This is a genomic window from Paenibacillus ginsengarvi, from assembly GCF_003626695.1.
GTDB lineage: Bacteria > Bacillota > Bacilli > Paenibacillales > NBRC-103111 > Paenibacillus_AB > Paenibacillus_AB ginsengarvi.
In genome coordinates this window covers 1-115,343 of sequence record NZ_RBAH01000025.1, presented here as the reverse complement: position 1 = coordinate 115,343, position 115,343 = coordinate 1, and the positions used below count along the sequence as shown (strand labels likewise).

The window sequence follows — 115,343 nt, the reverse complement described above, 5'->3', positions numbered from 1 at the left end:
GCGTTTGCGCCCAAGCAGCACGACACGGGAGTGAAGCAGGTACTCGGCGAAAAGGGCAATTTCGACGAGTCTTCGGTCGTGGATGTGCTGTTTCGGCAAAAGGCGCTGGCTCCCTTCATGGCGCGCAAGCTGCTGAACGAGTTCGGCACGCCTAACCCGCCCGAGACGTGGGTGGCCCAGGTGGCCGCCGATTTTGCGGAGAAGGAGACGGTCCGCGAGGTGCTGCGGGCGCTGCTGCTCTCGGACGAATTTTACAAGCCGGAATACCGGCAAACGATCGTGAAGTCGCCCGCCGAATACGTGGCCGGCATCCTGCGCGCCTTCGAAATCCCGCCGTCCAAAAGCTTCATAGCTTCGATGCGCAAAATGGGGCAGGAGCTGTATTTGCCGCCCGACGTGGCCGGCTGGGACGGGGGGGCCGAGTGGCTGATCGCCAGCTCGCTGCTGACTCGCTCCCAATTCGCCGAATCGATATCGAAACGGATCAAAAATACGTTTTTCGTCTCCGAGTCCTATGTACCGGAGCGCAAAGACAAAGCGGAATCCTGGGTCGATCTGTGGAGCCGGAACGCCGGCGTATGGGGGCTCGGCGAGCAAAGCCAGAAGGTGCTGGCCAAGTTTGCGGACGACACCTTCGTGCATGTTTCTTCGAAAATGAACGGAATGCGCGGGCTGCTGCAGCTGATCATGATTTGTCCCGAGGCGCAGATGAAATAACCGCGAAGGCAATAAGCTTCGCGCGAAAGGCGAGGCGTAGGGAGGAGAAGGGTTCATGAATTGGAGCAGAAGGGAATTTATCGTAAAAGGAGCGACTTTGTTCGCTACGCTCGGACTAGGCGGCCCGCTGCTGCTGTCGAAGTCGGGACAGCCGCTGCTCGCCGAAAGCGCCGGGGATGCGCCCGCGTCCACTCCGGCCGCCGCCGAAACGGGATCGCCTGTGCTGGTCGTCATTCAGCTCTCGGGAGGCAACGACGGGATCAACACACTGATCCCTTACGGGCTGGGCGGGTATTTCGATGCGCGGCCGACGCTTGCGATGCGCGAGGACGAGGTGTTGGCTATTAACGGCCATGTCGGGCTGCATCCGAGTTTGCGCGGCTTGCACGGCATGTACGTAAGCGGCAGGCTCGCCATCGTACAGGGCGTCGGTTATCCGAACCCGGACCGGTCGCATTTTCGCTCGATGGACATCTGGCAAACGGCGGAGCCGGATAAAATCGGTTTGGACGGCTGGCTCGGGCGTTACATCCGCTCCTCGCTCGCGGACGTGGGCAATCCGCTGAAGGCGCTGCAGATCGGCAGCTTCGCGAACAAATCGTTTCAAATGGACGAAGTGAACGTCCCGGTCGTCCAAACGCTGGATACGTTCCGCCTTGTCGATCCGAAGACGCCGGTCGCCATGCAGAACCGGATTGCCGAATCGTTTCTCGACATGTACGATCCGAACCGGCAAGGCGTGCAGATCGGAGTTGCCTGCCGGCGCGGCAAGGAAGCGTACGAAAGCGTAGCGGCCATTCAGTCGCTGGGTGCCGGATACCGGAACAAGGTGGAGTATCCGAAGTCGGGCTTTGCCAAAGATTTGCAGCTCGTTGTCCGGATGCTCGCCGGACAATCCCGCACCCGCGTCTTTTATACGCAGCTCGGCGGTTTCGACGACCATGCCCAGGAGAAGGAGCAGCATGCCAATCTGCTCAAGGATCTGGACAGCGCGGTATCGGCATTTTACGCCGATCTGGAGGAGCACGGCATAAGCCAAAATGTCGTCACGGTCGTTTTTTCCGAATTCGGTCGCAGGGTGAAAGAGAACGGCAGCGGCGGAACGGATCACGGTACGGCGGCGCCGATGTTTGTGCTCGGCCCCAAGGTAAAGGGCGGCTTGTACGGCGCGTACCCAAGCTTGACCGATATCGACCGGAACGGCGATCTGAAGTATGCGGTCGATTTCCGCTCTGTCTACCATACGCTGATTGACCGCTGGCTGCAGGGCGATGCGAAGAGCGCTTTGATGAAATCGTACGAAAATATCGGGTTTATCGTATAGGCTTCCCGGCTGCGTAAGCAGTCCGCCGCGATTCGTCGCGGACGGACTGCTTTTTGTATGGACAATCGTGTATGATGAAGGTACGAAACGACCGGAAAGAAGGAAAAACATGTGCGTCTATTACTCGTGGAGGACGATAAGTTTTTAGCGGATGCGGTAGCTTCCATTTTGGAAGAAGAGGGCTATGATGTCGATTCTGCGGATAACGGCACCGAAGGCTTGCTGATGGCGCAGCAAGGCATTTACGATGTGATCGTGCTGGACCTTATGCTGCCCGGCATGGACGGACTATCCGTGCTTCGGGCGATCAGGAGCAAGGCCGATACGACGCCGGTGCTGATCTTGACCGCTCGCGATTCCGTCGAAGCCCGGGTGAAGGGACTTGATGTCGGCGCGGACGATTATTTGGTGAAGCCGTTTGCGATCGACGAGCTGCTGGCACGGATACGTTCCCTGATCCGCCGAACCAAGGGGATCGGAGCGTCCGGCGAACTGGTTTATGGAGCGATCGTACTGCCGTCCAGCGAACACGAGGCCTATTGCAGCGGACAACCGCTCCAATTAACAGCCAAGGAATATGAACTGTTGTCTTACATGGTGCAGCACAAAGGGCAAATCTTGCGGCGGGAGCAGATGCTGAACCGGGTATGGGGAATGGACTCCGAAACGAACGATACGTCGGTGGACCTCTATATCCACTATTTGCGCAAAAAGCTATCCGCCTGCGGCTGCGGCTCCTACATTCGTACCGTTCGCGGCGTCGGGTACATGCTGAAGGCAGGCCAGGGCGATGTTTAAACGGACGCGTATCCGGCTTGTGCTGCTGAATGCTCTGGTTTTCTTCTTGCTGCTCAACGGCTTCGGCGCAGCGATGTATGTAACTACAAAGATCAGGCTGTTCGGCGCGGCTGATCAGATGCTGAGGCTGGAGCTGGAAGGACTGTCACCTCACCGGCTCAAGGAGCTTCTGACGAAGCGAGAGGAGCCTAAAAGCCGAGCTGTCTATATTGTATGGAGCCCGGAGGCTGACCAGCCGATACAGCTACCGGACAACGTATTCGGAGCTGAGGAATTGAAGCAGCTGCGTGCGGAGCGCTACGCGAGGCGCAGTCCGTTCACATTCGGCTCCGGCGATTTGACGTACCGGATTGCGACATCCGGGGAGTTGCCCGGAGGCGTGATCGTTCAGGCCGCTTACCATATGGAGCCGGAGCATCATGTGCTGGAGACGATGCTGATCGTCATTACCGCAGGGGGAGCGGCTTCACTGCTGATTGCCGCGTTAGCTGGCGCCTTTCTCGCCGGGCGCGCTTTGGTGCCGATCCAGAAGGCGTGGGAGAAGCAGCAGCGTTTCGTATCCGACGCGTCTCACGAGCTCCGAACGCCGCTATCCGTCCTTCAGCTCCATCTCGAACGGCTGTTTCGCCATCCCGAGCGGACGATCGAGCAGGAAAGCGGCAAAATCGCCGTTATGCTCGGCGAAACGGAGCGGATGAGCCGTCTGGTTGCCGATCTGCTGACGCTGGCTCGTTCCGATTCCAACCAGCTTCAGCTCCTGAAGCGGCGGGTTGAGCTGCCGGCGCTAATCCGGAAGGTGTCGGGGCCGTTTCGCGATCTGGCCGGCACGAAGGGACTGGAGCTGATGCTGGATCTGGCGCCGGACGAGACGCTGACGGTGGAGGGCGACGAAGAACGGCTCGTTCAACTGTTTGTAAACGTGCTGGACAATGCGGTGAAATACACGAGAGAAGGAACGATCGCCGTCTCCTGCCACCCCCGCGGAGACAACGTGCTTATCGACGTCCGCGATACGGGAATCGGGATATCGAAGGAGGACCTGCCGCATATTTTCGACCGCTTCTTCCGGGCGGACAAGGCGCGTACCCGTTCGGAGGGAGGCACCGGTCTCGGTCTGGCGATATCGAAGTGGATCGTGGAGCAGCACGGCGGAACAATTCGCGCGGACAGCGAGCCGGATCAAGGAACGGTAGTGCACATCGTGCTGCCTCGCAAGTAGTACGCCCTGTGGTTCAAACTTCACATGCTCCTACCTAATCGGGCAGGGGCTTTTTTCCGTCCCCTCTTCAAATGGAATTTTAATATTCATTTGATTTAATGGAGGTATAGAAAAACGAGGCTCGTTTTTTACGAGGCTTACTCACCGGGGAGCGTGATACGATGAATCGATCGAAATGGCTGAAATGGCAAATCGGAGCAGGGGCGGCAGCAGCTGTATTTTTCATGTTCCAAACGGTGCGGGCAAGTCCGGAGTTCGAGCAGGCGCACCAGATGGCGCTGGCTTCGATAAGCGGAGTGCCTGTGGCGCCCACGCCCCGCCAGCCGTTGCTTGGCGGCGATTCGGGAAGGATGGGGCAGAGCGCCCCGCCGGGAAGGTCTGGCGGGAGACAAGAGCGAAGACCGGTCAGGGAAGACGGAGGCGGAGGCGGTCAACTGAGCCAGCCGAATATGAATAATAATAACGGGACGACGACGCCAAGTGAGCAGCCGCAAATACGAACGAGGACGAGGAGATCGTAAACGGGCAGGAAGGAGCGGGCGATATGAGGGACGATGCGGAACCGGTCCGGGAACGGGAAACTTGGCATAGCTTCGAGTTTCAAGCGATGAACACGACGATGGAAGCCGCTTGGTTCGGCTGCGAGCGGGATGAAGCGGATATACGCGAGCTGCTCGTAAACGAATTAGCGCGGTCGGAGCGGATGTTCAGCCGGTTCAGGCCGGATAGCGAGCTGTCGCGATTGAACCGGTCGGCCGGACGCTTGTGCCTCGTATCGCCGGATATGCTGGAACTGTTGTCTATGGCGGTTGAATACGGCGCGCAAACGGACGGCATTTTTTGCCCGGCGATTCTGGACGGACTGCTGGCCGCAGGGTATACGGAATCGTTCGAGCGGCTCCCTTCGTCGGTACGGCTGTCCACCTATACAGGCGGACATGTTCCTTCTGAACCTTTGCGGATCGATGCGGCGATGAGTTCCGTTCAGCTTTTCTCTGGCAGCCGCATCGATCTAGGCGGTATCGCGAAGAGCTGGACCGCCGCGAAGCTGGCTCAGCGGCTGAAGCGGATCGGCATTAGCCGAGGCATGATCAATGCGGGCGGCGATTTGGCGTTATGGGGCGGTTATGCGGCAAATGCCCCGTGGATCGTCGATATCCAGCATCCGTGGACGGAAGAGGAGGATGCGGGGAGCGTCGCGGTCTATGACGGAGCCGTCGCAACCTCCGGCACAAGGGGGAGAAGATGGATGACGGACCGAGGCGAAATGCACCATCTGATCGACCCTCGGACGATGCTTCCGTCGCGCAGCGACGTCGTACAGTGCACCGTCGCCGGCGACAATCCGGTCGAGTGCGAAATCTGGTCCAAGACGCTGTGCATTCTCGGCACGGAGGAAGGCCGTCCATTGTACGAGAAGCGCAAACCGCACTGCAGCGCCTTGCTGTTTCTGGCGTCCGGCGAATCGTATGTGCTTGAAAGCGACAGTGCCTCTAGGCCGGAGTGGCGAATGTAGCAACCAATACGGAGCCGTTAGAATCATACGAAGGAGGGAACATCATGGTTCAATGGTTCATCAAGCTGCCGACCTGGGAGTTAACCCGGCTGCTCGGGCTGCTCAGCTACATGCTTCTTTTTGCCGGCGTTTCGGTCGGTATTGTATACGGCATGTGGTGGAAGCGGCACAAGGCGCAGCTGTACAAAGTCCACTCGTTTTTGTCCGTTTCGGGGACGGCGGCGGCACTTCTTCATACGGCTATATTGGTGATTAGCACGTATTCGCCGTTTCCCTGGAGCGAACTGTTCATCCCCTTTTCCGCCAGCAGCAACCCGGTTCTAAACGGGATCGGCACGATAGCCGTTTACGGGCTTCTGCTCTTGATCTTGACGACGGACCTGCGGAACAAATTGAAAAAGCGGCTGTGGCATCGCATCCATCTGCTTGCCTATCCGCTATGGCTGCTATGTCTGTTCCACGGGCTGCTGCTCGGGACGGACACAAAGCTTGGAGCGGTCAAGCTGATGTATGCGGCTACGGCCGCCGTTGTGGTCGTGCTGACCGGGCTGCGGGTCAAAGACGGGCTCACGCGGGAGAAGCTCCCCCGAGGCGGAGCGGCGGAGCCGTATCGAAACAGCCGCAGCGCCGGGTAAAGCTTTGTACGATCACATCATAAACAGAAAGAAAACGGCTGCCAGCACAAAGCGATACAGCGCGAACCATTCCAGCTTCAGACGTTTGATCAGATTCAGGAAGGTGACGACGGCAATCATCGCGACGATAAAGGCTGCTACAAACCCGACCAGGAACAGCAGCAGCGTGTCCGAGGTAAGCAAATCGCGGCTCTCGTACATGTCCAGCACGGTTGCGCCGAGCATGACCGGCACCGAGATCATGAACGTAAAGTCGGCGGCGGCTTTCTGGCTCGTGCCAAGCAGCAGACCGCCGGATATCGTCGAACCCGACCGCGAGAAGCCCGGCCATAGCGCGAGACATTGGAACAAACCGATGCCGAACGCCTGCTTGTACGTAATGTTGTCGGTATTCTCTGCCGTTACTTTGCGTTTGGCCCGGGCGGCTACGATCATCAGAATCCCACCGACGATCAGCCCGATTAGGACGGTGCCGGGACCGAACAAATACGTTTTGATCACGTCTTTAAAAATGAGGTACACGATCAAGGCGGGGATCATCGCGACGATCATATGGATGGCGTTTAATTTGTTTTTTTGCGAAAACTTGAAAGCCAGCAAATCTTTCAGGATGCTCATGTACCGTTTCCAGTACAAGAGCAGCACGGCCAAAACCGCTCCGAGCTGAATGACGATTTTGAAGGTGGTCGCCGCATCGCCTTCGAAGCCGAGCAAGCTTCCGGCCAAAATCAAGTGTCCGGTCGACGAAACCGGAAGAAACTCCGTCAAGCCTTCGACAATACCTAAAATGATGGCACAAAAAAAATCATACATGTACGAATGTCCGCCTTTCCGAGCGTATGGATCGATTGGTTCCCCAAGTAGTGTACCATGAATGAGGGGGATGAGCCTATTCAGCCCGCTTACAAAATGCGGCGATAGCCTTACAATCTTGTCACTATTTGCAGAAAAAACACGCCCTCTGTCTGGCCTTCATGGCCGAACGGAGGGCGTGTTTGAGTAAAACTGTGCTGCAGACAGGGCAGTCTAGCTGGCAACTTACTTGCTCTTGGCCGTATTCAACTCTTTCTTAAGCAACTCCTGGGCATCGCGAAGCGCAGTATTGACGTCGATCCGCTGCTTCACGACCTTCTCGAAAGCGCCGCTCAGGATCGTTTGCTGCGTACCAAGCGGAACAAACGGCAGCTCGGCCTTCCGGAGCGGTGTCGGATCGGCGAACGGATAGTAGAAAACCGCTTTGGTGTTTTTGCCTTTCAGCGCCGGTGTAGTTTGACCGAAGGCCTGCTCGATCTTTTTGTCCGCCAGCGTCGGAATTTTGCCTTCTTTGGCTTGGGCGAGTTGTAGGTCTTCGGACAACAAGTCCAGGATTACGGTGAACGCTTCGTCCTTATGCTTGCTTTGCCGGGTAATCGACCAATACGGAGGCGTCAACTGAGACAGCTTGTTCGAAGTTTCCTTCAATTGCGGATAGCTGACCATATCCCAGTTCAAGTCGGCCGGGAATGAGTTGAACTGATTAATCTGGCCGACATACATCGCCGCCGTCCTTTGCTTGTAGAAAACCTGCAGCTCGTCGTTCAGCGTGGCTGCGATCGTATTATTCGGAACCTCGTATAACCGCTTCAGATTGTTGAACAAAATCTGCCACTTGGCAACATCGGCCATTTCATCGGCGTTCGGGTTCAAAATCGGCAAGGACCACGCGTTGTCCCGCAGCACGGACATATAGTTCGTGGTCAGCCCGCGGTACAGAATGCCGCCTTCCGAGCGGGACAGCTGCTGAGTCAGCGGCAGCAGATCGTCCCAAGACATGCCGTCCTTCGGATACGGGACGCCGAATTTGTCAAACAGGTCCTTGTTGTAGAACAAGACGAGCGGACTGGGCGAATTGATCGGCAAGCCGTAGATTTCGCCTCCGGCAGCTCCGGTTTCATTAATAATACGCTGCATATAAACGGGGTTGAACCGGTCCAGGTCCAGCTTGTTTTTCTGCACGAGCTCGCGCATGTCGTAGGATAGCCCGAGTCCCAAATATTCGTTGCGAATCGTTGTCGTCTGCGTCCGCATCACATCGGGGATCGTCCCCGCCGCCACCAAATCTTCGATCCGCGAGCCTTTGACGCCTTGCTGATGCTTGACAGTCACATGGGGGAATTTCTGGCGAATGTGTTCGCCCCAGGTCGCCTGGAATACTTCGTCGGTCACATCGGTGTAAAAAAACAGCTCGACTGGCTTCGGCTCGTTCGCAGCGGGAGCTTCGCCCTCTTTAGTCTGCTGCGTCTTCGATCCGTCCGCTCCGCAAGCGGTCAGGGCCAGCACGCTCGCCAGCACCGCCGGCAGCCATACGGTTTTAAATGTCCGGTTTTTCATCGATCAGAACCTCCCCTTTTTGTAAGCGATTTCAATGGTTTTGTAAAAATGAAGTCAAAAATCCGGCAGCAGTTGGAACCATGTGTCGTTAAAGCTATTTACGCCAAAATCTCCATCTGCTCGCGCTCCACTTCGCCTTCCAGCGGCATGCCGCGCTTGAAGCGCTCAAGCTCCTCGACCGCAAATTGTCCCAGCCGGTAACCGCCGTTGGATATCGCACCCGCGATATGACAAGTTAACGCACAGTTCGGCAGCGAGCGCAGCGGATGATCGGCCGGAAGCGGCTCCGACGAAGTGACATCCAGACAAGCGAACAGCCGTCCGAGCGATAATTGCTCGATCAGCGCCTCCTCGTCGATAATGGGCGCTCGGGCCGTATTGATCGCAATGGCGTCGTCCTTCATCATCATGAGGCGGCGCCGATCCAGCATATGGCGGGTTGAAGGCAGCAGCGGCGCGTGAATCGAAACGACATCGGACCCGCGGATCAGCTCATCCAGTTCGGTTCGGGTCGCGCCAAGCTCTGCCAGCCGTTCCCGGCTGACGAACGGATCGTACGCCAGCACCCGGACCTGAAAAGGGCGCAGCAGCTTCATAAAGTGCGTACCCGCTTTGCCTGCTCCGATTACGCCTACCGTAATCTGATACAGCTCGCGTGCCATTCTTCGTTCCTCCATCCATCCTCCGGCACGTGCCGCCCGTTCGATACGCCACATATTTTTCAGCGAGGCGATCGTCATTCCAAGTGCCGTCTCCGCAACGCCTTCTCCCAGCGGTCCGTTCCCGCTGGATACGCGAATGCCGCGCTCCCACAGCGCCGAGGACACAAGTCCTTTGACCGTCCCGGCCGCATGGGCGACAACCCGGAGACGCGGGCAATGGCGAAGCCATTCCTCGTCCAGCGTCGGCGTTCCCCAGGAAGTAATGGCGGCGTCAGCCTCATAAAGCGTGCGGCGCGCCTGTTCCGGGTCCGACCAGTCGGTGTGAAGCACCCTCCCAAGTTCCGCCAGACGCGCCAGATGCCGTTCATGCAATATGGGTCGTTGCGGGTTAGGCGGATAGCAGAGAGCGATCGTCCATGTCAAGCTTCCCGTCCTCCATTCAACTAGTTATGCAGAAATTATGTAGATTGATTTAAAAAGGATTTATTAATGAATTTATTAAATCTACATACTATCTACATATTTTAGTATATGTATTTCTTTCCCGATGTCAACCATAGGAATTAGGCGTAGGAGCACGAAAACAAAAAAAAGACGTTCCATTCCACCTTCATCGTGGTTTTGGAAACGTCTTAACTGCGGTTGGCTGGGGCTTCCGGCGTTGGATGTACAGCTCTCTATCATCAGTTAGGGAAGCCATTTTCGTAATAACTTCTTAGCTGCCGGAAGCGGTCCGTTCCGTGTCTTGTTTACCAAGCAGCTCCGCCACCCGGACGCGCAGTTCCTGCTCTTCGATTAAGCCGGAGTATAGGAGCTGCAACAGCTCGCGCATCGCTTCGGTCGTTTCGTAGCGCAGCCCGTACTGCCGCTGGCTTCGGTAGGAGGGGATGATCTCCCGGTACAGATTGTAGCGGGCCGGCTTGTACACCTGTGGCTCCGATGCGCCGTCCGCGACTGCGGAGCCGGGAATGCTGAGCGTATTGCGGCGAACGATCGATTGCGCCTCGCGAGAAGTCATAAATTCAACGAACGTGCGGGCCGCCTCCGGCACCGCCGTCTTGCGGTGGATGGACAGCCCGATCCACAGCAGCATGGTCCGCGGTTTCGTAATATGAGGCAGCGGGGCAATATCGTACGCAACCTTATCGCCCAAGCCGTTCAGCAAGAAGTAGGTCGTCATCAGCATGGAAAGCTTGCCTTCGGCGAACAAGGACTGCATAGCCAACATGCTAAGAAAGCTCGGTACGACGCCCTCTGCCTTCATCAGACCGCAGCAGTACGCCAGACCAGCGGCAAGCTCCTCCGCCTCCGGCTGCCACCCGGGCGATAGCATCGAATCGGAAGCATATTGCATCCAGATCGTCGGCCAGCGGTTATTGCCGGATAAGAAGCTGGAAGCAAATCCGTACCTTCCGTTTGGCTTCGACAGCTGCGCGGCTGCCTCCAGCAAACGTTCCCACGTCCAGCCGCTGTCGGGCTCGGGAAGCCCGGCCTCGCGAAAATGCTCGGGATTGTAGGCGAGGATGACCGGCGAAAAAACAAGTGGCCGGGCGTAGCTGACCCCATCAACAAGCAGCTCCTCGCGCAGAAACGGATACGTGTCATCCGAAAGCCGCATCGGTTCCAGCACGTTCAGCCGTTTGCGCTCCCGGGCGTGCTGGTAATAAATCTGGTTGATCATCATCACGTCGAACCGGCCGGATACCAGGAGGTCGTCGATCGTATCGTGCGTATAATTTTGCGAGATGGCAATCGGGCGGATCTCAATATGCGGATGCTCTTTATGAAACAAGTCCAGCAGCGCGGCCAAGTCGACATCCCGGTACAACGTGTCGTGAAACCCGAAATGAACGGTTTCCTTTTTGACCACTTTGCTGCCTACCCGGCGTATTTTGACCAGCAAGCCTTCTGCGGCCAATTGGTCAAGTCCTTTTGCCACCGATTTGTAGCTCACATCGAACAACTCGGCCAGCCTTTCCTCGGAAGGCAAAAAAGAACCGGGCGCATATACGCCCGACTCGATATCCCGGCGCAGCGTATCGATCATTTCGTTCATACGGTCTCTGAATGTAGTTCTGCTCGGCTTTGGGTTCATCGCCTGCTCCCTGCTTGATTCGGATTTTTGGATGTATTCAAAATCTTATCAATTCGAGCCGTCCTTTTCAAGTCATGCATATTATCTACAGAATATATCTTTGGAAATCAAACAAGCTGGCGCGGTTAGATGCCGACGTCAGCTTGTAAGTTGAGGATTTTTCAGATATGCCAAATGGGAATTGGCCTTAAACTGGCCAAAAGATTTAGGAATCGCTGCCGAATGTGCCCGCGTTTACTGCCAGGCTTCGCACTCGACCAGAAAGTTGCCCACGGTTAAACAAGCTCTGCGCAAATATGCGTTCGGTACATGCTCGTTATATAGGGCGATACGTTCATTAATTGGCTTCAGACGGCTCTCCAGCGCGGCGCCCTCATAGGCATGTTCGGCCAGCAGCTTCTCCAGACCGGAACGGATATCGTGCTGAAGCTTCAGCCATACGGGCAAATCGGATGCCAGCTTGAACTCGGCATAAAACGGATCAAACGCGGCCGCAGGCCCGTCGTGCTCCGGATCGTGTCGTTTGTCTACCCAGATTCCCATCGCGATCCCTCCTAGCGTATTTGTGTTCGTGAATCGACTCCTTACCTCCATTATACATAGGAGCGGGCAGCGGGGAGGGGGGCGTTGTGGCGAATTAGAGACAACTTTATGACCGAAATTTGAAGGAAGCCGCGGGCGGTCCGAGCGATGGAAAAATAGCATTGTTTTGCATAACGGTTCGACTGGCGGTTCATCCTAACGGAAGGTATGGCAGGAGGTGAAATATATGGCAAGCCAGCAGGTCAAGCAGCAAGCACAAAAAATCGTAGAAAGCTGCAATAAGCTGCAAAACATGGAAACCGACGAAGCGATACGCAACGAGCTGTCGAAAATTAAACAATATTGCTCCGTCATCGAAAATCAAATATAAAGCGTATCGGTCAAGACCCGCTGCCGGTCGCCGCCCGGGTGGACGGATGATCCCGGCCGGGTCTTTTCTTCGTGCGGGATTTGCAGAAGCATCTATTTAAAAGTAATTGACAGCGTTTTCAATCGGATTTAAAATACAGGTTGTATACAGGATGGTGATAACGGCATGTTCGTTCGGGAGAGGAGCAACGGCTTATGATTATCGACAGTCATCTGCATCTTAGTTTCAACCGGGCCCAGCATTATGCACCGCATCTCAAGAGGACGCTTCATCATATGCAAATGGCGGGAATCGACAAAACTTGCCTGATGCCGTTTCCGCAATTCGCAGGCCCTATATATCCGAATCAGGCGGAGATGACGTTCCAGGCGGAGACGCTTGCGGAGATAACGGAGGCGCACCCCGGAGTGTTCCTGCCACTGTTGTTCATCAATCCGGCGCTGCCTCACGCCTTTACGCTCGAGCTGATGGAGAAGTATATGCTCCGCGGGCCGATTATCGGGGCGAAGTTCCATATTTCGATGATCGCCGACGACGAGCGGTACGAGCCGATTTACGCGTTTTTGGAAAAACACGATATTCCGGTTTTGTTCCACAGCTGGTACAAAACGACGGAGCGCACGACGTTCGAGTCGACCCCGGCGGATGTTGCCCGCATGGCGCGCAAGCACCCTTCGCTGCGCATTCTGATGGCGCATATGACTGGCGCCAGGCTTCGGGGCATCCAGGACATTAAGCGGCTGCCGAACGTTTATCTGGACACGTCCGGCTCGCAGCCGGAGGAAGGCTTTTTGGAACGGGCGCTTGAGGAGCTGGGAGCGGACCGGGTGCTCTACGGCTCGGATTATCCGATACGCGCGTTCTCGACGCAGCTGGCTCGCTTCGATTCGGTGGCGCTGTCGCCGGAAGACCGGGATAAGGTGCTATACCGCAACGCCTTGAGCTTTTTCCGCAAAGGAGGTCGGAGAAGTTGACGTCTACGCTGGATGCTGTTATAGATTTTGCCGTATGGACCGGAAACTGGCCGTTTCTGAAATTACGCTACACGGAGCTGCCCGCCTTGAAGGTGAAGCTGCAATCTCAGCATGTGCAGCAGGCTTTCGTCGCCCCGATCGATGCGATTCTGGAGCAGGACCCGATGCGGGCGAATAAGGCGCTGCTGGCCGCTACGGCAGGCGACGACTACTTCTCGCCGGTGCTGATCGCCGATCTGTCGTTCGCGAATTGGGAGGAGGTCATCGAGCTGGCGGTGACGGATGGCCACGTGCGCATGATCAAGCTGCTCCCGAGCTATCATATGTACGAGGTGGACGAGAGCGTATTCGAGCCGCTCGTCCGTCTGACGCAGCAGCACAGACTGCTTATCAGCTTCCAGATGCGGGTCGAGGACAAGCGGGGGATGTACCCGCTTCTGAACGTGAACGACCCGGACATCGTGCGCGTCGTCAAGACGCTGTCGTATTTCCCGGAGCAGCCGTTTGTACTTAGCAATCCGGTCATTGGCGAGCTCGTTCAGGTACTGAACTCGGTCGATAACGTATATGTGGAGCTGGAGAGTCTCGAACATGCGGACGTTCTGCTGCAATTGAAACAGTTGTACACGCTGGACCGGATTTTGTACGGATCGCATGCACCCTTTTTCATTCCCGAAGCGGCGCTCTCCAAGTTAAAAGTAACGGATGCGACCCGGGAAGATGCGGAGCAGGTTGCATTCGGCAATGCGCGAAGGCTGCTGGAGTGGTGCGTTAAGTAAGGAAGTACGCCAAAAGAGCGCGTTCGAACGAGCGCGCTCTTTTGGCGTAGCGGGCCGGACGGCTTCGGTATTTGGAACGGACAGGCTCGCCGAACGTATATATACGATTGGGCGTACTATCTCGAAAACGATGGGTGAAAAGGTAAAAAGATGAACCGGGAACCGTTATACGTATATTCGCATATATGCCACGAGGATGAAGATTCGCTTCGGGACTTGGAGCTGAGAGTGCTGTTCGGACAAGATGCGGCTCCCGGCCTGTTCGTAAGCGGCAGGGAGGTCGATCCCGACCGGAGTCCGTTTCTCAAGGAACGAATCGAGGTGCTGGTCGAGGGAGACGATATCGCTTCTGTGGCGAAGCTGGCAGCTCGGGTGCAAGTGCCGGAAGGGGCGACGTTTAAGGTCGTATATGTCAAAAACGCCGGGCGCGACGACGCGGTGAAAATAAGCTACGATGAGCAGCGTGCCGTTGAGCGTGAAATCGGCCGGCATATAGTCGGCAAGGCGGATATGAAGCAGCCGGATTATAGGTTCGGCATAGCCGCTTGCGGCGGCCGCTGGTATTTCGGACATTACCGGAGGCATTCCTCGGTATGGCTTAGTCATAAACATAAACCGCAGCACTATTCGATCGCTCTCCCTGTACGTTTGGCCCGGGCGCTCGTCAACATGGCCGTTCCGGAGCCGGACGGAGTGAAGGCGATCGATCCGTGCTGCGGCATCGGAACGGTGCTGGTCGAGGCGCTTTCGATGGGGCTCGATATAACCGGCCGGGATATCAATCCGCTAGCCGTTCACGGAGCGCGGGACAATATTGCTCACTTCGGTCTTCGGGGTGAAGTGAGGCTCGGCTCCATCGCCGAGGAAACCGGGCATTATGACGCCGCTATCGTCGATCTGCCTTATAATCTGGCGTCGCGGAGCTCACGCGACGAGCAACTGTTCCTGCTGCGTCACACAAGACGCATCGCGGCCAGAGCCGTCGTCGTTTCGCTCGAGCCGATCGACGATTTGCTTGGCGCCGCCGGCTTTGTTGTACGGGATCGCTGCGTGGCAAGCAAAGGAAGCTTTTCCCGGCATGTCGCGGTTTGCGAGTAGAGTAAGTAGGCTCGGCAGTTCCAAAAGAAAACCCTCCGTTCCTCAGTTCAGAGGATGGAGGGTTTTGCATGTTCAAAACTGGAAGTAAATGAACGTGTTCTGCTCGCCCTTGAGGTACAGGATGAGCACGGCGGCTACGACCGTGTACAGCACGGCCCGAACCGGCGCCGGGAAATATTTGTGCCACCAGACGGATAGCTCGGAACGGTTTTTGTGCAGGAAATATTCCAGTACGTGCAGCGCGTACAGCAGCAGCGCGATGAAGATCCAGAAGCGCAGTCCGGTAAAGTTAAACGCCGCCGGCGTCAGCATCCTCTTGATCAGCGACAGCGCATCGTGCAGGCCGGGCACCCGGAACAGCACCCAGGCGATACACGTAATGTGGAAGAACACGATCACCGCGATAAACTGGTAGATGCGGCTATTATCGAGAGCTTGCAGCCGGAGCTTTTCTTTCAGCATGATGTAGATTTTATGCAGGGTGGCAAGCAGCCCGTAGAACATCCCCCAGGCGACGAACGTCCACGAAGCCCCGTGCCAGATGCCGGAAATCGTCATGGCGATGAACAGATTCGTATACTGCCGCACTTCGCCGTGGCGGGAGCCGCCGAGCGGGATATAAATGTAGTCCTTGATCCAGTTGGACAGCGTAATATGCCAGCGGCGCCAAAATTCCGTCGGATTTTTGCTCAGGTACGGCGTACGGAAGTTGACGGCCAGCTCCATGCCGAAAAAGTAAGCGATGCCGAGCGCCATTTCGCTGTAGGCGGAAAAGTCGAAAAAGATTTGGAACGCGAACAAGTACGCGGCAACCCAGCCTTCGGCCCCGGTCATCGTAGCCGTATGGTTGAAGAAGCTGTCGACATGCGGCGTTATATAGTCGGCGAGAACGACTTTTTTGAAAATGCCGAGCGACAGGAAGAAGGCGCCCAGCCGGAAATTCGCGCTGCTGAATTTGATTTTCGTCAGATTGTCGATCTGAGGCATAAACTCCTTGCCCCGCATAATCGGACCGGCGACCAAGTGGGCGAAAAACGAGATAAACACCCAGAAATGAAACAGCGACTGCGCCGGCTCCCAGCGCTTCTTATAAACGTCTACCAAATAGGCGATCATCTGGAACGTATAAAACGAGATGCCGATCGGCAGCACGATTTGGAGCAGGAACGAATTGTCCGTCAGCAGCTTGATCGAAAACGTATTTTCCAGCGAGCGGATAAAAAACGTCGTATATTTGAAAAAAACGAGATTCGCCACGTTCACGACGATCGAGAACCAGAGGAAGAAGCGGCTGTAGCTTCCACGCAGCGCTTTGGAGCAGTAATACGTGAATGCAGTCATCGCAAGGAACAGCAGCAGGTTGCCGAGTCCCGCGACGACGTAGAAGATCATGTTCGCTACGGTTAATATCGGGATGCGCCAGCGCGGGAACGCGTAGAACAGCACGAGCGAGACGAGCATCAAAGTGATGAACTCCGGAGTATGGAAGAGCATGGTCGTTCTCCTATCGATCGAAAATTATGGCTTGATGTGCGGCCACAGGATGTCGGCCAGCATCGCGTTGCCTTCGGGCGTCATATGGGTATGGTCGGAGAAATAGTCCCCCGGAATGACGCCTTCCAGATTGACATAGGTGACGGCTTTGCCGGCCATCATCTTGTCAATGGCTTTCAAATTGGCCGCGTAGCCCGGCTTCGACACGGAGTCTTTCATCAGGTCGTGGTTCGTCCCGCTCAAAATGACCCATGTTTGCTTTCCTTCGCGAAGCGCTAAAATTTTGTTCAAAAAGTAGACATCCCAGTTGTTCTCGCTTAAGTCGAACGGAACGTCGGTAAAGCTCGCCACCAGCTGCGGATCGCTTAGCAGATCATCAAAGTTCAGGCCGATCGATTCCTGCCAAGCCTTCTTGATGTGCCAGGCCCGCGAGTCGTCCAGCGCATCGTCGGGAAGCTCCTGATGGCGCACGGTCGTAAGCCACCAGTTATGCAGATTGTAGCGGAAGTAGTCCTTGTAGCGCATAAGCGACAGCTGGGGCAGCCAGTCCTCGTGCAGCGCGCGCTGAAAATATTCGTACGGATTGCTAGGCGTCTCGAAGTCGGAAGCTTCGAGCTGCGGCAAAACATGTAAATACGTCTCGCGATCCAGCTTGCGCAAATCGTTCCCGAGCCAAAATACGGCGCGCGGATTCGGGTCCCGCGGGATGAAGGACGCATAGCGGATATTAAACAATAGCTTGTCCGCTTCGATGCCGAATTTGTCCAACTTCAGCAGCATCGTATAAAAGTCTCCGATCTGCATAGCAGGGAACGATAAATTATAAATAACGGGCGCACCTGGTTTCTGCTGAAGAAACACATTCACGGGTTGATCGGAATTGCCCGGGCTGCCGTACAGAATCGAGTCGCCGAGTATGACGAGGTAGTCCTTGCGGTCGTTCTTGTCGATATCCCGCTTGACCTGCTCCAGAACGGCGTCGATGTCGTGCATGTTGCTGTTGTCCAGCATGAGCGTGTAATTCATCCGGTTGTGATACACGTCAGGTAGATTGAAGGCGTAAGAGAACAAAAACTGAACGGCTATCAGAAAAACGATTACATATTTAACGGCTTTCATCTATGGATTTTCTCCCGTTTCCAAATTGGGCAATAGTTCTATTGTGTCTGAACATCAGTTAGACGTCAAGAATCGGCAAAAAGTTTTGAAAAAAAGTCGCATTAGCGCAAAAAAATATAAATGTACTCGAATAGTTGCGAGGTTTTGCGGGCTGGGCTTTCGCAATTACGGTAGAGGGTTGTCGACGGGGCATAACGAGCAATTCCGAGGAAGGCAGACGCGAAAATCGGACTGCAAATGTTACAGTCCGCGTACACTGCAGGAGGCTGTGTCAGCCTCCCGCGTGGAATACGATCGTGCGCAGCGGCTCGTACATCGGCGAACGTCCCATATGGCTGCGGTACAGGACGATCCGGTCGGCCGTCCATTCAAGGCGGCGGTCCTCGGGCGGAAATAGTCCCTCAAGCGGCTCTTTGTTTATCGGACCGCTGCCGGAATAATGGCGGGCAAGCGTTAAATGCGGCGAGTACGAACGTTCCTCCGGCGCATAACCGATGCTGGCCATCGCCTGCTCTACGTCGGCCTGAAGCGATCGCAGCAGCGGCAGCTTGCCCCCGAGGCCGGCCCACAAAATGCGGGGCGATGACGCCGAGCCGAACGTGCCGGCGCCTTGCAGGCGCAGCTCGAACGGATTGCTGCGGGCGGCGATGCGCTCCAGCTCCCGCTCGATCGCGGCTGCGGAGCCGGGAGGCACTTCGCCGATAAATTTGAGCGTAATATGTACATCTTCGGGATGAACCCATCTTTGAAACGGCAGCTGCCGTTTCAGGTCGTTCAGGGCCGCTCCTACTGCGGACTTCAGCTCGGCGGGCAGCGGTACCGCTACGAACAGCCTCGGCTGTCCGGTTTGCGGCTTATCGTTGTTTGGAGACTTTTGCGTCATGTCTTCTTGGATCACCTCGTTACATATAGTTTTTACCAATATAGTGAAGAACGATCCAGCTTTTGCCGCGACATACATTTTCAGCGGGCAGTCCGAATCCTCGATCATTTTAGACCATTTTTGGACAATTGCCGTGCTCCGTATTGAACGGCCCGGCGAATACTGCTATCATAGCGATATTAACCAAAGGCGCGATCAAAATAAGTTCCGATTTGATCGCGACAAACGTAGACAAAGGTGTGGTAACAGTGGCCAAACGTGCATACAACTTCAACCCGGGACCGGCCGCGCTTCCGCTGGAAGTGCTTCAGCAAGCGCAGGAGGAATTCGTCGATTTTCAAGGAATCGGCATGTCCATTATGGAAATTTCCCATCGGAGCAAACAGTACGAGCAGGTGAACGACGAAGCGCAGTCGCTCGTGAAGGAGCTGTTGGGCGTACCTGCGGGATATCAGGTGCTGTTTTTGCAAGGTGGCGCCAGCACGCAGTTTGCGATGATCCCAATGAACTTTTTGCCGCAAGGTAAAGCAGCGGGTTATGTGCTGACCGGAAGCTGGGCCGACAAGGCTTATACGGAAGCGAAGGGCATCGGAGAGACGTACGTGGCCGCTACCGGAGAAGCGGGCGGATTCCGCAGCATTCCGGCCGTGTCGGACATCGAAGCGCGTCCAGGCTCGGCTTATGTCCACTTGACCTCCAACGAAACGATCGCGGGCTCGCAATTTGCAGCCTACCCGGATACCGGCAGCGTGCCGTTGATCGGCGATTTTTCTAGCGATATCATGTGCCGTCCGGTCGATGTATCGAAGTTCTCGCTGCTCTATGCGGGCGCGCAAAAAAATCTTGGTCCGTCCGGCGTTACGCTCGTGATCGTATCGGACGAGCTGCTCGGTCAAGCGTCGAAAGGCGTGCCGACGATGCTCCGCTACGATACGCATTCGAAGACGAAGTCGCTCTACAATACGCCGCCCGTATACTCCGTTTATATTATGAATCTTGTGCTCAAATGGATCAAGGGCAAGGGCGGACTCGAAGGGATGGAGCAGTTCAACCGCGACAAGACGAAGCTGATCTACGACGCCATCGACGGAAGCGGCGGCTTCTATCAAGGGCTTGTAGACGCGAACAGCCGCTCGCTGATGAATATTACGTTCGCTCTCGGCAGCGAGGAGCTGGAGAAGAAGTTCATCCAGGAGTCGGAGAAGGAAGGCTTCGTGGGCTTGAAGGGACACCGGGACGTAGGCCATATGCGCGCTTCGACCTATAACGCCGTTCCGTACGAGAGCTGCAAAGCGCTCGCCGACTTCATGAACGAGTTCCGCCAGCGCAACGGATAAGCCGTACAAGGAAGACCGATCCCTTCGAAGGGACCGGTCTTCTTCTCTTTCAGCGCGAGGCCTATACCGGTGAAATCACCGGGCGGTTGTGCGACATCCGGTAATCGGACGGAGACATCTGATGATGCTCCCGGAAGACGCGAGCGAACGTCCGGTAATTGTCGTAGCCGACCTCGAGGCAGATGTCGGAGATCGACATTTCGCTTGCCATTAGCAGCGTAGCAGCGCGAGCAATTCGCAGCTCGTGCATGTAATCGTTTACGGTTTTGCCGGTATGCTCCTTGAACATGCGGCTAATATACGAAGGATGCAGGTGAAAATGGGCGGATACGGAGCTGAGCGAGATCGGCTCATTATAATGCAGATGAATGTAGCGCAGGATGCTCCATGCCTTCACAGGCTGCGTCTGCTCGGGGCTGTGCGTCTGCTCCTTGCCGTCCATCAGTCCTCTGAGGAAATAAGTGACGACCTCGATCAGTTTGCCGCGCAGCACGGCATCCCGGCCGATCCGCGACTCTTTGTACTCCTGGACGAGCTGCTCGATAAGCAGGCTAACTGTCCGCAGCGATTCGCCTTCAAAATCGTGGAACGAGGGCAAGTCCGAGCCGATTTTGTGAATCCAGCGGTTCATATACGCTTCATACGGATTGCCGAACAAAATATTCATGTCGAACATGCAGCTGTAAAGCTTGACCGGGTTCGCCTGGCTGCTCGTAAGCTCGTGAATGTGGTGGGGAAGCAGCAGCGACATCGTACCGGTCTTCAGTGCGTGAGAGCAGCCGTTGATCGTTTCGGTTCCGCTGCCGTCCAAGACGAAGGAAAGCTCGGCAAAATCGTGGTAATGCATCGGGTAAGACATCCCGATTTGATGGCATGAAATGTAGAAGGGCAGCGTTCCTTTCTGCTGGCCGGCAACAAAACGGTCGTCGGTTTTGGCATCCTCATACTGGGGAAAAACCGCCATTGCATACTCCTCCTTGTATGAAGCGAGTCATCCGGCCAAAACCGGGCAGCTCGCAGTATGTTACAGGTATACAACATGTTTAGATTATATCATATTCGACGGCGGAACATAAGCGCGTTTTCAAATTTTACCGGTTATCGGCGCGAAAATGAACTTTTGCGACAGGTGTTTCGTCGAACAGTGTAGAAATAATAGCCAGTCCACTTTTGGAGGGGATTTGTATTTCATACCTATTATCCTTCATCGTCGCTTTCGCCATCGTGCTCGTTCTGATTCCGCCGCTGCGCAAGCTTGCCTTTCGCATCGATTTTGTGGACAAGCCGAGGGAAGACAGCGAGCGCAAAATTCATCGGGAGCCGATCCCGCTAACGGCCGGTATCGCCCTTTTTATCGGCTTTGTCGTCACGTTTCTGCTGTTTGTGCGGGAGGAGACGAGCCAGACGGTCGCCATCCTGGCCGGTTCGTTTCTGGTTCTTGCGATCGGGACGGTCGACGACTGGTACAAGACGCATCGCAAAGAATTTCCCGCCCTGCCGAAGTTTCTTGTGCAAGTGGGCGCCGCTTATCTCGTTTATAAATCCGGCATCGTGTTTTACGGATTTTCCAACCCGTTTACGGGGCATGAAGTACTGCTCCCGGAATGGCTTCAGCTCCTTCTGACCGTCACCTGGATATTCGGCGTAACGACGGTGATCAATTTCTCCGACGGCATGGACGGCTTGGCCGGAGGCTTGTCGGCTATATCCGCCGGAACGCTGTTCGTCGTGGCCATCGCCAAAGGCCAGTCCAGCTCGGCGATGATGGCTATCATCGTAGTGGCGATTGCGCTCGCCTATTTGCGCTACAACAAGCCGCCGGCAAAGGTGTTTATGGGCGACGCGGGGGCGACGTTCCTCGGCTTCCTTCTCGGCGTCATTGCGCTGGACGGGGCGTTCAAGCAAGCGACGCTGCTGTCGCTGTTCATTCCGATTTTAGCGCTTGGGGTACCGATCTTCGATAATTTGTTCGTCGTTATTCGCAGGCTGCTGAAGGGCAAGCCGATTTATCAGGCCGATGCGAGCCAGGCGCATTACCGGCTGCTGTCGACGGGGATGAAGCCGAAGCAGGTCGTTGCCTTTTTGTGGCTGATCAATATGTGTCTGAGCATGATGTCGATCATTTTGCTGCTTTTGAACGTATAACCCTTAGTTTCTTGCCGTCGCTGTCGCATTTCCCGACTCGGCGGCTTTTTTATTTCGAGGCTCTTTTGAACCAATATTGCGCAACTTTTCGCCATTGCAAGTGAAGCGGCCGCATGACATCCTAGACTGGAACGATCTTTGCGGAAGGAGACGCCCTGCGTGAACGTGATCGATATAACCGGCCTTATCGCCGGTGGCATGTGGAACTATGAGGAGCCGTTTCCGTCATTCCGGATGAGACCGCTCGGGCGCGTCCCGTGGGTCGATTCCGAAGTATATGCCGAAGTATTCGAGGGTATGCATTCGCAGACGGGCACGTATCTGGAGACGCCCGCCCACTATTTCGGAAACGATAATTGGTATGGTGTCGCTGACATTCCGGTAGAGAAGCTGGTGAACCGGAGGTGCATCGTTCTGCAACTGGACGGGGAAGCCTTCGAGTCCGGGGAGCGGCGGATTCCGATCGATGCCGCCATGCTGGAGCAATGCGCGGGCAGCGGGCAAATCCGTGAGGGAGATGCGATTCTGGTCGGTACCGGCTGGGGACGGCGCTGGATGGACCCGGTTTTTTTGGAGCGCTCGCCGTATTTTACGTACGGGGCGATGAAATGGCTGATCGGCAAAAAGCCGTTTTTGCTCGGCAGCGATGTGCCGAGATGGGACAATCTCGCGAAGTCGGAGCAGTTTTTTCGCGAATTTTATGAGGCGGATATTTTGATGCTAGCGCCTTGCGTCAATCTGGAGCTGGTAACGGCGTCCGAAGTAAGGCTGACGGCGCTTCCCTTGCGCATTCCGGGAACAAGTGCCGTACCGTGCCGGGCGATCGTGGTGGAGGGGGACGTTCATGGTAACTAAGTCGGATATGATCGCTGCGCTGAAGCTGATGGACATCGCGGCTGGGGATACGGTGCTTGTCCACAGTTCGCTGACGAGCATCGGTTATGTCCAGGGCGGGGCCGAGGCGGTAATCGAAGCGCTGCTGGAGGCGGTTGGCCCGGAAGGGACGATCGCGATGTCCACGCTGACCGGGTGGGCCGAGCCGTTCGATGCCGCTGCAACGCCGTCGGCGGTCGGCAAAATATCGGAGACGTTCCGGCGAAGACCGGACGCTTGCCGGAGTTTGCACCCCGTTCACTCGGTGGCGGCGGTTGGGAAGCTCGCGGCCTGGATCACGGAAGGTCATGAGCGGTGCGAAACCGGCTGCGGACCGGGAACGCCTTATTACAAAATTCGCGATCTGGGCGGCAAAGTGATGATGCTCGGGGTCGATATGGACCGCAACACGATTATGCATTCGCTCGAAGAGGAGATCGATGCCCGGTATTTGCATACGATCGACATCCCCGCCCCGACCTATGCGGCCGAAGACGGCGGGAAGACGGTTACGCTGCACAAATTTCCTCCAGGCCATCGCGACTTTCTGAAGCTGACGCCGGAGCTGCGCAAGCGGAATGCGCTGATCGAAGGCCGGATCGGTTTAGCCGCCGTGCTGGTCATGAACGTCCGGGACGTATTCGATATCGGGCTGGAGCTGCTGCGGAACGATCCGCTGTTCTTTATTTGCCGGAACCCCAACTGCAACTCTTGCCATTGGTCCAGACAGCTCTATACGGAAACGGCTCCCGATCTGTCGCGCTACGGAGGGAACGGCTGCGCCGATCCGACTTGCGAAATATGCGTAGTGGAGGCCTGACGATTACGATCCAGCGGATACACTTTAGGGGGAAAGAAGAGAGCTATGTACAATCTATGCTTGCGGGCGGATGAGAAGCTTGCGCCCGGTCTGGAGCAGCAAATCGACATTTGCAACCGGCTGCTTATCCCGAATATGGAAGTAAACGACGGCACAGGGGGCAAGCCGTGGACCGAGCTGAGCGGAGCGGAGCTGGAGCATTATCGCTCCCTGCTGATCCGGCATCACAAAAAAATTGTGCTGCTGAATGCAAGCAAGCCGTTGACCGAGTACGACTACTACAAAAAGCTGTTCGCCCGGGCGCTGCTGCTGCAAGTCGAAAACGTAAAGGTGAAGGTCGGCGAAGACGGTCCGGTCGACGAGGCGGAGCTGGACGCTTTGCGGCACGTTGCCGAACTGGCGAGACTGTACGGCATCGGGATCGTGATCGAGAACGATTCGCGCACCGCGCTGCCGGATGACCGGACGCTGACCGCGGTTTATAGCTGCATCAAGGAATATCCCGTTTCCATCGCCTTTAATCCGCTCGAGTTTGTGAGAACCAAAGCACATCCGTTTTTTCACGTTTACTACAACAGCAAGCTGAAGGGGAAAGTGGGCTTCCTCCGAGTGAACGACGGGCTGTTTGCGGACGGCTCGGCCGTTGTCCCGGGGGACGGAAACGCCGAAGTGAAGGAACTCGTCTCGATTTTGCTGAAACGATCCTACAAAGGTTATTTCTCTTTTACCCCTTATATGGAAAACGCCGATGAGGCGTTATTCGCCCTCATGCTGGAGCATTTTAAAAAAATGCTGCTGGAGATGTAAGCCGGAGCCGCTGCGCTTTCAGCGGATAAGACCGATGGCGCTGCAAAGACACCCCGTTTTGCCATGCCGAACTTTGGTTCGGTTTTGGTAGGCGGGGATTTTTTTGTTAGTTGTGGTTTTCGGTATTTTTATAAAGTGAACCAGTGGTGTCGAGTCGTTAGCTATGCTTTCCTATCTTGTGATAGACGGAAATGCGATGTATTAGCACTTTTTCGAGCTTTTAAATATGTTATAAGAAAATGGTAGGAAACCAGTTGACAAAAATTAAAGCGCTTTCTACAATGAAGTGGAGTTCTAATTGTGAACCACATAAAACCACAACTATCATGTGCGACAAACGGAGGCGGCAGACAACACAACCGGAATGCGAAACCGACAACAGAATGGGGGGCTGTTATGAAGATTAGCGAAGCTTGACGGTGCTTCCACGAATGCAAGTGAAACCGAAGGTTCTCATTCCAAAAAGGAAGGTGTGGGGTTCTATGTCTCGTATAGCAAGGTGTAGAAACGGTTTGATTTGTTGTTTGAGCGCACTGCTCTGCCTCGTATCGGTGTTCGGCTCCATTTCGGCTCACGCGGCCGAACCGCCGGCAGTTCCGCTCGTCAACCCGGGCTTCGAGCAGCCCGCCGCCGGCGGGGCGATTCCAGGATGGAGGCAGACGTACGGCAATGGCGTAACAGCAGTTACATACGGCGTATCCGGTACGGCCAGTTACAGCGGCAGCTACAGCCTGAGACTTGACGACAATTCCGCTACCGCCTCGCTCGGAATCGAAAGCGACAAGGTGCCGATTACCGCCGGGACGACTTATTCGGCGTCGGCCATGTTTCAGGTGGAACGCGGCTCGCTCGCGATTTACCTGCAGTTTTTCAATGCCGCCGGCACCAGGGTGGGGAATACGTCGGCTTCGGTGAATCCGACCGCCGGAGCGTGGGTTAAGGAAAGCGTTACCGGCACCGCGCCCGCGGACGCTGTTACGGCTTCCGTCCTGCTATACTCGGCGTCGACCGTGCAAGGAGCAGGTTATTTCGATGATGTGAGATTGGAGGTAATTCCGATCGGAACGTTTGAAAATTTGGGGCAGCCGATTACGAATTTCATTAACCAAGACGCTGCGTTCGGCCGGGAAAACGGCAAAGAGGTCGTTTATACGGTCGTGAAGGGTGCGAATGACAGCACCGTTTTCGCCATCATCGATCTGCTGACCGCCAAGGTGATCCGCACGATTCCGATGCCGGGAGTGACCGGTGCGTGGGCGGTGAAGGCGGCGAGTGACGGGAAGGTGTACGCCGGCACGCATTACGACGGTCACCTGTACCAATATACGCCGGGCGGCACCAGCCTTGTCGATCTGGGACAGCTGGGCGGAGAAACGCACATTTGGGCGATGGTCGCCGGAGCGAACGGGAAAATGTATGCCGGCACTTACCCGAATGCGCATGTGTTCGAGTACGATCCAGCGTCTAATCAGGTGAGCGACCTTGGACGGGTACATCCGACCGAAAAATACGTCCACGCTCTCGCCTACGATTCGGATCGCAATACGCTGTACGCCGGCGTCGGCGGAACAACGGCCGGCATCGTCAAGATCGATCTGGCGACCGGTCAACGCGTAGAAATTTTGCAGCAGCTGCTCCCGCAAGCTTACGCCAACTACGATTTCGTCTACAATATGGACTACGCGCTCGGCAAGCTGTTCGTCAGACTGAGTAAGCCGGATCATTTGCTGGTGGTGGACACGGCGACGGGAACGATCGAATATTACGATCCGAACGGCCTCGGCATGGGCTCGCGAATACTGGCGACGAAGCCGGGCGACGACCATACGATTTATTTCGGTGGTTACGTCCTGCGTTCGTACGACACGACGACGAAAACGTTCGGCGTAGTTTTTCCAAACAGCCAGATGCGAGGCTTCAACTTCTTCGACGGCGGTTTTCTGCAATTGAACGATCCGCAATGGCCGGGTTATACGTTTGCCGGCTTCAGCGAAAAAGGGCAGATCATGCTGTTCAACGAGCAGACCGGTACGCTGTCCACATCGCAGGTAACTAACTTCGGCTCGCCGATTCTGATCCAAAGCCTGCATACCGGATTTGACGGGAACGTCTACATCGGCGGCTACTTGGGGGCGACCGGCTTTACGTCTTACCGTCCGACGACCGGCACGTTTACGGAGGTGCAGCAGTTCGGGCAGGTCGAGTCCGTGGCGAGCGTGAACCAGAAGCTGTACATCGGTACTTACGGCAACGCGCGTATCCACGAATATGATCCGACCGCGCCGTGGACATCGACCAATCCGCGAAGAGTCGCTGAACTGGTCGGCGACGGGCAGGACCGTCCGTTCGCGCTGGCGGGCGTCGATGCGCTCGGGAAGCTGTACATCGGTTCGGTGCCCGACTATAGCTCGCATAGCGGTGCGCTGGCCGTATACGACGTCGTTTCGCGGCAGACGCAGGTGCACCGGGACATCGTGCACAATCATGGCGTTGTCTCGCTAGTGTACAAGGACGGCTTCGTTTACGGAGGAACGACGATTTACGGCGGGCTCGGCACGAGCGGGCCGACGGAAACGGAAGGGAAGCTGTTCGTGTTCGATACGGCGACGAACGCCAAGGTTTTTGAGATCGCTCCGGTGCCCGGACGCAAAGTGGTCAGCGGCCTGCTCGCCGGACCGGACGGCACGATCTGGGGCGTGGCGGAGGATACGATCTTCAAGTTCGATCCGCAAACGCGGCAGGTGGTGTACCAGGAAGCGAAGCTGGGCCGCTACGCCGCGGGCACGACTGTCTGGGTCGACGCTTTCCTGAAGCTGGGCACTGATGGCAACGTGTACGGAACGAATCGGCAGAAAACATTTTTCAGAATCAGGCCGGATACGATGGATTTCCTCAAAATCAAAAGCGGGGCCGGCAACTATTTGACGCAGGACGCATACGGCAACTTTTATATGGCTAACGACGCAGATTTGTGGAAATACTCGCTGCCGGTAATCGAGTCGCCGGTGAGCCTCGGTTCAATGCGTACGTCGGTTGACGCCTATAAGGCTTCAAGCGACATAGCCGGCCCGCTCGCCGATGAACTGGCGTACCGGCTTACGATCATCGGTCTTTTGAGCGATCAGGGGGCTGTGGCACAGGCGGTAGCCTACATGCAGGATTTCGTTAACCATATCGGGGACGCGGCCGTCCTGCAGCAAGGGCTGATCTCCAAGGCGGCGTCGGATGCGCTGAGCGCGAATGCAGCCGTTCTTATCCGGCAATGGGCGCCGTAGCAGACTGAGCGATAGCTCGAGCAGTTCCCGGAGTCGTTGCGATTAAGTAAAAGGGCCTCGGCTTCCACTTAGTAGTGGAGCTTGAGGCTCTTTGATTGGAAAGCGGGACGAAGGCGGTTCAGGCATTCGCCTTGAAGCGGCTGGTTCCTTCTAGTATGCTAGAAGGAATAACTTATTAAGCAATGGTGGCGGTTTGACATGGAACAGCTGGAGAAAGCGGACCGCAAGACGTTTCAGCAGCGTCTCAACCGCATGATCGAGACGATTCGCGGCGAAATCGCCAGCGGTGTATGGCGGGAAGGGGACTTCCTGCCCTCGGAGAAGGCTTACGCCAAGCTGTACCGACTGAGCAACAACACGGTGCGCAAAGGGCTGGAGCAGCTCGTGGCCGAGCGATTGATCGAGAAAGTGCCGAGAGTAGGCAATAAGGTGGCCGGGCAAGCAGGCGGGCAAACGGTCTTGAAGTTTTGCTGCCACGTCTCGCTGCTGCAGGAAGCGGCGATGCACACGCTCATCGCCGAATTCCATAAAGCAAATCCGGACGTTCGCGTTGAGCTGTCGGTTTCGGGTGCGCTTAATGCGTACGACCGGGTGAAGCCGATGATCGACGAAGGGGCCGTCGACGTGTTTACGATGAACTATAACGGTTTCGACGACTTCCGCGTGCATGGTGGCTTCGACGATGTGGAGACGCTGAGCCCCGATCCGCGCATATACCCGGTATTGACGGACGCGTTCACGCACGAAGACCGGCTAAAGGCGCAGCCGCTAGTGTTCACCCCCCTTATTTTGTGCTACAACAAGAATCATTTTCGCGAAAAAGAGCTGCTGGAGCCGGATAGCGGCTGGCGATGGAACATGCTGTTCGAGCAGGCGTCGAAGCTGACGGTGGAGAACGAGCGGCTCGGTTTTTACTTTCATTTTCCTTCCAGCAACCGCTGGCCGGTCTTTTTGCTGCAAAGCGGCGTCCGCTTCAAGCGCGAAGAGGCGGGAGGGTTCTCCATCAGCGGCGAACAATTGGCGGAAAGCTTGCGGGCATGCCGTCAGCTCATTTATTTGCAAAATCGCTTCCCGCTGTTTTTGTCGGAGAAGGACGCCGACGCGGAGGAGCTGTTTTTTAGCGGCAAAGTGTCGATGATCATGACCACGTATTTGGGGCTTAACCATCATGAGCGCAAGGCGGGGTTCGAATACGACGTGGCTCCGCTGCCGTATTTACAAGATCCGAAGACGCTGCTGCTGCTGGTCGGACTGGCCGTAAGCGCGAACTCCAAGGTGAAGGATGTCGCCAAGCGGTTCGTCACTTTCCTCGTGTCCTACCCGGCGCAGCTTATGATCCGCCAGAAAACGCTCAGCATTCCGAGCCTGAAGCCGGCGGCGGAATGGAGCGGCAAGGAAACGGTCTACCATCCGCCGCGTTTTCACATGTACCGGGAAATTTTGCCCACCTTGCGGCCTTTCAGCGCCTTGAGCATGTCGATTAAGGAATTGGAGCGGTTTTACCGGGAAGCGAAGCTGTACTGGTCCGGACTGGAGACGGGGGAAGCCGCCGTTGAGCGGCTGGAGCGTTTTTTAGCCTCGTTAAATGGCGGGCGGGGAACCGGCAAATCCAATCCTAGCGAAGGCATGTAGCAAATTGAAGTCAAAGGCAAGCGCTCGAACCCGGCGATGGGATCGAGCGCTTTTGAAGTTGCAGCGAAGCTTCGCTTCACTTTTTGGGGTATTAGTGGAGGACTTTTAGGCGAGCGATTCTTTCATGACCGGTTCGGTCAGCTTGTACCCGACATTGCGTATCGTCACGATATATTCGGGCGTGCGCGCGTTTTTCTCGATTTTGTCGCGCAGATGGCTGATATGAACGTCGACGATGCGCGTATCCCCGATAAAATGATAGTCCCAGACGCCGTGCAGCAATTGCTGGCGGCTGAGCACCTTGCCCCGGTGCTTGCACAAAAACAGCAGCAGCTCGAATTCCTTCGGAGTCAGCTCGATCGGAACGCCGCCAACGGATACCTCGCGCTGCTCGGGCTGAATCGTTATCGGCCCGATGTGCAGCGTTTCCGCTTCGGCGGTTGGCAGCGCGCTCGTTCGGCGCAAAATGGCCTGAATGCGGGAAATGAGCTCCTGCGGACTAAACGGCTTCGTCATATAATCGTCCGCTCCGTTGTCGAGCCCGGCGATTTTATCCGACAAATCGTTAAGCGCCGTCAGCATGATGATCGGCACGAAATTGTTTTGCTCGCGGAGCTTCCGGCATACGCCGATTCCGTTCAGCTTCGGCAGCATCAGATCAAGCACGATAATATCGGGGCGGAACTGCGCTATGACATCAAACACGGCTTCTCCGTCGTAAACGCAGAGCACTTCGTAACCGGCCAATTTCAAATTAAAGTCGATGAGCATCGAGATGGAAGGTTCGTCGTCAACGACCAGTATTTTGTTTTTCGTCATCGTCTTCTCCTCTCGTACGTAAACGGACTGTCGTTTTCGGTGATCACGTTTTCTATTATGCAAGGCCAACATAATCGGAAGATTAAGGTTTCGTTAACCGGATGTTAAATTTTTAGCTCCGCTTGATGTATAATACCAAGTAGAAGTAAACTCACTTATCCATATGCTGCGAGGAGAAGGTTAGCTTTGGCTTTTCACATTGTACTGGTCGAACCCGAAATCCCGGCGAATACGGGAAATATTTCCCGGACGTGCGCGGCAACGGGAACGACGCTCCATCTGGTACGCCCGCTCGGCTTCAACACCGACGACAAAACGCTGAAGCGCGCAGGGCTCGATTACTGGCATTCGGTCGATATTCGCTACTACGATTCGTTTCACGAGCTTCGCGAAGCGCTTGGCGATCGGCGGCTGTTCTATGCGACAACCAAGGCGGACAAGCTGTATACCGATTTTGTTTACCAGGACGAGGACGTATTCGTATTCGGCAAAGAAACGAAGGGGCTTCCTCCGGAAATCATCGAAGCCAACCGCGAAACATGCATCCGCATGCCGATGACAACCTCGGTCCGCTCGCTTAATTTATCCAATTCGGCTGCTATCGTACTGTTCGAAGGACTGCGGCAAAACAACTTTTTGGGACTAAAGTAAACACAGCTGCACCTGACATGCCCGAGTTTTTATCGCAGCTATATCGCTTTAGTAAACTTAAAACTTTTTGGCGTAATCAAAATGCCGTTCGGACTTCGAGAGCAACAATCGACAAGTCTGGACGGTATTTTTCGTTTCCACATATTGCTAATATTTTTTCATATCAAATCGGCATAAAGACCCAGATGGAAGCAGGAATTTCATCTGTTTTGGCGAATTGATAATGCTGGAAGTGGAACATATGCGTGGCATTCCGTCTACTTTCAGGGTGAAAAGAGAGGTGAGTCGAGATGAGACCGGCAGGAGTCGTTAGAAAAGTGGATCAATTGGGCCGTATCGTATTGCCCAAATCGCTCAGAAAAAGATACCGGATGAACGAAGGCGATCCGGTGGAAATTTTAGTTTCCGGCGATCATATATTGCTGGAACGGTACCGTCCCAAATGCGTGTTTTGCGGAGAGATGAACGGGGTGACCGAGTACCGGGAAAAGCATATTTGCATGAATTGCTTGCGAGAGATGACGCTGATTTCCCAGTAATAACGGGCAACCATTCGGCGTCGCCAGGCGGTTCTTTCTGAAGACGCAGGCATCCTCGGCATGGGGGTGCTTCTTTTGTTGTTGGCCCGATAGCGCGACGCCGCTCCCTGTAAGGGAACGGGGATTGTCTTGCACATTCCGGCAGGTGGCGCTATAATGATACCTATTACGCAGAAGGAGGCGGACTTCATGCCGTCTTATACGTCCGCACAACTGCATCATCACAAGAAGCGTTAGTCGCACCCTGAGCAATAACAGGGGGGGCTAACGCTGTTCGCGTTGGCCTCCCTGCGGCATACGGAGCGCGCGGGACCAAGAGGTCCTGCGCGTTTTTTTGTTTTCCGACCAACTAATCGAACGAAACGGAAGGATGAATGCACAGATGCAAAACGTAAAAGGAACATCCGCTTATCGCGCGGAGGAGCAGCAGCTCCGGAACAAAATTCGTTCGGTGCTGGAGCGGCAGTTTGCGCTGTACGATTTCGAGCCGGTGGAAACGCCGATCTTGAACGAGCAGTCGCTGCTCGCCTCGAAGTATGCGGGGGGCGAAGAAATTTTGAAGGAGATGTATGTGCTGTCCGACCAAGGAGGGAGAAGCCTCGGGCTGCGGTACGATCTGACGGTGCCTTTCGCCAATTTGGTAGCTTCCTCCCCCGGGCTGCCGATGCCATACAAGCGTTATGAGATCGGGAAAGTATTTCGCGACGGGCCGACCAAGCGCGGGCGTATGCGCGAGTTTACGCAATGCGACGCCGATGTAGCCGGCGTGAAGGGGCCGGAAGCGGAGGCGGAGCTGATGCAGCTGGCGATCGGGGTGTTTCGGGCGCTCGGTATCGAGATCGTCATCCGGTGGAACAACCGCCGGTTTCTCGGCGAACTGCTCGGGGCGCTCGGCGTAGAGGAGGGTTGGCAGCTTACCGTCATGCTGACGCTCGACAAGCTGGACAAGATCGGTGTGGAAGGCGTTATGGCAGAGCTACTTGAGAAAAGGCTGGACAAAGCGGCGGCGGAACGCATCGCAACATGGATAGGGGCGGGAGCCGCTGATTCTCTAGGTGAGCTTGCGGATCGGTACGGTTTGACCGGTAAGCCGGGAGCTGAGGAAGCGCGCTCCTTAGCTTCGCTGCTGGACCGAATTGGGCTTGGCGCGGTATGCAGGTTTGATCCGTTCCTTTCCCGGGGTTTATCGTTTTATACGGGAACGGTGTACGAGCTATTTGTCGCGGACGGTTCCTTCCGCTCGTCTCTGGGCAGCGGGGGCCGATACGATGCGATCATCGGTAAACTGGTCGGCAGCGACGATTTTAACATTCCGGCTGTCGGCCTATCGTTCGGGCTCGATTCGATTATGGAAGTATGGAGCGGCAAGGATGCCGCTATAGGCCAGCCGCCTGTCGTGTTTATTCCGCTTGGCGGTACAATGGCCGAGACGCTGCAAGCAGCAGCGCTATTTCGTTCTGCCGGGCTGCCGGCTGCCGTAGACGGCGGCGCGCGTAAGCTGAAGCGATCGATCGCATCGGCGTCTGCGCGAGGAGCCCGCTTTATCGTCATCGTGGGCGAAGACGAGACGGCGAACGGCCAGATTCGGTTGAAGGACATGAGGACAGGAGAGGAGACGGCTGGAACGCCGGAACAAATATTGCTTCTAGTCGAAAAAACGAACGGGGCTTAGGAGAGAACGCCGAAGAGCCGCCTGCGGAAGCAGGCGGCTCTGGTTGCCGTCGTATGAGGCGCTATTACAGACCTTTCGTTCTGTCCTCGTTATAGGAGGAAGTCAGAATGGCGGAAATGAACATCGCGAATACTACCATGACAAGCCAGAATGTAGACGATGCGAAAATAGACATGTCAGGTTACACCTCCCGGTTATGGTTTTCTATTTTATACCAAGTATAAACTTCCGCTGGTTTGGGGCCACCGCAAAGTAATTGGAGTGCGCTTCGCAGCTTATCTTCACTTTGTGGGGTTCAGTAGACTAAACCCTATTATACCCAAACGGGCAATAAAAGAAAACGGCCGAATTGTGAACATTATGGACCTTACTTGAAAAATAAAAAGTTCGTCGGCAGCGGGCGCAGCCGCCCGTCCGAAGGGTTGTTGATCGTTTTGCCTTCAAAGATGAGAGAGGTTGAGCCTCCGCCGTCCAAATTATAGGCATCCACGATATGCAGCTTGGCAAGCTTGTCCTGAAGCTCCATAAGCGTCGCCCCTGAGCCTCCGCGCTCGTTGTAGCCGTCGGCTACGAGGAACAGCAGCTGGTTGTTGCCGAAGTTGCCGACGACGGTACGCGGCGCGCGCTTCGGCGAATTTTGCCATTGCGCCGGGATAACCTGCTTCGCTCCGCTTTTGAGTAAAATAGGAACGAATGTCGCGCCAAATGACGGGTTCAGCTTATCGAGATCGGCCTGCTTCGCGAATTTGCCACCGATCAGCTTGCGGTCGGTGCTAAGGCCGACGAACGCAAGGTTGTCGAACGTGGGCTCGAACCCATAGACGTATTTGCCGTTCAGCATTGTCGTGCTTAGCGGAAAACGCCTGCCGTCGTCCGTATCGGCGAATCCACCTGCGTTGATGCCGGCTACTGCGCCCAGTCGGCTGGCGGCGGCCAGCGTCGTTTCGGAGCTGCCGAGCTTGTCCTTGCCGAGCGCCATCTGCATCGCCTTGTCCGACTTCAGGTCGACCTTAAGCGCGTATCCTTTATAGTTCGGGTCCGTAAACTGGTACAGCCGCAGATCGATATTGGCCGAGGACACCGTCCGTATCGGCTTGCCGAATTCCGCGGCGATCCGGTTATCGAAGATAGCGGCCGGGCGGCCCGCCTGGGCGACCGCCAGCTTTAACATTGCGTTCATGTCGTTTGAGCTCTGCTCGTACAGCTGGTAAAACTTTTCGATCGTGCTTTTGGTTGCCGCCGCGTTTCCTTTCGCCGTATCGAGGCTGGTGTGGATGCCGTTCGCCACTTCCGTTACTGCAAACGGCTGGAGCGACGGAGCGAAGCCGAGACGAGGCATTTCGAGCGTGAAGCCGGCGGAGAACAGCCATATGAGCAGACCGATGAAAGGGGCGCAGGCCAGCAGAAAAAAGCGGTTATATTCTTTAAACGTCATTTGAGCACATCCAAATTTTGCTTCAGCTCGTCCAGCTTTTTCTTCACTTCCGCCAATTGCGTGTACAGCTGATTGCTGTTGTCGGTTTTGCTGTTGGCGCTATCCTTCGTGAAAGCGAGAAGCTCGTTAAAGGAATCGACCTTGGTATGTAAATTCGACAAATCTGCCGTTACGCTCGTTTTAAGCTGTTCGAGCTGCTGCTGGTATTGCTCCTGCATCGCTTGCAGCTGCTGCTCCGTCTGGGCGGCGAGCTGAGTGCTAAGCTGCGTCCTCAGATGCTCCGTATAAATCATGGTACCGAGCACCCCGGTGGCAATGAGCAGAAACCAGCTGGAGAAAAAGATCAGATACGATACCTTGGACGACTTGACGGATTTGGCCGCTTTGACGCTTCGCTGCGGGGCGACCGTGGCATTCGGGGCCAGTTTTGTTTCAATCTGCGTACTCACCTTGATTATCACCTCATTATAAAAACATGCTGTCTCTATGAATTCGACGACATATGCGGGGAAATGTTGCACCTATTTTCCTAAGTATCCAAAAAAACATCAAATCGGACGTTTCTCGACAATTACCGGCATTTTAAAGCGGATATTACGCCTTGCCGGCTCAGCATACATTTCGAGAACGGTCAACCGGTTTGTGGGGGGAGGTCGGAAACCGTCGATTCTATGAAACTATTCTATTATTTTATCAATTGTAAGGAGCGAATGCCAGCGATTCGGGTCGAATGCGGCGTTTCTTCGCAAGAAGTGGACATACTAAAGCGGTGCTGAAGTAGGCGAGGAAGGGGCGAGGCGTATGTCCACGGTTTACGACTGTATCGTTGTCGGCGGCGGCATTGCGGGATTACAGGCGGCCATTCAGCTCGGAAGGTACGGTCATTCCGCGCTTGTGGCGGATAAAGGCGACGGGCGGTCGACGCTGTGCCGGAATTATCATAATGTTCTGGGCTGGCCTGAAGGCATATCCGGCACGGAGCTGCGGCGGCTCGGGAGAAAACAGGCGGAAGAAACGGGAATCCGCTTCGTGAAGGATGAGATCGTGCAGGCGGAGCGGCAGGGGGATACATTTGCGCTGCGAGGGCGGGAAGGTACATACCGGGCGACAACGGTGCTGCTTGCCACTGGCATCGTCGATCGTTTTCCGGATTTACCCGGGCTGATCCCGTGCCTCGGCAAGACCGTGTACGTATGTCCGGATTGCGACGGTTTTGAAGTGCGGAATCGTAAAACGATCGTGCTCGGCTCTGGCAATACGGGAGCGGCGATGGCGCTGACGCTAGCGGATCGGACGAGCGAGCTGCTGCTCATCAACCACGACCAGAAGGCGATTTCTCCTGAGCTTGCCGGACAAATGCGGGAGAGAGGCATTACTGTCGTTGCCGAGGCGATCCGCGAGGTGCTGGAGGAAAACGACGGCCTGTTCCAGGGAGTCAGGCTGGCCGGCGGCGGCGACATTTGGGCCGACCGGGGGTTTATCGCTTTCGGCGGAAACGAGGTGCGTTCGTCGCTGGCCGAGCAGCTCGGGGCGGAGCGTCACGAGAACGGACATATTATGACCGATGCCCGAACGAAAATGACTACCGTTCCGAATTTGTGGGCGGCGGGAGATATCGGGGTTCATTCGGAACAGGTGACGATTGCAATGGGCGAAGGATGCCAAGCGGCGATCTGGATGCACAAGACTTTGCTTCGGCTGCGGCAATAAGAAAAGCTTTTAAGCGAAGCCTTCTCCACGATGAATGACCCGGCATGAGTGGTAGCTTTTCTTGCAGCATCAGAACGATTTAGCTTTGCTCAAAACTGATGCATTCTGATGTTATAAATGTGAAACGGCCGCACCCTCGGGAAAGGGCGCGGCCGTTTTGCCTTGTATAGATGGGATTATTGCACGTAATCTTTCAGATCGGCCTTCCACGCTTCGCTGCCGTCGTTGCCCCGGGCAGCTTCGTGAGAGACGGTCGCTTCTTGAACGGCGCCGAAGCCCCAGTGGGTTTCCGGAACGTCCGGGAACATCGCATGGATGCCTGTCAGCGGACCGCGGTACAGCATGCTGTTAATAAGCGTGACCGCTTCGACGCGAATGATCGAATCGTTCGGCTTAAATGTGCCATCCGGGTAACCGGAGAGGAACTTGCCGCGATACAGCTGCTCGACAGCCGCTCCCGCCCAATGACCTGCCGTATCCGAGAAGTGCGCATCCGCAGGCTCGCTGATTTGCAGCTTCAGGAAACGCGCCATAACGGTTGCGAGCTCACCGCGCGTCACTTTGGCTTCCGGACGGAACGTGCCGTCCTCGAAACCGCTGAAATAACCGTATTTCGTTGCGATCTTGATGTAGTTGCTTGCCCAGTGTTCTTCGGACACGTCAGAGAACGGCAGAGACGTGCTCAGCGTATTGTTTTCCGTAAGTCTCGCGACGATCGCGGCCAGCTCGGCGCGGGTAAGCGAGTTGTTCGGCTTGAACTGTCCGTCCGGGTAACCGAGAATGTACCGCTGATGCTCGAGCAGCCCGAAGTTATCGGAGTAAACTTTGATTTTGACCGACGATTCCGCCGTAGCCGCGCTAGAGCCGTTGCCCGTTTTGAATTGGCCGGCGATGGCGTATTCGGTTTCGGCTGCGGTCAAGCTGCTCCATTTGACCTTGAACTTGAGGCTGCCCGTTTGTCCAGCCGGCAAGTTCGCGATTGTCCACGTTATCGTATCTCCGCTCACTTTGCCTTCTCCAGCTTCAACCAGCACCGCGCCCTTCGGCAGGGTTACGGTAATTTCGCCGGCGTTCAGCGAATACAGCGAATTGTTTTTGTAGTCGACGGTAACGGTCGATTCACCGTTTTCCTTGACGATGTTTTTGTCCACCGATATTGTCAACGAGACGTCCGGCTTCGGCGCAGAAACGTAGCCGCCACCGGTCCATCCACCGCCGGTTTCGACCGGGCTCAGCAGGACGTCATGCTTCACGATATCCCATTCGACAGACAAAGTAGGGCTCCGGTATGTATCGTAGCCGTCTTTCTCAACGATCAGATAATAGTCGGTTTCCGGATAAACCATGTAGGCGTAGAAACCGTGAGCATCGCTTTTTTGCGCAGGGCTTGCGTTGTTGTTCGGCTCGAAGCCGACCAAAGCCGGAAGCGTAACGGCCGTATTTGGCGTGATGCTCTTGTTTTTGCCGTTTCTTTCTGTGTCCGCGTAGTACAGCGTAACCGTTGCACCTTCGATGACGTTTTTGGTTACCACGTCGCGAATAGTGCCATACGGATCGACCAGCTCGGTCGTAATGTTCATTTCGCCGTTCGCTTTGACGTTAACCAGGCTGCGGCTGATCGTAATGAACTTGCCGTCAGCGATTTCGTAGCCGACTTCCAGCGTGTACTCTCCGACCGACAAACCATTTGCGTTAAATACGCCTTGGCTGCTCAGATCGAAGGTTTTCCGCTCGCCGTTTTCCATAATGTAATTGCCTGACGGGTCCTTTAAAAATACTTTCGTTTTGTTCAAAACTTCGCTGCCAAGCAGGCTTGGCTGCCCGTCTGCTTTTTGGAACAGAACAATGCCGGTCACCGTTTTTTCCGATTCGAAAGTTTCATCGTCGGAGCCCGTTACGACCCCTACTTTCGCTTTCTGGGAGTAGGTGACGGTTGTAGGTACGCCGCCGACGTCAATGGTCCGCGTCACATTCAGATCATAGGTCGCGTCACCGCGAGGTACTGCGATCGAGTAGGCGCCTTGGCTGTCGGTTTCAACCGTGCCGATGAAATCGACTCCCGGTTCGATTTTGCCGTCTCCGTTCAGGTCCAGCGTTACTTGAACGGTAGCGTTAGCGACAGGCGTGTTGGCGTCGCCTTGCGTAATGACCCCTTTGATCATGGCCGGCTGGAACGTAACGAAAACTTCGGCTTTCGCTGACAAGCCTTTGGCTACATCATACACATTGGCCGTGATCGGAATTTGCTGCTCGTTTATGCCGGTGATTTTCGCCGATTGATACGTAACGACTGCATTTCCTTGCGCGTCGGTAACGGCGCGGTTCGAACCGATAAACGTTCCTGTATTGGCCGGTGCGGCGAACACGACTTCAACGCCAGCAATCGGCTGTCCATTCGTATCTTTGAGCTGAGCCGTCAATTGTGCCGTCGTTTTTCCATCGCCGACGATTTTGTCGGGATTCGCGGTCAGGCTAAGCTGGGCGCCTGCGACTTCGAACTTGTTATCCGCTTTTTTCGCTTCCGCCTCTGCCGGCAGAACCGTTTGATCGGCCTTTTTCGCTTCGAACGTTACGGTATATTCGCCCGGATTCGTACCTTCAGGCAGGATATAGTTCGTCCGTTCCCACGTTTTGAACCCTCCTGTTGCGGAAGTTTGCACGAGCGATACGGGTATACCGTTCACGTATGCAATTACTTCGTTAGCAAGGAGCGAGCTGACTGCCGACAGCCTAAGCGGCTCTCCTGGCATTGCTTTCACAACGGTCGGATCGCCTTGCGCTTTGTCGCCGGTCCAGCCGTCCAGCGCTTTGTTAATCCGGATCGTAACACGCTCCGGCAGGCTGGTCTGATGCTGCTCGTCCGTTACGGTAAAGGTGAAGCTGTCATCCCCGCCTGTAAAGTCTCCGTTCGGCGTGTAGATCCATCTGTCGCCGTTAGGATTCAGCGGATCGGCAGGCACGAGCGTTCCTTTCGCCGGAGACGAAGCGATGCTGTACACGAGACCGGTAACTGTCTCTCTGTCAGTCCCTTTCAACACGATCAGAATAGGAGACGTTCCTTCTTCCACAATCACAGTTTGCGGCTGAGCGACCGGGATTCCGTTATACGCGATCGTAACGTTAGCGGAATTGGAATAATGCTGTCCGTCATGCCCTTCCCAGTTGAAAGTAACCAGCGTTCCTTCAGGGAGGTTCGGCACCGGAGTGAATTTCAGGTTGCCGAGATCGGCTTTGCCGATTTCAAAGGAAGTGCCCGGCGTTGCATAAACTGCTGAAGACACGGACAGCTGTCCCAGCGAGTTGAAGTTTGCCGGCAGCGTGATTCTTACTTTCTGGATGTCGTCTTGGTCATCGTCGCGGTAACGATCGGAGAAATCGCCGTATGTAAATTCGACTACGGTTCCGAATGCTCCGCCTTGCTTCGTTATGTTGGTTACGACCGGAGGCGTGTTGATCTGGATCGTGACCGTTTTGTCTGCGTTAGCGTATTGGAGGCCGTCCGAGCCGTTCCAGGTAAATACGGCGGTACCGGTCATTCCGGCTTCGGGAACGAATTTCAGCTTGCCGAGATCGGCGGCGTTAATCTCATCGCCCGGAACCACTGGGACATTATCCAGATAAAGCTTGCCGAGAGCCGGGTCCGGAAGCGTAACGATTTTGACTTTGGACAGGCTGTCGTTGTCGGGATCGGCGAATACGCCGGGGAATACGTTAGTAAGAGGCAGTTCCTGCCCTTTTTTGGTTGTTAGCATGATATTGTTGATAGTTGGTGCAGAATTCAAGGAAACTTTTCCATTTATTTTAGCTTCATTGCCAGTTCGGCTGTCTATACCGTTCCAGTCGAATGAAACCGGGCCGTTATATCCCGTATTCGGAATAAACTGCAATAAATCGAGACTATTTACAGGAATGACTTGGCTTCCACTGACCGGGTTTCCGTTATAAGTCAGCGTACCCATTTCCGGAGCGGTTTGCCATACGGTGACCGATTGAAGGTTGTCTCCGTTAGGTGTGTCGTCCAGATTCAAGAAATTATTTTGGAAATCCTCTTTTGTAAAGCCCGTGGGACCAACCTGTAACAGAGGCTTCGAAAAGTTTTTAACTTTCGGGTAGGTGGAAATCGACACAATATGCTGGGCTTTTCCGGGGTTAGTTGAATCACCCTTGCTGTCGCCGCCACCGCGGTCATCGAACAAAATGATATTTATTGTATATTCTTTAGAAGGATCAATTGAAGCGTGAGTCAGCTTGATATTATTCCAATTCTGCGTCACGCCGGAAGTGGAGTTAGAGAAATATTTCTTTTCTAAAGTCAAATTGCGCTCAATTTCGTTCCCGTTGCCATCCTTCGTCTTTTCGATAACGTTTACTTCCATTGAAAATTTATTTCCCGTTACTTTCGGAATAAAACCGGTATTTACAACGATTTCACCTTGATTCACAGATATTCCCGTATTGGAAATCTCGCCGTTTTCCATCGGACCGCCGTCAATTACAAGCTGGCCCCAGTCCACCGTCATAGTCCAGTTTGTATTCGGCGAGTTGTTATTTCTGCGAGGATCGTTGAAGTAATGATGGATGGTGATCCCTACATAATTATCGCCCAGTCCAATTTTGGATATTGTATCTTTATTGAATGTCAGAACGGACGTATTCCATTTATCATTGTTTCCAGAAAGCGCTCCGAGAAAGGCGTTTTGGTTTAACTCCTTGTAATAACCCAACCCGTTCGTTCCAACACCGGATTGTTTGATCTTATTGACCCAATCGTTATCCGTCGGCCAAGTCGTGTACCCACTGCCAAAAGCGATATCCGCCGGGTTTGATGAGAAGTAGACCCTATCCCATTCTCCATTAGGGGGATCCAGCACAGGCTCGTTGAATTCGTCGACATCCAGCGCGCGGATAAGCAGATGTGCGGTAGTTGTCGGCAATTTAGTTACATTTTCTATCTTGAATTCGATCGGATATTTACTGTAATTGTCCGCACCTGATTTATTCTGGTTTTTCAAAGGTATGCCTATATCTCCATCTGCTGCTTCTGTACCTAGAGGGCCGCCGCCCCAATTGTCCGTACCCGTAAAATAAGTGCTGCCTCCAGCTACTGTTCCGCCGCTCGCGGCATAAACCGGCGATATCGCGCCGAGCATGACGAACAGCGCCAGCAGCAGAGGTAAAGCTCTCCTTAAGCGCTTCGTTTTCAATTTCTGACAACTCCTTCGAAAATTTTTTATTAATTTGGCCTAACAAGATTCAGGCTGTATGAACAGCCTGCACGTTCACAACTTTCCGAACCGTTACGTTTTTATCACCTCTTTACAGCAGGCTGTTAACTCGTTATGTACGGGGTCTCCCCGCAATCCTCAGACAGTAAATCATAACGATCTGAACAAAAACTGAACAAAACTATACCCGGGCAAGACCGTCGAACGCGGCGCTCCGAGCCGTTATGTTCAAGCGGTTTGTTCAAAAAATGTTCAGTTTGATTTCATAAAATAGGTCTGCTCCGCAAAGCCGTCATTCGCCCGACCTTACAAAGGTGACGCTGGCGCCCAGCTCTACGCTGTCCACGAGCCAGCCGGAGCGCAGCCAGGCGAGCGCTTGGGTCGCTTCAGGCTGGTTGCCCCACCACGAGCGGTGCTTGTAGGCGAGCTGGGGAAGCGGGATGCCTAAAATATGTTCGATTTCCGAATAGGTCAGCGTAATTGTTGCTTTTTGTTTCAAAAATTTTTCCAGCAGCGTGTATTTCAATCGTGTCACCCCCTAGGCCTACTATAGGGAGATCAACTGAACAGTTTCTGAAAGCTGCGGTTCACCGTGCTTGGCAGCGTTTTTTTCGAAGGGGAGGCGGTGAATATGGGGAATTGGAGGGAAGAGATGTCGCCGGCCGGATGGCTGGACGCTTTTGCCCGAGGAGACCCGGCATGGATTTCATGCGGATGTTTGCTGCTGGCCTTTGCCCTGCTGGTTGCAGGCCAAAACAAGTTTTCCCGCAAAGGAATCGTATACGAAGCCGCGATAACGCTAGGATTCTGGACCGGTACCGCGATGCTCGGCTATCTGCTGTACCGGCTGGACGATCCGGATCAAGGATCGCTGGGGCTGCTTTTGCTCGTAACTCAGGCATTCGGCGCCTTGCTTGCGTACCGGCTTATTCGGCTGCACCGGCAATCGGGTCGTTTGGCCGCTGAATTGCAAAACAAAAAAAAGGCGAACCACGAGTTTGTTGCCGGCGCTGCCCGCGAGCTTCGCGCACCGCTGCAGCACATGAGCCGCATCGCCAATTCGATGCTGCGCAAAGACTGGGGGCGTATGACGGTCCAGCAGGCGGATCAGCTGCAGCTCCTGGCGGCGACCGGCGAGCGGTCGGCCCGTTTGATCGAAGAGTTGGCGGACTGGTCCAAGCTCGAGGAGGGGACCTTGACGATCGTCCCTGCTGCGGCAAACGTGCGAGTCATTGCCGACAATGCGATCGATAGGGTCCGATCCTTTCAGGGAAAAGACGGCGTAAGGCTCGTTAACCATGTGCCGGAGGGATTGCCTGCCGTGCTCGCGGATGCGTTTCGATTGACGCAGGTTTTGTCGAACTTGCTGGCCTATGGGTCACACCGGACCGCGCAAGGAACGATTACGGTCAGCGCATCGTTCAAGAAGACGTACGTTGAAATCGAGGTGACGGAGTCCGGCTCCGGTATGCCGGAGAAGCAGCCGGTTAACGGAGGGAACGAATCGGGCGAGGCGAACGCGGAATCGCCGCCCTGGGTTACTTCCGGTCTCGGCTTGAAGCTGACCAAACGATTGGTCGAAATGCAGGGAGGTTCGATGAGTATCACGCAGCAACCGGGAAACGGGTTTACGTGTTCGTTCCGACTTCCCGCAGCCGCCAAAGCCGAAGGCGAAGGGGACGGGGGTGCCGGCGACTATGATCGGCTCCGGACGTGGAGCCACGGCGAGGAGACGATGGCGTTTCCTTCTGCGGAAGCGGGCAGACAGGAGCCGTTTCAAGCGGTGAGCTCGCCCGGCGACGAAGAGGCGCATGTGTTGATCGTGGATGACGATCCCGCCAATCTGCGAATGCTCGAAAGCTTGCTTACGGGCGGGAATGTGCGCGTGAGCAGGGCTACGAGCGGAGACGATGCGCTAAGGAAGCTGTCCGATTCGCTGAGACCCGATCTGGTCGTGCTCGATCTCGCCCTTCCGGGTCTTTCCGGCACAGAGGTTTGCCGCAAAATCCGCGAACGCGACACGCTCTACGATATGCCGGTGCTGATGATGACCGGGGCCGGACGGGATGAAGATATCGGTCTTGCGTTCGCGGCGGGGGCGAATGACTTTCTGGCCAAACCCGCGAGGGCGACCGAGCTGCGGGCCCGCGTCCGGACGCTTATCCAGATGAAACGGTCGGTGCGGGACCGGCTGCGGATGGAATCGGCGCTGCTCCATGCCCAGATCAAGCCGCACTTCGTCTTCAACACCATTAATTCAATCGCGGCGCTCAGCCACGACTCGCCGGATAAAATGCGCCGGCTGCTCAGCGAGTTCGCCCATTATTTGCGGGAAAGCTTTCGGTACGACAGCATGTCCCCGCTGGTGGAATTCGAACAGGAGCTTCGCCTGATACGGGCGTATGTGTTCATTGAGGCGACCCGTTTCGGAGAACGGCTGAAGGTCAAGCTGGACGTGCCGGCCGGGATGAACTTTTACTTGCCTCCGCTGACGATTCAGCCCATCGTCGAGAACGCGATCCGGCACGGCGTTATGAAGCGCAAGCGGGGCGGAGAAGTACGGCTCGGCGTAACGGTAGAAGAAGGGGATTTCGTCATCCGGATTCACGACGACGGGATCGGCATCGAAGAAGGCCTGCTGGCCAGATTGCAAGCAGGCCGCGGTCTGGAGAGAGGAATTGGTCTGGCTAATATTAACAGCAGGCTCGTCCAGCAGTTTGGAAGAGGGATCGATATAACTAGTGAGCCGGGAATCGGCACGACCGTGACGCTCAGGCTGCGGATTGAGGAAGCGCAGCGCAAGCCGAGGCAGACGACTTCCATTCTTCCCTTCGGCGGCAAAAGCGGCGATAATGGTGAAAACGCACAAGAACGAGGAGAGATCGATGCGTGAGAGCGATTTTGGCAGACGATGAGGAGCTGGCGCTTCGTTATTTGGAGAAGCAGCTGCTTGCGATCGGCAGTGTCGAAGTGATCGGCAAATATGCGGATGTGGAGGAGGCGCTGGAGGCCGTGGCGGCGAATCCGCCGGACGTTGTTTTTCTCGATATCGAAATGCCGGTGTTAAGCGGAGTCGAGGCGGCGGAGCTGCTCGCGCAGCGGGCTCCCGGCACGGATATCGTATTTGTAACGGCTTTTGAGGAGTATGCCGTCAAGGCGTTCGAGCTGAACGCGGTCGACTACATTTTGAAGCCGGTGGAAAAAGAGCGGCTGGCCCGCACGGTAGCCCGGCTGGCGGAACGAAAAGGCCATCCTCCCATCCCGCCTGCGAGCCGTGCGGTTATGATCCGCAGCTTCCAGGTGCTGGAGATGGATCTGGCGAAGACGGAGCCGATCCCGTGGAGGACGACGAAGGCGCAGGAGCTGTTCGCCTATTTGCTCCATCACCGGGCCCAGCCGGTGCGCAAGGATGCGCTGCTCGAGGTACTGTGGCCGGAGGTGGATATCAAGAGAGGGTATACGCAGCTGTATACTACGATCTATCAAATCCGCAAGACGATGGAATCGCTCGGAGCGGATGTGCGGATCGTCAATTATGAGAAAGGCTACCGTCTCGAGCTGAACGATGTCAAAATCGACGCCGAGGAATGGGAGAAGGGAGTCATGGAGACGAAGCTGGAGCCGGGGACGCTTGAGCTTCATCTCGGACTGCTGGAGCTGTACCGCGGCGATTATTTGGCCGAATACGACTATTTATGGGCGGAAAGCGAACGGCAGCGGCTCAAGACGATCTGCTTCCGGCATGTGATGCGGCTTGCGGAATGGCTGGATAGCGAAGGCAAACGGATGGAGGCGGTTTCGGTTTATTACCGGGCGCTCCGTATGTTCCCGTATTCGGAGGAGGTTCATTTTTCGCTGATGCGGCAGTATGCGAAGCTTGGAGATTGGAGCTCGGTCGATAAAGGGTATGCGGCACTCGAGCGAATGATGAGGGACGAGTTTGATTCGGAGGTGCCTCAGCCGATCCGGAGCTGGTACCGGGAGCATAAGAGGACTTAGAAAATGACGCATAGCGAGCGCGGCCCTCCCGTTTCTGGCAGAAGAACCGGGGCCGCTGCTCGCTTGTTTGGTTTAACGCCGGGCTTACGGCTTCAGCTTTTTAAGGAAAGTGTCCATGCTTTCCTTGCCGCCGACGAAGATGCGCTTCAGCAGCAGCGGATTTTGCGAAGGTTCGGTCCGGCCCTGGTCGATCGTGAAGGCGAAGCGCACCTTGCTCTCCTCGAGCAGCTTCAGCGTATCGCCATTGCGCATGCCGTACGGATAACAGAACACATACGTATCCAGTCCGGTTTGCTCTTTAAGCTGCTTAATCGATTCGGCAATTTCGTAGCGCTGCTTATCAAGAGGCAATTTGTGCATGTACGGGTGCGACATGCCATGCGGCTGAATATCCCAGCCTGCGTCCCGCATTTCGCGGATTTGCTCCCATTCGGCAAAATAGCCATCTTGTCCGGTCATCCCCGGAGAGACGAACATCGTCGCCGTAAAACCGTATTTGCGCAGGATCGGCATCGCTTCGGTGTAATTGTCGGTGTAGCCGTCGTCAAACGTTAGCAGCACAGGCTTCGCCGGCGCCTCCATGTGCCCGTCCCAAATGCCGATGAACTGCTGGAGCGTCAGCGCCGTATACCCCTCCTTGGACAAATGCGCCATCTGTTCATCCAGCTTTTTCGGGTCCAGAACGGCATTGTTATCCGGTTCGACTCCGATGCTGTGGTAGTTGAGCACCGGGATGGAAAACTTCGGCGCCGCTGTTTGCTTGGCCCCGGCTTGGGAACGAGGCTGAGCCGAGGAAACGGCTCCTGCGGTGGCAGCCGCGGCGGCGTTCCCGGCGGCACTCGCCGTATGGCCTGCTGCGGAACCGCTTTCAGCAGCAGGCGTTAAGGGAATAGCCGCCGAGGGCTCCGCGCTTGCGCCGGGAATCGGCAGCGGCTGAAGCGCGCCGTTTTCTCCGGCCGGCGGCAGGCCGTGGGAACCGGACTGGGCTGGAGGGCGGATCGGATCGGGTTCGCCCGCGCTTCGAGCCGCTCCGGCTTGTTCGCCTCCGGCTGCGGCCGAAGGGGCCCCGTGCGGCGTCAACTGCTCCACCAAGCTGCGCTCCGCCGCAGCGGGCACAGACCCCGAATCTTCCGGCACGCAGCCGGCACATAATAGCGCAGCCGCCGCAAGCAGCGGCGCGAAGCGTTCGAGTTTGCGATGTTTGCTTCTCAGCAAGCTGCCGACATGACCAGCCATAGGTTTGCCCCCGCATTCAGGATACGATGTTTCAACCATTTCTATTAGTATGGATATCCTACGTACGGCGTAAACATTCCTACTCTGCGGAAAACTTCGCCTGCCACACGTGGCTGTACTGGTCGAGCGCCTGCTCTCCCATAGGCGTAAGCCGATAGATTCCGCGCCCTTCCCTCTCAAACCAGCGATAGTAATTTTTTTGCAGCAGATCGGCGGCCTTCGGATTGCTGGTCAAATCGCGCAGCTGCTTCGGCGACAGGCTGCCGTGGCGCTTCAGCATGACCGCCAGCGCCAGCGCCTTCTCGCGATAAGCGGTCATCAGCTTTTGCCGCGTGCTGCCACCGACGTTATAATCTCCGCTTCGTTCACGGAATTCGTACAGGAGCCGAGATGCCTTCACTTTGCTCTTTCGCGGAGTGTACGGTTCGGGATCGCATGCGACCTCGACCTTCGGCTTGCGGCTTTTATAGAAGCGGACCGTCATCAGTCCGAGGCCGAGACGGCGGCACAGCTTGGATACATCCGACCATTTGAGCCCGTGGGGGGCTCTTCCCGTGGCGGGCATTTCTACGGCCACATATACTCGGTCGGCTTGCGACAGCCGGTCGATTCCCTGAACGAGCAGCGGGATGTTAAACGTTCTTTTCAGCTCGACGATGAGCGGCGGCTCGTCGCCGCGCAGGGCGACGAGGTCGCAGTGGCGCACTTCTCCGCGCACCTCGAAGCCAAGCGCCTCGAAGTATCGTTTGACCGGCTCGTACAGCTCGGTTTCGCTCTGGATGGACACGTCAGGCAGACCTCCTCGTTTGGCAGGGCAAGGCAAGAACGGAACTCACCCGTAAACAGGCGTTTCCTCAAAACGGTTCGAACCGATGCTTTTCAAATATTATATACGATAACAAAGAGTTCCGGTTGCCAAGCTTTGCCCTTTCATGTTTTTTCAAACGAATTCGCAGGTGCGGAATAAAATTTTCCGGCAATTAATGGCGGGCCCCCGCATACGTATTTAATACGCTTCAAAAGTCGATAGCGCAGCGCGACCCCAAAAAGAGAGTCAACCTTCGGAAGGTGAGCCGTTATGATGCGTGCAGATGAAAGGAGGTTACTATGGATATTTTCAAACGAATAACCGAACATCGCAGAGAGCAGGAGAAGGCATCCTGGACCGGTACGTTTGCCGAGTACGTAGAAATCGTAAAACAAAATCCGGGTGTAGCCAAGACCGCGCATGCGCGTGTGTACGATATGATCGCATGGCACGGCATTACGGAAGAAAACGGCCAGCGGCGATACAAGTTTTTCGAGAACGAGATGTTCGGTCTGGGGCGGACTTTGGAGAAGCTGGTGGAGGAATATTTCCATTCGGCGGCGAGACGGCTGGACGTGCGCAAACGGATTTTGCTGCTGATGGGACCGGTCAGCGGAGGCAAATCGACGATCGTCTCCATGCTGAAGCGCGGGCTGGAACGGTATTCCCGGTCGCCGGAGGGGGCGCTCTACGGCATCAAGGGCTGCCCGATGCACGAGGAGCCGCTTCACCTCGTTCCGCTTGAGCTGCGGGGGGAGATCGAGGAAACGCTGGGCATCCGAATCGAGGGCAATCTGTGCCCGTCGTGCCAGATGAGGCTGAAGACGGAATACGGCGGCCGGATCGAGGATGTCCTCGTTGAGCGGGTGCTGCTCTCCGAAGAAGAGCGGATCGGCATCGGAACGTTCAGTCCGTCCGATCCGAAATCGCAGGATATCGCCGACTTGACCGGCAGCATCGACTTTTCGACGATCACCGAGTACGGCTCGGAATCGGACCCTCGCGCCTACCGGTTCGACGGCGAACTGAACAAGGCGAACCGCGGGCTGATGGAGTTCCAGGAAATGCTGAAATGCGACGAGAAGTTTCTGTGGAACTTGTTATCGCTCACTCAGGAGGGCAATTTCAAGGCGGGTCGGTTTGCGCTTATTTCCGCCGACGAGCTGATCGTTGCCCATACGAACGAAACGGAGTACAAATCGTTCATCGCGAACAAGAAAAACGAAGCGCTGCAATCGCGGATGATCGTCATGCCGGTTCCGTACAATCTGAAAGTGTCCGAAGAGGAGAAGATTTACCGCAAGCTGATCGGCCAGAGTGATATGAAGCACATTCATATCGCCCCGCATACGCTGCGAACGTCCGCCATTTTTACGGTATTGACCCGTCTGAAGGAGACGAAAAAGCAGGGCGTCGATCTGGTCAAAAAAATGAAAATGTACGACGGCGAAGCGATCGAGGGCCTCAAGGAAGCCGATCTGAAGGAAATGCAAAGCGAGTACGCCGAGGAAGGCATGTCCGGCATCGACCCGCGTTACGTCATTAACCGGATATCGAGCGCCCTTATTCGCCACGACTTGAACTGCCTCAATGCCCTCGACGTGCTGCGCGCGATGAAGGATGGTCTCGACCAGCATCCGTCCATTACGAAAGAGGAGCGCGATCGTCATTTGAACTACATAGGGGTCGCGCGCAAGGAATACGACGAGCTGGCCAAGAAGGAAATTCAGAAGGCGTTCGTATACTCCTACGAGGAATCGGCCAAAACCTTGTTCGACAATTACCTCGACAACGTGGAGGCTTACTGCAACTGGCAAAAAATCCGCGATCCGCTGACGGGAGAAGAGATGGACCCGGACGAAAGGCTGATGCGTTCGATCGAAGAGCAGATCGGTATTTCGGAAAATGCGAAAAAAGCGTTCCGCGAAGAAATTTTGATCCGCATGTCGACTTACTCGCGCAAAGGTAAACGGTTCGATTACAACTCTCACGAGCGGCTGCGCGAGGCGATCGAGAAGAAGCTGTTCTCCGATCTCAAAGACATCGTCAAAATTACGACATCGACAAAAACGCCGGACGAAAACCAGTTGAAAAAAATCAACGAGGTGACGAAGCGGCTGATCGAGGAGCACGGCTACTGCCCGGTATGCGCGAACGAAATGCTGCGTTACGTTGGCAGCCTGCTGAACCGGTAACAACAGATGCAGTGCGGCATAGAGGCACCTGCTGAGCAGGTGCGCCGCGCCTATGGACCGACTATGCCCGGAGCGGCTCCGCTCCGGGTATTCGGTTCGGGCCGAAGCGGATGCAAAAATCGCCATATGGGAAGCCATAGCGGACAATCCGTGGTATAATGGACAAAGCCTTTTTGTGGAGGAGCTTTCCCATGTATCCGATAGTCGATATCGTAGAGCATCAAACGATTGCCGCCGTCCAGAAGGAAGCGGATTTGGATGCCGCGCTGCGTGGAGACGTCAACGTCGTGTTTCTGCTGACCGGCTCGCTGCTTAATATTCATGAATTGACGCGGCGCGTCCAGGATGCGGGCAAGCACGTATTCCTGCACATGGAGTTTATCGAGGGGATTGCCCCCGACCGGAGCGGGGTCGCTTATGTCGCCCAGCACGTGAGGCCGACCGGCATCATCTCGACGAAAAGCGCCATTATTAAGGCGGCCAAGGACAGCGGGCTGCTGGCGATCCAGCGTATCTTCCTGATCGACCGCAACGCGGTGCAACGAGGCATCAAGGCAGTGGAGCAAAGCTCCCCGGATGCGATCGAGGTCATGCCGGGCATCATGCCGCGGATCATCCGCGAGATGACGAATCTGACCCCGCTGCCGATTATCGCGGGCGGACTTGTCGGCAACCGGCAGGAGATCGACGAAGGGCTGACGGCGGGAGCGCTCGCCGTATCCGTAGGCTCGCCCGAGCTGTGGTAACTCGTCCCGGCCTTGCACGCGGGCAAGCCGGTACGCGGGCCAAGTAACATCTGTAACGACCGATTGGGTTCGGAGACCGAGAGAATACCCAGGGGGCCGAGGCAGACCTTTTTTTGTCGTGCAAAAAAAGGTTCCCGGCGCTTTTGACGTATACTCACTCGGTTTTTTTTGGCTTGTTACCGGGTTTTCCTACATTTACATATCATCTTAAAATCGAAAGGATGAGAGAACAATGACAACGAACGACAACTTGATGGTAATCGCGCATCGCGGAGCGGCTGGGGAAGCCCCGGAAAATACGCTGGCGGCGTTTGCGCTCGGTCTTGAGCAGGGCTGTACCGGCATCGAGCTGGACGTGCATCTGTCGAAGGACGGCGAGGTGATCGTTTGCCATGACACGACGATCGACCGGACAAGCGACGGCAAAGGCGCGATCAGCGATATGACGGTTGCGGAGCTGAAAAAGGCCGATGCCGGACGCTGGTTCCACGAACGCTTCGAGGGCGAGCGGCTGCCGCTGCTGGAGGAGGTGTTCGACCTCGTTCCGCCGGAAGTTCAAATAAACGTGGAGGTCAAAGCCGGAATAGGCGATATCGTACCCGCGCTCGTTAAGCTTATGGAGCGTAAAAACCGTCTTGCCGGCGTTTTCGTCTCCTCGTTCGATTTCGACATTTTGGAGCAGGTGAAGGAGCTGGAGCCGGAAGCGAGAGTCGGGCTGTTGTACAACATTCGGATGAAACATCATTACCGGATGGCGCAGTTGCTGGACAATCCCGTTTATTCGCTGCATCCGCACTGGAGCCGTTTGAACGAGCAAAATGTCCGCGCGGCAACCGAACGCGGATTGCGCGTATACCCTTGGACCGTCAATAAGGAAGCGGATATGCGGAAGATGATCGCCTGCGGCGTATCCGGCATCATTACCGACTATCCGGGCCGTTTGAAGCGTCTGTTGGAGAGCTGAGGACCCCCTCGGACGATTCGCGCAGCATGGCGATTAAAGCCGCCAGCGTCCGCGATACCCATCTTCCCGCCGGATAGACGAGCTGGATATAGAAACGCAGCTCCGGATGCGAGAACGGGAGCGCACGGAGCCGCCCGTCCGCGATTTCCGCCGCTACGGCGCAGGCGGGCAGCAGCGAGAAGCCGAGGCCGTGCAGAATGCAGCGCTTGATCGCTTCGACGCTCCCGAGCTCGCAGGAGAGCTGCGGCCGGACGCCGTAAGCGTGGAGCAGCCGGGCAAGCATGCTCCGGTAGGCGCAGCTGCGCTCGGGGGCAACCCAGGCATGCAACGCTAAGTCGGCCGGCTGTATGGCGGCGATGCCGGCCAGCGGATGGTCGGGCCTGGCGACGAGCAGCAGCGGCTCTTCTTTTACAATCACACGTACAAGGTCCGGATCGGAGCTTGTTTCCGTATCCAGCAGGAGGGTCGCGTCGTATTCGCCGGTTCGCACGCCGTGCAGCAGCTCGGGCTCGCTGCCGGTTTGCAGCAGCAGCGATGCCGCCGGGAACGTTTGCTTCATCCGGCGCACGTAAGGGGGCAAGTAAAACGCGGCCAGCGATTCGATCGTGCCGAGCGTCAGCGAACCGGCCGTTTCCGCCGATACCGCCTGCATCGACTCCTCGGCCAGATCGAGCAGCCGATCGGCATAGGCGAGCAGCTCCCGCCCGCCGGGCGTCAGCCGGATGCCCCGGCCGTACCGCTCGAACAGCGGCACACCGTAAAACTCCTCGAGCTTGCGGATTTGCGCGGTTACGCTCGATTGGGCGTAGCCGAGCGAATCGGCTGCGCGCGTAATGTTCATCAGCCGCGCCGTTTCTTTGAACGTCCGCATCAGGGATAAATCCATGTTCCGCACCGCCTTCCATCCATCGTTATTTCCGATTGTTCTTATCGTTTATTATAGCTAACTCCGATTGGAATTCCTATGCTACACTGGGTCCAAGAGCCGGTTGCAAGCGAGGCCGGCTAGACAGTGGGAGGGATTGTTCATGGTGGCTGAAGCATGGAAAGGCGTTATCGTACCCGTCATTGCTCCTTTTACCCCCGACGGCAAGCTCGATTTGCAAAGCTTCCGAACGGTGGTGCAATCGCTGCTGGATCAAGGCGTACACGGGCTTGTCGTGGGCGGCACGACGGGGGAATGCCCGACTGTCCGCTGGGAAGAAGTGCGCCGGATGACGGAGGTCGCGCTAGAGTTGAGAGCGGACCGGAACATTACGGTTATCGTCGGAACCGGATCGAACGACACGTCGGAGGCGGTACGGCTTACGAAGAAAGCCCGGTCGATCGGAGCGGACGGCGCGCTCGTCGTCACTCCTTATTACAACCGTCCTTCCGCGGCAGGCGTATTGGAGCATTACAAACGGGTGGCGGATACGGGGCTGCCGATCGTAGCGTACCACATTCCGTACCGTACCGGTCTAACTCTTACGCCGGAGGAGCTTTCCGCCGTGCTCGATATCGAGGGCATTGTCGGGATCAAAGAAAGCTCCGGCGGCATCCGCAATTTTATCGAGCTGGGCGGCCGGACGGACAAGGCGCTGCTGTGCGGCGACGATTTGTATTTTTACGCCGCGCTGACCTGCGGGGCGAGCGGAGGCATGCTCGCTTCGGCGCACATCGGCGCCGACCGGTTCGTGAACGTGTACGAGGCGTATGCGAAACGCAGGGTGAAAGACGCCAAGGCGGCGTTCGACGAATTGGTGCCGCTGATCAAGCTGCTGTTCGCCGAGCCTAATCCGGCACCGATCAAGTGGATGCTTATGCAGACCGGGCGCATACGTTCGGATGCGGTCCGCTTGCCGATCACGCCGATTACGTCGGAGCTGCGGCAGCGTCTGGAACCTTTTGTGCACAGTTATAGGTGAAATCTATAAAAACCATATGCATTATATATTGGAACAATGAGCGGCTTGCCGTCATACTAAGCTTAATCAAGCGAGAGGATGGTAACGCCCATGACCGAAAAAAACAAGAATGGCAGCAACAACCGCAACCAGGCCTGGAATGCCTCGCTCTACGATTCGCACATCGGCTTCGTGTCCGAATACGGCAAGTCCGTTCTCGAGCTGCTGAACGTACGGGAGGGGGAAAAAGTGCTCGACATCGGCTGCGGCACGGGAGATTTGTGCGCGGAGCTGGCAAAGCGGGGGGCGTTGCCGCACGGCATCGACGCTTCGGCGGACATGATCGCCCGGGCTAACGAGAAATACCCTGCGCTGGCCTTCGAGACGGCCGACGCCCATACGTACCGGAGCGATGTCCGCTACGACGCCGTGTTCTCCAATGCGGCGCTGCACTGGATGAAGCGGCCGGGGGACGCCATCCGTACGGTCAGGAGCGCCTTGAAGCCGGGGGGCCGTTTCGTCGCCGAATTCGGCGGCAAGGGCAATGTCGGCGCGATCGTAGAAGGGGTGACTGCGGCGTTATCCGCCTTCGGGATCGACGCGGCCTCCCGCGATCCCTGGTACTTTCCTTCGGCCGGCGAGTACGCGTCGCTGCTCGAGGCGGAGGGCTTCCGGCTCGAATACGCGCTCCACTACAGCAGGCCAACCCCGCTGGAGGATGGAGGACGGGGACTTGACCACTGGCTGGATATGTTCGCCGGCAGCTTTTTCACCGGGCTGACGGAGGAGCAGAAACGGCAAGCATATGAAGAAGCGAAACGGATCGCTGCGCCGAAGCTGTATCGTGACGGCAGATGGATTGCCGATTATTGGAGGCTGCGGATCATCGCATTTGCGCCTCAAGACGAATAGCTGTGATGCGCTGTAGGGAAAGCCGATTAAACATATAAGACTATAGTATGAAAATAGGAATTATGACCTATTAATGAGGGCGCATCCGTATGGTACTCTGGTAACAGTTACATCGGAATATTCGGATAAAGGCAAACCTGCTCGAAAGACAGGGACGCAAAGCCACGGGTCTACAGCGAGGTGCGGACAAACGTGCGAATCGCCACGATAGCCGGGCCGCCCTCAAGTCGATCCCGAAGTTGCTTCGGACGGACGGCGCCTTAGGGCGGCGTCCTGTTTTCCATTCACGGAAAGCGAAGGAGTAACGATATGGATGAACTGTTGGAATTAAAAACCGATCTGCGCCGCCTCACCGTCGAACTGATCGGCAAGTGCAAGTACTGCTCCCTGATCTCCTCCGACGTCCACTACAAAACCCCGATCTACTGCACCAAATTTACCGGCGATATCCATCCTACGTGCGTGGATATCCATACTTGTCTAGCTTGCCAGGAATATAAAGGAACTTAACCGCCGCATCCGATTCGGGTTTACACGTTCCCGCCGCAGCTTTATGATGGTGATGGTGGCAAAGCATCATCACGAATAAACGGCGGGAGGGCTGTGCGTGCGTTTTTGGAAGCCTTTGTTTCATTTCGGCTGGCAGCAGGCGTTATCCTGCGTTTTTCCGGTTATCATCTTTGCAGCGATCGCGCTCACGAAAGTAGTGAGCATTCCTTTTATGGCCGATTACGATTTTATTCTGATCGTCTGCCTGCTTGCCCAGATCGTCATGTATGTGACGGGCATGGAGTCGAAGGACGAGGTGAAGGTGATCGGAGTTTTTCATCTGATCGGGTTCGCCCTGGAAGTGTATAAAGTGCATATGGGCTCGTGGACGTATCCGCTGGACGGCTTCACGAAGCTGTTCGGGGTTCCTTTATACAGCGGCTTCATGTATGCGAGCGTTGCCAGCTATTTGTGCCAGGCGTGGCGCAGGCTGGACGTGCATATCGTTCACTGGCCGCGATCCGTTTGGACTGTGCCGCTCGGGGCGGCGATTTACCTCAACTTCATGACCCACCACTATATGTACGATCTGCGCTGGGTGCTGACCGGGCTGCTGTTCGTCGTGTTTTTCCGCACATCGGTGCAGTATAAGGTGCTTGGCGTCGTTCGCCGTATGCCGCTCGTGCTGTCGTATTTTTTGATCGGCTTTTTTATTTGGATCGCAGAAAATTTAGGCACTTTTCTGGGGGCATGGCAATATCCGAACCAGCGCGAGGCGTGGAGCGTCGTCGGCTGGGGGAAGCTCAGCTCCTGGTTTCTGCTCGTTATTGTCAGCTTCATCATCGTGGCGCAGCTCAAGCACGTTAAGGAGGGCGGAGGCAGGCAAGCCGATTCCGGAAGCAGCCGAACGTTATCCCGTTAAGCCGGCTCGGGCTAAAGCCCAAAACGTTTCAAACGGGTCACCTTTTTCCGTTCGCTGAATATCGCTGGTAATAGGCGAATAGGCCGGAAGGAGGCGAGAGGTGTCATGGAGTTCCGCAACTTGAACGCGGTCATCTCGAAAAAGGTGATGCTTAAGCCGAGACTGCAAATCCGCTACCCCCAGCTTAGCGGACTGCCGGATCGAAAAGCGCAAACGATGATGAACGACCGGATTATGCGGCTTGTGTATCAAATGATTCAGGATCAAGGCTATGTGCAGGACACCGGCAAAGAGATGAACGGCACGTACGAGGTTCGGCTTAACGGCGACGGCCTGATCAGCATCGTGTTCCAGAGCTATGCCCGTTCGCGCGGGGACGTTAACGGCAGGGCGTTGCAGAAGTCGCTGACGATGGATTTGCGGGACGGCCGCGAATACCGGGTCCGCGATTTGTTCCGTCAGGACAGCGAATTCAAACCGATAATCGACGCCATTTTGCTCAGGCAGATCGAGGAAAGCGACGTGCCGATTTCCGAAGCGACGCCGTTTCGCGGAGTCGGACCGGATCAGGATTTTTATTTGACCCGCAGCGAGCTGGTTGTTTATTTCCAGCAATACGAATATACGCCGGAAACCAGCGGGTTTCCGACGTTTCCGATCGCTTACTCGGAGCTGACCGATATCGCGGCGCCCGAAGGGCCGATGGCCCGGCTGGAGCCGGTTGCGCCTTAAAGGCGCCCGCTGAAGTTTTCTTTGCGCCGTCCGGCGGGAGAAAGCTTCTTTTCTTTTTGGGGAATGAACAGGGAAATGAACTGGGGGTTGAAACGGGGGAGCGAAGGCGATATAATAATCTCATTATGTATTATATATAATATATAAAATGAATGCGAGCGACCGGCTTCATTCGGAGGCCGGACCGTGGAGAAGGAGCCGTGGGGCATGACGAACAAAGTGCGGGTAGGGATTATCGGGCTTGGCAGTTGGGGAAGCTGTCATTTGGAAGCGTTCCATTCGATGCCGCAGGTGGAGGTCGTGGCGCTGTGCGACCGCAATGAAGAAAGGGTCAGGCAGCTCGCCGAAACGTACGGCGTGGCGCATGCTTATACGCGGAGCGAGGAGCTGCTGGACCGCAGCGATATCGATGTAGTCAGTATTGCCACCTTCGAGCACGAGCATTTTGGACCGGCCGCGCACGCGATCCGGACGGGCAAACACGTCCTGGTGGAGAAGCCGGTGTCGACCAAGCTCGAGGAGGCGGCCGCTCTGGCGAAGCTGGCCGAAGAGAACGGGACGTTTCTGTTCGCGGGGCATCTGCTGCGGTTCGAGCCGCGCTACGCCGACATTTACGAGGCGATTCGTTCCGATCGGCTCGGAGCTCCCCAGAGCATGTACTTGAAGCGGGGCCGGACGAAGGGCATGTTCCAGACGTACAAGCGGACGCATACGGTATACGAGCTGACGGTGCACGATCTCGATATCGCGATCTGGTACGCGGGCAGCCGGGTAAAGTCCGTCAAGGCTTATGGCCGAGCGGTGCATGACGACACGGTTCCGGACATTTTGTGGTCGTGCCTCGAGTTCGAAAACGGTACGGTCGCCGTGCTGCACAGCAACTGGATGACGCCGGATGCGGCAGGCTTCGTCATGAACGACGCCGTCGAAATTATCGGGACGAAAGGTACGGCGCAGTTCGCCAACAACGGCTCCAATGTGCAGTTGTGGGACGAGCGGGGGCGGACGTCCCCGGACTATTTCATTCATCATTCGTTAAACGGCAGCGCGTTCGGCGCGCTGCGCGAGCAGCTCACGTATATATGCAACTGCGTAGCCGGCGGCAGCAAGCCGACGTATACGTCGTTTGCCGATGCGGTACACGGCATCGCCGTTGCGGAGGCGATTATCCGCTCGTGCGCGAGCGGGAAAGAGGAGCGACCGCAGGCGTAAGCCGAGGAAGCGGAAGCGAAAGTTCCGCTAAAGCGGGCGAGCGCCGCAGACGGGGGTGATAGAGGAAGCGAAAGTGCCGTTATGGCCGCCGATAGCCCGAGTGGAACCGGGCGAGTAGGGCTATAACGGAAGCGGAGCTTCCTCTAAGCCGTCGTAGGCGGCTGCGGGAGCGCGTTAGCGGAAGCGGCTGTTCCTGAGGCAGCGATAGAGGAAGCGGAAGTTCCGCTAAAGCGGGCGAGGGCCGCTGGCGGGGGCGATAGAGGAAGCAGAAGTTCCGTTATGGCCGCAGATAGCCCGAGTGAAACCGGGCGAGTAGGGCTATAACGGAAGCGGAGCTTCCTCTAAGCCGTCGCAGGCGGCAGCGGTAGCGTGCTAGCGGAAACGCCTGTTCCGATGAGGCAGCGTTAGCGGAAGCGGAAGTTCCGCTAAACAGCAGCCCGCCCGTCCTAAGACGTTGTGTTACAGCTAACATGTCCCAAAATCGCCCATTTTTTTGTCTCCTCCTATTTGACAACCCGGATCGCATTCCATACAATTAAAATCGTATGTAACCGATACCACATGTTAGGAACAATGTGCATCCATACTCATTAATGGGAAATCAAGGAGACTTATGGCAACGATCAGGGATGTGGCCAAGCTGGCCGGCGTATCCGTGGCGACGGTGTCCCGGGTGCTGAACAAAACCGGCTATGTGAATCAGGAGACGAAGGAAAAGGTGCAGCAGGCGATCAAGATGCTGCACTACGAGCCGAATACGATGGCCAAAGGGCTGGCGAGCAAAAAGACGGAGACGCTGGCGCTCATTCTTCCCGATATCGCCAACCCGTTTTTCGCCGAGCTCGGAAGATCGGTCGAGGATGTTGCGCAAACGTACGGCTATACCGTCGTGCTGTGCAACTCCGACAACGATGCGGACAAAGAGCAGAAGTATATCCAGATTATGAAAAGCCGCTATGTGGACGGCATGCTGTTCGCCAGCAACACGCTGCGTACGGCGGACGTCGTCGAACTGAACAAGTCCGGCATTCCGCTCGTCGTGCTCGACCGGGCGCCCGCGAACGTCCCGTGCCTCGTCGTCCGGTCCAAAAACAACGAAGGCGCGATGCTGGCCGTTCAGCACCTGCTCGATACAGGCTGCTCGAAGATCGGCCATCTGTACGGGCCGCAGGAGACGGCCACGGCCAAGGAGCGACTCGTCGGCTACGAGGAGGCGGTCCGCCACTTTCCCTGGTTTTCCCCGTCGCTGATGGAGCCGGGTCATTTCAGCATTCGCGGCGGCATGGAGGCGACGGAGAGGCTGCTGGCTCGTCATCCGGATATCGACGGCATATTCGCCGGCAACGACTTGATGGCGCTCGGCGCGCTGAAGAAGCTGCGGCAAATGGGCGTCTCGGTGCCCGGCGATGTCGCGCTTGTCGGCTTTGACGGCATCGATCTCACGGTGATGACCGAGCCGGAAATTACGACGGTGGCCCAACCGATCTACGAGCTGGGCGCGCTCGCGACACGCCTGCTCATCAAGCGGATCGAAGGCACGGCGATCGACAACGAAACTTACGAGTGCGACGTTTCGCTTGTATCCCGTGGCACGACCGGCAGAGCTTGAGAGCCTCCCGTTTGCACCCATGCTATAAAAACATGACGAAAAAGCAGACCGCCTACACCCCCATCCCGGGGTGAGAGCAGTCTGCTTTTTGCGTTCCGCGAGCCGGTGCTTGCGGCGCCCGCAGGTACCCCTACTACGCTCCAGCTTCCGGCTGCAGTTGCACCTGCTTGTCCGGTTTTGGCAAGCCGTATTGCAGCCACAAGCCGCAAGCCGCCATCAGCAGCGAGGACAAAACGAAAATGCCGCGAATCGTAAGCGATTCGGATACGAATCCGCCGACGAGCGGTCCGAGCATGCTGCCGAGCGCATACATGCTCGAATTGAGGCTGTAAGCCGCGCTTTCCCGGTTCGGCGGCGCGTAGCGGCCGATCAGCGCATTGACGGACGGCAGCAGGCCGCCCATGCAGACGCCGAGCGCAAAACGGACGGCGATCAGCTGCCAGGTGCCGCTCACAAACGCTTGTGGCAGCCCGATCAAGGCCGAGCCGAGCAAGCAAAATAGCAAAATGCGCACCGAGCCGATTTTGTCCCCAAGCCGGCCGAGGAGCGGAGCGGCGATCATGTTGGACAGCCCGTTTACCGAACCGACGAGCCCGGCGTAAAAGGCGACCATTCCCGCTTGTCCGCTCAGCTCCTGAACGAATAACGGCAGCAAGGCGACAGGGGCGAGCAGCGCGAATTGAATCACAACGGTCGTGACGTTCAGCATATTCAGCCCGCGCGCCCGGAACAGCGGACGAAACGATCCGAACAGCGTACCGCGCTCCCGACTCCTTCCGTTCTCCTTCGAAACCGGCTCCTCCTTCACAAGCAGCAGCGCAAGCAGCGAGGCGATAAAGAGGAGCCCGCCCGTGATGAAAAAGATCGGCCGGTACCCGTAATGCTCGGCCATAAACCCGCCGAACAAAGGGCCGAGTATCGTCCCGGCGACCACGCTAGATTGCAGCGTCCCCATCGTATAGCCGATTTTGTCCCGTGGCGTTCCCACGTTCATCAGCGCGATCGAAGCCGGGGCAAAGCCGGAGACGACCCCGTTCAAGATCCGCAGCAGCAGCAATTGCCACGGTCCGCCCGCCAGTCCCATCAGCGTCATGACGATCGCCATGCCGAAGCCCGAGCGAAGCACCATCATTTTCCGCCCGTACCGATCGGCCAGGCTCCCCCAGAGCGGCTGAAACAAAAAGGCGGTGAAAAAATTGGCTGCAAAAATGACGCTCGCCCATACCGCCACCCGGTGAGGATCGCTGACTCCGAGCTCCTGCAAATAGAGCGGCAGAAATGGAATAATCATCGTCATCCCCGCATTCACGAAAAACAATCCGACCCCTAGCACCGTCAAATGAATCCGCCATCTTGCCATTAAAGTTCATCTCCCGTAGTCGGACGGCCCCGCCGAAGGGCTATCGCGGCCGTCTTTTTTCTGCCATTGACAACAGGTGCCGAGGACTTTATTATATATGTAACCGTTACCCTATTTCAACAACATACCTTTAATATAAAGCTTTGTTGGATGTGTAACAGGTTACCTAAGGTAGGATTTTCCGATTTTCCCCGGCCTTTTCGCACACGCCGAAAATACCCGGGGGAGCAGCAAAGCAAAGTACGAACATGCCGCAAGGCGCCAATTTAAGGGGGGACTCGGGGGCCGCAAAAGTACCGCAAACTTTATAGACGCTTTTTGCGATTACAACGAAACATGGACGGGAAAACTTGGAGTACTAACATTCACAACCTACATTCGGGAGGAACGCATCATGAAGAAGTTTTGGATAGTATCCCTTGCAGCGTCCGTGCTGCTGACTACGGTGTTAACCGGCTGCGGGTCCGCTAAAAACGAAAGCGGCGCGGGAACGAAGGACGGAGTAGGCGGGTCGAAAGAGCTCGTGTTGTCCACCTGGGGCTTTAGCGAAGACTTGCTCCGGAAGAACGTATTCGAGCCGTTCGAGAAAGCGAATAACGTCAAGATCAAGCTCGAGGTCGGCAACAACGCGGACCGTTTAGGCAAAGTGCGGATGAAAGCGCACCAGATCGACGTCATTATGCTGGCTGAAGGGTATGCCGCCCAAGGGATCGAAGAGGGCTTGTTCGAGAAAATCGACCGTTCCAAAATTCCGAATATCGAGCATTTGTACGACATCGCGAAAGCGCCTAACGGTGCGGACTACGGTCCGGCTTACACGATCGGCAGCTCAGGCATCATTTATGACAAATCGGTTGCCTCGAAACCCGTCGAGTCTTACGCCGACTTGTGGAGACCCGAGTTCAAGGGCAAGCTTGCCATTCCGGATATAACGACAACCGACGGACCGTTCGTCATCGACTTCTCCTCGAAAGTGGCCGGTGCCTCCGCCCTGGATGCGGACAAAGCTTTCGGGAAGCTGAAGGAGCTGGCTCCGAACGTCATCAAATATTATATGAAAAGCTCCGACCTCGCCAACATGTTCAACCAGAAAGAAGTAGCTATCGCTCCGGTGCAAAACTTCGTCCTGGCGACGATTCAGAAAGCGAATCCGAACGCGACTTGGGTCATTCCGAAGGAAGGCGCTTATGCCGTTCTGAATACGATGAACGTGGTCAAAGGAACGAAAAACAAGGAACTGAGCGAGAAGTTCATCGACTGGTGGCTTAGCGAGCAGGTGCAGAAGGCGAACGCGATCGACAAGGTCGACTCCCCGGCGAACAAGGACGTCAAGCTGTCCGAGCAGGAAGCGTCGGGACTTACGTACGGCCCTGACTTCATCTCCAAGCTGAAGTCGGTCGACTGGAACGTAGTTAACAAAAATATGAAATCTTGGATCGACCGCTGGAACCGGGAAGTCATTTCGAAATAAAAGGCTAATCGCGGGGCGGTCCAAACGGACCGCTTCCTAACTTATAGGACCATCCGCCAAAGCGCAAAGAAGGCTGCAACAAACCCAGAGGCCGGATGGGAAAGCGGGGGACAACTGAAGTGAATCACGTAACGGCTGATGTCGTGGAACAGAAGCTTGGTACTTATTTGAACGAAACGTTTAGGCATTTGCACCGCAACCCGGAGCTTAGCGGCAGCGAGTTTGCCACGCAGGCGTTTGTGAAGGGCGAGCTGGAGCGTCTCGGCATTCCCTATCAAGTTATGGCCGGTACGGGTCTGTGCGCCGAACTAAGAGGCGGCCGTCCGGGCAAAACGATACTGCTCCGGGCCGATATCGACGCGCTGCCGATTAACGAAGCTACCGGCCTGCCGTACGCGTCGCAAACCGACGGGGTCATGCACGCCTGCGGCCATGACGCTCATACAACGGCCGTATTAGGTACGGCGGCCATGCTGCTGGAGCGGCGGGAGGAATGGGGCGGAACGGTGAAGCTGATGTTTCAGCCGTCCGAGGAGAAGCATCCCGGCGGGGCGAAGCCGATGATCGCTGAAGGACTGCTGGAGAACCCGCAGGTGAACGCCGCCATCGGCATTCATACGAATCCGTATCTCGCGCCCGGCACGTTCGGGCTGAAGGACGGCGCCATTCTCGCCAACGCGGACCGGTTTTACATTCACTTGATCGGCAAAGGCGGCCATGCGGCGGCTCCGCATGAGGGAGCCGATGCAATCGCGATGGCAGGTCAACTGATCGTCTCGCTGCAAAATCTGGTGGCGCGCCAAGTATCGCCGTTCGACAACGCGGTTGTCACGATCGGCGAGATCAAGGGCGGTTATGCGCCGAATACGCTTGCCGACCGCGTTTATCTCGCGGGAACGGTGCGGACGGTGAATCCCGATACGCAAGTTTTGATGGAAGAGAAGATCGGGAAAACGCTGCAAGGCATCGCCGATTTGTGGGGAGGCTCGTTCACGTACGATTACGTGCGCGGTTATCCGATCACATGGAACGACAAAGCGATGACCGATCTCGTCCGGCAGGCGGCCGGGTTATGTCTCGGCAAAGAAAGCGTGATCGAACTGCCGCACGGTTATATGAGCGCCGACGATTTTGCCTATATCGCAAAAGCGGTGCCTTCCGTCTTTATCGAATGGGGCACCGGCGACTGGTCGGAGGAAGCACGCCGCTCGGCTGCCGCTTGGCATAATTCGACGTTTCAAGTAAATCCGGACGCCTTGAAATACGGCGTAACCGTACTGACGCAAACGATTCTGAACTATTTGCAGGGGGGCGAATGACGGATGCGTAAAGTCATCATCGACGCGGATACCGGCATCGACGACGCGCTGGCGCTGCTGCTGGCGGTGAAAAGCGGGAAGCTCGACATACTGGGCGTTACGACGGTATGCGGCAATGTTCCGCTCGAACTAGCTACGGCCAACACGCTTAAGGTGCTGAAGCTGCTGGGCAAGGAAAACGACATTCCCGTCATCCGCGGGGCTGCGCTGCCGCTGCTCCGGCAGCCGCGCCACGAAACCGGCGTACACGGAGCGCGCGGCCTCGGCGGCGCTCTGGAAGAGATGGAGCCGGGAGAGGCGGCCGAAGGTTACGCCCCCGATTTTATAATCGAACAGGCAAGGAAGCATAAAGGCGAGCTGACGCTCATTCTGATGACGCCGCTGACGAATATGGCGCTGGCGCTGCGGAAGGAGCCGGAACTTGCTTCGTGGGTGAAAGAGTTGATCATTATGGGCGGCGTCGTATCCGGTCCGGGCAACTTGACGCCTGTGGCGGAATACAACATTTTCGCCGATCCGGAAGCGGCCAAGCTCGTGTTCCACTCGGGCATTCCGATTACGCTGGTCGGGCTGGATGTGACTAGAAAAGCGCTGCTTCATGAAAGTCACGTGCGCGAGCTGGAAGGGACGGAGATTGGCGAGTTTGTCCAGACATGCACTTCGCACTATATCGAGCGGTACAGCCGGGTGAACGGCGTCCGCGCGTGCGCGCTGCACGATCCGCTGGCGGTCGGCGTTGCGATCGACAGAAGCATCGTGCAAACCCGCAAGCTATTCGTCGATGTGGAGACGCGCAGCGAGCTGTGCGACGGTCAGACGGTATGCGACTTCCAGAACAGGCTGAATCGGACGCCGAACGTCGACGTTTGCTTGCAGGTCGACGAGCGCAAATTTCTGGACATGTTTGTCCATCATTTGAAGCAATAAGATTACCTATGCAGGTGAGGAGAAATTGCGATGAGTAACGGATCTGTCCTTGTAGTCGGCAGTCTGAATATGGATCTGGTAGCGCAGGTCCAGGATATGCCCCGAATAGGCGAAACGATAATAGGGCATAGCTTTGATAGAATGATGGGCGGCAAAGGCGCGAATCAGGCGGTTGCAGCCGCCCGGCTGGGCGCGCGGGTCGCAATGATCGGCTGCTTCGGAAGCGATGCGTTCGCCGGCGATATGCGTTCGATTCTCGCCAAGGAGCGGATCGAAACGGACGGCATCCGCACGGTGGAAAACGTTTCGACCGGCACGGCGATGATTATGGTCGACCGGCACGGCGACAATTCGATTATCGTGGCTCCCGGAGCGAACCGTTATCTCGGCCCGGACGATATTGAACGTCATACGGAGCTGTTCGAAAGCAGCGACGTCGTCGTGCTGCAGCTCGAAATTCCGCTGGAAACGGTGCTTCACAGCGTGGCGGCGGCCCGACGATTCGGCAAAACGGTCGTTTTCAACCCGGCTCCGATGCAGGGGCTCTCGGAGGAGCTGCTGCGCGACATCGACTACCTCATTCTGAATGAGGTCGAGGCGGAAGAGCTGACAGGCGCTCCGGCGTCCGAGTTCGATACGCTGGCGAAGCGGCTGGCGGCGCTCCCGTGCAAACATGTCGTGCTTACGCTCGGCGGAGACGGGGCAGCCTATATATCCGGGAGCGAAGTTGTGCGCTATCCGGCGATGAAAGTGCATGCGGTCGATACGACCGGAGCCGGCGATTCGTTCATCGGCGCGTTTGCCAGCCGTCTCGCCCGCGGCGACGATGCCCGCGATGCGGTGAAGTATGCGATCAAGGTGGCCGCCATTACGGTGACGAAGCTGGGCGCCCAGGCGGCGCTGCCGACGGAAGAGGAAACGAAACAGTTCGATTTACTTTGGGGGGCCGAAAGCCGATGAAGAAACCCGCTTATTTGCTCGTTTTGCCCGGCGCGTTGTTCCTGACCGTCTTTATGGTCATTCCGATTGCTCTGATTATTTTGTCGACATTCCAGACAGATAACGGGATCAGCCTTGCCGGTTACATTAATTTCTTTACCGACTCTTACACGCTAGGCATTTTGTGGACGACGCTGAAGCTGAGCTTGATCACGACGATTATATGCATCCTGCTCGGATTCCCGTCGGCCTACTATATTTCCCGGACCAAGGTGAGCCGCAGAGGCATTTATTTGGCTCTCGCCATCTTCCCGCTGCTGACCAGCGCCGTCGTTCGTTCGTTCAGCTGGATGGTAACGCTCGGCAAAAACGGGCTGATCAACAATCTGCTCATCGATCTGCATCTAATCGACAAGCCGATCCAAATTTTGTATACGGAAACGTCGATTATTATCGGCCTCGTTCATTTGTTCCTGCCGCTGATGATCATCTCGCTGATCGGCGTGCTTGAGAATATCGACGGCGATCTCGTGAAGGCGGCGGCCAGTCTCGGCGCTTCCCGTTTCAAAGCGTTCATTAACGTCATCCTGCCGCTCAGCGTTCCCGGTTTGCTCGTCGGCAGCACGCTTGTGCTCGTCGGCAGCCTGACCGCTTACGCGACTCCCCAGCTGCTCGGCGGCAAGAAGCGAGTGCTGGCGACGCTGCTGTTCCAGAACACGATGACGCTCGGCGACTGGAAAACGGCGTCGATCATTGCCACCATTATGATTGCCCTTACATTTTTGTTAATCGGCATCATCAATTCGTTTGCGAAAAAACTGAATCCGAACGGGTAACGGGAGGGTAGACGATGAAGGAAAAACAACCGCTGCTTGGCATTTTCACTTTCGTTATTTACATTTTTTTGCTCGCGCCGCTCGTCATTATTATCGGAGCGTCGTTCGGGCCGGACAATTACTTGGCGTTTCCGCCGAAAGGCTTTTCGCTGAAATGGTATGAAAATATTTTTCACGTCGAAATGTTCTGGACTTCCTTCAAAATCAGTATTGCGGTCGCGATGGCTGGCATCTTCATCTCGTTTCTGCTCGGCATTCCGGCAGCTTACGCGCTTAGCCGGTTCAAGTTCAAGGGACAGGCGTTTTTCAGCTCGTTTTTCATCTCGCCGATCATTATTCCGGGCATCGTGTTCGGCTACGGCTTGCTGAAATATTTGGTCATTACGTATAAAATTCCGATTTTCCCCGGCGTGCTAATCGGGCATGTCGTCATTATGATCCCTTACGTCATTCGCGTCATTTCGTCGAGCTTGATGAACTTCGACTACTCGGTCGAGGAAGCGGCGATGAGCCTCGGTTCGAGCCGGTTGAAAACGTTTTTTAACGTCGTGCTGCCGAATATTCGCTCGGGCATTATCGCCGGCATTTTGCTCGCTTTCCTGGAATCGTTCAACAACGTCGACGTGTCCGTCTTTATGACCGGACCGGGAGTCAGCACGCTGCCGATCAGTATGCTCAATTATGTGGAATATTACTTCGATCCGACGATTGCCGCCATTTCGGTGCTGCTGATGATTATGACCGCGATTTTGATCGGGGCGATCGAGCGCACGCTCGGTCTGAGATTTTTTACGAAATAACGATACGGCTGCATACGCACACCTTATAACCTGGAGGGAACGACATGGCGCTGATTGAGCTGAACAATGTGACGGTCGCGTACGACCAGAAAAACAATATTTTGAAGAACTTCAATTTAAATGTAGAAAAAGGCGAGTTTCTGTCGCTGCTCGGCCCGAGCGGATGCGGAAAAACGACGACGCTGCGGCTGATCGCCGGATTTAACGAAGCGAAGGAAGGGCAGTTTCTGTTCGACGGCCGCGATTATACGAAGGTTCCCGTGCACAAGCGGAACTTCGGCTTCGTATTCCAGGGGCATGCGCTGTTTCCCCATCTGAACGTGTACGAAAATGTCGCCTTCGGCCTGAAATTGCGTAAAACGGACGGCAAGGCCATGAAGTCGAAGGTGCACGAAATTCTTGAGGTTGTCAATCTGAAAGGGTTCGAGGACCGTTACCCGGCTCAGCTCTCCGGCGGTCAGCGTCAGCGGGTGGCGATAGCGAGAAGTCTCGTCATCCAGCCCGACCTGCTGCTGTTCGACGAACCGCTGAGCAGCCTCGACGCCAATCTGCGCGTACAGATGCGGATGGAAATACGGCGCATCCAGAAGGAACTGAAGGTCACGACCGTGTATGTCTCCCACGATCAGGAGGAATGCTTCTCGATCTCCGACAAGGTAGCGATTATGAGCAAAGGCGTGATCGAGCAGCTCGATTCCCCGCAGGTCATCTACAAGCAGCCGAGAACGGAGTTTGTTGCGCGATTCGTCGGCTTCGAAAATATTATCGACCGGAAAGCGGCAGGCGCTTCGTTTGCCGGTGCGGGCGGCGCGGAAGCAGGCAAGTGGGCGATCCGTCCGGACGACATCGATATTTCCGGAGATGCCGGGGCTTTTTCGTCCAATACGGCAGCCGGTAAGGTGAAGGTTACGACTTATTTGGGCCGCGAATATCAGTACGTCGTCGAAACGCTGATGGGCGAATTTATCGTCAATGACGGCCGGGAGAAGCCTTACGAGCACGGCGAGCAGGTAGCGCTGCGCTTCCCGGAAGAAAAGCTGGTGCCGGTCCTGTGAATGCGAATGGGAATGCGATCAGCCATGCGGATAGCGCGACGGTTATGTTGGCCGATCTGCTTATCGTAAACGTGCGCGTATTCAACAGCGCGCTGAAAACGTTCTATAAGGCGAATGTCGCCGTCAAGGACGGCAAATTCCTGTACGTCGGCAGTCAAGGCCCAGAGACGATCGCAGCGGCGTCCGTTATCGACGGCCGCGGCCGCGCGATGATTCCGGGGCTGATCGATATTCATCTGCACATCGAGAGCACGATGGTGACGCCGCGCACGTTCTCGCACGGCATTATCCGCTGCGGCGTCACCTCGATCGTGGCCGATCCGCACGAGATGGCGAACGTGTTCGGCATTCGCGGCATCCGAGAAATGATCGAGGCCGGGCGAGCTTGTTCGGCGGATATGTTCTGGGGTATTCCCAGTTCGGTTCCGGCGACGCTGCTGGAAACGACCGGAGGTACGGTCGGAGTGGAGGAAATCGACGAGCTGCTCGCTGTGGACGGCGTCGTTTGTTTGGGCGAAGTGATGGATTACGCCGATATGGCGGCCAATCCCGACGGCAGAACGAACCGGATTTTGCGCCATGTGCGGACGCGTTATCCGCAGCTACCGATTGAGGGACATTGTCCGAAGCTGGTCGATGTGGAGCTGAGCCGCTTCGTGTACGCGGGGATCGATTCGGATCATACGCAGATGACGGTGGAAGAGTTCGAGGAGCGCATTCGCGCCGGTATGTTTATCGAAATTCAGGAAAAATCGATGACGCCGGAGCTGATCCGGCATCTGGTCGATCATGACCGCAGCGAGCATTTCTGCTTCGTGACCGACGACGTCATGCCGGATACGTTCGTGAAGCTCGGACATCTGGACCATCTCGTCCGCAAAGCGATCCGCATGGGCATGGAGCCCGAGGCGGCTATCTACGCCGCCACGATGACGCCGGCGAAGCGAATGAATCTTCGCGACCGCGGCCGGATTGCGCCGAACCGGATCGCCGATTTCGTGCTGCTGAACGACGTGCGCGAGCTGGCCGTCGGCGAAGTGTTCAAAGGCGGCGTCAAAGCTTACGATGCTTCCGAGCCTTACGAGGAGGAGCCGGCGGAGCGGCAGTTTCCGTCCGACTTTTATACCAGCGTCAAGCTGTCTCCGGTCGGGTCGGCGGATTTCACGGTAACCGCGCCTGCGAACAGCGGCGAACAGTCGTGCCGGATTATTATGGTGGGCGACGGATCTACGTTTACCCGCGAACATATCGATAACGTGCCGGTTCGCGGCGGCGAGCTGCTGTGGGAGCAAAGCCCTTACAGCCTGATCGCGATTATGGAGCGTTACGGGATAAACGGCAACCGGGCGTTGGGCCTTGTCGGCGGGGACGCGATTCGCGAGGGTGCGATCGCGACAACGTACGCCCACGACAATCACAACCTGCTCGTGCTGGGCCGCAGCAAAGCGGATATGGAGCTGGCGGCGAATACGGTTATCGGGCGCCAGGGCGGCTATTGCGTCGTGCTTGGCGGCGAAGTGATCGCCTTTTTGCCGCTGCCGGTAGGGGGCATCTTGTCCGAGGCGACGCTGGACGAGCTGGCGGTTGAAACGGCGCGGCTCCGGGAGGCGATGAAGCGGCTCGGCTACCGCCATTACAACCCGATCATGTCGCTCAGCACGTTGTCGCTGCCGGTTAGTCCGGCGCTGAAAATTACCGACTTCGGCCTCATACGCACGAAGGAAGGAAAGGTTGTCGATTTGTTTGTTTAACCGTCGTGAAACGAGGGAAGGCCGTTTGCCGCGGATCAAGGTGCTCGCCGTCGGCGGCACGATTGCTGGCAAAGGGACGGACGGCAGCCGGACGACCCAATACGAGGCCGGCGTGATCGGCATCGAATCGCTGCTCGAAGTCGTGCCGCAGCTGGAGACGCTGGCCGAGATCGGCTCGGCGCAGATTGCCAATATCCCTAGCTTTGCCATGACCGGCCGTTTGCTGCTGGAGCTGGCGGCACGGGTGAACGAAGAACTTGCCGGCAATACGTGCGACGGGATCGTCGTCACGCACGGCACGGATACGCTCGAGGAAACGGCGTATTTCCTTCATCTGACCGTAAAAAGCCGCAAACCGGTCGTCGTAACCGGCGCGATGCGGCCCGCAACGGCGCTCAGCGCCGACGGTCCGCTTAATTTGTACAATGCGGTCGCACTGGCGGCCAGCCGCAGCGCCGAAGGCCGGGGCGTGCTTATTACGCTGAACGATGCGATCGGCTCCGCCCGGGATATGTCCAAGCGCCATACGACGACGGCGGATGCCTTCGGCCAGCGCGACTTCGGCTTGCTCGGCTGGATCGTCGACGGCGTTCCCCGGTTTTATTACGAGAGCGTCAGACGGCATACGTGGCAATCCGAATTTGACGTAGGCGGCCTCCGCTCGCTGCCGCGGGTCGATATGCTGTACGGCCACGGCGACGGCGGCCGGGAGCTGGTGGAAGCGGCCGTGGCGGCCGGAGCGGGGGGGATCGTTCATGCCGGGATGGGCAATGGCGGCATGTATCCGGACACTCGCGACGCGCTTGCGGCTGCGGCCGCAAGCGGCGTTGTCGTCGTAAGCGCCTCGCGCACCGGCAGCGGCGTCGTGACGGCGAAACCGGCCGACCGGCTCAGCCGTTTCGTGACGCCGGACAATCTGAATCCGCACAAAGCCCGCGTGCTGCTCAGCCTCGCCCTAACCCGGACCCGCGACCCCGATCTTATTCAAACGATGTTCGACACCTACTGAGAAAGGGGGAGCCACAGCGTTGAACAAATGGACCTCGGCCCCGTTATGGCTGGCCGGCGTACAATGGATGTTTTTTTTGTTTGCCAATACGGTCGTCGTGCCTTTGTCGGTCGGGGCGGCGTTCGGATTTTCTCCGGAGCTCGTCGCTTCGATCGTGAAAATAACGTTTATCGTCACCGGCGCGGCCACTATCGCGCAGGCGATGTTCGGCCATCGCTACGCCTTGATGGAGGGGCCGGCCGGCTTATGGTGGGGGCTCATCCTGAGCCTTGCCGCAGCCGCACCGTCAATGGGGATGACGCTTCCCGAGCTGGGCGGAGCGCTTTCCGCTGGCATGATCGCCGCCGGGGCGCTCACCTCGCTGCTCGGGGCACTCGGTTTCGGCGCGCTGCTGAAAAAGGCGTTTACGCCGATCGTCATGTTCGTGTATTTGTTTTTGCTATCGTCCCAGCTGATTATCGTTTTTTTCAAAAGCATGACCGGCTTATCGGCCGGAGGCCGGATCGACCTGCCCGTAGCTGCCTTGTCGGTCGCAATCGTGCTGCTCGTCTGCTGGATCGGCGTCAAGGGCCGCGGTTTGCTCGGCAACTTCTCGATCCTGATCGGCATGGTGGCAGGCTGGGCGGCATACCGGGTTTTGTTTCCCGGGCCGGAAGAGGCCGCAGCTCCGGGGGGAGGCGGCGCCTGGGTGACGTTTTTTCCGTTAGGCGCGCCGCATTTTGAAGCCGGTGTCATGATCGCAGCTCTGCTGGCCGGACTTATCAATATGACGAATACGGTCACGGCATTAAGCGCGGCGGACAAGCTGTACGGCTTGTCCAGCACGGATGCGGCGTACAAGCGCTCGTATCACCTCACGGCCCTGCACACCGCTATTGCGGGACTGCTCGGACTCGTCCCCTACGGCCCGTATACGTCGTCGATCGGCTTTCTTGAGAGCACCCGCATATTGGAACGCTCCGCCCTCGTTATCGGAGGAGCGCTGTTTGTCGTGCTCGGATTCGTCCCGGCGCTCGGGACGTTTTTCGCGGGGATGCCGGCCAGCGTCGGCGGAGCCGTGTTGTTCGTCGTGTATTTGCAGCTGTTCGGCTCCGCCTTCCGCAATTTGCAGGGGTTTTCGTTTAACGCGAAAACGGTATACCGGATGGCTGCGCCCGCTTTGCTCGGCATCTCGATTCTGAACGTGCCTGCCGACGCATTCGCTGGACTGCCGGGAACGCTCAGGCCGATTGTCGGCAACGGGCTGCTGATGGGCGTGCTCGTATCCGTCGTGCTGGAGAATACGGTCGATTGGGCGAAATACGATCGGAAGTTATAGGTTCATTTCGTACAGTCTGTCGTCAGGACTCAGGCTTTCTTGCAAGTGCATACTGTCAATTACTACTAAGGAGGCCGATTATGGCACAGACCAGCATTATAATCAGGCTCGAGCTCGATCACGCGCAGGCTACGTTCGCGGATGTAGCTTCCGCGATCAGCACGGCGGGAGGGGATATTACGTCGATCGACGTCATTCGTCCCGGCCAGGATACGTCCGTGCGAGATATTACGGTGGATGTCGCCGAATCCGCGGAAACCGAGGTCGTGGAAGCGCTGCGGCGGCAGGAAGGCATCAAGCTGATCAATGTATCGGACCGGACGTTTCTCGTCCATCTCGGCGGCAAAATCGCCGTACAGCCGAATATGCCGATCCGCAACCGGGACGATTTGTCCCGGGTTTATACGCCGGGCGTAGCGAAGGTGTGTACGGCCATTCACGACAATCCGAACAAAGTGTACTCGCTGACGATCAAGCGGAATACGGTGGCGGTCATCTCCGACGGAACGGCCGTGCTCGGCCTCGGCGATATCGGTCCGCACGCGGCGGCGCCGGTAATGGAGGGCAAGGCGATGCTGTTCAAGCAGTTGGCCGGCGTGGACGCGTTCCCGATCTGCCTCGATACGAAGGATACGGAGGAAATCATCCGTACGATCAAGGCGATCAGTCCGGTATTCGGCGGCATCAATCTGGAGGACATCTCTTCGCCGCGATGCTTCGAAATCGAAACGCGCCTCGCCGACGAGCTCGATATCCCCGTCTTCCACGACGATCAGCACGGAACGGCAGTCGTTCTGCTGGCCGGCCTGCTTAATGCGCTCAAGGTGGTCGGCAAAAGGATCGACGAAGTGCGCGTCGTCGTGAACGGCATCGGAGCCGCAGGCGTATCGGTATGTAAAATGCTGCTGGCGGCGGGCGTCAGGCGCCTCGTTCCCGTGGACAAGGATGGCGCGATCGTACGCGGCGGCACGTACGGGCTCCCGATGTGGAGCTGGCTGGCGGAGCAGCCGCAGGTCGAGGCGACGGCGGGAGGACTGAAGGACGTGCTCCGCGGCGCGGACGTTTTCATCGGCGTATCCCGGGGCGGTCTGCTCGGCGCGGAGGATCTCCAGACGATGGCGCCGGAGCGGATTGTGTTCGCGATGGCGAATCCGCGGCCGGAGGTCGATCCGGAGGAGGCGCTGCCGTTTGTCCGCGTGCTGGGCACCGGCCGGAGCGATTACCCGAACCAGATCAACAACGTGCTCGCCTTCCCCGGCATTTTCCGCGGAGCGCTCGACTGCCGGGCGACGCGCATCAACGAGCCGATGAAGCTGGCTGCGGCCCGCGCCATCGCTTCGGTCGTATCCGAGTCGGAGCTTAGCGAGCAGTACATCATTCCGAGCATCTTCAACGAGCAGGTCGTGACGAAAGTGCGGCACGCGATTATTGAGGCGGCGATTTTGACGGGAACGGCCCGGCGGACGCCGCCGGACTTCCGCTAAGCGCAGAGGCGCGGGTTGCCGTACATCCGTATGCAGCTTGTTTTCCGGCCCGGAATGATGCTAGGATGAATTGTGCATTGTTTTGCCGGAGCGGCGGAAGCGATAGCGACCCGGTCATAGGTTGGCAAAAGCGAGGCATTCCTGACATGAACGTGTCGGGGATGCTTTTTTTTTCAAATAAACGAATATTTTCCGCAGGAGGGATCACGCATGAATCGTCCGTCGCCTGTAACATCGCGGCGAATCGTCATTGCCGGAACGGGAAGCGGTGCGGGCAAAACGACCGTCACCCTGGCCATCATGGCCGCGCTGAAGGAAAGAGGATATGTCGTGCAGGGCTTCAAATGCGGCCCCGACTACATCGATCCGACGTATCATACGGCCGTCACGGGCAGGCCGTCGCGCAATTTGGACGGATGGATGCTAGGTCCTGAGGCTGTAAAAGAAATATTCGCCAAGGGCAGCGACGGGGCGGATATTTCGATTATCGAAGGCGCGATGGGGCTGTACGACGGCAAAAGCCCGCTGTCCGACGAAGGCAGCGCGGCGCAGATCAGCCAGATCGTCGATGCCGAGGTTCTGCTCGTCGTGAACGTCCAGAGCATGGCGCGCAGCGCGGCTGCCGTCGTCAAAGGCTTCCAGACGCTGTCGCCCGGCGTCCGCATCGCGGGCGTAATCGCCAATAAGGCGGGCAGCGAGGGGCATTACCGGATCGTCAAGGAAGCGATCGAGCACGAATGTGGCATCCCGGTCGTAGGTTATTTGCTGCGCGAAGAGGCAATCGATATCCCGGAACGGCACTTGGGCCTCGTTCCTTCGATCGAGCGCGGCGAGTTAAACGGCTTTTTTGCGGAGCTGGGGCGGCTTGCGGCGGCGTATTTCGATCTGGAGCAGCTGTTGCATATAGCCGAACGGCCGGTTATCGCTTGCGAGCCGAAGCTGTTCGCCCATCGGTCACAGCCGCGCGGCATACGCATTGCCGTGGCGAAAGATGCGGCCTTCCACTTTTATTACCCGGAAAATTTGGAGCTGCTGGAGGCTTTCGGCGCCGAGCTTGTCTACTTCTCGCCGCTGGCGGGAGAGGAAGTGCCGGAGGAAGCGGACGGGTTGTACATCGGCGGCGGTTTCCCCGAGGAGTTTGCCGAGCGGCTGGCGGTACTGGAGCAGGTGAAGGCTTCGATTCGCCGGAGCGTAAAAGCCGGTATGCCGACGCTTGCGGAATGCGGCGGGTTCATGTATTTGACGGAAGCGATTACGGATACCCAAGGACGCTCTTACCCGATGGTTGGTCTGCTTCCGGGCGCGGTGAAGATGCAGAGGAAGCTGGCCGCTCTCGGATACCGGGAAGTAAGCGGCACGGAGGGCAATTTCCTGCTCGGCGACGGGCAAATGGCGCGTGGCCATGAGTTTCACTATTCCGCATACGAGCGGCCGGCAGCCGAAGACGATATGCCGCAGCTTTCTCACGCCTATACGACGAAGGGGCGTCAAGGGACGAAGCGCGAAGGCTTCGCGACCCGCAGCTTGGTTGCCGGTTATACGCACGTCCATTTCGCCTCGAACCCGGATATGGCGGCGCGCTGGGTGCAGGCGTGCGAGTCTTACCGCGAGGAGAAACGGGCGGCGAACCGATAGCGGAAGTTTATTCCGCTAAACGAGGGGGATGGGGCGAAATGCCGGGTATAACGGAAAAAAATTCCGTTATTGTGACGATTTCGAACGATTTTGGCTGAAAATGGCCTGAATAGCGGAATTTCGTTCTGCTATTTCCTCCGGGACGTTTCGAAACGAGAGGATAGCGGAAGTTTATTCCGCTAATCTGAATCGGCGCCTGTCCCTCCGTTTTCCTGCGACTTATCGGATCGGCGTGACGGGCTTTCCGAAACCGTGGAAGGGAGATGCCGCTAACGCCGTCGTACGGAAAAACCTTTCTGCAAGCTGCGGAGCGGCAGCGTGCCCTTCGAGGCAGTATGGATTTTCAGTTTACGGTCAAGTGAGGAATACTGCGAGAACCTAAGCTGTATTAACGAAAAGCTTCGCAACGAAGCTTTTTCTTTTATGACGTATTGTATAAAAATTAGTTATAACGTATAATTATCCAATATTATTCGGAGGTGATACGATACGATGTCAAACGATCTTTCAACCGCGGCATCTATTGGCTGTGCAGCGGAGCCGCACGGCGGCACCGCGCAATGGCTTGCCGAAGCGAAGCAGGCGCTGCTTTTTACCGCAGTCCGGCCGGACGTTGTGATGGAGCGCGGCGAAGGCATGTACTTGTGGGACACGGAAGGGAAGCGTTATTTGGACTTTATCGGCGGCTGGGCGGTGACCTGTCTCGGGCATTCTCCGGCCGTCATCCGCGAAGCGCTGGACCGGCAGGCGGCGACACTGGTGAACGCCAGCCCCTCCTTCTACAACAAGCCGATGATCGAGCTGGCGAAGCGGCTGACGCAGCTGTCGGGGTTCGACAAGGCGTTTTTCGCCAGCACCGGAGCGGAGGCGAACGAAGGCGCCATCAAGCTGGCGAGAAAGCACGGAGCGCTGAATCTCGGAGGAGCGTACGAGATCGTCACTACGGTAAACAGCTTCCACGGGCGAACGCTCGCGACGATGTCGGCAACGGGAAAATCGAGCTGGGAAGCGCTGTTTGCCCCGAAGGTGCCGGGCTTCAAGCACGTTCCGCTGAATGACGCGGAAAGCTTGCTGGCGGCCGTGGACGAGCGAACGTGCGCGATCATGCTGGAGCCGGTTCAAGGCGAGGGCGGGGTGCATGCGGCGGACGCCGGTTATTTGCATACCGTCCGCAAGCTGTGCGACGAGCGCGGATTGATGCTTATTTTCGATGAAGTCCAGACCGGGCTTGGCCGCACCGGAACGATGTTCGCTTTCGAGCACGACGGCATCCGGCCGGATGTGATGACGCTTGGCAAAGGGATCGGCGGCGGCTTCCCGCTGTCGGCCATGCTGACGACGAGCCGGTTCAACTTATTCGAGCCGGGCGAACAGGGAGGAACGTACATCGGTCAACCGCTGGCTATGGCCGTAGGCAATGCCGTCGTCCGCGAGATTGTGGAGCGGAAGCTGCACGAGCATGCGAAGGAGATGGGTGATTACATAACCCGCGGTCTCGAGTCGCTGGCGAACGCGTACGGACTGAGCCGGATTCGCGGCAAAGGGCTGCTGCTCGCGTTCGACCTGCCGGCTCCGAGAGGACCGGAGCTAGTCGCCGCCTGTATGGAGGCGGGCCTGCTGATCAACAGCCCTTCACCCTCCACCATACGGCTGATGCCGCCGCTGATCGTGTCGCGCAGTCAAGCGGATGACATGCTCGCGCTGCTCAGTGGGGCGATGGATCGTCTGCGGGCCGATTGACGGCCGTAAACAAAACAAGAGCCCGCGAGAGCTCTTGTTTTTTTAAGACGGCTATTTGCGCAGCGAAGCGGGACCGCCGCTTCCAAAGCCGCCAAAGCGAAAGACGCTCCGGGCATTAATCGAATTTGTCAGCAGGAGCGCGATCATAAATACTGCGAGCGCGAATCCGATCGAGGCAAGCATGCCCCACAGCTCGGTCATGCCGATATGTTTCGCATAGGAGAAGCCGTACTGTCCGGCAAAGGCCATGACCGCCATACATATAGCCGTTTTCACGATTCGCCGCAAGTCCAGATAAAATCCGATAAAGCCGGAGATCGAGAAGAAGTTCAGCATCGTGATGAAGCAGATGCCGAAGTTCATGCCGAGCACGATGCCGGTAATGCCGAACTGGCTGCCGAGAAAATAGATGGCCGCCGCCTTCATGATCGTCATGGCGATGTAGTTCCACATCGTAGTGCCGGCTTTGCCGAGTCCGAGCAGCACCGCATGCAGCGGGGCCTCGAAGTAATGAAGGAAAAAGATCGGCGCGAGCAGCTTGAGCAGCGGCCCGGCTTCCGGCGATTTGTACAGCAGCGTCGTCAGCGGCGTTGCCCATATGTATAAAATGACGGTGGCGGGTGCGCCGACGAGCATCGCGATCCGCATCGCCTGATCCATCCGCCGGTGCACGTCCATTCCGTTCCGGTTCGCCATCGCTTCGCTGACCGCCGGGATCAGGGCCGTCGATAGCGAATGCGTAATAAAGCTCGGAAAGACGAGCAGCGGGAACGCATAACCGACGAGCATCCCATACTGCTTCGTCGCCATCGCGGTGCCGAGTCCGAAAAGCGCGAGGCTTTTTGTAATAAGCATCGGCTGAAACGCGCTGTATATGGAGTGGACGAAGCCGAGTCCGGTCGTCGGCAGCCCCATCCGCATCAGCTCCGCGAACGTGCGCTTCCCGTGCCGCAGATGCTCGGACGCTTTTTGCCGGTTAGCGTCTCCGCGCGCGTTCCACTTGTACTTCGAGAACAAATACAGCAGCCCGACGCCTTCGCCGACGACCGAGCCTACCATGGCGCCTGCTGCCGCATATTCGATCCCGTAAGGGAGCAGCAACTGCACGAGAGCGAGCATGCAGGCGATGTGGGCGATATGCTCGAAAATATCGGACAGGGCGATCGACATCATATGCTGCTTGCCGCGAAAATATCCTTTGAGCACGGCCGAGATCGCCACGATCGGGGCGATCGGCGTGATCGCCAGCATCGCGTAATAGGCGCGCTGATCGGTCAGGAACAGGGCCGCTATGTACTTGGAGCCGAGCAGCGCCGCAAGCGTTAGAATGACGCTCAGCGTGCCGGTAATGGCGAGCGATACGGCGAGAATCCGTTTCTCCTTCAGCTTGTCGCCCTTCACATCGGCTTCGGCCACCATCTTCGAGATGGCGACCGGCAAGCCGAGCTCGGTCAGCGTAATGACGAGCGGAACGAGCGGATGAGCCATCATCAGCAGGCCGATCCCTTCCGCGCCGAGCGTGCGCGCCAGAAAAATGCCGCTCACGAAGCCGAGTATCCGGGTAGTCAAGGACGCCGCCGTCAAAATGAACGTCCCCCGCACAAAAGATTGTTTTTGCATGAGCCGCCTCTTCATAAGTGGATTGGATTACGTATTCATGTATATTCGAGGGGGGACAAATACATGCGAACAAGCCGTCAGCCGTCCGCGGACAAGGCGGCTTTCTTCGGGTGATCTTTAACGTCGAGATCCCGGGGCAATTGCCTTGCTGCTTCCCGGCGGTGGTAATAAGAAGCGGAGAAGGGTCCATGCATCTGGAACAGCGAAGCGGTCGCCTTTACAAGCGGATTCCAACCTTGATTGGTTCCATCAAGGAGTCTGCTTGTAAGAGCGAGTGGAAGAGCATGGATCCTCCGGAGTGTCTTTTCCGCCGCCTTCCTTTTCGCAAGCGGTGGCCCGGCGAGATCCCGCTTCGGTTGCCCTCCCCGGCGTTTTTCGTTAGAATGGACCCAAGAGCGAAAGTATGTTAGCCAAAGAGGGGATTTCATTGACAGACGAGCAAATCGGCTCCTGCTGCTCGGCGGGCCGGACGAACATACAGCTGCAATCGTTTGGTGAAAAGAAGAGCGGGACGGAAGCGGACAACGCCGTTTCCAATCAGGCAGCGGAAGCCGCTCAGGCTGCAGGCAACACGGATACGACGGCGCAGGACGCCCGCAGGGAAGGCATGATTTATTTGCCTGGGGGTACATTTCTCATGGGCAACGGCAGCGCGAAGGACGGCTTTCCCGCCGACGGGGAAGGTCCGGTGCGCGAGGTGAAGCTGAACCCGTTTTATGTGGACAGCTGTACGGTGACGAACCGGCAGTTCGCCGAATTCGTAAATGCGAAGCACTACAAGACCGAAGCGGAAAAGTTCGGCTGGTCGTATGTGTTCGAGATGTTTTTGACCGCCAAGCAGACGCCGCATTTGATGGGCCGGGTGCAGGGGACGCCGTGGTGGTTCGGCGTGAAGGGTGCGTTCTGGTTTCAGCCCGAGGGTCCGGGCTCGGATATCGAAGAGCGGATGGACCATCCTGTCGTCCACGTTACGTGGAACGATGCCGCAGCCTACTGCAAGTGGGCGGGCAAACGGCTGCCGACCGAAGCGGAATGGGAGTACGCCGCGCGCGGCGGCCTGGAGCAGAACATGTACCCGTGGGGCGACGAGCTGACCCCGGACGGCAAGCATATGTGCAACATTTGGCAGGGCACGTTTCCGGAAAAAAATACGAAGCGGGACGGTTATGTCGGGACGGCGCCCGTGAACGCGTTCGAGCCGAACGGTTACGGCTTGTACAACGTAGCGGGGAACGTCTGGGAATGGGTGAATGACTGGTTCAGCCGTACGGCTTATGCGGAGGATACGACGGACAACCCGAAGGGGCCGTCTTCCGGGGAACGGCGCAGCATGCGCGGCGGCTCGTATTTGTGTCACAAGTCGTACTGCAACCGGTACCGCGTCGCGGCTCGCAACTCGAATACGCCGGACAGCTCGGCGGGCAACATCGGATTTCGCTGTGTGGCGGATGCTTAAGAGCATCCGTTTTTTTGCTTGCATGGGGGTGCGGGCCGTTACAACGAAAAAATCATTAACGGAACAGACGACGCTTCCGGCATAATGGAGTAAAAAAGATGATGGGGCGGAGAAGATGACTAGGAAATATCCGGAAATGCAAGGAAGGCTGATTACGGTAGAAACGCTTTACGACGATATGACCCGGCTCGGGATCAAGGCGGGGATGACGCTGATCGTCCATTCGTCGATGAAGGCGCTCGGCGGCTGGATGCCCGGCGGGCCGGTCGACGTTATTTTGGCGCTGGAGCAGGCGCTGGGCGAGGAAGGTACGCTCGTCATGCCGACGCATACCGGCGGCTTGTCCGATCCGGGCGGCTGGAGCATGCCGCCGGTACCGCAGTCGTGGTGGGAGCCGATTCGGCGAACGATGCCGGCGTACGATCCCGATTTGTCCCCGACCCGTCTGATGGGCGCCATTCCGGAATGCTTCCGCAAGCAGCGTGGCGTTATTCGCAGCTCCCACCCGCAAGTTTCCTTTGCCGCCTGGGGGAAAGGCGCGGCAGGGATCACCGGCGAACATTCGCTTGATTACGGGCTCGGGGAACGATCGCCGCTCGCCCGCCTATACGATGCCGACGGCTGGGTGCTGCTGCTTGGAGTCGGGCATGGCAACAACACCTCGCTGCATTTGGCGGAAATACGCGCCGAATATCCGGGCAAAAAGGATCTTACAGTGAAGGCGCCGATACATCGGAACGGCGTGCGGGAATGGGCGAGCTTCCGGGAGTTGGACTACGATTCAGACGATTTCGAAGAAATAGGCCGGTCGTTCGCGCAGGATACGGGGCTTGTGATTCGCGGCCATATCGCCGGAGCCGAGGTGCTTCTGATGCCGCAAAAGGCACTCGTCGATTACGGCGTAAACTGGATGGAAAGCATCAGACAGGCGCCGGACGACGACGAAGCGATGCAAGACGGCTGAAACGGGCGTATAATCAGGATAGAGGATTAAACGTAAGACCGAACCTCCTATGGGGTTCCACAACAAACTTAGGTGCCAGGAGGTCAAACCGGGAATGTCCGAGTCCATCTACGATGATTTTGCGATACGAAGCGAGAAGGAAGCGGAGCTTGCCGCGACATGCGACCGGCTAGCCGCCGTTTTTGCCGAAAGGGCGCCGAAGCACGACCGCGAAGGCTCGTTTCCGTTCGATAATTTTGCCGATTTGCGGGAAGCCGGCTATTTGAATCTGACGGTTCCACGCGAATACGGCGGCGACGAAGCGTCGCTGCACGAGCTGGTGCTCGGCCAGGAACGGCTCGCTCGGGGCGACGGCTCTACGGCGCTGGCGGTAGGCTGGCATGTCGGCATCATGCTCCAGCTTCGCGGCACCAGGTCGTGGCCGGAGCCGCTGTACGCCGATTTTTGCCGCGAGGTTGTGCAGGATGGCGCGATGATCAACAGCTTCGCGAGCGAACCGGCTACCGGCAGCCCGAGCCGCGGAGGCAAGCCGGAGACGACCGCGACGCGGACGGACGGGGGCTGGCTGATCAGCGGACGCAAAACGTACAGCACGCTTAGTCCGATTTTGCAGCATTTTACGGTGAAGGCGGGTATTGCGGGGGAAGAGAAGATCGGCGAATTTCTCGTGCGCAAAGGTCCCGGCGTTTCCATCGAAGAAACGTGGGACACGCTCGGCATGAGGGCGACCGGCAGTCACGACGTCATCTTGGACAGTGTCTTCGTTCCTGACGAACATCATATTAGCGGAAGCGCCGCATTTGCAGACAAACGGCCCGACGACGGGGGCTGGCTGCTGCATATACCCGCCTGTTACATCGGCATCGCTTGGGCGGCGCGGGATTTTGCGCTTCGATATGCGAAAAGCTACCAGCCGAACAGCCTCGCTGCTCCGATCTCCGAACTTCCGCATATACAGCGGCAGATCGGTCAGATCGAGGCGGAACTGATCACCGCCCGGACGCTGCTGTATGCCGTAGCCGACCGCTGGGACGAATCGACCGCCGCTGGAAGACTCCGGCTGAAGCAGGAGCTCGGCTTGGCCAAATATACGGCTACGAATGCCGCTTTGTCGGTAGTGGACGGGGCGATGCGCATTGTCGGAGGAGCCAGCCTGTCGCGCAAGCTGCCGCTCGAGCGGATGTACCGCGATGTCCGCGCCGGCCTGCACAATCCGCCGATGGACGACGCCGTTCTGCAAGGGCTGGCAAGACGCGCTCTCGAGGAGAAGCCGTAAGTCGCCCGTATCCGGCCTCATTTTCGCAATTTACGAAACGGCGGCGCATTTGGTACACTGTTGGCAAAAGCATATGCATGGTGGGGAGTGCTCATGGCCGTTACGATTCGCCTGATGGAGAAGCGGGATACCGAAGAGGTGCGCAAAGTGGCTCGCGCGACCTGGCATCATACGTACGAGGGGATCATACCGGAGCGGGTGCGCACGCGGTTTCTGGACGCGTTCTACAACGACGAGGCGATCCTGCGGCGAATGACCGGCTCGATCCTGCTTGTGGCCGAGCGGGAGGACGGCATCGTTGGCTTCGCCAATTTTTTCAGCTCGCGCCGCGACCCTTCGGAAGCCGAGCTTGGAGCGATCTACATATTGCCCGAAGCGCAGGGCGGCGGTATCGGCACGCTGCTGCTTCAGGAAGGCATCGGCCGTCTCCGTCTGCAAGGGGCGACGCGTCTGCTTGCGAATGTGGAGAGGTCGAACCGCAAAGGCTTGTCGTTTTATGAGGCCAAACGTTTCAAGGCTTCCGGTGAAAAAGAGGAACTGTTTTACGGGTACGCGCTGCGCACCGTACAAATGAAGCTCGATTTGGCCGACTGAAGGCGGAACACGGAAATTGTAAGAAAAACGTCTATCGACGTATTTCAAAGATGAGCGACCGCGTTTTAGCGGAAGTTTTTCTTGGTATACAATTTTCTCTTTTCGTCCAGACGGTCCGAAACTTATAAATTCTATAACGATCAAAAATTGTTGTCCGGCTTGCGAGCCGCATGGTATGATCGGATCGAAGGAACAGTCTCACTTACGTCAGGAGGAAGTTCATGAGCGTATCGTTGCAATCGGCCTTATCCCAGTTTAACAGAAGCGATATGCCGCTTGCGGTCGGCATTGCCATGCTCGGCAAAGCGAAAGAGAGCGCGGAATTGCAAGGCGCGCAAATGGTGCAGATGCTGCAGGCTAGCGTGCAGCCGCATCTGGGCGGCAACCTGGATATCCGGGTGTAACGCGGCTCCCGAACCAGGGGCGAGTGAGAACAGGCAGGGCTGATTTCCCGGAAGATGAGGGGAAACGGCCTTGTTTTCGTTTGTTGCTTCGAGGAGAAGGCTGCGTATGTTTTGGGCCGCTCACGGACAGTAGACTTGTATATATACAAATTCGGCATTGACGTAAGGCCGCACTTCCGTGTTATAATCGCACAATCCGTTCTTAATGCAAGAACCGCTCAAGGAGTTGAAACGAATGGCTAAACAAGCCGCTGGGACGACATCGGCTGCGTCCGCGGCATCCGCTACCGTCTTTCCGATTTTATTCGCGATCAGCATCGTCCATCTGCTGAACGATACGCTGCAATCGACCGTATCGGCTCTGTTTCCGATATTAAGAGACTCGCTTCAGCTGTCATACAAGCAGATCGGCTTCATCGCCTTTGCAATGAATATGACCGCTTCGATCCTGCAGCCGATCGTCGGCACGTATGCGGATATACGGCCGAGACCTTATATTTTGCCCATAGGGGTTGTCTTCACGCTGGTAGGCGTCGTTATGCTGGCGTTGTCTCCGAGCTTTGCGATGATCGTGCTCGCCGTCGTGGCGATGGGAATCGGCTCCGCCATTTTTCATCCCGAATCGTCCCGCGTCGCTTATTTGGCCGCGGGCGGCAAGCGCGGGCTGGCGCAATCGATATTCCAAGTAGGCGGCAATATCGGCAGCTCGCTCGGACCGATCATGACCGCGGTGCTGCTCGTCCATGTGGGCCAGTTCGGCGTGATCTGGTTTTCGTTCGCGGCCGCCCTCGCTATCGTGATCCAATTTTATGTGGCAGGCTGGTATAAGCGGCAGCAGCTTGCGCCGCGCCAGCGCTCGTCCGCCAAGGGGAGCAAAGCGCCGGGACAGCGGCTCGGAGAGCTGTCGCAAGCCCAGATTGTGTCCGCGATCGTCATTCTCGTGTTTCTTGTCTTTTCGAAATACGTATATATGTCGAGCATTACGAGCTTTTACACGTTTTACTTGATTGACGGCTTCGGCATTTCCGTCGAACGTTCGCAGTGGTTCTTGTTTGCCTTCCTCGCGGCTTCGGCTGCCGGCACGTTTTTCGGCGGACCGCTCGCGGACCGGTACGGCAGACGCAATATCATCTGGCTGTCGATTCTCGGTACGGCGCCGTTTTCGATTTTGCTGCCCCATGCGGGACTCGTTTGGTCGGGTATTCTGTGCATATGCGCCGGTTTCGTCCTGTCGTCGGCTTTCTCGATCATCGTCGTTTACGCGCAGGAGCTGCTTCCCGGCAACGTCGGGCTTGTCTCCGGCCTGTTCTTCGGCCTTGCGTTCGGTCTCGGCGGCCTCGGCTCGGTCTTGCTCGGCTGGATTGCCGATGCGACGAGCATCAGCTTTATTATGAATCTTTGCGCGTATATGCCGCTGCTTGGCGTACTTGCCGTTTTCTTGCCCAAGGACCGGAGAGCTGTGGCTTGAGCATGCAATACCCATGTGACGCTTCTGAACGTCAAAAAGCCGCCGATCCCAGCGATCGGCGGCTTTTGTATAAAAGAATCAATTTCGGTGCAGCGGCTCAATGCGGTAAGCCGATTTCTCGCTGCCTGGGCCTTCGTGCTCGCCGTGGATGACCCAGCCGTACGACAAGGTCGATGCGAGCCGTCTGCGTTCCTCCTCGGTAAGCCGGGCGGAAATCGATTCTAAACCGGGCTCGAGCGACAGCTCGGCTTCTTCGCCCAAGGCGAGCAAAATCCAGCTCGTAATGCCTCGCAGCGTGTTGAACTTGATTTGGTAGCCGCTGCGGACGGCGGCTTCGAAAGCGGCCAGGTCGGCGGAAGCCGAGGCGGCGAGCTGGCTGTAGTCGAACTTGAACTTGCTGTCGTCCTGAGGAAGCTCGCCGGTTTGGATGCGGCGGAGCAGCTCATCGCCCGACCAGCCGTAGGCGCGCAGCGACTCCAGCATGAGGGCGTCCCATTGCGATAGTTTGGCTTTGCTGTTTGCGGAAGAAGTCATGAATCATCGCTCCTTTGGCGCTTGTTGAATAAAGAGACTGCCCCGGTCGACAGCGGCGACGGATGAGCAGTCTCTTTGGTGTACCGTCCTTATTTTTTGCTTGCTTTGTAGGCGTTCAGGAATTCTTTCACTTTGCCGGCGTCGGCTTTCAGCTCCAGGCCGGTTTTGACGATCGGGCTTACGGTTGAGACGGCTTTGAACTTGTTGTTTTTGTAGTAGGCGAGGAACTCGTCTTGATTGATCGAGTAGAGCACCGCTTTTCTCAAATCGGCGCTTTTCGCCACTTCGCGGTTTTTCGTATTGAACAGCAGGTACGAGACGGCGTTGCTCGGCATCGTTTGCAGCGACAGCTTGCTATCGCCCTTGACGATATCGTATTTCGTTTCCGGTACGCTGTAGAACAGATGAATTTCACCACTGCGCAGGGCGGCCAGCGTGCTGTCGGTGTCCTTGATGAAACGGACTTTGATATTGTTCACTTTCGGCTCGTGCTTCGTGCCGGGCATGTAAGCCGGATTTTTCAGGAAGTTTGCTTCGTAATCGTTTTTGATGGACAGAATGTACGGACCGCTCGTGTACAAGGTGTTGTTGTATTTCGCGCCTTCCGTTACCGTATTCTGATCGCCGTAAGGGATGTCCTTGTTCACGTCGAATTTGGCGACGTCGTACGTATTGATGCTCTCTACCTGCTTCTTGGACACGATGCCGGCCGATTGGTGAGCCAGGTAGTTCAGCACTTGCGGGAACGGCTCTGTCGTCGTCAGTTTCACGACTTGATATTTGCCGTCTTTATTGTTCGCTTGCTTCTTGTCGGAGACGAGACCGGAAATTTTCGCGCCGAGCCCTTTTTCCAGACCGGACTTGACCGTATCGGAGCTGCCGGAAATTTTGATCGATTCCAGAACGGCCGGGTCGGTTACAAGCTCCACGTTTTTGATGTGCTCATGGAGCGTGTATGTGCGGTGGTTCGGCACCGAGTTTTTGTCCTTTGCGCGCATCAGCGAGAAGATAACGTCGTCCGCGCCTACGCGTTCGCCTGTATCAACGGCAAGCTTGTCCTTGATTTGGGCGAAATTGATGTCGTCGCGCAAAATAAAGTAATAGTTGGTATTGCCTTCGGCAATGGCGAAGTTGTAGGACAGCGAGCCTTCGGCCGTCAGCTTGTCGTCGTCCGTCAGGTTGAGCAGACGCACGTACATATTCGTATTGATAATGTTGATCGAGCCGTCATTGCCCTTGATCGGGTCGAGGGACGTCAGCGTCGGCAGCGTCGATTGCAGAATGATCGGGTCTTTCGCGCGCTTTGCGGCATCCTTGAAATCAAGTTCTTCCCATGGCAGGGAACGCGATTTCGAGAGACGGACGGATTCTTTCTTCAGCACGTCCTGATTGAAAGCTTGCGATTTGACCGAAATATACAACGGCGCGATATAAGCTTTGTCGAATACGAGCTTCTGCTCGAGCTGCTTGTACGTATCCGTATATTGCGCTTCCGTCTGCGTCGACGCTTTGTCGACCAACTGGTCGATCTCCGGATCGGACATAATGCTGTAGTCGCCGCCTGTTTTGAACAGCGAGCGCACGGCGTAATCCGGGTTGCCGGTTACCGTCGTCCAGCTGGACAGGGAGATATCGAAATTGCCCGCGTCCTGCTGCGCCTTAAACGTGCCGTAGTCCGGCTGCATGTTCAGCTTGACGTTGAAGCCGTTTTTCGTGAGCTGGTCGCGAATGATGTTGACGTCCGTTTCCCCGGAGCTCATGGCGAGCAGCTCGATGTCGACCGGTGTGCTGTCGACGGCTTGCTGTCCCGGAGGATTGTTCGTTTTCGTTTGGTCATCCTTCGTTTTGAGGCTGCACCCGCTCATGACGAGCGATACGCCCAAAAGCGCGGGAACGACCCATTTTCTCTTTGTGTACATGCATGAACCCTCCCTGAATTGGTTGCTATTTATGAACGCACATTCATTCATCGCCCTTTTGCTGTGAGAACACGACTTAGAAGGTAGATAGAGTATGAATGAGGTTTCCAAGTTGTTTTGCCCTATACGGGCTCGCTCTAATCGAGCTTCGGATCGAGCGCGTCGCGGAGGCCGTCTCCGAGAAAGTTGAAAGAGAGCACGAGCGCGATAATCGCAAGACCCGGGTAGATGGCGGTGAACGAATGGGTCTCCAGATAGGCGCTGCCGACCTTGAGAATGTTGCCCCATTCCGGAATATGCGGCTCGACGCCGAGTCCGAGATAGCTAAGGCTGCTTGTCGAGATGACCGCGCCGCCGATCGTGAGCGTCGACTTGACGATCATCGGAGAAAGCGAGTTCGGCACGATATGCTTGAACAAAATTTTCAGGTCGCCGGAGCCAAAGGCGCGCGCCGCCTGCACATATTCAAGCGTGGAGACTAGCAGGACATTGGCCCGCATCGTCCGGGCGTAGGTCGGAATCGCGCCTACGCTCAGCGCCAGGATCAGGTTCACGGTGCTCGACCCGAAGGCGGCGATAATCGCAATCGCCAGCAGAATACCCGGGATCGCGTACAAAATTTCGAGCGCCCGCATGATGACGTTGTCGGTCTGACGGCCGTAGTAGCCGGATATCGCGCCCAGCACGCCGCCGATGATAACCGGGATGAGCGTGGACAATATGCCTACGAACAGCGAGATCCGGGCGCCGAATATGATCCGGGTAAACAGATCGCGTCCGAAATTGTCGGTGCCGAGCGGATAAGCGAGACTCGGCGACTGCAAAATCGCGCTGTAGTTGTTATCGATCGCCATGCTGTAATCAAACGTCAAGTAGCTGCACACGGCGATGGCGGTCAGAAAGCCGATAAAGAACAGACCCAGCATCGAGGTGGAGCTTTTGGACAGCCGTTCGATGGTGCGGTTCAGCTTCGAGTCCGACGAAAACTCGCTGTCGCGCAGCTTGGCGATCAGCAGGACGCCAAGGAACAGGGCGAACAGATTGCCGGACAGGCAGGTTGCGAGCAGCACGATCGCCACGAGCCACATCCATTTCGGCAGAGGTGTATCCTCCCCATAGCGGGCTATCAGCAGCAGAGCGATCAATTGAAGGACGGCTGCGATCAGAAGCAGCGCCATTCCAGGGATGAACCCATTGGATACGTAAGGTTTGAATACGTTCAAGGCCGAGACGGCAAATACGGACAGCGTCGTCAGCAGTGTATAAAAGGCGAGCGTGTAAGCTGCGCTTTTCCTGCGACGGATTAGCTGAAAGGCCGAAGTGCCGACGAAAATGTTCGCCGTCAGCAGGCTGAGCAGCAGCACATAGCCGAGTCGCCGCGTAGAGCGGCGCAGTTCGCTGCCTCGCCGCAGGTCCCGCCGGATCAATGGCAAAACCGCAAGCTGGAGCAGCCCGAAAACCAGATAGGCGATACAGGCGGTCAGTATGGCCGGGCGCAGAGCCGAGCCGGACCAGTCATAGCTATTCAGCAGCAGGACAAGGGCGATCCCGAGCGATACGATCGCGGAAAAGCTCGCTTGGCTGTATTCCGGACAATTGCTTAGCCGGAAACGGAATTCGTGGTTAGTTGTTTGAGTTGTTTTCACGGCCGCCACCTGTTAATATTGTTTCATCTTGGAACGAATTCTTGGATCGAAGAACGCGTACAAAATGTCGATAACCACGTTAACGATCGATATTGCGATTGCGGTATAAACGACTCCGCCCATAATGGCCGGAATGTCGGGAATGAACTGCTTGTCTACGATAAAGCTGCCGATACCGTTAATGTTGAACACTTTCTCGGTCACGGCCGCTCCTCCGAGCATGCCGCCGAACTGAAGCCCGATAACGGTAATGATCGGGATCACCGCGTTGCCTACCGCGTGCTTCCACAAGACGCGTCTGTTGGACAAGCCTTTCGCTCGGGCGGTCGTAATATAATCCTCGTGAATGACCTCAAGCGTAGAAGAGCGGGTCATCCGCGCAACCGCTGCGGTCAGCCCCGTGCCGAGCACGATAATAGGCATAATCATCGACAGCCAGTTTTGCGGATTGTACGTCGCCGGAAGCCAGTGCAGCTTGATCGAGAAGCTCAGAATGAAGATGAGCCCTTGCCAGAAGTTTGGCACCGACAAGCCGAGCAGGGCGATGAACATGAACGTGTAGTCGAAAAACGAATTCGGTCTGGTCGCCGATACGATGCCGATCGGCAAGGCGACGAGCACCGCGACGATCGTGGAGATGATCGCAAGCGTCATCGTCACGGGAAACTTGTTCGCGATTGCGGTCGTTACGTCCTCGTTGCCGGCGAACGAACGGCCCAGATCGAAAGTAAGAATGCCTCTGATCGTGTCCCACAGCTGAACGAGATAAGGCTGATCGAGTCCGTACAATCTATTGAAGGAAGCGATCTGCTCGGCGGTTGCCGTTTCCCCGAGTATGTTGGCTGCCGGGTCCAGAGGCGATATATACAGGATGGTAAAGACCAGGATCGCTACGCCGAAGATGACGAATATCGTCTGGACCAGCCGCTCCGCTATGTATTTCACATAAGCGTTGCTGTAAATCCACATCAGAACGTACATTAGAACGCCAGGCACGAGGGAAACGGCCAGAAAGACGGGACTGGCGATAAGCGTTCGGAACGTCTCCGCGAAGGAAACGCGGTGCTGGCCCTTCCGTTCCAATTGGGCTTCGGTCTCGAGGTCCACAGCTTCCTTGAATTTGTCGGAAGCGATCCGCTCCGCTTCATGCTCCAGCTGCTTCTCGCTTATTCGCTGATTGAAAAATTGATGCTTGCGCCTGAGCTGCTCCTTCGTCTCCGCCAGCAGCCGGTCGCGAAGACCGCTCTCCAGCAGCTGCTTCTCCACGCTTCGGCGTTGCTCTGGATGATGGCCCCGCCGCTTTCTGTATAAGCAGGTTATGCCAACGACGATGCTAACGGGGGCGCCGGCAAGCAGCAGGAAGAGGCGATAAACCGGGTGCATTAACATTTTGGAGTAGATGCTCCCTAGCCGGTCGGCATAGCGGGATGATGTCACGATCGTTTGCCCTGTCAAGCTTGTACGCACCCTTTCCGAATGGATATATAGGCGATGTTTTTCTAATTTGCATTATTCCGATAGATATAGTAGATTTTATTATGAAGGTAGGAAAAAGTCAACTATATACGGAAATGTGCGAAATTATGTTTCTACATTAACTACTAGATGCAGGTGACGATATGGAACCGTTATTGCAGGTAAATCAGCTGTCCGTCTCGTTTTTTTCCCGGGACAAGGAGTTCGAAGCCGTCCGGGGGGTCAGCTTTGAGGTGCGCAAGGGCGAGACGCTGGGCATTGTCGGCGAGTCCGGCAGCGGCAAAAGCGTCACGGCGCGTTCGATCATGCGGCTGTTGCCTTCTCCCCCGTCGATGGTGAAGGGCGGAGAGATTTTGTTCCAGGGCCAAAATCTGGCTTACAAAACCGATCAAGAAATGGAACAGATTCGCGGGCGCGATATCGGGATGATTTTCCAGGACCCGATGTCTTCGCTTAATCCGACGATGCGGATCGGCCGTCAGATCGAGGAAAGCCTGATCAAGCACCGCAAGCTGTCCATGTCGGAGGCGCGCAAGGAAGCGATCGAGATGCTGCGGATGGTCGGCATTCCGAACAGCGAAGCCCGCTATATGCAGTATCCCCATGAATTTTCCGGCGGTATGCGTCAGCGGGTCATGATTGCGATCGCGCTCGCCTGCCGGCCGTCGCTTTTGATCGCCGACGAGCCGACTACCGCGCTGGATGTAACGATACAGGCGCAAATTTTGCATCAGATGAAGGAGCTGCAGCGCAAGCTCGGTACCTCGATCATTCTCATCACGCACGACCTCGGCGTGGTGGCCGGCATGTGCGATCGCGTCGTCGTTATGAAGGAAGGCGAGATCGTCGAAGCCGGTACGACGGAAGACATCTTCTTCGCGCCGAAGCATCCCTACACGATCCGGCTGCTGAACGCGCTGCCGCGGCTGAACGAGAAGAAAAAGCCGAAGCCCGCTCCGCTCGTGGCCAGATCGGAAGGCGAGTCCCCGCTGCTGACGGTCCGGTCGCTGAGGCAGTATTTCGACCTCGGCAAAGGGCAGATCGTCAAGGCGGTCAACGATGTCAGCTTCGACATCCGTCCGGGCGAAACGCTCGGCGTCGTGGGCGAATCGGGCAGCGGCAAGTCGACTACGGGACGGGCGATTCTGCGTCTGAACGAGCCGACCGGAGGCGAAGTGCTGTTCAAGGGCATCGCGCTGAATCGGCTGAATCGCGGCGAGATGAAGACGATGCGCCGCCATATGCAGATGATTTTCCAGGACCCGTATGCTTCGCTGAACCCGCGGCTTCGGATCGTCGATATTATCGGCGAAGCGCTCGACGTGCATCAGATGACAAGCGGGAAGGCGGCCCGCCAGAAGCGGGTGGAGGAGCTGCTCGAGATGGTCGGGCTCAGCGCCGCCCATGCGATGCGGTATCCGCACGAATTTTCGGGAGGCCAGCGGCAGCGGATCGGCATCGCCCGCACGCTCGCCATCGAGCCGGAGTTTATCGTCTGCGACGAGCCATTGTCGGCGCTCGACGTTTCGATCCAGTCGCAGATCGTCAAGCTGCTCGAAGAGCTTCAGCAGCGGCTCGGTCTCACCTACTTGTTCATCGCCCACGATTTGTCGATGGTGAAGCATATCAGCGACCGCGTGGCTGTCATGTACAAGGGCAAAATCGTCGAGCTGGCCGAGAGCGAGGAACTGTACGAAAACCCGCAGCATGCCTACACGAAATCGCTGCTGTCTGCGATCCCGATCCCCGATCCGCAGGTGGAGTCGCGGAAGACGTTTACGCCGGATACGGAGTCGCAGAAGGCCGATCCGTACGGTTTGGAGCGTTCCAGCTTTATTGAGGTGAAGCAAGGGCACTGGGTGGCCGTTTCCGGCTCCTGATGCATGGACCACATGTCCCATACGATGAAGCTACAGGCTGTCGACTCGCTCGACAGCCTGTTTACTTTGCATTTGTTTTGGTATGGATAAGCCAAGTCTACTCTCCCCGCAGGTAAAAGGGAAGAGCGATTTTTTCAGCGAAGCCGCTGCCGCAGCGGAAGACCGAATCCAGTTGCTCGGGAAGGGCTGTCCCCGATCACAGGCGCTTGTCGAAGCGGGGATATTCGGACTGTCGGCCGCCGAGTACCAGCGCGATTTTGTGCACGATCCAGATCAGGCTGGCGACGAACATCATATCGAAGACGACGTTGAACAGAAACAGATGCTTGCTGAGATCGGCTTCGCCGTCGCCAATGACAGGGATCAGGAAGGAAACGAAACCGATCAGGCCAAGCGCCGCGAACGTTTCCGCATAAATCCGCCTGCCGAGCGTATCCGCCCGCAACCATTCGAAGAGCAAGGCGAGATAAAAGAGCAGGCAGAACGGGAGCAGAAACCACAGCGTATTCGGCAGCAGCGACCGCTTCCATTCGCTCCATAAGCCGAACTTGCCGGAAACGGCGCCGCGCGGCAAACCTTCCGCCTTCTCGTAGGTGCCTAGATAATACGGGCGAATCGTCATCCCGTTTTGCGCCGCGATTTCCAGTTTTTGAAATAGGCGGCCAGGATGCTTCAAGTAAAACAGCGCGATTTTGCCGTGGCTCATATGGTTGTAAAACTGCTCGTACAGCCGCGGGTCGCGCTGCGGAATCGGCGTGTCTTGGGTGAAGAAGTTCGTTCCGGCAAGCACCGCCAGCTCCTTCGGCACGCCGAGCTCCTCCAGATCGGCTTCGGGCGTCGGCGAATCTTTCACGACTCCGTAAAACACGGTCTGGTACATATTGATCTCTTTGAGCTGCTTCGGGGCGAATATGTACATAGCCAGCGAACCGAGCGCCAGGAAGGCGGAAAAGCCGATGACCGTTCTACGCCAGCTCTTATCGTCCCGCAGCCGCAAATAACGGAGGCCAAGCAAGGCAAGCAGGATGCCGACGGGAGCGTTCTGGATTTTCGAGCCGGTTAGGAAGATCGCCGACAGGAAAAAGAGCACGAGCAGCGCCTTGGTCGGCTTGTCCCGGGTAGCAGCGGCAAGAGCGAACGCTACGGTGAACAGTAAAAACACGAGCGACACCGGCTCGCCGAACAGCGAGTTGAAGTACCCGATATAGCCTACATCGGCGAAAACGAACACGAGTAGTACGGCCAGCGCAATCTTGCTGGCTAGCGGCAGCGTCCGGTGGTAACGCACAGCGGCCCAGAAGGCAAGCAGCAGCAGTACGCCGTATACGAACGCCATAAAGCGCATATCGAACACATGACCGCTGTACACGAGCCTGTTCAGCCAGGTGGCGATCATGACGAGCGGCACTTGCGTCGAGGCGTAGCCGCCGATGCCGAGCGGCGTAAGCGCGAATTCGCGGATGAAATAACCGAAATATTTGTCGTCGTACGATAAATTCGGGTCCAGGTAGTCCAGCCCTGCCGATGACATGATGCGCAAAAAGTCGCCGTTGTCGGCGATGCCGACGATCGGTTTCAGGAACAGCACGTATACCATAACGACGACTGCCGCAGCCATCGTCCAAAAGGCGATGCCTGGCTTTTTCATGGGGAGGATTCACCTGCCTGTCTGCGAACGGGCGGAGCCGCCCGAAAGCTGAAATATTTGTGGCCCAAATAGTTGGTTACCGTGTACAAGCCGGTCCCGATCAGCGTTGCCGCATCGTGGATGCGGTTGTCCGGAAAACGCGGAAACAGGGCGGCGAGCCACTGACCGAGCCCGAGGCCGAGTCCGTAGGATAAGCCGTAGCAGGCAAGCGTGACGAGCAGAAACTTCCACAGACTGCCCGCTACCTTCGCCTTCGAGCGGAACGTAAACGTTTTGTTGAGCACGTAGCTGACGAGCGCACCGATCGCGTTGCCGATAAAGGTCGACGCCCAGTAGCCGATTCCGGCTACGTGAAGCAGCAGGGCGATGACGCCAAGGCCGACGATCGTATTGAAGACGCCGACGAGCAGGAAGCGGAGGAACGACTTGTCCAGCACGGAAGCGAGCTTCGTCACGATGTGCCCAGCCCCGCTTTCCGCGCGGTTTCGGCCTCGGCGGCGATGTCCTTCTCGATGATATAAAGCGGACGGCGTTTCACTTCCTTGTAAATTTTCCCGATATACTCGCCGATTAGCCCGAGGCTGATGAGCTGAATACCGCCGACGAACCAGATCGAGAGCATGAGCGAAGTCCAACCGGAAACGGTATTGCCGGCCAGCTTCTGAATGATCGCGTAAAGCGCGGCGAGCAAACTGATGACGAACAGCGCGAAGCCAGCAAGCGTCACAAGCCGAATCGGTGTCACGCTGAGCGATGTGATGCCGTCCCAGGCGAACGCGAGCATTTTCTTGAGCGGGTATTTCGATTCCCCGGCGAACCTTTCGTGCCGGTCGAAATACACCCGCGTGCTTTTGAAGCCGACCAGCGGCACGATGCCGCGCAGGAACAGATTCACCTCTTTGAAGCGGTCAAGCTGCTGAAGCGCGCGCCGGCTCATAAGACGGTAGTCGGCATGGTTGTACTCGATATCGGCGCCGAGCTTTTTCATCAGCTTGTAGAACGACTGCGCCGTTCCGCGCTTGAAGGCGGTGTCGGTTGCCCGGCTTTGCCTCACGCCGTAGACGATGTCGTAGCCTTCCCGGAAGCGGAGCATAAACTCGCGGATCGCCTCCGTATCGTCCTGCAGATCGGCGTCGATCGATATGGCGCAGTCGACGGTTTCGGCCGCGCGCTTCAGTCCCGCGAGCAGCGCGCTTTGATGTCCCGCATTGCGGGCGAGCTTCAGTCCCGCCACCCGCGGATTCGATTGTTGGAACTGCTCGATCAGCTCCCACGTTTTGTCTCGGCTGCCGTCGTCCACGAGCAGCATAAAGCTGCTGCGGGAGGCAAGCCGCTCTTCCGTCAGGCGGTCCAGCACATGCGACAGCCGCAGTATCGTTTCGGGCAGCACCTCTTCCTCGTTGTAACAAGGGACGACGATGCCGAGCACCGGTGCTTTCGCTTGCGAATCCATTCTTGTTTCCTCACTTTATGGGGTTTGTTCTCTACTCCTATGATACGGTTATTGGCAAGAAAATCAAACCCGGCTGCCAAAAACATTGTTGATCAGCCGGAGCTGGGGCTGAGCGGCTAGCGTTTTTTGGCGGGTAGGAGACGTTTGGGACTGCTAAATGCGGCCTTTGGCGCGGTTTTTCGGGTGATGGTGCGTAATAGCGGCCCCAAACGTCTTTTATTTTGCTGGAAATGGGGAAATGGGCCGTAATTAGCGGCCCCCAAAGGCTCTTATTTTTTGGCGTGTAGAGGACGAATTCGGTGGGTAGTGGTTTGATTTGGTTATAGAAGACGTTTGGGGCTGCTATTTTGGCGGGGAGTGGGCTTGTTTGGCAATAGCGTACGTTTGGGACTGCTATATGCGGCCTTTGGCGCGGTTTTTCGGGTGATGGTGCGTAATAGCGGCCTCAAACGTCCTCTATTTCATCGGAATGTGGGGAAAGGGCCGTTTTAGCGGCCCCCAAAGACTCTTATTTTACTGGTTAACCCTTGGGTACGGAGTGTCCCCGTTCGCTTGCCTGCTGTTACAGGAACAGGCGCCTGCCAGCCTCGGTCAGTACGTAAGCGCGAATCCGCTGTTGATCTCGCGCGGGACGCAGCACGCCGCCAGCGACCAGCCGGCTCAGCCATTTACGAGCGTGCTCGGGGCGGATACCCAAATGCCCGGCCACCTCGGCGGGAGTAATCGGCGACACGGAGCTTGCGGCGAGCCGGGCTATATCCAGCTCCCGGCCGAGCAGCGGCGGCGTCTGTTCCCCGCGCTCCCCGTACCAGCGCCCCATCAGATGCAGCACGAGCTGCTGGCAGCGGCGTCCTTTTTGGAAGATGTCGTCGTAGGAGAAGCGGAATATTTTCCAGCCGTCCAGTACGAGCTGGTTTTGCCGCATCAACTGGTCCCCGAACCGCCAGCGATCGATATCGCGCATATGCGGCCCATACCCGTCGATTTCGAAGGCGATGCGAAACGGAGGCCGGATATAGGCAAAGTCGATAAATCGCGACGCGTCGTTAAAATCCTTCACCTCGTACTCCGGGTGCAAATCCCGGAAATGACCGATCGCCGGCCACCATATTTGCTCCAGGAACAGCTTCTCGGCGTGGCCATGTCCTTCTTGCAGCCGTCGCAGCCGTTCGCCGTTTCGCAATGCCTTGTGTTCGTTCATAAATGATTCGTAAGCTTGAACAAAATTCGTCATAGCGGGCCTCCTCTCTGAAAAACAAATAACCGCCTTCTCCCGGACGGGAAAAGACGGTGTGCTTCACGCGCTTTTTGCCTGATAAAGTTTGTAATTGGGGTAGTAGGCTCTCCATAAAATACCCGGGACAACCTTCTACTCCCATTGTACAGACGAGTTCCCCGGGTGTCCAGACGAAAAGTGCGGTTGTCCTGATGCAGATTCGCCATTGCCGGCCCTGAGCAGAAATGCTACCATAATAAAGAACATTATTCTACATATAAGAACATCTAACTTGAAATAAGAAAGGAGCTATCGCCTGTGACACTTCGAATCGGCATCATCGGAACGGGAAGATTCGCTGCCAAGCATGGACGGCTGGCGGCCCAAATGGAGGATACGGCGGTTGTCGCCATATGCGGGCGTACAATGGAAAACGCGGAACGGCTGGCGCAAAACTGGCCGGGTGCCAAAGCGTACGACAACGTGGAGCATATGCTGGATGACGGCAAGCTCGATGCCGTCTACATCTGCGTCACGCCTGCGGCGCACGGCGATATCGAGATGAGCGTGGCTCGGCGGGGAATCCCTTTTTTCACGGAAAAGCCGATCGGCATCGATCCCGCGACGATTGCGCCGGTGCGCGAACTTGTAGCGGAGAAGAAGCTGGTTACGTGCGTGGGATACAACTGGAGGTATTCCGAAGCCGTAAACAAAGCCCGCGTGCTGCTGCAGCCGACGACGATCGGGATGGCGAACGGCTACTGGATGGGCGGGCTGCCATCCGCTCCCTGGTGGAGAAGCCAAAGCGGCTCGGGCGGCCAATTCGTCGAGCAGTCGACGCACGCCGTCGATCTGGTCCGCTACTTGTGCGGGGAGATTCGCGAGGTGTATGCCGCATTCGGCTACCGGCATATTCGCGAGATCGACAAGGGCGCCGATGTGGCCGACGTCGGCTCCGTGATCCTCAAGCTGGACAACGGCATCGTAGCGACGATTTCCAATACGTGCCTATTGCCGGCGGGACACCGATCGGGCCTTGATCTGTACACGTCCGGAGGCGTTATGGAGATCCGCTCCAACAGCCTCAAGGCGATCGGCAAGGCGCGCACGACGGAGTACCGGAGCAGTGACGCCGATCCGTATACGCTGGAAAACGAAGCTTTCCTGCATGCGGTCCGAACCGGCGACACTTCGCGGATTCGCTCCGATTATGCGGATGCGTTCCGCACGTTTGAGGCTACTGCGGCGGCTGTCGTCTCAGCGGAGCAGGGAACGCCGGTAAAGCTCGGCGGTGTGCTGCAAGACGAGCGATAACAGGGGAACTTTCAATTGTTGGCATCGCTTCGGGTCACACCGTTACGCCGCAACCGTCGGGCACGGAGACGATTTTGGGCGCCGCTACTGTTGTGCTGACAGTGCAGGGGCAGCACCAGTGCGTGATCGGCAACGGGACGGACGGGTATTCGAAAACATAGACCTCCCAGGCGCTCGCCTCTTCACGCGCTTCGTTCGAATGGGCGACGCGTTTCAAGGACGGGTACGAGTATACGAATTAACGAAACGAAAACCGGCCGGCCGGGTTGAAGGAACCCGAACGGCCGGTTTTGCTTGGGTGTCGACGGCCTCAGCCGCCCAGCGAGTTTTGCTTCGCGTCGCGGCTTGCGGAAGCTTGCCGTGCGCCCGTGCCGGTAATCCGCCGCTGCAAATGCCCGCCGAGCGCTTCGAACGAGCGGGCAAAGGCGGCGTAACCGGACGTTCCTACGATCCAGTCGGCGAGCTTCACGCATCCGTAAGCGAACGCCATGCCGGCCAATACGTCGATGATCCAGTGAATGTTTAAGTACATCGTCGAGATGATAATAAGAATGCAGTAGGAGCCGACCCACCAGCGATACCACAAGCTTTTCTCGCGTATGACGAGCAGGAAGCCGGCGAAGGCGATCGACGTATGCATGCTCGGAAAGCAGTTGAGCGCGGTCGCAAATTGCTGCTCCGGCGTCAAATCGCGGGCGAGCAGGTCCGGCGTCCCTTGCACGTACCACACTTCCTGGAGCAGGATCAAATTGTAGAACGGCAGTATTAGCGGCACCTGCAGCAAGTAGCCGGCGAGCGAGTAGCGGCCGAACTTTTGCACATCCTTCGTGAAGAAGGCGCGGATGACGCATACCCAGTACGATAAGGCAAAGCCGTAGTTATACACCCATCTGAAAAACGCTGTCAGCCAGTCCGGCTGCCACAAACGGAAAAACGGAGCGTCGTTCAGCGGAATTGCATTGAACGACTTATTCCAGTTGAAGATGTGCCGGAGGTTTTCCGTCTGGTAGCCGATCACGCGATGCCACATCGGGTTGGCGTAATGATAGATCAAATAAAACAGAAACAGCATGACCAGCCCCAGCGGCAAAAAATGCGCCCACGATATCGCCTTCGCATCCTTGCGCACGCCGATCAAGGTGAGCGCGAGCACGAGCAGGCAGAAGATTCCCCAATTCTCAACTCTTGTAATCGCAAAAATGATAGCGGCTGCGGCCGCTATCAATAATGCCATATATCCTTTTCTTGCCGACAACCCTCGTTCCCCCTCTGTCTATCCTTCTTTACAACAGGTTAACAATACCGGATTCGCCCGCCTGCCGCAATCGGAGATGGGTGGAATTATGATATACGGTTTCCGGCTTCGACCGGCAAAAAGGGAGGGACTGTCCACCCGGATGCTGCAATCGGGAGAAACAGTCCCAACAGGCAGGGCCAACCGTCAACGGCCCTTTCAGTAGGAATACGGGTAGGTCGAGTACGGATATGGATAAGGATAGGAGGGGTACGGATACGGGAGGGGGATAGGGACGACGACCGGAAACGACGAGTATGGGTGGTAAGGATGATACCCTCCGTAATAACCGCCGTGGTGGCCGCCGTGGTAACCGCCATGATAGCCCCCGTGATAGCCGCCATGGCCTCCGTGAAAACCGCCTTGTCCCCCGTGGAAGCCGCCCTGGCCGCCATGAAAACCGCCTTGTCCTTCGTGAAAACCTCCGTGAGGCTGCGCTACAGGACGGTCATCCACGTAAGTGGGGTAGGCGGCTACCTCCGACGGATAGGATAATTGTTCTTCTGCGCCAGTCATGGTCCTCTTCCTTTCAAATCAGGGTCTGCGATATACTATGCAGTTGCCCAGGAAGAGGGCACTCGCCCTTGAGGCGGTTTTCTGCGTTGGCATACATTAGCGTACAGATGGCGCTGCCTAGGGTTAAAAATAGAAGTCTTTGCGGCATCTTAACGGGACTGGACCTGGGAATGTTTTTGTCATAGCAGTCTTTTGCGGCTTTTATTTTTGCGCGAATCGTTACCCGATTGAAATATACCGGATATAAGAGTCCCAAAAGCGCTTTATTTTGCCAAAACGATGATTTTTAAGATAAATAAGATGCGCTAAAGACCGCTGCTTACTTGCAAATGCAAATGTCCGGATGTCCCGGGATGTAGATTATGTCATCACCGTTTTGTGCGTGGTACTAGCCTTCGTCCATACGCAGCTCGGGCATCCACAGCTTCATATGGTCGGCGATTTCCCGGCGCACGTCGTCCGCATGGGGGAGCTGTTCGTTCTCTACGTCCCGCAGCGGCTCGATCTTGTATTTACGCCAGTCGACCATATGAATCCAGGTCGGGATGAAGCTGGGCTGCTTGATTTCGATGCGCGTACTGCCGCCCTTCACTGTCTTCACCACGTCCAGCCGGACGATGCCGCCGATTCGTTCGCGGGTGCCGTCCTGGGCGGCGATAAAGTTGCCGAGCGAATAGATGACGAACGTTTTCCCGCCTTCGCTCGTGTCGATCCACTCCGCCGGCTGCAGCACATGCGGATGATGGCCAATCACGATCGCCGCTCCGGCTTCGGCGGCAACGCGGGCGATCTCTTTTTGGCTGTCGCTGGGCATAAGCACGTACTCCTGCCCGAAATGGAGACTGACGACGACCACATCCGTTTGGCTGCGGGCTTTCGCGACGTCCTTCCGAATAGTATCGGCATCGATGAGGCTAACCAGATATGGCTTCTGTTCCGGCACGGGAATACCGTTTGTGCCGTACGTGTAGGACAGGAAGCCGAAGCGGATGCCGTTTTTCTCGATGGTGCGAAGCTGTCCGCGATCTTCCTCGGACACATAGGCGCCCGTGTACAACAGGCCTAGCTCCCGGTAATGGCGGATCGTATTTTCGACCGCCTGTTCGCCCCGGTCGAGCGTATGATTATTGGCCAAATTGACGACATCGAACCCGGCGTCCTTCAGCGCATCGCCAACCTCGTATGGACCATTAAACCGCGGGTAGTCGGATAGGCCTAGCTCCACGCCGCCGATCATGCTCTCCTGGTTCGCCAGCGCGATATCCGCTTCTTCGATATAACGCTTGACGGGTCCAAACATGGGACGGAAATCGTACCCTGCCGCCGTATGCGCGTCTTTATAGATCGAGCTGTGGATGAGCACGTCTCCGACTGCGGCCAGACTGGCCTTATACACATGTTCCTGCTCGTCGGGAGCGGGTGCGCCAGGCTTCGTGTCGTTCTCTGACGTTTGTTCGGGAACGGGCAAGCCGGGAGAAGGCGGAGTCTGCGTTTGCGGCGGCGAAGAAGGCTCCGCCGTCCCTGGCTGCTTGCAGCCCGCAACGGTAACAAGCAAAAGAAGGACCAGTATACACGTGAGTATGCTGGGTCCGGAGTTGTTTTTCATGGATGATCCCTCCCCGTTGTTCCTGCGAATGGAAGTAAAACGGTTATTTCCCATTTTACTACACTTGCAGTCCGTTTGCCGGAAAGGTGCGAAAATTCCTGTAGAAAATCGTTCCTTGGAGCTGCTTGCGATTTTTTGCGGAAGGCGAGTCGTTTCAGTAGGGGATAAGGCAACTTCTGGACGGTCTTCTTGATGGCGAAGCTTGGGCCGAAGGCAGCAGCCGGGGGACATGCGCTTGCAGCGCCGGTTGTGGGCGGAGGATCAGATCACATTATGAAGCAAGGTCCGGACAGGCACCGTGACCGGGCGGCTCCGGTTCGGCTTTACGCGTCTCCGGAATCGCGGTTCATGAGCATCGCAAGCTTCTGAAACGGCGAATACGATTCGTCTCCTGTCGAGTAGACGACCTCGGTTCTATAAGCGGCGTCGTCCTCAGCCGTATTTTGCTGCAGCGTAAATTGCCGAAAATTGTGAATAAACAGCGCAGCCGTGTTGAGCGCATCGTCCAGCGCCCGGTGCTGGCTGCCTTCGAACGAAAGCTCCGTAAGCTCCAGCGCGTGCTTAAGGCCGATTTGCCGGAACGTTTCCGTTGCATTTTGCCGTGAGAATTGCTGCTGCAGGTCGTTGTGATTGCGGATCCAGTCGGTGCGGAAGCCGGAATCGCGGCAGTGGCGAAGCAGTTGATATTTGTCGTCCGGTCCCCACGAGCACAAGTAATATTCGTCTTCGCCGATCCAGGAGACCAACTGCTCGGCCGCATCGCGGAAATCGGGAGCGCCGCTAATGTCTTCAGGCCGGATGCCGGTAAATTCGGTCGTTTCCTTCGATAATCCCGACTTGCCGCCCGGGCGGACGCAGGTTTGAAAACGGTCCGTAATCCGAACGCCGTCTTCGTCTTCGGACGCTTTGACGGCGCCGATCTCGATAATCCGCGCCGACTGCCGATTACTGCGGGTGACCGTAAATTCCAGATCGTAAATGATATATTGCATAGTCGGATCTCTCCCATAAGAAATGATGATGTCTAGTAGCGGCTCAGCCATTTTACATCGAACCTGGACTTGAGACAAGCATTTGTCCGAATGCATGCCGTACTTTCGCCGGGAATAACGGTCCGTCTGAGGAAGGATGAGCAATACGGCCAAATTTGCTACAATGGAGACTAAGGCAAGCATCGAACCATGTGCCGGGCAGGCTTGACGCCGTACCTGTTTATGCAACGATTTTCCCAATCGCCATTTCAAACATATACGGTTTTGCCCGAATGCGCAAGAAGGAGGAGACCGGAATGCAGAAACTTCAGCGGTATCGGGGAGCGCTGATGGGACTCGCTGCTGGCGATGCCGTCGGCACGACGCTGGAATTTACGAAGCCGGGAACGTTTCGGCCGGTAGACGACATGACGGGCGGAGGGCCGTTCGGGCTAAATCCCGGAGAGTGGACGGACGACACCTCGATGGCTCTATGCCTTGCGGAAAGCCTAATCGCGCGCGGCGGCTTCGATCCGCTCGATCAGATGGAGCGTTACCGGCGCTGGTATCGGGACGGTTATTTGAGCTGCAAAGGCTACTGCTTCGATATCGGCAATGCGACAGCCGAAGCGATCGGCCGATTCGAGCGTACCGGCAACCCGTACAGCGGCTCCGCCGATCCTTCCAAGGCCGGGAACGGCTCGATCATGCGGCTTGCGCCAGTGCCGCTATTTTATGCGGAAGCTGCCGCGGAGGCCGTCCGTTATGCGGCGGAAAGCTCCAGGACGACTCATGCGGCGCAGGAATGCGTCGATGCGTGCAAATATTTCGCCGCCTTGCTGGTAGGAGCCGTGCAGGGCGCTTCCAAGGAGCAACTGCTCGGACCCGACCTGCTTCTGCCGGACGAGCCTTTGGCGGAACGGATTCAAACGATCCGCGGCGGTTCGTTTGGACGGAGACAGCCCCCCGACATTCGCGGAACCGGATATGTCGTGCAATCGCTGGAAGCGGCGCTGTGGGCTTTCTATAACAGCGACAGCTACAAGGAAGGACTGCTGCTCGCCGTCAATTTGGGCGAAGATGCGGACACGACGGGGGCCGTATACGGGCAGCTCGCCGGCGCCTATTATGGCATGGACGGTATCCCGGCCGACTGGCGCGAAAAGATTGCAATGAAGGATACGATTGTGGGATTGGCGGACCGGCTTTTAGACGCAAGTAACGAGAGGAGCAACCTGCGATGATGAATAAAGAAGATTTTTACCAAAACTTTCGCGAGAAGATGAGAAAGTGGCTTGCAACGGATGAGGGCAAGACGAACAAGTTCGGCGAATATTTGATGTTCGCCCCGGATTTGTTTCACTTGCTGTGCAAATTGTCGCTGGACGATGCGGTGCCGGTCAAGGAAAAGGCGAAGCTTGCCGGCGCGATCGCCTATTTCGTATCGCCGATCGACCTGCTGCCGGAGGCGCTGACCGGTCCGCTCGGGTATGTTGACGACATTGCGGTTGCGGCGTTCGTGCTGAACGGTCTCGTGAATAATACGGACAAGTCGATCGTCGAGAAGCATTGGGCCGGCGACGGAGACGTGCTTCAAGTCATTCAGAGCATCATCAAAGGCGCCGACGACATGCTCGGCAGCGGCTTGTGGGCGAAGCTTAGGAAAAAGTTTCAATGATGAACGGGCAAAGGTGAATAACGGCAAGACGCCACCGGCAGTGAAACGATTGCCGGTATTCGGCGTGTCATGGCTCGAGAAGGCTTGTCTTCCTGCGGCGAAAGGAACTGTGGAAGATGGAGCGAAAACCGCGCCGCAGAAAGCGCGGTCCGCTTTCGCCTTCGGTGCTAGCTCAGCAAATAACGGCGGATGATATCGGCTACCCCGTCCTCGGCATTCGTCGGGGCGACGGCGTCCGCAGCCAGCTTGACCGGCTCCTGCGCATTGCCCATCGCCACGCCGAAGCCTGCGGCGCGAATCATCGGGATGTCGTTCAGGCTGTCGCCTGCGGCGATCGTCTCGGACAGGTCGACGCCGAGCAGCCCGCATACTTCCCGCAGCCCGCTCGCCTTGCTGATGCCGAGCCGGTTGAACTCCATATTGGACGGATGCGAATTGCTGATTTCAAGCGAATTCCACGACTCGACTTCGCGCCGGATTTCCGGCAGATGGTCCGGATTGTCCGGCCGGATGGCGAATTGCAGCCATTCAAGCGCGTCAATCGACTCCTGCAATTGGGAGGACGGTGCGAGGCTCAAGCTCTCGTTATCCACTTTACCGCTGACCGTATGGGCCCAGTAGCGGAGCTGTCCGCCGTAAGGCCTGATGGCGCCAAACAGGCGGGCGACGAGCCCGGAGTCCAGACAATGCCGCGAATGCAGCAGGGAAGGCGTCCGCCACACCTCGCTGCCGTTATTGATGATAAGCGGCGAATCCAGGCCAAGCTCCTCGGCATAGGGCAGCACGCTCCGGACCGGGCGGCCTGTCGCCAGGATGACATGTTTGCCGGCGCGGCGCGCTTCCGCGATCCATTTGCGGTTTTCGTCCGAAACGATCCCGCCGTGCCTGAGCAGCGTTCCGTCCATATCGAGTGCAATTAGCTTATAGCTCATGTGTGGCCCCAACCTTCCGGCGGATCGTCGAAACGACCGGATAATGATCTGAAGGATAACCCCCATCGAAGCGATCCCGAATAATCTCCGTCGATTCGATGGCAAGCCCCTCGCTTGCGAATATGTAGTCGATCGGGCTTCCTTCTTCACCACCCTTGTACCCGTGGAACGTCTTGCTCCGCCGCTGCTCCTCCTCGGACCAGCTGTCGAAGCAGCCGCTCATCGGCGCGAATCCGGCCATTACCCGGAACAGCTCGTTTTCCGGCCCCGCGTTAAAGTCGCCGGTCAAAATCGCGGGCAGCGCCTCCGTCTGCCGCTCCATCTCTGTCAGAACGAGCCGCAGCCCTTCCTTGCGGGCCAAGTCGCCGCGATGATCGAGATGGGTGTTATAGAAGCGGAGCATGGGCGTGCCATCGTGCCGGCCGGCCAGCTCGACCCACGAGCAGATCCTCTCGCAAGCGGCGTCCCAGCCGAAGCTGCCGATGACGTCAGGCGTTTCGGACAGCATGAACGAAGACTTATGGACGATCGAGAACGTCTCTTTTTTAACTAGTATGGCACAGTGCTCCCCCGAATCGTTCGATTGCTTACGGTTTACCGCGTACAAGTCGTAACGGTCCCGGAAACGGTCGGCGAGCCAGCCCAGCATCGGTATCGTCACTTCCTGCGCTCCTATCAGATCCGGCTTTTGCTCCTCGATCACCGCAGTGGCCCAGAACTTTCGCTGCTCCCAGGAATACGGGTCTTGAGCCGCGTTGATGCGCAAATTAAACGTCATCACTTTGAAACTTTGCTCCACGTTTGTTCCTCCTTCATGAAAGCCTTACTTCCTATCATACGCCTTGCGGCCGTTCGTTGATAGAGTCTTTTCCGATTCGGAGCACTTGCGTCAGGGGGATTGTAGAATACTCCCAATAAGTGTGGAATCGTTAATGTTGATTTGAAAACCCTTACATTATAATCAGTGTTGAATCCAAACATCATAGGCGAAGGGGGATGGAATTCGGAATGAAAACGAGACGATCCCACAAGGCGGGCTTGCTGCTGCTGTCGGCGTTCGCGGCGATCGGCGCGGCCGGATGCGGCGGACAGCCCGAGGTCCAGGGCAAAACGGGGGGAGAGGACGGGAAGGCGGCGGAAAAAGCGTTCGACTATAATCAGACGGCTACGCTTACGATGTACAATCCTACCGTTTCGCCCGACTATTACAAAGACTACATTTTGCCGCACATCAAAAAGAAGTTTCCGAACGTTACGATCGAGCATATTAACCCGAGCGACCCCGGCAACGGCATCGACAACCTGATCTCCGCCAAAAAACTGCCCGACATTTACTTGATGGCGACGAACGGGATTCCGAACCTGATGGAAAAAGGGCTGCTGGCAAACATCGAGCCGATCGCCAAAACGAACAAAATCGATCTGACCGTCTTCGAGGAGCCGATGCTCCAGTCGATCCGCGGCATCTCCGACAAAGGCGAGCTGCTCGGGCTTCCGTGGACGTACGGCTCTACGGCTTTGTTTTACAACAAGGACATTTTCGACCGTTACGGGGTTGCTTATCCGAAAAGCGGCATGACGTGGGATAGCCCCGAGCTGCGGGACATGATCGTCAAGCTGAACCGGCCGCAGGACGGCGTTAAAGGCATCATGTTTAATCTCGGCAATATGCTCGGGCAAAATCAGTTGTCGCTGCCGTTCGTCGATCCGAAGACGGAGAAAGCGCTTGTGCAGGCGGAAGGGTTCAAGCGCATCATCGATACGTTCGCCTCGCTGTATAAGCTCGGAGGATCGGTCGACCCGGCCGACTTCGATTCGAGCGGGCAGAAGGCGTTTATCACGAAGCGCAATGTAGCGCTGTGGGCGGGCAATGCCGTCTACCCGATGCTGATCGATCTGGAGAAGAAAGGGAACGGATTTAACTGGGATATCGTGTCCCTTCCTACGTTTAAGGAAGCCTCGGGAGTCGGGACGCAATATTTCGGCGCAGTCTGGTCCGTTTCGGCCGCGAACGGCAAGCAAGAGCTTGCCACGCAAATCATCGCGCTGCTCACTTCGGCGGAGGTGCAGATCGAAGGCGGGGGGCTCATTCGGTTTCCGACGCTGAAGGACCCGGTCGTCAAAGATTCGCTCGGCAAAGGCGAAAGCTTCCTGCAAGCGAAAAATATGAAGGCGCTGCAGTTGAACAAAATCCCGGCGGCGACGACGCCGACCAAATACGACGGCACGGCTGCCGGCATTGTGGTCGGCAAGGCAGTCGAGGTCATTCGCGACCAGAAGGACAGCAATACCGCGCTGCGGGAAGCGGCGGAGGAGATCGACAAAAAAATCGCCGACATTCGCGGCGCGAAGTAAACTGGCGAAACTTGCAGCCCCTCGGGCATCGTTCAGGACGAAGCCCGAGGGGTTTCGTGCTGTCCGGAGCGAGAGCGGAGACTTCGGCGCAAAATGTTGAATCATCCAAAAAACAGTTGATTTCTTTATCGAGCTGCGGAGCGTTCGGTTCTATACTTGACGTAAACATGTACGATATTACGGAAGGGATGGCGTCATGAAAACTGCGACTCAAGTGATCGACTGCGATATTCATCATGCTTTTAAGGATCATAGGCAGTACGGGGCTTATTTGAGAAGGCACTGGAAGGGACCGATACCCGGCGGCGGAGCCGGCGTGTATGCCTCCCCGATCGGGGTGCACCGCAAGGATGCATATTCGGATGCGGGGGAAAGCGCGGCGGCCGACCCGAAGCTGCTGACCGAGTTTTTGATGGAGCCTTACGATATGGCGTACGGGATACTTACGGGCAGCTCCTACGACATTTCCGTTCATCCGAATGCTGACTTCGCCGCCGCTGTAGCCGCCGCCTACAACGATCATCTGCTGGAGGAATGGCTGCCGTACAATCCGCGGTTCAAAGGCTCGATGACCGTCGCGGTGCAGGACCCGCAGCTCGCCGTCCGCGAGATCGACCGGATCGCCCCGCATCCGGACATCGTGCAGCTTGTGCTGGCGAGCGCGGCCCGGCTCCCATACGGCCATCGGTATTATCATCCGATCTACGAAGCCGCCGAGCGTCACGGGCTGCCTGTCGCCATCCATCCGGGCTCGGAGGGCAGCGGCATCTCCGGCGCGCCGACGGCGGCCGGTTACGTCAGCAATTATATGCAGTGGCATACGTCGCTGTCGCAAAATTTTATGGCCCATCTCGTCAGTCTCGTCTGCGAAGGCGTGTTCGAGAGATTCCCGAAGTTAAAGTTCGTGCTCGTTGAAGGCGGGGTCGCGTGGCTGCCCCATCTCATGTGGAGGATGGACAAAAATTACAAGGCGCTGCGGTCCACAACCCCATGGCTGAAAAAAATGCCGAGCCGGTACATCCGCGAGCACTGCTACTTGACGACCCAGCCGATCGAGGAGCCGGATAACGCGAAGCATTTGCAGCAAATTTTCGATATGATCGACGCGGAAAATATTTTGCTGTTTTCCAGCGACTTTCCGCACTGGGATTTCGACGATCCGTTTATGATCCTGAAGGGCATATCCGGCGAGATGAAGGAGAAAATCATGTACCGGAACGCAAAGGAGCTGTACAGCCTGAGCTGACCAAGTGGAAGAGAAAGAGAGCCCGCTATTTGTAGGCTCTCTTTTCCTTTTGCAGGCTGGAAGGCGGATGTCCCATAATGCGCTTGTACACGCGATTGAAATACGACTGGTCGCAGAAGCCCATCATGTCGGCGACCTGGCCGATCGTCAGATGCGTATTCAGCAGCAGATCGCGGGCGGAAGCGACGCGTACCTGGTGCAAATAGCCGATCGGCGTCTGCCCGGTCACCTCGCGGAATATTTTCGTCACATAGTTCGGCGTGCGGTCGACCAGCTCGGCCAGCAGCTCGATCCGGATCGGCTCCCGGTAATGCGACAGGATGTACGTCTGAATGTCGGTTACGAGCGAGATTTTCTTCGCGGGAACGTGGGCGTTCTCCGATTCCCGCTCGGCGATGCCAAGCATCTCGAGCAGGATGCCCCAGCATATCGTCTGGTAATGCGGCAGCTTGCCGATCCACATCTGCACGAGCAGTCCGAAGCGCTGTTTCACGTAATCGGAATTGCGGCAATGGATGAGCCGGTGCTCCCGGTTGCCCAGCAGGGGAATCGCGGCTGCCGTCTCCGGTGCCGCTGTGCGAAAGCCGACGGCATATTTTTTGTGGCCTTGCACGCGATCGCCAAGACCGTACCGCAGGCTGCCTTCCGGAATGTACAAAAAATCTCCCTTCGTCAAAGCAATCCGCTGCCCGTTAATGCCATAGAAGAGACTGCCGCTTTCGACGAACAGGAAAATATCGCACTCCGTAACCGATTCCGGCTTGCGCCAGCTCGAATCGACTTCTTCGGCCAGCACGAAAACGAGTTCAAACATGCGCCCTCACCTCACCTTATTATTATGCGGTCCGGGTGTGAACTCCTTCATGCGCTGTTGAATCGTCCAAAAAACAGTTGATTTATTTATCGCGGGCAGCGGGCTTCGTTTGGTACCGTTAAAGCAAACCTAACGGAGAGGATACGATGGTCCATGAATGCAACCGTCCCCATTATCGATAGCGACGTTCGCCATGCGCTCAAGAACCCGAACGAACTGCTGCCTTTTTTGAAAGAACCGTGGAAGCATCAGGTGAAGCAATTCGGCTTTCGTTCCCCGCGTACGTACGGGCCGCCGCAGCTTGCCCATATCGATCGCGCCTATACGCCCAAGGACGAGGGGGCGGCAGCCGATCCGGAGCGGCTGCATACGTTCTTTCTGGAGGCGTACGGCATCGGGCATGCGGTGCTGACCGGCGCCATGTACGGGATATCCGTTCATTCCGATCCGGATTACTCGGCCGCTTTGGCGGCGGCGTACAACGATCATCTGCTCGAGCGCTGGCTGCCGAGAAGCGAGAAATACAAGGGAGCGATGACTGTTGCCACACAGGATCCGCAGCTCGCCGCGATGGAAATCGACCGGGTCGGCGCGCATCCGGACATCGTGCAGATCAGCATCGGCAGCGGCTCGCAGGCTCCCTACGGTCAGCGGTACTATGCCCCGATCTTCGAAGCGGCGTCGCGTCGCGGCTTGCCGGTCGCGATTCACGCCGGAACGGAGGGAGGAGGCATTGCGGGTCCGCCTACGGCCGCCGGTTACGTCAGCGATTATTTGCAATTTCATACCGCCTCTTCGCACAGCCTTATGGCCCATGCGATCAGCTTGATCGGCGAGGGCGTCTTCGAGCGTTATCCGACTCTGAAGATCGTCCTCGCGGGCGGCGGCGTTTCATGGCTGCCCCATCTGATGTGGCGGATGGACCGCAGTTATAGGGAACTGAAGGCGCTAGTGCCGACGCTGAAGCGAAAGCCGAGCGAGTATATGCGCGATCATCTGTATGTAACGACGCAGCCGATCGACGAATCGGATAGTCCGGAGCCTATGCGGCAACTGCTCGAAATGACCGATGCGGAGAATATGCTGCTGTTCGCAAGCGGTTATCCGGGCTGGGATTTCGACGATCCGGCGCGGATTTTGCCGGGGCTGAGCGGCGAAGCGCGGAATCGCGTGTTGTACGGGAACGCGAAGCGGCTGTTCCGTCTGTAACGGGCAGAGGAAAGGAGGGGGACAACAAGTGGCTGTATACGATGCGGGAGACGCTTCGGATATTCCGGAAGGAACTTTCAAAATCGCCGAAATCGCCGGAAGGTCGATCGGCATCTACAACGTCAAGGGCGAATTTAATGCGATCCACAACTACTGCCCCCATCAGGGCGCGAAGCTGTGCAAAGGGCCGGTATGCGGCACGACGCTCGCTTCGAATGTGTACGAATACATTTACGGCCGGGAGCAGGAAATTGTGCGTTGTCCCTGGCATGGCTGGGAATTCGATCTGAAGACGGGCAAGTCGCTGTTCGACGAAAAGGTGCGTACGCGTTGCTATCCGGTACAGGTAAGCGGCGGCCGTATAGGCATCGTGATCGGCAGCGGTTAAAAACGAGATCAGCCTGACGCTCCATGGCGTCAGGCTGATTTTCTTTTATAGTTTTATAACTTCAAACATTCTTATATTGCAAGAAAAGCCGCAGCGGAGAAGATGACCGGGTGAGGAGAGGAAAAGAACTATGTATTTGAGGTAAATATTGGTATAATAGAGCTTGATCGGCAAAATCCAACATAAAGTAATAGGGGTTCTCGCATGGGCGTTGTTGCTTTTTTGGTATTCTCGGCGTCGGAGTGGGTTGCGCTAATCGGACTGATGTTCGCCATGTTTCATTTCCCCTTAAGCGGCTACCGGGGACAAATATTGCTCTGCTCGTTTTTGCTGTCCTTGCTGTCTTACCTGCTGTTCGACGTGTGGGAACTCATGATGCTTGCTCCGATGGTACAGCTCCCGATCGTCATTTTGTGCGTGTGGCAAATATTCCGGGTCCATGTTTTCTACGCTTCGGTCATGACGACATTCGGCTATATGGGCTACGGTTTTGTGCAAAGCCTGTACATGCTGGTTTTTCATTTCATTGGTTTCTCGTTTGTCGAGATGCAAACGACCTACGCCGCCTACGTGATCCAACTGCTATCGATCGTTTCATCCTTGCTAATCGCGTATTTGATTTACAAAAAACGTCTCGGTTTTTCGTTTATTCCGGATTCGGTGAAAGTCAAAGTGAGAATGAAAGGGGAGAATTTGTGGCTTTTGTTTTTATGTGTACTCGGACATATCAATGTAGCCATGTTTAATTACCTTGCATCGAAAGGAATCTATTCGTTCCTGATCATTTCCGTCATACTTAGCGCTTTGCTGTACTCTGCATGGAAGCGGGAGGAGTCTCTTGCGCTGAATTACTCGCACAGGGAATAAGGGCAACGGACTCCGGCGCAAAGTCAACCGGATGTTCTCGCGAAGCGCGAAAAGCAGGGTGCCGCGGCACCCTGCTTTGTAAGTTTCGGGGTCCCCGCAAAGTAATTGGAGTACGCATCGAAGCCTAGGCTCCACTTTGTGGGGGTATTTACATAAACTTGCGATGCTGCTTTTTCCCGTCGTACGTAAACAAAACGCTTTTATCCTCGACGATCGTCTCCAGATGCACCGTCCGGCCCCACAGCTTATGGACATAGGGAAGCGTCTTCTCCAAATATTTGATGTCCAGCTCGATGCCTTCGTACGCATGCTTGATATACATCTCGCCGCTGTTCGTATGGTTGCCGTCCATCACGTGCAGCACCGGGAAGCCGCCGTTGATGCGGGAATAGACGAGCTGATCGCGCACGGACTCCCAGGCTTTCTCGGTAATTTTCCACTCCGGCCCTTTTTTCTCGAAAATGTACAGGTCGAGGTCTTCGACGAGATCTTTCGTTAAATAGTTGCGGATGAACGAGGTGTCGGAGTCGAACTCGCGCACTTCAAAAATTTTGTCCCTCCCGCGTCCCGGCTGGCGTCCGAACCGCTTCCGGTCTTCCTCGGAAGGATCGTCCCAGCGTTTCTCGATATCCTCGAAAATTTTCAGTCCCAAATAATACGGGTTCAGGCTATGGCGCGACGGCTGCACGACGCCGCTGTTCAGCTTGGCGTATTCGATCGTTTCCTCGCTCGTCAGATCGAGTTCTCTCACGATGCGCTGATGCCAGTACGACGCCCAGCCCTCGTTCATGATTTTCGTTTCCATCTGCGGCCAGAAGTACAGCATTTCGTCGCGCAGCATCGTCACGATGTCGCGCTGCCACGGCTCCAGAATGGGGGAATGCTCCTCGAGGAAATAGAGCAGATCTTTTTCCGGCCGTGCGGGGAATTTTTTCGAAGCAATCTCGGGTTCGGCTTTTTTGCCGTCCGCATCGAGTTCCCACAAATCTTCGTAACCGGAACGGCTTTTGCTCGGGCTCATTTTCTTTTCGCGTTCCTTCGCCTCGGCGGCCTGCCGCTCCTTGTCGCCGTAATACGGTTTGACCAGAGCAGGGTCGACGTGCTCCTGGATGGCCAGCACCGCATCAAGGAACGTTTCGACCGCTTCCGTCCCGTGAAGCAGCTCGTACTCGCGGACCCGCTCGGCCGTGGCCGACATGCTCTCGACCATGTTGCGGTTCGTTTTGGAGAAACGGGCGTTGTTTTTGAAGAAGTCGCAGTGGGCCAGCACATGCGCCACGATCAGCTTGTTCTGGATGAGCGAGTTGCCGTCCAGCAGGAAGGCGTAGCACGGGTTCGAGTTGATGACGAGCTCGTAAATTTTGCTCAGCCCGAAATCGTACTGCATTTTCATCCGGTGAAACGTTTTGCCGAAGCTCCAGTGGCTGAACCTTGTCGGCATGCCGTACGCGCCGAACGTGTAGATGATGTCCGCCGGGCATATTTCGTACCGCATCGGGTAATAGTCGAGCCCGAACCCTTGGGCGATTTCGGATATTTCGTCGATCGCTCTTTCCAACTGCTTGATTTCGTCCGGATGCATGGCCGTTTCAGCCCTCCTTCGCTTTCGAGAAAAACGTCCGCAGCGCTTTGTACACTTCGCCCTTCTCGCGGATGACGCAGTGCTGGAAGCGGGGGTACTGGATATGGCGGTACGCCGACATCAGCGTGCTGCTCCGGTTATATTGGTTCACTTCGCCGTAGCCGAACATGTTGCACCGCTCAAGCAGCTTCTCGATCAGCTTGACGCATCGCTCGTTGTCGCTCGTCAAATTGTCGCCGTCGGAAAAATGGAACGGATAAATGTTGTAGTGCGACGAGGGGTAACGGCGGTCGATAATGTCCAGCGCTTTCTGGTAAGCCGACGAGCAGATGGTGCCTCCGCTCTCGCCCTTCGTGAAAAATTCCTCTTCGGTAACTTCCTTCGCCTCCGTATGGTGGGCGATGAAGACGATCTCGACCTTCTCGTATTTCGTCCGCAAAAAACGGGTCATCCAGAAAAAGAAGCTGCGGGCGATAAACTTTTCGAAGCTGCCCATCGAGCCCGACGTGTCCATCATCGCGAGAATGAGGGCGTTCGAGTGGGGGACGACGACTTCCTCCCACGTTTTGAAGCGCAGATCGTCCGGGGAGATGTGATGGATGCCGGGGGCTCCGGCATTCGCGTTGCGGCGCAGATTTTCAAGAATGGTGCGCTTTTTATCGATATTGGACATGATCCCCTTCTTGCGGATGTCGTTGAACTGGATGTCCTGCACTTCCAGATTGTCCTTCTGCTTCTGTTCCATGTAAGGCAGCTCGAGCTCCTCGAACAGCATCGATTGCAGCTCTTCCATGCTGACCTCGGCTTCAAAGTAGTCCTCGCCGGGCTGATCGCCCGCTCCCTCGCCTTTGCCGGGATTCGCCGCGGACGGATCGACGCCGAGCACGTCGCCAACCTGGCTGTCGCCGTCACCCTGGCCGACATGCTTGCTTTTATTATGATTGAAGCGGAAGCGGTATTCGTCCAGGCTGCGGATCGGAACTTTGATAATTTGCTTGTTGTGGGACGTCACGATATTTTCTTCGGTGACGAGGTCGGGCAAATTTTGCTTAATCGCTTCGCGCACTTTTTGCTGATGGCGGGTTTGGTCCTGGTAGCCTTTGCGATGGAGCGACCAGTCTTCCCTGGATACGACAAACAGCGGCTTAGTCATGATGCGGCACCTCCTGCATAGGATGTTTCGGCCTTGATTCGGTTCGGTTCCGCGCTTTCTGGCGCACCTGAATGACGAATGTAACGGTCTATGGAAAAGATAGCTTGTTATCAATATATTCAGGGAGACGGGGGATATGTGAACGGGACAAGCGCAGATTTTTGAGCGGGAAGGAAAGTTAAAGTTCGGTAAAGCGTTAAAGCGAAACGAAATGAGGCTTTTTTATCCTGTCAGGGTCGGAGCTGACGGGGGCGGGAAAGCGGAAGTGAAAGTTCCGCAATTAGCTGGCGGAACGGTGGCGATCGAGCGATAACGGAAGTGAATGCTGTTAGAGTAAATAGTGGACACCAGCTTAAGAAAAGCCTAATAATAAGCTTATCGAGGAGGTGTTCACATGAGTGAACAACGGCAGCACTACAATGAAGAATTTAAACAGCGGACGGTGAAGTACATCCAAGAACAGACGAAGTCGCTCGGGGACATCGCTCTTGAACTGAACATCCCGACCAGCACGCTACACAAATGGCTGGCGAAGTATCGGCAGTTCGAGAACGAGCCTGTGGCCAGCGCCCAGCGCATGCGTGAATTGGAACAACTTCTCCAGCAGCGAGAACGCGAACTGAAAGCTAAAGATCGCCAGCTTGCCGAAATGGAAGAGGAATTGACAATCGTAAAAAAAGCCATGCACATCTTCAGCAAACCCCGGAATTGAAGTTCTCGTTCATCGAGAGCCATCGCTCCGAATTCCGTGTGGAGAAGATGTGCAAAGTGTTAGGCGTGTCCCGGAGCGGTTTTTACAAATGGGTACAGGCAGAACCCAGTCGGCAGGAGCTTCTCAAGACCCAAGTCATGGAGCGCATCTCCTTTCACTTCCAGGATACCAAAGGGCGGTACGGCAGCCCGAAAATCACGCATTTGCTGCATCAGGAAGGCTTTCGTACCACGGTACGCACGGTGAGCTCCTATATGCAGGA

At 56.6% G+C, this 115,343-nt stretch carries 100 protein-coding genes and 1 riboswitch (1 of these 101 running past the window's edge); of the genes, 64 read left to right on the top strand and 36 right to left on the bottom strand.

Annotation, left to right across the window (positions count from 1 at the left end; genetic code table 11):
• From D7M11_RS27540 to D7M11_RS27510, 7 genes are all read left to right on the top strand, one after another.
• Window positions 1-717: the 3' portion of a DUF1800 domain-containing protein gene (locus tag D7M11_RS27540; protein WP_120750501.1), read on the top strand. The gene continues 600 nt to the left of window position 1, outside the view; the window shows 717 of its 1,317 coding nt (coding positions 601-1,317); its start codon lies off the left edge, out of view; its stop codon occupies window positions 715-717.
• 55 nt (window positions 718-772) lie between these two features.
• Window positions 773-2,041, top strand: coding sequence for a DUF1501 domain-containing protein (locus D7M11_RS27535; RefSeq protein WP_120750475.1), 1,269 nt, complete (start codon window positions 773-775; stop codon window positions 2,039-2,041).
• Window positions 2,042-2,152: 111 nt separating this feature from the next.
• A complete protein-coding gene (locus tag D7M11_RS27530; protein WP_120750474.1) occupies window positions 2,153-2,839 on the top strand; it encodes a response regulator transcription factor in 687 nt (228 codons plus the stop codon).
• A complete protein-coding gene (locus D7M11_RS27525; protein WP_120750473.1) occupies window positions 2,832-4,058 on the top strand; it encodes a sensor histidine kinase in 1,227 nt (408 codons plus the stop codon). Before D7M11_RS27530 ends, D7M11_RS27525 begins: the two co-directional genes overlap by 8 nt.
• Window positions 4,059-4,219: 161 nt before the next feature.
• Window positions 4,220-4,579 (top strand): hypothetical protein, encoded by a 360-nt coding sequence (locus tag D7M11_RS27520; RefSeq protein ID WP_120750472.1) that lies wholly within the window; start codon window positions 4,220-4,222, stop codon window positions 4,577-4,579.
• A 23-nt stretch (window positions 4,580-4,602) separates the two neighbouring features.
• Entirely contained in the window at window positions 4,603-5,574 is a 972-nt protein-coding gene (locus D7M11_RS27515) for an FAD:protein FMN transferase (protein WP_120750471.1), read from the top strand.
• A gap of 44 nt (window positions 5,575-5,618) precedes the next feature.
• Window positions 5,619-6,209: a ferric reductase gene (locus D7M11_RS27510; protein ID WP_120750470.1), complete on the top strand. Its 591-nt coding sequence runs from the start codon at window positions 5,619-5,621 to the stop codon at window positions 6,207-6,209.
• 12 nt (window positions 6,210-6,221) lie between these two features.
• Here the strand turns inward: D7M11_RS27510 and D7M11_RS27505 are convergent, their stop codons facing one another.
• The 5 genes from D7M11_RS27505 to D7M11_RS27485 all read right to left on the bottom strand — a co-directional run bounded on the left by D7M11_RS27505 (window position 6,222) and on the right by D7M11_RS27485 (window position 11,879).
• Window positions 6,222-7,022 (bottom strand): undecaprenyl-diphosphate phosphatase, encoded by an 801-nt coding sequence (locus D7M11_RS27505; protein WP_120750469.1) that lies wholly within the window; start codon window positions 7,020-7,022, stop codon window positions 6,222-6,224.
• Between the two features lie 225 nt (window positions 7,023-7,247).
• Window positions 7,248-8,579 carry an ABC transporter substrate-binding protein gene (locus D7M11_RS27500; RefSeq protein ID WP_120750468.1) on the bottom strand — a complete coding sequence of 444 codons (1,332 nt, stop codon included), beginning with the start codon at window positions 8,577-8,579 and terminating at the stop codon, window positions 7,248-7,250.
• 98 nt (window positions 8,580-8,677) lie between these two features.
• Window positions 8,678-9,664: a hydroxyacid dehydrogenase gene (locus D7M11_RS27495; protein ID WP_120750467.1), complete on the bottom strand. Its 987-nt coding sequence runs from the start codon at window positions 9,662-9,664 to the stop codon at window positions 8,678-8,680.
• 292 nt (window positions 9,665-9,956) lie between these two features.
• The gene (locus D7M11_RS27490) at window positions 9,957-11,297 is read right to left on the bottom strand and encodes an extracellular solute-binding protein (protein WP_193556301.1); all 1,341 of its coding nucleotides are present in this window, start codon (window positions 11,295-11,297) and stop codon (window positions 9,957-9,959) included.
• 273 nt (window positions 11,298-11,570) lie between these two features.
• Window positions 11,571-11,879: a hypothetical protein gene (locus D7M11_RS27485; protein WP_120750465.1), complete on the bottom strand. Its 309-nt coding sequence runs from the start codon at window positions 11,877-11,879 to the stop codon at window positions 11,571-11,573.
• A gap of 226 nt (window positions 11,880-12,105) precedes the next feature.
• Here D7M11_RS27485 and D7M11_RS36550 point away from each other — a divergent pair, with 226 nt between their 5' ends.
• The 4 genes from D7M11_RS36550 to D7M11_RS27470 all read left to right on the top strand — a co-directional run bounded on the left by D7M11_RS36550 (window position 12,106) and on the right by D7M11_RS27470 (window position 15,100).
• Entirely contained in the window at window positions 12,106-12,249 is a 144-nt protein-coding gene (locus tag D7M11_RS36550; RefSeq protein WP_158606864.1) for a hypothetical protein, read from the top strand.
• Between the two features lie 194 nt (window positions 12,250-12,443).
• Window positions 12,444-13,223 carry an amidohydrolase family protein gene (locus D7M11_RS27480; protein WP_120750464.1) on the top strand — a complete coding sequence of 260 codons (780 nt, stop codon included), beginning with the start codon at window positions 12,444-12,446 and terminating at the stop codon, window positions 13,221-13,223.
• Window positions 13,220-14,002: an amidohydrolase family protein gene (locus D7M11_RS27475; protein WP_120750463.1), complete on the top strand. Its 783-nt coding sequence runs from the start codon at window positions 13,220-13,222 to the stop codon at window positions 14,000-14,002. Before D7M11_RS27480 ends, D7M11_RS27475 begins: the two co-directional genes overlap by 4 nt.
• A gap of 150 nt (window positions 14,003-14,152) precedes the next feature.
• The gene (locus D7M11_RS27470) at window positions 14,153-15,100 is read left to right on the top strand and encodes a TRM11 family SAM-dependent methyltransferase (RefSeq protein ID WP_120750462.1); all 948 of its coding nucleotides are present in this window, start codon (window positions 14,153-14,155) and stop codon (window positions 15,098-15,100) included.
• A gap of 72 nt (window positions 15,101-15,172) precedes the next feature.
• On the opposite strand, the gene D7M11_RS27465 is transcribed toward D7M11_RS27470, so the two are convergent.
• From D7M11_RS27465 to thpR, 3 genes are all read right to left on the bottom strand, one after another.
• Window positions 15,173-16,594: an MBOAT family O-acyltransferase gene (locus D7M11_RS27465; RefSeq protein ID WP_120750461.1), complete on the bottom strand. Its 1,422-nt coding sequence runs from the start codon at window positions 16,592-16,594 to the stop codon at window positions 15,173-15,175.
• Window positions 16,595-16,618: 24 nt separating this feature from the next.
• A complete protein-coding gene (locus D7M11_RS27460) occupies window positions 16,619-17,713 on the bottom strand; it encodes a hypothetical protein (RefSeq protein WP_120750460.1) in 1,095 nt (364 codons plus the stop codon).
• 271 nt (window positions 17,714-17,984) lie between these two features.
• Entirely contained in the window at window positions 17,985-18,596 is a 612-nt protein-coding gene (thpR, locus tag D7M11_RS27455; protein ID WP_158606863.1) for an RNA 2',3'-cyclic phosphodiesterase, read from the bottom strand.
• 248 nt (window positions 18,597-18,844) lie between these two features.
• Here thpR and serC point away from each other — a divergent pair, with 248 nt between their 5' ends.
• Window positions 18,845-19,933 (top strand): 3-phosphoserine/phosphohydroxythreonine transaminase, encoded by a 1,089-nt coding sequence (serC, locus tag D7M11_RS27450; protein ID WP_120750458.1) that lies wholly within the window; start codon window positions 18,845-18,847, stop codon window positions 19,931-19,933.
• 61 nt (window positions 19,934-19,994) lie between these two features.
• Here serC and D7M11_RS27445 read toward each other — a convergent pair whose 3' ends face one another.
• Window positions 19,995-20,897 carry an AraC family transcriptional regulator gene (locus tag D7M11_RS27445; RefSeq protein ID WP_120750457.1) on the bottom strand — a complete coding sequence of 301 codons (903 nt, stop codon included), beginning with the start codon at window positions 20,895-20,897 and terminating at the stop codon, window positions 19,995-19,997.
• Between the two features lie 215 nt (window positions 20,898-21,112).
• Between D7M11_RS27445 and D7M11_RS27440 the strand changes: the two genes are divergently transcribed.
• The 6 genes from D7M11_RS27440 (at window position 21,113) to D7M11_RS27415 (ending at window position 29,485) form a co-directional block, all read left to right on the top strand.
• Entirely contained in the window at window positions 21,113-22,078 is a 966-nt protein-coding gene (locus D7M11_RS27440) for an MraY family glycosyltransferase (RefSeq protein WP_240041330.1), read from the top strand.
• Between the two features lie 159 nt (window positions 22,079-22,237).
• The gene (locus tag D7M11_RS27435; protein ID WP_120750456.1) at window positions 22,238-22,933 is read left to right on the top strand and encodes a cyclase family protein; all 696 of its coding nucleotides are present in this window, start codon (window positions 22,238-22,240) and stop codon (window positions 22,931-22,933) included.
• Window positions 22,923-23,771, top strand: a complete 849-nt coding sequence (locus D7M11_RS27430) for an AAC(3) family N-acetyltransferase (protein WP_120750455.1) — start codon at window positions 22,923-22,925, stop codon at window positions 23,769-23,771. Before D7M11_RS27435 ends, D7M11_RS27430 begins: the two co-directional genes overlap by 11 nt.
• A 45-nt stretch (window positions 23,772-23,816) precedes the next feature.
• Complete coding sequence (locus D7M11_RS27425) at window positions 23,817-24,578, top strand: apurinic/apyrimidinic endonuclease family protein (RefSeq protein ID WP_120750454.1); 762 nt, start codon at window positions 23,817-23,819, stop codon at window positions 24,576-24,578.
• Between the two features lie 524 nt (window positions 24,579-25,102).
• Entirely contained in the window at window positions 25,103-27,853 is a 2,751-nt protein-coding gene (locus D7M11_RS27420; protein ID WP_193556300.1) for an FIMAH domain-containing protein, read from the top strand.
• A 198-nt stretch (window positions 27,854-28,051) separates the two neighbouring features.
• Window positions 28,052-29,485: an extracellular solute-binding protein gene (locus D7M11_RS27415; protein ID WP_120750452.1), complete on the top strand. Its 1,434-nt coding sequence runs from the start codon at window positions 28,052-28,054 to the stop codon at window positions 29,483-29,485.
• Between the two features lie 105 nt (window positions 29,486-29,590).
• On the opposite strand, the gene D7M11_RS27410 is transcribed toward D7M11_RS27415, so the two are convergent.
• Window positions 29,591-30,304, bottom strand: coding sequence for a response regulator transcription factor (locus tag D7M11_RS27410; RefSeq protein ID WP_120750451.1), 714 nt, complete (start codon window positions 30,302-30,304; stop codon window positions 29,591-29,593).
• 186 nt (window positions 30,305-30,490) lie between these two features.
• Between D7M11_RS27410 and trmL the strand changes: the two genes are divergently transcribed.
• The 3 genes from trmL to hisS all read left to right on the top strand — a co-directional run bounded on the left by trmL (window position 30,491) and on the right by hisS (window position 33,166).
• The gene (gene trmL, locus D7M11_RS27405) at window positions 30,491-30,955 is read left to right on the top strand and encodes a tRNA (uridine(34)/cytosine(34)/5-carboxymethylaminomethyluridine(34)-2'-O)-methyltransferase TrmL (protein ID WP_120750450.1); all 465 of its coding nucleotides are present in this window, start codon (window positions 30,491-30,493) and stop codon (window positions 30,953-30,955) included.
• Window positions 30,956-31,245: 290 nt separating this feature from the next.
• A complete protein-coding gene (locus tag D7M11_RS27400) occupies window positions 31,246-31,494 on the top strand; it encodes an AbrB/MazE/SpoVT family DNA-binding domain-containing protein (RefSeq protein ID WP_120750449.1) in 249 nt (82 codons plus the stop codon).
• Window positions 31,495-31,876: 382 nt separating this feature from the next.
• Window positions 31,877-33,166: a histidine--tRNA ligase gene (gene hisS / locus D7M11_RS27395; RefSeq protein ID WP_120750448.1), complete on the top strand. Its 1,290-nt coding sequence runs from the start codon at window positions 31,877-31,879 to the stop codon at window positions 33,164-33,166.
• Window positions 33,167-33,533: 367 nt separating this feature from the next.
• On the opposite strand, the gene D7M11_RS27390 is transcribed toward hisS, so the two are convergent.
• A complete protein-coding gene (locus tag D7M11_RS27390) occupies window positions 33,534-34,601 on the bottom strand; it encodes a phosphodiester glycosidase family protein (RefSeq protein ID WP_120750447.1) in 1,068 nt (355 codons plus the stop codon).
• A complete protein-coding gene (locus tag D7M11_RS27385; RefSeq protein WP_120750446.1) occupies window positions 34,598-35,050 on the bottom strand; it encodes a hypothetical protein in 453 nt (150 codons plus the stop codon). Before D7M11_RS27385 ends, D7M11_RS27390 begins: the two co-directional genes overlap by 4 nt.
• Window positions 35,051-35,402: 352 nt before the next feature.
• Here D7M11_RS27385 and D7M11_RS27380 point away from each other — a divergent pair, with 352 nt between their 5' ends.
• The gene (locus D7M11_RS27380; protein WP_120750445.1) at window positions 35,403-36,311 is read left to right on the top strand and encodes an NAD(P)/FAD-dependent oxidoreductase; all 909 of its coding nucleotides are present in this window, start codon (window positions 35,403-35,405) and stop codon (window positions 36,309-36,311) included.
• Between the two features lie 176 nt (window positions 36,312-36,487).
• Here the strand turns inward: D7M11_RS27380 and D7M11_RS27375 are convergent, their stop codons facing one another.
• The gene (locus D7M11_RS27375) at window positions 36,488-41,515 is read right to left on the bottom strand and encodes an S-layer homology domain-containing protein (RefSeq protein ID WP_120750444.1); all 5,028 of its coding nucleotides are present in this window, start codon (window positions 41,513-41,515) and stop codon (window positions 36,488-36,490) included.
• A 313-nt stretch (window positions 41,516-41,828) separates the two neighbouring features.
• Window positions 41,829-42,062, bottom strand: a complete 234-nt coding sequence (locus D7M11_RS27370; RefSeq protein ID WP_120750443.1) for a DUF7662 domain-containing protein — start codon at window positions 42,060-42,062, stop codon at window positions 41,829-41,831.
• 105 nt (window positions 42,063-42,167) lie between these two features.
• On the opposite strand from D7M11_RS27370, the gene D7M11_RS27365 reads away from it, so the two are divergent.
• On the top strand, window positions 42,168-44,429 hold the full coding sequence (locus D7M11_RS27365) for an ATP-binding response regulator (protein ID WP_120750442.1): 2,262 nt from the start codon (window positions 42,168-42,170) through the stop codon (window positions 44,427-44,429).
• On the top strand, window positions 44,426-45,535 hold the full coding sequence (locus D7M11_RS27360) for a response regulator (protein WP_120750441.1): 1,110 nt from the start codon (window positions 44,426-44,428) through the stop codon (window positions 45,533-45,535). Before D7M11_RS27365 ends, D7M11_RS27360 begins: the two co-directional genes overlap by 4 nt.
• Before the next feature lie 84 nt (window positions 45,536-45,619).
• Here D7M11_RS27360 and D7M11_RS37530 read toward each other — a convergent pair whose 3' ends face one another.
• The gene (locus D7M11_RS37530; protein ID WP_240041327.1) at window positions 45,620-46,771 is read right to left on the bottom strand and encodes a polysaccharide deacetylase family protein; all 1,152 of its coding nucleotides are present in this window, start codon (window positions 46,769-46,771) and stop codon (window positions 45,620-45,622) included.
• Between the two features lie 79 nt (window positions 46,772-46,850).
• Window positions 46,851-47,558 carry a DUF2161 domain-containing phosphodiesterase gene (locus D7M11_RS27350; RefSeq protein ID WP_120750440.1) on the bottom strand — a complete coding sequence of 236 codons (708 nt, stop codon included), beginning with the start codon at window positions 47,556-47,558 and terminating at the stop codon, window positions 46,851-46,853.
• 320 nt (window positions 47,559-47,878) lie between these two features.
• Between D7M11_RS27350 and D7M11_RS27345 the strand changes: the two genes are divergently transcribed.
• From D7M11_RS27345 to D7M11_RS27335, 3 genes are all read left to right on the top strand, one after another.
• Window positions 47,879-49,774 (top strand): PrkA family serine protein kinase, encoded by a 1,896-nt coding sequence (locus D7M11_RS27345; RefSeq protein ID WP_120750439.1) that lies wholly within the window; start codon window positions 47,879-47,881, stop codon window positions 49,772-49,774.
• 191 nt (window positions 49,775-49,965) lie between these two features.
• Window positions 49,966-50,520, top strand: coding sequence for a glycerol-3-phosphate responsive antiterminator (locus D7M11_RS27340; RefSeq protein WP_120750438.1), 555 nt, complete (start codon window positions 49,966-49,968; stop codon window positions 50,518-50,520).
• A gap of 232 nt (window positions 50,521-50,752) precedes the next feature.
• Window positions 50,753-51,484 carry a glycerophosphodiester phosphodiesterase gene (locus tag D7M11_RS27335; protein WP_120750437.1) on the top strand — a complete coding sequence of 244 codons (732 nt, stop codon included), beginning with the start codon at window positions 50,753-50,755 and terminating at the stop codon, window positions 51,482-51,484.
• Here D7M11_RS27335 and D7M11_RS27330 read toward each other — a convergent pair.
• Complete coding sequence (locus tag D7M11_RS27330) at window positions 51,441-52,370, bottom strand: LysR family transcriptional regulator (RefSeq protein ID WP_120750436.1); 930 nt, start codon at window positions 52,368-52,370, stop codon at window positions 51,441-51,443. The genes D7M11_RS27335 and D7M11_RS27330 overlap by 44 nt on opposite strands.
• Window positions 52,371-52,512: 142 nt before the next feature.
• On the opposite strand from D7M11_RS27330, the gene dapA reads away from it, so the two are divergent.
• The 7 genes from dapA to D7M11_RS27295 all read left to right on the top strand — a co-directional run bounded on the left by dapA (window position 52,513) and on the right by D7M11_RS27295 (window position 59,246).
• The gene (dapA, locus tag D7M11_RS27325; protein WP_120750435.1) at window positions 52,513-53,391 is read left to right on the top strand and encodes a 4-hydroxy-tetrahydrodipicolinate synthase; all 879 of its coding nucleotides are present in this window, start codon (window positions 52,513-52,515) and stop codon (window positions 53,389-53,391) included.
• A gap of 90 nt (window positions 53,392-53,481) precedes the next feature.
• On the top strand, window positions 53,482-54,282 hold the full coding sequence (locus D7M11_RS27320; RefSeq protein ID WP_120750434.1) for a class I SAM-dependent methyltransferase: 801 nt from the start codon (window positions 53,482-53,484) through the stop codon (window positions 54,280-54,282).
• A gap of 120 nt (window positions 54,283-54,402) precedes the next feature.
• A riboswitch (cyclic di-GMP riboswitch) is annotated at window positions 54,403-54,506 on the top strand.
• A gap of 85 nt (window positions 54,507-54,591) precedes the next feature.
• Window positions 54,592-54,792 (top strand): hypothetical protein, encoded by a 201-nt coding sequence (locus D7M11_RS27315; protein ID WP_120750433.1) that lies wholly within the window; start codon window positions 54,592-54,594, stop codon window positions 54,790-54,792.
• Between the two features lie 97 nt (window positions 54,793-54,889).
• Window positions 54,890-55,693 (top strand): DUF817 domain-containing protein, encoded by an 804-nt coding sequence (locus D7M11_RS27310; RefSeq protein WP_120750432.1) that lies wholly within the window; start codon window positions 54,890-54,892, stop codon window positions 55,691-55,693.
• Between the two features lie 105 nt (window positions 55,694-55,798).
• Entirely contained in the window at window positions 55,799-56,425 is a 627-nt protein-coding gene (locus D7M11_RS27305; protein WP_120750431.1) for a DUF3298 and DUF4163 domain-containing protein, read from the top strand.
• A gap of 186 nt (window positions 56,426-56,611) precedes the next feature.
• Window positions 56,612-57,637, top strand: coding sequence for a Gfo/Idh/MocA family protein (locus D7M11_RS27300; protein WP_120750430.1), 1,026 nt, complete (start codon window positions 56,612-56,614; stop codon window positions 57,635-57,637).
• A 613-nt stretch (window positions 57,638-58,250) separates the two neighbouring features.
• Window positions 58,251-59,246, top strand: coding sequence for a LacI family DNA-binding transcriptional regulator (locus tag D7M11_RS27295; RefSeq protein ID WP_120750429.1), 996 nt, complete (start codon window positions 58,251-58,253; stop codon window positions 59,244-59,246).
• A 133-nt stretch (window positions 59,247-59,379) separates the two neighbouring features.
• On the opposite strand, the gene D7M11_RS27290 is transcribed toward D7M11_RS27295, so the two are convergent.
• Entirely contained in the window at window positions 59,380-60,606 is a 1,227-nt protein-coding gene (locus D7M11_RS27290) for an MFS transporter (RefSeq protein ID WP_120750428.1), read from the bottom strand.
• A gap of 394 nt (window positions 60,607-61,000) precedes the next feature.
• Here D7M11_RS27290 and D7M11_RS27285 point away from each other — a divergent pair, with 394 nt between their 5' ends.
• The 13 genes from D7M11_RS27285 (at window position 61,001) to D7M11_RS27225 (ending at window position 76,890) form a co-directional block, all read left to right on the top strand.
• Window positions 61,001-62,077, top strand: coding sequence for an ABC transporter substrate-binding protein (locus tag D7M11_RS27285; protein WP_120750427.1), 1,077 nt, complete (start codon window positions 61,001-61,003; stop codon window positions 62,075-62,077).
• Window positions 62,078-62,196: 119 nt separating this feature from the next.
• Entirely contained in the window at window positions 62,197-63,396 is a 1,200-nt protein-coding gene (locus D7M11_RS27280; RefSeq protein WP_158606862.1) for a M20 metallopeptidase family protein, read from the top strand.
• A 3-nt stretch (window positions 63,397-63,399) separates the two neighbouring features.
• Window positions 63,400-64,323, top strand: coding sequence for a nucleoside hydrolase (locus D7M11_RS27275; RefSeq protein WP_120750425.1), 924 nt, complete (start codon window positions 63,400-63,402; stop codon window positions 64,321-64,323).
• Between the two features lie 30 nt (window positions 64,324-64,353).
• Window positions 64,354-65,283, top strand: coding sequence for a ribokinase (rbsK, locus tag D7M11_RS27270; RefSeq protein WP_120750424.1), 930 nt, complete (start codon window positions 64,354-64,356; stop codon window positions 65,281-65,283).
• The gene (locus D7M11_RS27265) at window positions 65,280-66,098 is read left to right on the top strand and encodes an ABC transporter permease (RefSeq protein WP_120750423.1); all 819 of its coding nucleotides are present in this window, start codon (window positions 65,280-65,282) and stop codon (window positions 66,096-66,098) included. Before rbsK ends, D7M11_RS27265 begins: the two co-directional genes overlap by 4 nt.
• A gap of 14 nt (window positions 66,099-66,112) precedes the next feature.
• Window positions 66,113-66,898 carry an ABC transporter permease gene (locus D7M11_RS27260; RefSeq protein ID WP_120750422.1) on the top strand — a complete coding sequence of 262 codons (786 nt, stop codon included), beginning with the start codon at window positions 66,113-66,115 and terminating at the stop codon, window positions 66,896-66,898.
• 44 nt (window positions 66,899-66,942) lie between these two features.
• Complete coding sequence (locus D7M11_RS27255; protein ID WP_120750421.1) at window positions 66,943-67,953, top strand: ABC transporter ATP-binding protein; 1,011 nt, start codon at window positions 66,943-66,945, stop codon at window positions 67,951-67,953.
• A gap of 44 nt (window positions 67,954-67,997) precedes the next feature.
• Window positions 67,998-69,704 (top strand): adenine deaminase C-terminal domain-containing protein, encoded by a 1,707-nt coding sequence (locus tag D7M11_RS27250; RefSeq protein WP_120750498.1) that lies wholly within the window; start codon window positions 67,998-68,000, stop codon window positions 69,702-69,704.
• On the top strand, window positions 69,697-70,713 hold the full coding sequence (locus D7M11_RS27245; RefSeq protein WP_205127122.1) for a type II asparaginase: 1,017 nt from the start codon (window positions 69,697-69,699) through the stop codon (window positions 70,711-70,713). Before D7M11_RS27250 ends, D7M11_RS27245 begins: the two co-directional genes overlap by 8 nt.
• Before the next feature lie 19 nt (window positions 70,714-70,732).
• Window positions 70,733-72,031: a uracil/xanthine transporter gene (locus D7M11_RS27240; RefSeq protein ID WP_240041326.1), complete on the top strand. Its 1,299-nt coding sequence runs from the start codon at window positions 70,733-70,735 to the stop codon at window positions 72,029-72,031.
• A gap of 80 nt (window positions 72,032-72,111) precedes the next feature.
• Window positions 72,112-73,515, top strand: coding sequence for an NAD-dependent malic enzyme (locus D7M11_RS27235; protein ID WP_120750419.1), 1,404 nt, complete (start codon window positions 72,112-72,114; stop codon window positions 73,513-73,515).
• Between the two features lie 210 nt (window positions 73,516-73,725).
• On the top strand, window positions 73,726-75,150 hold the full coding sequence (locus tag D7M11_RS27230; RefSeq protein WP_120750418.1) for a cobyrinic acid a,c-diamide synthase CobB: 1,425 nt from the start codon (window positions 73,726-73,728) through the stop codon (window positions 75,148-75,150).
• 492 nt (window positions 75,151-75,642) lie between these two features.
• On the top strand, window positions 75,643-76,890 hold the full coding sequence (locus tag D7M11_RS27225; RefSeq protein WP_120750417.1) for an aspartate aminotransferase family protein: 1,248 nt from the start codon (window positions 75,643-75,645) through the stop codon (window positions 76,888-76,890).
• Window positions 76,891-76,941: 51 nt separating this feature from the next.
• On the opposite strand, the gene spoVB is transcribed toward D7M11_RS27225, so the two are convergent.
• Window positions 76,942-78,510 carry a stage V sporulation protein B gene (spoVB, locus tag D7M11_RS27220; protein ID WP_120750416.1) on the bottom strand — a complete coding sequence of 523 codons (1,569 nt, stop codon included), beginning with the start codon at window positions 78,508-78,510 and terminating at the stop codon, window positions 76,942-76,944.
• 403 nt (window positions 78,511-78,913) lie between these two features.
• On the opposite strand from spoVB, the gene D7M11_RS27215 reads away from it, so the two are divergent.
• The 6 genes from D7M11_RS27215 to D7M11_RS27190 all read left to right on the top strand — a co-directional run bounded on the left by D7M11_RS27215 (window position 78,914) and on the right by D7M11_RS27190 (window position 84,672).
• Window positions 78,914-79,966 carry a formylglycine-generating enzyme family protein gene (locus D7M11_RS27215; RefSeq protein WP_120750415.1) on the top strand — a complete coding sequence of 351 codons (1,053 nt, stop codon included), beginning with the start codon at window positions 78,914-78,916 and terminating at the stop codon, window positions 79,964-79,966.
• A gap of 115 nt (window positions 79,967-80,081) precedes the next feature.
• Window positions 80,082-80,930, top strand: coding sequence for an AAC(3) family N-acetyltransferase (locus D7M11_RS27210; protein WP_240041324.1), 849 nt, complete (start codon window positions 80,082-80,084; stop codon window positions 80,928-80,930).
• A 94-nt stretch (window positions 80,931-81,024) separates the two neighbouring features.
• Window positions 81,025-82,206 carry an acyl-CoA dehydrogenase family protein gene (locus tag D7M11_RS27205; RefSeq protein WP_120750413.1) on the top strand — a complete coding sequence of 394 codons (1,182 nt, stop codon included), beginning with the start codon at window positions 81,025-81,027 and terminating at the stop codon, window positions 82,204-82,206.
• A gap of 60 nt (window positions 82,207-82,266) precedes the next feature.
• Window positions 82,267-82,800, top strand: coding sequence for a GNAT family N-acetyltransferase (locus D7M11_RS27200; RefSeq protein ID WP_240041323.1), 534 nt, complete (start codon window positions 82,267-82,269; stop codon window positions 82,798-82,800).
• A 221-nt stretch (window positions 82,801-83,021) separates the two neighbouring features.
• Window positions 83,022-83,204 (top strand): YjfB family protein, encoded by a 183-nt coding sequence (locus tag D7M11_RS27195; RefSeq protein WP_240041322.1) that lies wholly within the window; start codon window positions 83,022-83,024, stop codon window positions 83,202-83,204.
• Between the two features lie 235 nt (window positions 83,205-83,439).
• Window positions 83,440-84,672, top strand: a complete 1,233-nt coding sequence (locus D7M11_RS27190; protein ID WP_120750411.1) for an MFS transporter — start codon at window positions 83,440-83,442, stop codon at window positions 84,670-84,672.
• Window positions 84,673-84,750: 78 nt separating this feature from the next.
• On the opposite strand, the gene D7M11_RS27185 is transcribed toward D7M11_RS27190, so the two are convergent.
• The 4 genes from D7M11_RS27185 to D7M11_RS27170 all read right to left on the bottom strand — a co-directional run bounded on the left by D7M11_RS27185 (window position 84,751) and on the right by D7M11_RS27170 (window position 90,226).
• A complete protein-coding gene (locus D7M11_RS27185) occupies window positions 84,751-85,206 on the bottom strand; it encodes a hypothetical protein (RefSeq protein WP_120750410.1) in 456 nt (151 codons plus the stop codon).
• Window positions 85,207-85,295: 89 nt separating this feature from the next.
• On the bottom strand, window positions 85,296-87,125 hold the full coding sequence (locus tag D7M11_RS27180; protein ID WP_120750409.1) for an ABC transporter substrate-binding protein: 1,830 nt from the start codon (window positions 87,123-87,125) through the stop codon (window positions 85,296-85,298).
• A gap of 137 nt (window positions 87,126-87,262) precedes the next feature.
• Window positions 87,263-88,771: an ABC transporter permease gene (locus D7M11_RS27175; RefSeq protein WP_120750408.1), complete on the bottom strand. Its 1,509-nt coding sequence runs from the start codon at window positions 88,769-88,771 to the stop codon at window positions 87,263-87,265.
• Between the two features lie 12 nt (window positions 88,772-88,783).
• The gene (locus tag D7M11_RS27170) at window positions 88,784-90,226 is read right to left on the bottom strand and encodes an ABC transporter permease (protein ID WP_240041321.1); all 1,443 of its coding nucleotides are present in this window, start codon (window positions 90,224-90,226) and stop codon (window positions 88,784-88,786) included.
• 164 nt (window positions 90,227-90,390) lie between these two features.
• Between D7M11_RS27170 and D7M11_RS27165 the strand changes: the two genes are divergently transcribed.
• Entirely contained in the window at window positions 90,391-92,127 is a 1,737-nt protein-coding gene (locus D7M11_RS27165) for an ABC transporter ATP-binding protein (protein ID WP_120750407.1), read from the top strand.
• 196 nt (window positions 92,128-92,323) lie between these two features.
• On the opposite strand, the gene wsfD is transcribed toward D7M11_RS27165, so the two are convergent.
• The 4 genes from wsfD to D7M11_RS27145 form a co-directional block, all read right to left on the bottom strand.
• On the bottom strand, window positions 92,324-93,775 hold the full coding sequence (gene wsfD / locus D7M11_RS27160; RefSeq protein ID WP_120750406.1) for a glycan biosynthesis hexose transferase WsfD: 1,452 nt from the start codon (window positions 93,773-93,775) through the stop codon (window positions 92,324-92,326).
• Window positions 93,772-94,230 (bottom strand): GtrA family protein, encoded by a 459-nt coding sequence (locus D7M11_RS27155; protein ID WP_240041320.1) that lies wholly within the window; start codon window positions 94,228-94,230, stop codon window positions 93,772-93,774. The genes wsfD and D7M11_RS27155 overlap by 4 nt, the downstream gene beginning before the upstream one ends.
• The gene (locus D7M11_RS27150) at window positions 94,227-95,228 is read right to left on the bottom strand and encodes a glycosyltransferase family 2 protein (RefSeq protein WP_120750405.1); all 1,002 of its coding nucleotides are present in this window, start codon (window positions 95,226-95,228) and stop codon (window positions 94,227-94,229) included. The genes D7M11_RS27155 and D7M11_RS27150 overlap by 4 nt, the downstream gene beginning before the upstream one ends.
• Before the next feature lie 562 nt (window positions 95,229-95,790).
• Window positions 95,791-96,462: a DNA-binding response regulator gene (locus D7M11_RS27145; RefSeq protein ID WP_120750404.1), complete on the bottom strand. Its 672-nt coding sequence runs from the start codon at window positions 96,460-96,462 to the stop codon at window positions 95,791-95,793.
• 300 nt (window positions 96,463-96,762) lie between these two features.
• On the opposite strand from D7M11_RS27145, the gene D7M11_RS27140 reads away from it, so the two are divergent.
• A complete protein-coding gene (locus tag D7M11_RS27140; RefSeq protein WP_120750403.1) occupies window positions 96,763-97,758 on the top strand; it encodes a Gfo/Idh/MocA family protein in 996 nt (331 codons plus the stop codon).
• Window positions 97,759-98,068: 310 nt separating this feature from the next.
• On the opposite strand, the gene D7M11_RS27135 is transcribed toward D7M11_RS27140, so the two are convergent.
• The 4 genes from D7M11_RS27135 to D7M11_RS27120 all read right to left on the bottom strand — a co-directional run bounded on the left by D7M11_RS27135 (window position 98,069) and on the right by D7M11_RS27120 (window position 102,166).
• Window positions 98,069-98,992 (bottom strand): phosphatase PAP2 family protein, encoded by a 924-nt coding sequence (locus tag D7M11_RS27135; RefSeq protein ID WP_193556299.1) that lies wholly within the window; start codon window positions 98,990-98,992, stop codon window positions 98,069-98,071.
• Between the two features lie 219 nt (window positions 98,993-99,211).
• Complete coding sequence (locus D7M11_RS27130; RefSeq protein ID WP_193556298.1) at window positions 99,212-99,568, bottom strand: hypothetical protein; 357 nt, start codon at window positions 99,566-99,568, stop codon at window positions 99,212-99,214.
• Window positions 99,569-99,956: 388 nt separating this feature from the next.
• The gene (locus tag D7M11_RS27125) at window positions 99,957-101,174 is read right to left on the bottom strand and encodes a CapA family protein (RefSeq protein ID WP_120750401.1); all 1,218 of its coding nucleotides are present in this window, start codon (window positions 101,172-101,174) and stop codon (window positions 99,957-99,959) included.
• Window positions 101,175-101,497: 323 nt separating this feature from the next.
• On the bottom strand, window positions 101,498-102,166 hold the full coding sequence (locus tag D7M11_RS27120; protein ID WP_120750400.1) for a 3'-5' exonuclease: 669 nt from the start codon (window positions 102,164-102,166) through the stop codon (window positions 101,498-101,500).
• Between the two features lie 296 nt (window positions 102,167-102,462).
• On the opposite strand from D7M11_RS27120, the gene D7M11_RS27115 reads away from it, so the two are divergent.
• The gene (locus D7M11_RS27115) at window positions 102,463-103,389 is read left to right on the top strand and encodes an ADP-ribosylglycohydrolase family protein (RefSeq protein ID WP_120750399.1); all 927 of its coding nucleotides are present in this window, start codon (window positions 102,463-102,465) and stop codon (window positions 103,387-103,389) included.
• Window positions 103,386-103,823: a YkvA family protein gene (locus D7M11_RS27110; RefSeq protein ID WP_240041319.1), complete on the top strand. Its 438-nt coding sequence runs from the start codon at window positions 103,386-103,388 to the stop codon at window positions 103,821-103,823. The genes D7M11_RS27115 and D7M11_RS27110 overlap by 4 nt, the downstream gene beginning before the upstream one ends.
• 167 nt (window positions 103,824-103,990) lie before the next feature.
• On the opposite strand, the gene D7M11_RS27105 is transcribed toward D7M11_RS27110, so the two are convergent.
• Both D7M11_RS27105 and D7M11_RS27100 read right to left on the bottom strand, forming a co-directional pair.
• On the bottom strand, window positions 103,991-104,755 hold the full coding sequence (locus D7M11_RS27105; RefSeq protein ID WP_120750398.1) for a Cof-type HAD-IIB family hydrolase: 765 nt from the start codon (window positions 104,753-104,755) through the stop codon (window positions 103,991-103,993).
• The gene (locus tag D7M11_RS27100; protein ID WP_120750397.1) at window positions 104,745-105,554 is read right to left on the bottom strand and encodes an endonuclease/exonuclease/phosphatase family protein; all 810 of its coding nucleotides are present in this window, start codon (window positions 105,552-105,554) and stop codon (window positions 104,745-104,747) included. The genes D7M11_RS27105 and D7M11_RS27100 overlap by 11 nt, the downstream gene beginning before the upstream one ends.
• Before the next feature lie 209 nt (window positions 105,555-105,763).
• On the opposite strand from D7M11_RS27100, the gene D7M11_RS27095 reads away from it, so the two are divergent.
• Both D7M11_RS27095 and D7M11_RS27090 read left to right on the top strand, forming a co-directional pair.
• Entirely contained in the window at window positions 105,764-107,110 is a 1,347-nt protein-coding gene (locus D7M11_RS27095) for an extracellular solute-binding protein (protein WP_158606861.1), read from the top strand.
• A 196-nt stretch (window positions 107,111-107,306) separates the two neighbouring features.
• Window positions 107,307-108,356, top strand: coding sequence for an amidohydrolase family protein (locus tag D7M11_RS27090; protein WP_120750395.1), 1,050 nt, complete (start codon window positions 107,307-107,309; stop codon window positions 108,354-108,356).
• A gap of 25 nt (window positions 108,357-108,381) precedes the next feature.
• Here the strand turns inward: D7M11_RS27090 and D7M11_RS27085 are convergent, their stop codons facing one another.
• A complete protein-coding gene (locus tag D7M11_RS27085; RefSeq protein ID WP_120750394.1) occupies window positions 108,382-109,170 on the bottom strand; it encodes an AraC family transcriptional regulator in 789 nt (262 codons plus the stop codon).
• 153 nt (window positions 109,171-109,323) lie between these two features.
• Here D7M11_RS27085 and D7M11_RS27080 point away from each other — a divergent pair, with 153 nt between their 5' ends.
• The 3 genes from D7M11_RS27080 (at window position 109,324) to D7M11_RS27070 (ending at window position 111,634) form a co-directional block, all read left to right on the top strand.
• Complete coding sequence (locus tag D7M11_RS27080) at window positions 109,324-110,379, top strand: amidohydrolase family protein (RefSeq protein WP_120750393.1); 1,056 nt, start codon at window positions 109,324-109,326, stop codon at window positions 110,377-110,379.
• A gap of 28 nt (window positions 110,380-110,407) precedes the next feature.
• On the top strand, window positions 110,408-110,767 hold the full coding sequence (locus D7M11_RS27075; protein WP_120750392.1) for a Rieske (2Fe-2S) protein: 360 nt from the start codon (window positions 110,408-110,410) through the stop codon (window positions 110,765-110,767).
• Between the two features lie 204 nt (window positions 110,768-110,971).
• Window positions 110,972-111,634 (top strand): hypothetical protein, encoded by a 663-nt coding sequence (locus D7M11_RS27070; RefSeq protein ID WP_120750391.1) that lies wholly within the window; start codon window positions 110,972-110,974, stop codon window positions 111,632-111,634.
• A gap of 148 nt (window positions 111,635-111,782) precedes the next feature.
• On the opposite strand, the gene D7M11_RS27065 is transcribed toward D7M11_RS27070, so the two are convergent.
• Entirely contained in the window at window positions 111,783-113,216 is a 1,434-nt protein-coding gene (locus D7M11_RS27065; RefSeq protein WP_120750390.1) for a SpoVR family protein, read from the bottom strand.
• Between the two features lie 7 nt (window positions 113,217-113,223).
• Window positions 113,224-114,369, bottom strand: coding sequence for a sporulation protein YhbH (gene yhbH, locus D7M11_RS27060; protein WP_120750389.1), 1,146 nt, complete (start codon window positions 114,367-114,369; stop codon window positions 113,224-113,226).
• A 394-nt stretch (window positions 114,370-114,763) separates the two neighbouring features.
• On the opposite strand from yhbH, the gene D7M11_RS27055 reads away from it, so the two are divergent.
• Both D7M11_RS27055 and D7M11_RS38175 read left to right on the top strand, forming a co-directional pair.
• Window positions 114,764-115,081: a transposase gene (locus D7M11_RS27055; protein ID WP_120750388.1), complete on the top strand. Its 318-nt coding sequence runs from the start codon at window positions 114,764-114,766 to the stop codon at window positions 115,079-115,081.
• Window positions 115,082-115,128: 47 nt separating this feature from the next.
• Window positions 115,129-115,343 (top strand): IS3 family transposase (locus tag D7M11_RS38175; RefSeq protein ID WP_420818443.1); only part of this gene is annotated, 215 nt, incomplete at its 3' end.

Bases quoted from the DNA above. Each gene is read 5' to 3' on its own strand.
- D7M11_RS27070 (WP_120750391.1), top strand. From the start codon at position 110,972: ATGGGCGTTGTTGCTTTTTTGGTATTCTCGGCGTCGGAGTGGGTTGCG.
- D7M11_RS27460 (WP_120750460.1), bottom strand. From the start codon at position 17,713: ATGAAAGCCGTTAAATATGTAATCGTTTTTCTGATAGCCGTTCAGTTT.
- D7M11_RS27490 (WP_193556301.1), bottom strand. From the start codon at position 11,297: ATGAACGAAATGATCGATACGCTGCGCCGGGATATCGAGTCGGGCGTA.
- D7M11_RS27255 (WP_120750421.1), top strand. From the start codon at position 66,943: ATGGCGCTGATTGAGCTGAACAATGTGACGGTCGCGTACGACCAGAAA.
- D7M11_RS27500 (WP_120750468.1), bottom strand. From the start codon at position 8,579: ATGAAAAACCGGACATTTAAAACCGTATGGCTGCCGGCGGTGCTGGCG.
- spoVB (WP_120750416.1), bottom strand. From the start codon at position 78,510: ATGCAAAAACAATCTTTTGTGCGGGGGACGTTCATTTTGACGGCGGCG.
- D7M11_RS37530 (WP_240041327.1), bottom strand. From the start codon at position 46,771: ATGGCTGGTCATGTCGGCAGCTTGCTGAGAAGCAAACATCGCAAACTC.
- D7M11_RS27110 (WP_240041319.1), top strand. From the start codon at position 103,386: ATGATGAATAAAGAAGATTTTTACCAAAACTTTCGCGAGAAGATGAGA.
- D7M11_RS27295 (WP_120750429.1), top strand. From the start codon at position 58,251: ATGGCAACGATCAGGGATGTGGCCAAGCTGGCCGGCGTATCCGTGGCG.
- D7M11_RS27400 (WP_120750449.1), top strand. From the start codon at position 31,246: ATGAGACCGGCAGGAGTCGTTAGAAAAGTGGATCAATTGGGCCGTATC.
- D7M11_RS27520 (WP_120750472.1), top strand. From the start codon at position 4,220: ATGAATCGATCGAAATGGCTGAAATGGCAAATCGGAGCAGGGGCGGCA.
- D7M11_RS27380 (WP_120750445.1), top strand. From the start codon at position 35,403: ATGTCCACGGTTTACGACTGTATCGTTGTCGGCGGCGGCATTGCGGGA.
- D7M11_RS27265 (WP_120750423.1), top strand. From the start codon at position 65,280: ATGAAGAAACCCGCTTATTTGCTCGTTTTGCCCGGCGCGTTGTTCCTG.
- D7M11_RS27115 (WP_120750399.1), top strand. From the start codon at position 102,463: ATGCAGAAACTTCAGCGGTATCGGGGAGCGCTGATGGGACTCGCTGCT.
- D7M11_RS27320 (WP_120750434.1), top strand. From the start codon at position 53,482: ATGACCGAAAAAAACAAGAATGGCAGCAACAACCGCAACCAGGCCTGG.
- D7M11_RS27315 (WP_120750433.1), top strand. From the start codon at position 54,592: ATGGATGAACTGTTGGAATTAAAAACCGATCTGCGCCGCCTCACCGTC.
- D7M11_RS27230 (WP_120750418.1), top strand. From the start codon at position 73,726: ATGAATCGTCCGTCGCCTGTAACATCGCGGCGAATCGTCATTGCCGGA.
- D7M11_RS27145 (WP_120750404.1), bottom strand. From the start codon at position 96,462: ATGACGAATTTTGTTCAAGCTTACGAATCATTTATGAACGAACACAAG.
- D7M11_RS27480 (WP_120750464.1), top strand. From the start codon at position 12,444: ATGATTATCGACAGTCATCTGCATCTTAGTTTCAACCGGGCCCAGCAT.
- D7M11_RS27430 (WP_120750455.1), top strand. From the start codon at position 22,923: ATGGTAACTAAGTCGGATATGATCGCTGCGCTGAAGCTGATGGACATC.
- thpR (WP_158606863.1), bottom strand. From the start codon at position 18,596: ATGACGCAAAAGTCTCCAAACAACGATAAGCCGCAAACCGGACAGCCG.
- D7M11_RS27065 (WP_120750390.1), bottom strand. From the start codon at position 113,216: ATGCATCCGGACGAAATCAAGCAGTTGGAAAGAGCGATCGACGAAATA.
- D7M11_RS27470 (WP_120750462.1), top strand. From the start codon at position 14,153: ATGAACCGGGAACCGTTATACGTATATTCGCATATATGCCACGAGGAT.
- D7M11_RS27090 (WP_120750395.1), top strand. From the start codon at position 107,307: ATGAAAACTGCGACTCAAGTGATCGACTGCGATATTCATCATGCTTTT.
- D7M11_RS27365 (WP_120750442.1), top strand. From the start codon at position 42,168: ATGGGGAATTGGAGGGAAGAGATGTCGCCGGCCGGATGGCTGGACGCT.
- D7M11_RS27390 (WP_120750447.1), bottom strand. From the start codon at position 34,601: ATGACGTTTAAAGAATATAACCGCTTTTTTCTGCTGGCCTGCGCCCCT.
- D7M11_RS27330 (WP_120750436.1), bottom strand. From the start codon at position 52,370: ATGGATTTATCCCTGATGCGGACGTTCAAAGAAACGGCGCGGCTGATG.
- D7M11_RS27525 (WP_120750473.1), top strand. From the start codon at position 2,832: ATGTTTAAACGGACGCGTATCCGGCTTGTGCTGCTGAATGCTCTGGTT.
- D7M11_RS27190 (WP_120750411.1), top strand. From the start codon at position 83,440: ATGGCTAAACAAGCCGCTGGGACGACATCGGCTGCGTCCGCGGCATCC.
- D7M11_RS27425 (WP_120750454.1), top strand. From the start codon at position 23,817: ATGTACAATCTATGCTTGCGGGCGGATGAGAAGCTTGCGCCCGGTCTG.
- wsfD (WP_120750406.1), bottom strand. From the start codon at position 93,775: ATGAAAAAGCCAGGCATCGCCTTTTGGACGATGGCTGCGGCAGTCGTC.
- D7M11_RS27465 (WP_120750461.1), bottom strand. From the start codon at position 16,594: ATGCTCTTCCATACTCCGGAGTTCATCACTTTGATGCTCGTCTCGCTC.
- D7M11_RS27250 (WP_120750498.1), top strand. From the start codon at position 67,998: ATGTTGGCCGATCTGCTTATCGTAAACGTGCGCGTATTCAACAGCGCG.
- D7M11_RS27105 (WP_120750398.1), bottom strand. From the start codon at position 104,755: ATGAGCTATAAGCTAATTGCACTCGATATGGACGGAACGCTGCTCAGG.
- D7M11_RS27195 (WP_240041322.1), top strand. From the start codon at position 83,022: ATGAGCGTATCGTTGCAATCGGCCTTATCCCAGTTTAACAGAAGCGAT.
- D7M11_RS27125 (WP_120750401.1), bottom strand. From the start codon at position 101,174: ATGAAAAACAACTCCGGACCCAGCATACTCACGTGTATACTGGTCCTT.
- D7M11_RS27235 (WP_120750419.1), top strand. From the start codon at position 72,112: ATGGCACAGACCAGCATTATAATCAGGCTCGAGCTCGATCACGCGCAG.
- yhbH (WP_120750389.1), bottom strand. From the start codon at position 114,369: ATGACTAAGCCGCTGTTTGTCGTATCCAGGGAAGACTGGTCGCTCCAT.
- D7M11_RS27185 (WP_120750410.1), bottom strand. From the start codon at position 85,206: ATGACTTCTTCCGCAAACAGCAAAGCCAAACTATCGCAATGGGACGCC.
- D7M11_RS27085 (WP_120750394.1), bottom strand. From the start codon at position 109,170: ATGTTTGAACTCGTTTTCGTGCTGGCCGAAGAAGTCGATTCGAGCTGG.
- D7M11_RS27275 (WP_120750425.1), top strand. From the start codon at position 63,400: ATGCGTAAAGTCATCATCGACGCGGATACCGGCATCGACGACGCGCTG.
- D7M11_RS27210 (WP_240041324.1), top strand. From the start codon at position 80,082: ATGACTAGGAAATATCCGGAAATGCAAGGAAGGCTGATTACGGTAGAA.
- D7M11_RS27095 (WP_158606861.1), top strand. From the start codon at position 105,764: ATGAAAACGAGACGATCCCACAAGGCGGGCTTGCTGCTGCTGTCGGCG.
- D7M11_RS27335 (WP_120750437.1), top strand. From the start codon at position 50,753: ATGACAACGAACGACAACTTGATGGTAATCGCGCATCGCGGAGCGGCT.
- D7M11_RS27055 (WP_120750388.1), top strand. From the start codon at position 114,764: ATGAGTGAACAACGGCAGCACTACAATGAAGAATTTAAACAGCGGACG.
- D7M11_RS27515 (WP_120750471.1), top strand. From the start codon at position 4,603: ATGAGGGACGATGCGGAACCGGTCCGGGAACGGGAAACTTGGCATAGC.
- D7M11_RS27205 (WP_120750413.1), top strand. From the start codon at position 81,025: ATGTCCGAGTCCATCTACGATGATTTTGCGATACGAAGCGAGAAGGAA.
- hisS (WP_120750448.1), top strand. From the start codon at position 31,877: ATGCAAAACGTAAAAGGAACATCCGCTTATCGCGCGGAGGAGCAGCAG.
- D7M11_RS27080 (WP_120750393.1), top strand. From the start codon at position 109,324: ATGAATGCAACCGTCCCCATTATCGATAGCGACGTTCGCCATGCGCTC.
- D7M11_RS27410 (WP_120750451.1), bottom strand. From the start codon at position 30,304: ATGACGAAAAACAAAATACTGGTCGTTGACGACGAACCTTCCATCTCG.
- D7M11_RS27135 (WP_193556299.1), bottom strand. From the start codon at position 98,992: ATGGCATTATTGATAGCGGCCGCAGCCGCTATCATTTTTGCGATTACA.
- D7M11_RS27260 (WP_120750422.1), top strand. From the start codon at position 66,113: ATGAAGGAAAAACAACCGCTGCTTGGCATTTTCACTTTCGTTATTTAC.
- D7M11_RS27415 (WP_120750452.1), top strand. From the start codon at position 28,052: ATGGAACAGCTGGAGAAAGCGGACCGCAAGACGTTTCAGCAGCGTCTC.
- D7M11_RS27510 (WP_120750470.1), top strand. From the start codon at position 5,619: ATGGTTCAATGGTTCATCAAGCTGCCGACCTGGGAGTTAACCCGGCTG.
- D7M11_RS27535 (WP_120750475.1), top strand. From the start codon at position 773: ATGAATTGGAGCAGAAGGGAATTTATCGTAAAAGGAGCGACTTTGTTC.
- D7M11_RS27215 (WP_120750415.1), top strand. From the start codon at position 78,914: ATGTTAGCCAAAGAGGGGATTTCATTGACAGACGAGCAAATCGGCTCC.
- D7M11_RS27445 (WP_120750457.1), bottom strand. From the start codon at position 20,897: ATGGCGGTTTTTCCCCAGTATGAGGATGCCAAAACCGACGACCGTTTT.
- D7M11_RS27290 (WP_120750428.1), bottom strand. From the start codon at position 60,606: ATGGCAAGATGGCGGATTCATTTGACGGTGCTAGGGGTCGGATTGTTT.
- D7M11_RS27165 (WP_120750407.1), top strand. From the start codon at position 90,391: ATGGAACCGTTATTGCAGGTAAATCAGCTGTCCGTCTCGTTTTTTTCC.
- dapA (WP_120750435.1), top strand. From the start codon at position 52,513: ATGGTGGCTGAAGCATGGAAAGGCGTTATCGTACCCGTCATTGCTCCT.
- D7M11_RS27180 (WP_120750409.1), bottom strand. From the start codon at position 87,125: ATGTACACAAAGAGAAAATGGGTCGTTCCCGCGCTTTTGGGCGTATCG.
- D7M11_RS27340 (WP_120750438.1), top strand. From the start codon at position 49,966: ATGTATCCGATAGTCGATATCGTAGAGCATCAAACGATTGCCGCCGTC.
- D7M11_RS27305 (WP_120750431.1), top strand. From the start codon at position 55,799: ATGGAGTTCCGCAACTTGAACGCGGTCATCTCGAAAAAGGTGATGCTT.
- D7M11_RS27345 (WP_120750439.1), top strand. From the start codon at position 47,879: ATGGATATTTTCAAACGAATAACCGAACATCGCAGAGAGCAGGAGAAG.
- D7M11_RS27150 (WP_120750405.1), bottom strand. From the start codon at position 95,228: ATGGATTCGCAAGCGAAAGCACCGGTGCTCGGCATCGTCGTCCCTTGT.
- D7M11_RS36550 (WP_158606864.1), top strand. From the start codon at position 12,106: ATGGCAAGCCAGCAGGTCAAGCAGCAAGCACAAAAAATCGTAGAAAGC.
- D7M11_RS27225 (WP_120750417.1), top strand. From the start codon at position 75,643: ATGTCAAACGATCTTTCAACCGCGGCATCTATTGGCTGTGCAGCGGAG.
- rbsK (WP_120750424.1), top strand. From the start codon at position 64,354: ATGAGTAACGGATCTGTCCTTGTAGTCGGCAGTCTGAATATGGATCTG.
- D7M11_RS27485 (WP_120750465.1), bottom strand. From the start codon at position 11,879: ATGGGAATCTGGGTAGACAAACGACACGATCCGGAGCACGACGGGCCT.
- D7M11_RS27505 (WP_120750469.1), bottom strand. From the start codon at position 7,022: ATGTATGATTTTTTTTGTGCCATCATTTTAGGTATTGTCGAAGGCTTG.
- D7M11_RS27285 (WP_120750427.1), top strand. From the start codon at position 61,001: ATGAAGAAGTTTTGGATAGTATCCCTTGCAGCGTCCGTGCTGCTGACT.
- D7M11_RS27120 (WP_120750400.1), bottom strand. From the start codon at position 102,166: ATGCAATATATCATTTACGATCTGGAATTTACGGTCACCCGCAGTAAT.
- D7M11_RS27130 (WP_193556298.1), bottom strand. From the start codon at position 99,568: ATGACTGGCGCAGAAGAACAATTATCCTATCCGTCGGAGGTAGCCGCC.